Below are 114,672 nucleotides of genomic sequence, written 5' to 3'. Positions count from 1 at the left end.
CGGCGCGGACGCTACGGCGGCGCGTTCGTGATCTACCGCCCGCCCGGCCCGTCGGGCGGCGACCTCGCCGAGGCGGTCAACCAGATGGGCGCGGGCGACCTGGCCGACGCGCTGACCTTCCGGATGGCCGTCGAGTGCGGCGCCGCGCAGATCCTGGCCACCCTCACCCTCGACTCGGCGCAGCGGGCGATGTTGCTGCGGCGCCTGGCCGACGTGAACGGGGCCGCGCCGTCCGACTACCGCCGGCTCGACACGGCCTTCCACCTGTCGATCGCCGAACTGACCGGATCGCCGCTGCTCGCCGCGGCGTGCGCCGACGCGCGGCTGCGGGTCACCGACCTGCTCAACGCCATTCCGGTGCTGGGGCCGAACATCGCCCACGCGGCCGCGCAGCACCAGGCGATCGTGTCGGCGATCCTGGCGGGCGACCCCGACGGCGCCTCGCGGGCGGTGGCCGAGCACCTCGAAGGCACGGCCGCCCTGCTGCGCGGGTTCCTGGCCTGATGAGATCACCTGGGTAGAGTCGGCCCGGGGGGCGTGCCGATGGGTGAGGTTTTCCAGCGGGCCGTGGTCGACACCCACCGGCTGCCGCTGTTCTGCTTCTTCGTGGCGTTGATCGTGACGTTCGTCTTCACGCGCATCAACGTGCGGCTGATCCGGGCCCGGGCCCGGTGGTGGTTCAGGAACGTCAGCGTGGGCGAGACGCACGTCCACCACGTCGTGTTCGGCGTGATCCTGATGATGGTCAGCGGCGTGGCCGCGCTGCTGCTCGGCCCGGCCGCCGAGGGCTGGATCGCCGTCACCGCGGCGCTGTTCGGCGTCGGCTCCGGCCTCGTGCTCGACGAGTTCGCGCTGCTTCTGCACCTGCGCGACGTCTACTGGGCCGAAGCGGGCCGCACCTCGGTCGACGCCGTCTTCGTCGCCGTCGCCGTGACGGGCCTGCTGCTCCTGGGCGCCCGGCCGCTCGGGTGGGACGACGTCACCGGCGACTTCTGGCTCGCCGTCCTGGTCCTCGCGGTCAACCTCGTCTTCGCCGTCGTCACCCTGCTCAAGGGGAAGATCTGGTCGGGCCTGCTCGGGGTCTTCGTGCCGGTCTTCGGGTACGTCGGCGCGGTCCGCCTCGCCCGCCCCGGCTCGCCCTGGGCCCGCTGGTTCTACGCGGCCCGGCCCGCCAAGCTGGCCAAGGCGCTGCACCGGGAGGAGCGCTGGCGGCGTCCGGTCATCAAGGCGAAGATCGCCGTGCAGGAGTTCGTGTCGGGGCGGCACATGGGTTAGCCGATGCCCTGATCGGGCAGTCCGCAACGCCATGGGACTCTACGCGAAACTCCGTGAGATGAAGGCCAGGGCCAAGCAGGAGATCGGGCGGCGTACCGGCGACCGCAGGATGGTCGCCGCGGGCCGCACCGAACAGGCGGAGGCGAAACTGCTCCGCACCCAGGACCGCATCCGGTCCGTCGCCAACGAGATCCGCCGCAGGTACCGGTGATACTTGGGCGGGTGACCTTCCTGGGCGTCTTTCCCGACCGCATCCTGGCCGCCATCCGCCCCGCGCGCCTCGACCTGGCCCTCATCGGAGGGCCGGCGCTCCGCCTGCACGGCATGCGCGCGGCGCACCCCGGTGCCGGCACGGGCGAACTGCGGCTGGCCACCACCGTCAAGCTCGTCGAACCGGCCTGGCACGCGACCGAGTCGCTGCACCGGGCCGGTTTCGACGTCGTGGTCGAGGAGATCTCGGCACGGGCGACCCGGCTGACCGCGCACGACCCCGTCACCGAGCAGACCTGCGCCGTCGACCTGCTCCGCGAGGACCTGGCCGACCCCGTCGAGGAGATCGACGGCACCCCGGTGGTCTCACTGCTCGACGCCACCGGGCTGGCCATGCGTGACCTGCACGAACGCGGCACCGCCGAAGACGTGGTGAACGTGGCCTCGGTGCGGGGGATCTACTCGTACCGGGAGCTTGAGACCCTGGGCCGCGCCCACCTCGACGACTTCGCGGCCGAGGAGCTCGCCGACCGCCTCGACGCGGCCGAGATGATGCCGCTGCCCCGCGAGATCCGCGCCTGGGCCCTGGCCTGGGCGGAGGACATCCGCCTGCGGCGCCCCGAGGAGGGCGACACCGACTGGTGAGTGGCAAGGTGCACTGTCCGTAATTAGCCGCAGATGGAGACACAGCCGGATTTCTATGGTCTGAGCCGATCACCTTCCTAAGGAGTTGGCTCTTCATGGACTTCACCGGCGAACTGCACGGACGCCTGGTGCTCCCGCACGACCCCGACTGGCCCACCGCCCGGATGGCCTGGCAACTCGCCGTCGATCAGCGGCCTTCGGCCGTCGTCTTCGCCGCCTCGGCCCAGGACGTCTCCGCGACCGTCGTGGCGGCCCGCCACCTGGGCCTGCGGGTGGCCCCCCAGGGCACTGGCCACAACGCGGCCCCGCTGGGCCCGCTGGACCGGACCATCCTGCTGCGCACCGACCACCTCGGCGAGGTCTCCATCGACCCGCTGACCAGGATCGCCCGCGTCGGCGCCGGAGCCCGCTGGATCCAGGTCACCGACGCCGCCTCGAAATACGGCCTGATGGCCCTGGCCGGAAGCGCCGCCGACGTCGGCGTGGTCGGCTACACCCTCGGCGGCGGCGTGTCGTGGTTCGCTCGCTCCCACGGCCTGGCCGCCAACCAGGTGGTCGCCGCCGATGTGGTGCTGGCCGACGGCACCCTCGTCAGGGCCGACGCCGGCAACCACCCCGACCTGTTCTGGGCCCTGCGCGGCGGCGGCGGGATCGCCGGTATCGTCACCGCCCTGGAGTTCCGCCTCTTCCCGATGACCGAGACCCAGGCCGGGCTGCTCGCCTGGCCCATCGAACGGGCCCCGGCCGTGCTCGCCGCCTGGCGGCGCTGGGTGGACGAGGTGCCCGACCAGGTGACCTCGGTCGGCCGCATGCTCCGCCTGCCGCCCCTGCCCGACCTGCCCGAACCCCTGCGGGGCCGTTCACTGGTGGCCGTCGAGGCGGTCTGCGACCTGCCCGCCCCCCAGGCCGACACCCTGCTCGCGCCGCTGCGGGCCCTCGCCCCCGAACTGGACACCTTCGGCACGACCGCCGTCAGCGACCTGCACCTCCTGCACATGGACCCGCCCCACCCGGTGCCCGCGGCCGGCGACGGGATGTTGTTGTCGGGCCTGCCGTCCGGGGCCCTGGCGGCCTTCCTCGGCATGACCGGCGCCGGACGCGACCTGCCCCTGCTGACGGTCGAACTGCGGCACCTGGGCGGAGCGCTCCGGCCGGGCGCAGTCAAGGGCGGAGCCGTCGACGGCCTCGACGCCGAGTTCGCTCTGTTCGCGGCCGGGATCACGCCCGACGCGGCGAGCGTGGTGGCCGTGCACGCCGTCTTGGACGAACTCCGGACGGCGATGTCGCCGTGGGAGGCGGCGACGGGCTACCGGAACTTCGCGGAACGCTCACGGGGGCGGTTCGACCGGCCTGAGGTGGAGGCGCGGCTACGAGCGGTCAAGAGCGCCTACGACCCGGACGACCTGATCCACGCCAACCACCCTTTGCCGTCAGCCCAGTGAACGGAGCGCCAGGCCCACGCCCAGGACGACGACGATCAGGGCGGTGGCGACCGGGGCCAGCCGGGTCGCCGTCGTGGCGAGGCGGCCCGCTTTCAGCAGGGACTCCGCGCGGTCGGCGAGGCTCACCAGGAGCAGGCCGGTGGCCGTGAGGGTGGCCGCCATGCCGGCGCCGTAGGCGAGGACCAGGGCCACGCCGAACCACGTGCGGCCGAGGGCGATCGCGCCCAGGAGGACGACCAGCGCCGACGGGCTGGGGACCAGGCCGCCGGCGATGCCCATGCCGATCAGGCCTGCTCGCGAGGGCTTGGCCGGTGAAGTTTCCAGACGGTCGAGGACTGCGACCGCATGTCCCGAAATTTCGGTATTCGGGGTGGGGGCATCGACGTGGGCGTGGCCGGAAGGCCGGCCCCGGCCGCTGCCGACTTCCCGGTCGTGGGGATGGTGATGCCCGTCCTCATGGCCGTGCCCGGGACCGTGCCCGTGCGTGTGCCCGGGACCGTGCCGTTGCGTGTGCCCGGGACCGTGGCCGTGATCGTGGCCGTGGCCGTGGCCGTGGCCGTGACCGGGATCGTGCCCGTGACCAAGACCGTGCCTGTGTCCATGTCCGGGGCCGTGGCCTTGGGAGTCGCCTCTTATGGCGGTGTGCAGAAGACGGAGGCCGATCGCCGTGACCAGGGCTCCGCTGGCCACGCCCAGCCAGGTCAGCACCCGGTCCCCCGACAACGACGACACCGCCGTCAACGTCAGCCCCACGACCAGCACCCCCGCCGTGTGCGTGGCCGTCACCGTGAACCCCACCACGAGCGCGTCCCGCCGCCGTCCCCGGCGGCCGGCCAGGTAGGCGGCCATGATGGTCTTCCCGTGGCCGGGGATCAGCGCGTGTCCCGCCCCGAGGATCAGGGCCAGGGCCACGCCCAGCACCCCGACGCCCGCGGTCAGGTCCCGGGTTCCGATCAGGTCGGTGAAGGTCCGGTCCACCGCGTCGAGCCAGTCGCCGATGGGGCCGGGGGCGGTGACGCCCGAGGGGACGGGGAGGACGCCGGACGGGTTCACCGTCACGGTCACCGTGCGCTGGTCGAGGGGGGAGGACAACAGGTCGTCGGGGTAGGCGCGGAGTTCGTCGCTGACGCTCGCGGCGGGGACATCCGGAGGCGTGACCCGCACCTCCCGGGAGGCGACGGTGATCTCGCGCCAGCCGATCCGGTCGGGCTCGTGGGCGTCGGTGAAGGTGATGGTTCCGGCCGGCGGCGTGTCGGCGCGGAGTTCGCACACCAGGCGGGTGGTCTTCAGGCCGCCCTGGCCGTCGGGGTGGGTCAGGTCGCCGTCCACCACTCGCCATGGCGCGCGGCGGCCGTCCACGTCCAGGGTCTGGGCGGCGGCGAGCGTCTCGCAGGTGGGTTGGTCGCCCTGCAGGGTCGGGAGTTCGGCCACGTCGACGACGGCCGTGTTCTCCACGTGGGAGGCGTACAGGCGCAGGCCGTTGTAGTGGTTGACGGTGAAGTTGCCCAGAGGATGGGCCAGGGCCGCCGGGGCGAGGGCCGCGAAGGCCGCCAGGCCGGCGAGGACGGCGGGGACGCACTTCATGATGACCTCTGGAGGGCGGGGAGGGCCGGGGTGAACCGGGGGTTGTAGTCGCGGACCAGCGACGCCGACCGCGTCTTCAGGCCGAGCGTCTTCTCGATCTCGGCGCGGTGGTACATGGCCAGGGCGTTGCGCCGGCCGGTCGCGGTGGCCTCCTTGGCGTGGCGGAGCGCCTCGGCGGAGCGGCCCGCGCGGTGCAGGGCCCAGGCCAGGGCGTCGGCGGCCACGACGTTGGGGTTGCGGGCGTATTCGGCCCGCGCGTATGTCACGGCGGTGGCGGGGGAGCCGTGGTCGGCTTCGAACTCCGCCCAGGTGATGTCGTCGCGCACTCCGTTGAGGCGCATCAGTTCGCGCTGGGCGGTCAGCGTCGTCCAGCCGGGGTCGCGGCCCAGCGCCTTCAGCACCTCTCCCTGTTCCACCAGCGTCTGGGTGAGGGGCAGGCGGGCGGTGACGGCGGCGTACAGGGAGGCGGCCTTTTCGAGGTCGCCCGACAGGGCGGTGACCCTGGCCAGGCCCGCGTGGGCGGGGTCGAAGGCCGGGTCGGCGGTCAGCGCCTTCGTGTAGTGGGCGCGGGCCTCGTCGTAGCGGCCCCGGCGGAGGGCGAGTTCGCCCAGGTAGTGCTCGCAGAAGGCGACGTCGGCGGGCTGGTAGGCGTCGCGCCGGGCGTGTTCGAGCATCTCGCGCGCCGTCTTCACGTCGCCGCGCAGTTCGGCGTCGTAGGAGGCGCGGGCGAACGACGACACCCCGGGAGCCAGGGACATCATGTCGTCGATCGCCTCGGTGGCCTCGGGGTAGCGGCCCAGTTGGTGGTAGGAGTCGGCCAGCACCCCGTAGGCGAGAGCGCCGTAGGGGTTGACCGCGATGGCCTGCCGCGCGGTGGCGGCGGCCCGGCTGAACTCGTGCCGGCCGGCCTCCAGCGCGGCCCGGCCGGTCAGGCCCGCCGGGTTGCCCGGGCGGACCCGCAACGACCTGGCGACGGCCTGTTCGGCCTTGCCGTACCAGCTCGGGTCGCCGGTCAGCCGGGCCCGGTCGACGTAGGCCGAGCCCAGCGCGGCCCAGCCGACGTAGTCGCCGGGCAGCCGGCGCAGCCGTTCCTGCAACGGGTCGGACGCGGCCGAGGTCACGTCGGCGGAGGGGCGCGGGAGGAGCATGGCGGCGGCCGTGATGGCGATGATCCCGGCCAGCGCCACGCCGCCGCGCTTGAGAAAGCGCATGGCGAGCACTCCAGAGGAAGCAGGATCAGGACCCGGAGAAGGCGCGGTTCACGGCCACGTTGCTCGGGCCGGGGATGTACGGGAACGTCGGCGACGCGGGCTGGTCGTTGGCGTCGACCCTGTCACCGGCCGCCAGCGCGGGCACCAGCCGGCCGGTCTGCGCCGCGCCGGCCATGGCCTGGAGCGCGATGTCGACCACGTCGTCGCCGAGCCGCCGCCCGTTCGGGAAGCCCTGGAGGTCGCCGCCGAGCACGCCGAGGCGGTTCGGGTTCGCCGTCACCGGCACGGCCATGTTCAGCCGCAGCATCTCGGCCGGGCGCAGCTTCCCGGCGTCCTTGTTGAGCGTCTGCGAGTTGAGGTCGGCGTCGATCGGGCCGTTGCCCTTCGCGATGCCGGTCAGGAAGATCTCGACCAGGTCGTTGCGCGGCGTCTTGGGCGCCTTGAGGCCGTAGACGGCCTCCAGCAGCCTGGGCAGTTCGGGGTCGGTGACCCGCTTGACGACCTCGGGGATCGAGGCGTCCTCGTCGGGGCCGATGGAGTTGAACGCGTCTTTGAGGCCCGCCGGCACGACGACCTCGTTGACCAGCGGCTGGCCGAGGCGCGACACCTGCACGTAGCCCTTCGGCGACCACTTGTCGGTGGTGGCCCAGACGCCGACGACCGGGTTCCTGCCGAGGTCGCCCCTGAGGGCGATCTCCTTCTTCGGCACCTGCAGCGCGAGCGTGTGCACGTTGTAGCCCCGCGTGGTGTCCTGGCCGACCTCCGACAGGTCGCCGCCGTAGAGCAGGTCGAAGACGCGCAGGTCGAGGAAGAACGCCTCGTCCGACTGACCGGCGAACTGCCTGCCGCCGCCCTTGACGCGGTCGACCGCCTGGGCCCGGAGCGCCGGGTAGTCGGGCATCGAGGCGCGGCCCACGTTGCTGGGGGCCACCGTCCCGGTGCCGATGACCCTCGCGCCGCGGTGGGTGATCTTCCTGAGTGTGTACGTCTGCCTGAACAGCAGGTTGGGGTCGTTCAGCGACGTGACGGGGCCGTTGTTGAAGAGGAACGTGGAGTTCCCCCGCTTGTCGACGTTCTTGAACGTCCACTGGTAGACGATGTCGGGCCGGGCGTCGCCGTTGTTGTCGATCTTGATGTTGTAGCGCGAGTTGACGTCGAAGAAGTAGAAGTTCGGCCCGCCGTTGGGCTCCTCGAACGGGATCCAGTTGGCCAGCAGCGTGACCGTGTCCTGCTTGTCGGGGCTGGTGAAGGCGTACACGTCGGTGTTGTCGTTGCGCGGGTCGCCCGCGATCAGCGGGGCCTCGCGGTGGGAGGAGGCGCTCGGGGCCTCCGGCCGGAGAACGACGAACGACGCGGCGGCGAGGGCGCCCGCCACCCCCACGGCGACCATCGATCGCGGGGTGATCCGGAGTTCCATGACGATGAGGTCCTCTCGGGACGATGGGACGGTTCGGGAGGGTCCGGCCGGAGTCCTCGCCCGCCTATTCGCCCCATCGCCACGATCGGATTGGTGCCGTCTCGGAAAAAGAACCTACGCGCAGGTGTACGACGTCACCGTCGCGGTGTTCCCGTTGGGCCGCGAGACCTGGAACCCGAACGACGTGCTCGCGCCGGAGCCGAGAGTGCCGTTGTAGCCCATGTTCGTCGCGGTCACCGTCTGGCCCGAGACGGTGACGTCGGCGTTCCACGAGCCCGACAGGGTGTGGCCGGAGGGCAGCGTGAACGTGACCGTCCACGACGTCCGCGCCGCCGTCCCGTTCGTCACGGTCACCGGCTGGACGACGTAACCGTTGCCCCACTGGCTCTGCACGGTCCCGGTCGCGGTGCAGCCGCCCGGCGTGCCGCCGGTGGTGGTGAACGTGACCGGCGACGAGTTGGCCGACAGGTTCCCGGCCCCGTCACGGGCCCGGACGTACACCGTGTACGCCGTCGACGCGGTCAGCCCGGTCAGCGTCACCGAGTTGGTCGTGGTGGTGGCGAGCTGGGTGCCGTTGGAGCGGTAGACGTTGTAGCCGGCCAGGCCCGAGCCGCCCGAGTCGGTGGAGGCGGTCCAGCTCAGCGACGCGCCCGACGACGTGACGCCGGACACGGTCGGGGTGCCCGGGGTGGTCGGCGGGGTGGTGTCGGACGGCGCGGCGCTCGTCGTGAACGTGACCGACGACGAGTTGGCCGACAGGTTTCCGGCCCCGTCACGGGCCCGGACATAAACCGTGTAAGCGGTCGAGGGCGTCAGCCCCGTCAGCGCCAGCGAGTTGGTCGCGGAGGTGCCGAGCTGGGTGCCGTTGGAGCGGTAGACGTTGTAGCCGGCCAGGCCGGAGCCGCCCGAGTCGGTGGAGGCCGTCCACGACAACGAGGCGCCGGTCGCGGTGACCGACGAGGCCGTGGGCGTGCCTGGTGTGGTCGGCGGGGTGGTGTCCGTCGGCTGGGTGCCGCCGCCGCACATCGTGCACTCCTCCGCCGTGGACGCGATCCCGTTCGCGCCGTTGAACAGGCGGGTGCCCCAGGAGGTCATCTGGTTGGGGTTGAAGTTGGTCACCTGGTCGAGGTATTCGACGCCGCCGCCGTTGCCCGACCACGACCAGCCCAGATAGCCGATCCCGCGTGCCTCGGCCTCGGCCATGATCGTGTCCTCGTCGGGGTTGCCGTCCGAGTGGTTGAACCCGAACTCGCCGATGACCAGGGGCAACCCCGCGGTCTGGAAGGCGTTCAGGTAGGAGGTGATCTCGGCGGCGGTGTCGTAGACGCCGTACATGTGCACCGAGAAGACCGTGTTGCGCTGCGGGTCGGCGGCGGCGACCGTCGCGGCGTTGTCGCGCATCGTGAAGCCCCAGTCCTGGCCCCAGTTGGGGGCGTCCACCATGAGCAGGTGCTGGAAGCCGGCGGTGCGCATGCGCTGGACGGCGGCCGAGGTCGCCTGGGTCCAGCCCGGCGTCACCGCGTTGTTGCCGATCGGCTCGTTGCCGATGTTGATGATGACGTTGTTCTCCTCGCCGGTCAGCACGCTCTGGAGGGAGATCCAGTAGTCGACCGCCGCGTCGAGGCTGACCGCGCCGCCCTGTTCGCCGAAGCCGGTGGTGTCGTGGTTCTCCAGGATGCAGATCAGCTTGCTGGCCTTGCACAGGGAGATCACGTTGGCGACGTCGGCGGGGCCGTTGGCGGGCCAGCGCCCGCCGCTGAGCACGATGCGGACCGCGTTCGCGCCCTTGGCCTTGATGTTGGCGATCGAGCTCGTCTGGGTCGTGTACCAGGTGTGCGCGTGGCTGGTGCCGCGGATGACGAAGACGCTGCCGTTGGCCTCCACGATGTTGCGGCCGCTGACCCGCAGGCCCACGGCGGCCTGGGCGGGGGAGGCGGCGACCAGAAGCGACGCGATGAGGGTGAGGACGGCCGCGCATGCCAGCGCGCATTGTCGTCTCATTTCGTGGACCTTTCCATGAACCGGTTAAGGAGCGTGCACCCAAGAGTCGGGGGACGTGTGCGCGGTGTACAGGAATCCACCTCCGGTATGAGTCGAAGCCCGAGGTGACTGGCGAGGATGGATGAAAGCTTCAAAGCCGCGTCAAATCGGGTTGACACTTTCTTGGCTGTCAACCTAGATTGACGTCAACTTTCATTGACGTCCCAAGGGGGCAAACCGTGACGTCGTCCTGGCAGATGCTCGGAGATCTCGTCAGACCGCATCGCCGCACGCTCGTGCTGGCCGGTCTTCTCACGCTCGCCGGTTCGGCCGGCGGGCTCGCGATGCCGCTGTTCGTCCGGTCGGTGATCGACCGTTTCGGGGCCGGGGAGAGTGTGCTCGGGCCCGTGCTGCTGCTCTCGGTCGTGGTGCTTCTCGGCGCGTCGATCTCGGCGCTCGGGCAGTTCGTGCTGGAGCGGATGGGCGAGGGCATCGTGTTGTCCGCGCGGGTCCGGCTCGTCGACCGGGTGCTCCGGCTGCGGGTGCCCGAGGTCGACCGGCTCAAGCCCGGTGACCTGCTCTCGCGCGTCACCTCCGACACGACGCTGCTGCGTACCGTCACGACCGAGGGCATGGTCGGCGCGGTCGGGTCGGCGGTGCTGTTCGTCGGCGCGGCCGTGCTCATGGGGGTCATGGACTGGGTGCTGCTGGTCGTCACCCTCGCGGTGGTCGCCTTCGTGGGCGGGCTCGGGTCGCTGCTGTTCCCGCGCATCCGCGCGGCCTCCCTCCGCGCCCAGGAGTCGCTGGGCGACATGGGCTCGGCGCTCGACCGGGCTCTCCAGGCCTTCCGCACGGTCAAGGCCTCCGGCGCCGAGGCCCGCGAGATCGCCGTGATCGAGGCCGCCGCGAAGAAGGCCCGCGACCGGGGCGTGCTCTCCTCGGCCTACCAGTCGGTCGCCGGCACCACCGCGTGGTTGTCGATCCAGCTCGCCTTCCTGATCGTGCTCGCGGTCGGCGGCGCGCGGGTGGCCGACGGGTCGATGGACATCGCCACCCTGATCGCGTTCCTGCTCTACCTGTTCTGGCTGGTGGCCCCGATCGGCCAGCTCGTCCAGGCGGCCACCCAGCTCCAGAACGGACTGGCCGCGCTGATCCGCATCAAGGAGATCGACGCGCTGCCGGTCGAACCGGCCGCGACCCCGGGCCAGACCACCGGCGTCCCGGTCGGGGTGGTCTTCGAGGACGTCGTCTTCCGCTACGGCGACGACCGCCCGATCGTGCACCACGGCGTCAGCTTCGAGGCCCCCGCCGGCCGCCTGTCGGCCCTGGTCGGCCCGTCGGGCGCGGGCAAGTCGACCGTGTTCGGCCTGGTGGAGCGGTTCTACGAGCCGGTTTCCGGGCGCATCGCCATCGGCGGCACCGACATCGCCGACTGGCACCTGCCCGACCTGCGGGCCGCCGTCGGCTACGTCGAGCAGGACGCCCCCGTGCTCGACGGCACCCTCCGGGAGAACCTCACCTTCGCCGCCCCCGACGTGACCGAGGAGGAGATCCGGCGCGCGCTGGCCCGCACCCGGCTCGACGACCTGGTCGACCGGCTGCCCGAGGGCCTGGAGACCGAGGTCGGCCACCGCGGCGTCCTGCTGTCGGGCGGCGAGCGCCAGCGGGTCGCCATCGCCCGCGCCCTGCTCCGCCGCCCGAGGCTGCTCCTGCTCGACGAGGCCACCTCGCAGCTCGACGCCGTCAACGAGCTGCGGCTGCGCGAGGTCATCGCCGAGGTGGCCCGCGAGACGACCGTGCTGGTCATCGCCCACCGCCTGTCGACGGTCACCGGCGCCGACCGGATCATCGTCATGGAGGCCGGCCGGGTCAGGGCCAGCGGCACCCACGACGAGCTGATCGCCGGGGACGACCTCTACCGCGAACTCGCGGCGACCCAGTTCCTGGTCAACTCCTAGCCGGAGCTTTCCCCCGCGAGGGAGGTGACCGGAGCGGATCGGGGGCACCCCGCAATGAGCGGAGCCTCTCCTTCGCCACAGAGCCGGACCCGGGTCAAACGCGTACGTGCGGTCGCGTCCGGGAGGGGTGCCCCGGGACGCCGGGGTGCCCCTCCGACTCTCGCCGCCGTATCCTGCGGGAGACGACGTGAATACTTTCATTCAGCGAGACGCGGACGGCCGAAGGCCGGCTGTGGCTCGCGCGGTGAATCCGCCCGAAGGGAGAGGTGCCCCATGCCGACCGTGCGGAGCCCCCGTGGCACGACCCTGACCGCCAAGGGCTGGCCTCAGGAGGCCGCGCTCCGGATGATCCAGAACAACCTCGACCCCGAGGTGGCCGAACACCCCGAACAACTCGTCGTCTACGGCGGCTCGGGGAAGGCGGCCCGCGACTGGCCCTCGTTCCAGGCGATCACCCGGACCCTCGCCACCCTCGACGCCGACGAGACCCTGCTCGTGCAGTCGGGCCGCCCGGTCGGCGTCATGCGCACCCACGAGTGGGCGCCGCGTGTCCTCATCGCCAACTCCAACCTGGTGCCCGACTGGGCGAACTGGGAGGAGTTCCGCCGCCTGGAGGCCGCCGGCCTCACCATGTACGGCCAGATGACCGCCGGTTCCTGGATCTACATCGGCACCCAGGGCATCCTCCAGGGCACCTACGAGACCTTCGCCGCCGTCGCCGCCAAACGCTTCGGCGGCACGTTGGCCGGCACGATCACCCTCACCGCCGGGCTCGGCGGCATGGGCGGCGCCCAGCCGCTGGCCGTGACGATGAACGGCGGCGTGGCCATCTGCGTCGACTGCGACCCCCGGTCGATCGAGCGCCGCATCGAACACCGCTACCTCGACGTCCGGGCCGGGTCACTCGCCGAGGCGCTGCGGCTGGCCTACGAGGCCCGTGACCGGCGCCGGCCGCTGAGCATCGGGGTCGAGGCGAACGCCGCCGACGCGCTGCCCGAACTGCTGGCCATGGGCGCCGAGATCGACGTCGTCACCGACCAGACCTCCGCCCACGACCCGCTCATGTACCTGCCCAGGGGCGTCGCCTTCGCCGACATGGCCGCCGAGCGCGAGAAGGACCCGGCGGGCTTCACCGTCAGGGCGCGCGAGTCGATGGCCCGACACGTCGAGGCCATGGTCGGCTTCCTCGACGGCGGCGCCGAGGTCTTCGACTACGGCAACTCGATCCGCGGCGAGGCCCGGCTGGCCGGTTACGAGCGCGCGTTCGCCTTCCCGGGCTTCGTGCCGGCGTACATCCGCCCCCTGTTCTGCGAGGGCAGGGGGCCGTTCCGGTGGGCCGCCCTCAGCGGCGACCCCCGCGACATCGCGGCCACCGACAAGGCGATCCTCGACCTGTTCCCCGACAACGAGCCGCTCGCCCGGTGGATCCGGCTGGCCGGGGAGAAGGTGCACTTCCAGGGGCTGCCGGCGCGCATCTGCTGGCTCGGCTACGGCGAGCGCGACAAGGCCGGCGAACGTTTCAACCAGATGGTCGCCGACGGCGTGCTCCAGGCCCCGGTCGTGATCGGCCGCGACCACCTCGACTGCGGGAGCGTCGCCTCCCCCTACCGCGAGACCGAGGGCATGCTCGACGGCTCCGACGCCATCGCCGACTGGCCGCTGCTCAACGCGATGGTCAACGTGGCCTCGGGCGCGTCGTGGGTGTCGATCCACCACGGCGGCGGCGTCGGCATCGGCCGTTCCATCCACGCCGGGCAGGTCACCGTCGCCGACGGCACCCCGCTGGCGGCCGAGAAGCTGAACCGGGTGCTCACCAACGACCCGGGCATGGGCGTCATCCGCCACGTCGACGCCGGCTACGCCGAGGCGGCCGAAGTGGCGGCCGATACGGGGGTCCGGGTGCCGATGCGGGAGAATTGACGCGTGGTCGACGGTCTCGAACGCCTCCTCGACGGTCGCCGTCTCTCCCCGGCGCAGCGCCGCATCGCCCATTACCTGAGCGAACACCTCCACGAAGCGATCTTCCTGTCGAGTGTGGAGCTGGCCGACCGGGCCGGGGTGAGCCAGCCGTCGGTGACCCGCTTCGCCGCGGCGCTCGGCTTCGCCGGATATCCGGAGCTGCGCCACGCGCTGCGCCCGCTCGTCCTGGGCGGCCCGCCGCCCAGGGTCGAGGCGGGTCCCGACGCGCTCGACGCCGAGATCGGCAACCTGCGTTCCCTGCGCGACCGCATCGGCCCGGTGGCCAAGACCGTCGGCGAGGTCGGCGCGGCCCTGTCCGCCAGCGAACCGCTGCCGATCCTCGGCCTGCGCGTCTCCAGCGGCCTGGCCACGACGTTCGCCTACTTCGCCCGCCGCATCCACCCCGACGTGCGGCTGTTCACCCACGGCGGCTCCGAGCTGGCCGACGGCCTCCACGCCGCCCGCCGGGCCGGGGCGGGCTGGCTGCTCGCGGTGGTGCTGCCGCGCTATCCGGCCGAGGCGGCGGCGGCCCTGACCGAGGCCCGCGACCTGGGGCTGTCCATCGCCGCGATCACCGACCGGCCGGAGGTGCCGTTCCCCGCCGACGTCGTCCTCGACGCGCCGGTGGGGGAACGGCTGGTGTTCGACTCCCACGTGGCCCCGCTGGCCCTGGCGATGCTCCTGGTGGAGGCGATGGCCGACGCGGCGCCGCTGCGCACCCGGGCCCGCCTCGACGACCACGAGCGCATGACCGAGCGGGGCGGGATCTTCCTCTAGCCCGATCAGGCGGCCAGGCGGCGCAGCGACCGCATCGACCAGACCAGGGTGATCAGCGCCAGGCCGATGAGCAGCGCGAACGCGATCGGGATGGTGGAGTCGCCGAGGTCGCCGCGGAACAGCGACCGGCCGGCCTCCACGCCGTAGTAGAGCGGGTTGAACCGGGCCAGGGTCTGCAGCCAGTCGGGGCCGAGCGACACGGGCAGGAACAGGCCCGCGATCAGGGTCAGCGGCATCGCGAAGAACTGCACGAGCTGCGAGACGCCGTTCTCGTCCTTGATGGCCAGGGCGAGGCCGTAGGAGAGGCTGGCCGCGAACAGGCCGGTCACCGCCATCAGCAGCAGCATGATGAGGAACTCCGGCAGGCCGATGCGCAGGCCCATCAGGATGGCCACGCCCATGACCAGGACGGCCTGGACCACCAGGACCAGCATGTCCTTGGCGACCCGGCCCAAGATGATCGCGGGCGGCCAGGCGGGGGAGACGGCCAGGCGTTCGAGCACCCCGTTCCGGGTCTCGTTGATCATGCCGAACCCGGCGAACAACGAGCCGAACAGCGCGATCATCATCATCGAACCGGGCGTGAACATGGCCAGCACCTCGGGCATCGACCCGCTGGCGGTGGTCCGGCCGAGCAGCGGCGCGAAGAAGACGAGGTAGAGCACCGGCTGCATGATGCCGAACAGCGGCCACACCGGGTTGCGCAGCAGGAAACGGAGCTCGTAACCGAGGAAGAGGGAGGTCTGGCGGATCATGCGGCATCTCTCAGGGATCGGCCGGTGTGGCGGAGGAAGACGTCGTCGAGGGTCGCCCGGTCGAGCGAGATCGACTCCAGGGTGAGGTCGCGCTCTTCGAGCACCCGCAGCAGGTGGGGCAGCCCGTGCTCGCCGTCGTCGAGGTAGGCGCGCAGCAGGCCCTCCTCGGTGCGCACCTCCTTGACGTAGGACTGCGCGCGCAGCGCCTCGGCCGCCTCGTCGACGCCCTTCAGCCGCAGCGTGACGACGTCGCCCGCGACCTCCTTCTTCAGGGAGGCGGGGGTGCCCTCGGCGACGACGGTCCCGTTGTCGATGATGACGAGCCGGTCGCACAGCGCGTCGGCCTCGTCGAGGTAGTGGGTGGTCAGCAGGACGCTGGTGCCCCGGTCGCGGAGGGCGCGCACCTCGTCCCAGAGGTTGGCCCGGTTCTGCGGGTCGAGCCCGGTCGTGGGCTCGTCGAGGAACACCAGCGGGGGAGCGGTGACCAGGCCGAGCGCGATGGAGAACCGGCGCTTCTGGCCGCCCGACAACGTGCGCGCGGGCCGCCGGGCGATCTCGGTCAGGCTGAACGCGGCCAGCAGCTCGTCGGCGCGGGCCAGCGCCGCCTTCTTCGACAACCCGGCGATCCGGCCGGCGAGCAGGAGCTGGTCGATGCCGGGGTTGTTCTCGTCGACGCCGCCGGCCTGGCTGACGTAGCCGATGTTCTCGCGGACCCTGGCGGCCTCCTTCACCACGTCGAACCCGGCCACCCGGGCGGTGCCGGCGGTGGGGGCGATGAAGGTGGCGAGCATGCGTACGGTGGTGGTCTTGCCGGCGCCGTTGGGGCCGAGCGCCGCGAAGATCTCGCCCTTCTCGACCGCCAGGTCGATGCCCCGGACGGCCTCGACCTCCTCGGTCTTCCCTCGGCCACGTTTGGCGTGGAAGGTCTTGCGCAACCCGTGCGCTTCAATGATCATTCGGAAACCCGTTCTCGCTCAGGGGGAAGAACCCAGCGTCGTGGATGACGCCGGGTCAAGGTCAACCGATTTACGGCAGCTCGCCGCTCTCGACCCGCTCGATCGCGCCCTCGACCCAGCCGAGCTGCGAGCGGAGCTGGGCGTTGGCCAGCCGGATGCACTCGTCGATGTGGCGGGGCGCGTCGAAGGACGACTTGGCCTCCAGCGCCCGCTCGGTGGAGGAGACCGCCGCCCGGAGCTGCGTCAGCCGGGCCTCCATGGCGTTGACCAGATCGGCCTTCGGCAGCCGGTCCATGAACGTGAGCGCGACCTGGAAGGGGTCGACGATCGGCTTGATCTCCCACCAGTAGGTGAGGAGCCGCCGCCGGAACTCCTCCCGCCCGTCGCCGGTGATCTCGTAGACGGTCTTGCCGCCCCTGCCGTGCTCGACGACGGTGAGCAGCCCCTCGTCGGCCATCTTGGCCAGCCCGTGGTAGATCGACCCGTAGGCCACGTTGGCCCAGTAGGCGGCCCCCCACAGTTCGAGACGCCGCCGCACCTCATAGCCGTGCAGCGGCCCGTCGAGCAGCGTGCCCAGGATCAGAACCCGTGTGGAGGACATGCTCAAACTTATATACAAGTTTGAGTATCGGGACAAGGTGGTCGGGTGGCCGGCCAGGCGGAGCCGTAACGGAAAGAAGGCCTTCCAACCACGGACGGCGAGAAGGGATGCGCGGCGATCCCTTAACTAAGGTGATCGGCATGAGTGATCGACCTGTCGCCCTGATCACGGGCGGTTCTCGCGGCCTGGGGGCCGCCGTCGCGCGGGCGCTTTCGCCCACCTACGACCTGATCCTCGGCGGCCGGGGTGGCGGGAAGCTCGACGAGATCTGCAAGGAGCTCGACGCGCGGCCGTTCCCGGTCGAGCTGACCGCGATCAACGAGCGCGACGTCGAGGGGCTCGGGCGCATCGACCTGCTCGTGCACAGCGCCGGGGTCGTCTCGCTCGGGCCGGTGGGGGAGACGTCGATCCGCGTCTGGCGGGAGACCTTCGAGGTCAACCTGTTCGCCGTCGCCGAGCTGACCCGGCTGCTGCTGCCCTCGCTCCGGGCGGCGAAGGGGCAGGTCGTGCTGGTCAACTCGGGCGCCGGGCGCAACGGCCACCCCGGCTGGGGTTCCTACGCCGCCAGCAAGTGGGCGCTGCGCGCCTACGCCGACGTGCTGCGCCAGGAGGAGCCCGGCCTGCGGGTCACGACCGTCTATCCGGGGCGGATCGACACCGACATGCAGCGCGGGGTCCGGCGGCAGGAGGGCGGCGACTACGAGCCGCACCGCTACCTGAAGGCCGAATCGGTCGCCGGCGCCGTGGTCGCGGCGGTGACCGCGCCGGCCGACGCCCACGTGACCGAGGTCGTCGTCAGGCCGCGTTAGACACGGCGGCGGGGCGTCCTGCGCGGGTACTGCTTGGCCGTCTCGGCCAGGACCTGGGCGTGTTCGGCCTGCTTGCGCCAGTGGCCGTAGGCGTCGCCGCGCTGGGCCAGCCGGTCGAGCTCGGTCGAGGTGGTCAGCGGGATCAGCGCCGGCTCGGCGTCGCGCCACGGGGTGCCCGGCAGCGGCATGAACGTGTGGGTGTGGATGCGGGCGCCGAGGTCGGCCAGGTCGGAGGCGAGTTTCAGGGACGCCTTCTGGTCGTCTTCGGTCTCGCCCGGCATGCCGAAGATGAAGTCGACGTTGGGGCGGAACCCGAAGTCGATCGCGATCCGGGCCGCGTCGAGGACCGGCGCGGCGCCGTGGCCGCGGCCCGAGGCGGTCAGGATGCGGTCGGAGCCCGACTGGGCGCCGATGATGATGTTGTCGTTGGCGACGTAGCCGCGGAGCATGCGCATCGCCTCGGGCGTCACGTGCTCGGGGCGGATCTCCGACGGGAAGCTGCCGAAGAACACCCGGCCGTTCGCGGGCGCCTCTTCCTTGCAGGCCACCAGCAGCTCCTCGACCCGGTCGAGGTCGGGCTCGGCGGTCTGGCTGCCGTAGCTGAGCGAGGTCGGGGTGATGAACCGCACGTCGCGCAGGCCCCTGGCGGCCATCCGCCGCACGTGGTCGCGCACGCTCTCGATCGAGCGGTGCCGGAACTGGGCTCCGAACATGAACGGGGTCTGGCAGAACTTGCAGGTGTAGCGGCAGCCGCGGGTGATCTCGATGGGACCGGCCCGGCCGGCCGGGAACGAGGGGAAGGCGTCGAGCGGCAGTTGCGGCGCGCCCGGGGTGCGGAGCGCGATGCCGTCGTGGTCGCGGATCGCCAGGCCCGGCACCCTGCGCGGATCGGGTTCGGCGACCAGGGAGATGATCGTGGTCTCGCCCTCGCCGATCGCGGCGACGTCCCAGCCCGCGTCGATCACCTGCTGGGGTTCCGCGGTGGCGTGCACACCGCCCGCGACGTGGATCACGTCGTCTCGGTGGCTGAGCGCCCTGACTTCGGCCAGTTCGGCCGTCATTAACGGGAAATCGGGCGAGTAGAAGGACCAGAGCACCAGAACCCGGCCGGCGTCGGCCTGGCCGATCTGGATCGCCGTCTCTTCGGCGCTGGTGGCGTACCTGACCTCGAAGTTCACCGCTGGAGGCGCGGCTTCCAGGGCCGCCAGCAGGGCGTGCATGCCGTAGGTCACCGCCTTGCGGTAACGGACGACCACGCTGACATCGAAACTCATCGGGTCAGGGTAGCCCTCCCTGGACTGAATGAAGCCATTCAGTAGGGTGGAGGAATGCTGGCGGACATCGAGCAGATCGGCAGAAACCCACGCACCGGGGGCTACCGGCGTGACGCCTGGTCGTCCGCCGACATGGAGTTGCGGGAGTGGTTCACCCACCAAGCCGCGAAACGGGGCCTGACCAGCCACGAAGACCGCAACGGCAACCTGTGGGCGTGGTGGGGGGACCCGTCGGTCCAGGGCCCGGGACTGGTCACGGGGAGTCATCTCGACTCGGTCCGCGAAGGCGGCGCGTTCGACGGGCCGCTCGGCGTGGCGTCCGCGTTCGAGGCGATCGATCTGCTGCGGGGTGACGGATTCCAGCCCGAACGTCCGATCGCGGTCGCCTGCTTCACCGACGAGGAGGGCGCCCGGTTTGGGGTGCCCTGCATCGGGTCGCGGCTGCTGACCGGCGTGCTCGACCCCGACCGCGCCCGGAGCCTGCGCGACGACCAGGGCCAGAGCCTCGCCGACGTGCTGCGGGCCCGGGGCCGCGAGCCGGGCCACCTCGGCCGCGACGACGAGACCCTCGCCCGCGTCGGGGTCTTCGTGGAACTCCACGTCGAGCAGGGCCGCGCCCTGGAGGCCCCGGTCGGGGTGGCCAGCGCCATCTGGCCGCACGGACGCTGGCGCTTCGACTTCCGCGGTACGGCCGATCACGCCGGCACCACCGCCTTCGAAGACCGCGACGACCCGATGCTCGCCTACGCCCACGCCGTGCTGGCCGCCCGCACCCAGGCCGAGGCCCACGGCGTGCGCGCCACCTTCGGCAAGGTCCGGGTCGAGCCCAACAACGCCAACGCGATCCCGTCGCTGGTCACCGCCTGGCTCGACGCCCGGGGCCCGGAGACCGGGGCGGTCCGCTCCCTGGTCGCCCAGCTCGCCGCCGACGCCGAGGTCACCGAGGAGTCGTGGACGCCCGAGGTCACCTTCGACGAGGTGCTGCGCCTGCGCGTCGCCTGCCTGGCCGGGCTCGACGGCCATCCCGCGCCGATCCTGCCGACCGCCGCCGGGCACGACGCCGGGATCCTGGCCTCCGCCGGGGTGCCGACCGCGATGTTGTTCGTCCGCAACCCCACCGGGGTCTCCCACGCGCCCGGCGAGTTCGCCGAACCCCGCGACTGCGTCTCCGGCGTGATCGCGCTGGCCGCCGTGCTGGCCGACCTGAGCGGCGGCGGGTCCTGATGGAGACGTACTGGTGCGAGCTGGCCCTGGTCGGCGGCGCGGTCGCCGAAGGGGTGCGGATCGACGTCGAGGGCCGCCGGATCTGCGAGGTGACGCCGGGCGCGCCGCGGAGCGGCGAGATCCTCGAAGGCCTGACCATCCCCGGCATGGCCAACGCCCACTCCCACGCCTTCCACCGCGCCCTGCGCGGCCACACCCAGGCCGGCCGGGGCAGCTTCTGGACCTGGCGCGAGCAGATGTACGCCGTCGCCGGCCGCCTCGACCCCGACACCTATCACCGGCTGGCCCGCGCCGCCTACGCCGAGATGGCCCTGGCCGGGATCACGGCGGTGGGGGAGTTCCACTACCTCCACCACGGCCCCGGCGGCGTCCCCTACGGCGACCCCAACGAGATGGGCCACGCCCTCGTCAGGGCCGCCCGCGAGGCGGGGGTCCGGCTGACCCTGCTCGACACCTGTTATCTGAGCGGCGGCTTCGGCGCTCCCCTGGAAGGGGCGCAGACCCGGTTCGGCGACGGCACCGTCCACGCGTGGGCCGAGCGCGCCGACCGGCTCGCCGGGGCCTACGCCGGGGCCGACGACGTCGAGATCGGCGCCGCCATCCACTCGGTGCGGGCCATGCGCCCCGAGCAGATGCCCACCGTGGTCGAGTTCAGCCACCACCACGCCGGGCCGCTGCACGCCCACGTCTCCGAGCAGCTCGCCGAGAACGAGCAGTGCGTCGCCGCCTACGCCGCCTCCCCGGTCCGTGTCCTGCACGAGGCCGGCGCGCTCGGCCCGAGGTCGACGGCCGTGCACGCCACCCACGTCTCCGACGCGGACGTCGCCCTCCTCGGCGGCTCGGGCACCCACGTCTGCGTCTGCCCGACCACCGAACGCGACCTGGCCGACGGCATCTGCGCCACCCGTCGCCTCCACACCGCCGGGAGCCCCATCACGCTCGGCTCCGACAGCCACGCCGTGGTCGACCTGTTCGAGGAGGCCCGCGCCGTCGAGCTGGGCGAGCGCATCGTCAGCGGCGAACGCGGCCACTGGCGGGCCGACGAACTGCTCACCGCCGCCACCCTGGCCGGCCACACCTCCCTCGGCTTCCCCGACGGGGGCCAGCTCTGCCCGGGGGCCTGGGCCGACCTGGTCACGGTGAGGCTCGACTCGGTCCGTACGGCCGGCGCGACCGCCCGTACGGCAGTGGAATCGGTGGTGTTCGCGGCGACCGGCGCCGACGTCGTGTCCGTCGTGTCGGGCGGACGGCGGATCGTCGACTCCGGCCGTCACGTGATCGGCGAGGTGGGCCACCTGCTGCGCGACGCCATCGGCGCGGTCCGCGGCTGACGTGATTGCGAGTGGTGAATGAGCACGACGCTCTTCTCTGACATCGGGCTGCTCTTCACGGCCGACGGCGACCGGGAGGAGATCGCCGAGGCGGCGGTGGTGGTCGACGGCGCCGAGATCGCCTGGGTGGGCGAGACCGCCCGCGCCCCGGCCGCCGACCACCGCGTCGACGTCCGCGGCCGGGCCGTGATCCCCGGGTTCGTCGACAGCCACGCCCACCTGGTCTTCGCGGGCGACCGTACGGCCGAGTTCGCCGCCCGGATGGCCGGGGAGCGCTACACCGCCGGGGGCATCCGGACCACGGTCGCCGCGACGAGGGCGGCGACCACCCCGGAGCTGGCCGCCCGGACCGCCGGGCTGGTCCACGAGATGACCGTCCAGGGCACCACCACCGTCGAGATCAAGAGCGGCTACGGACTGACGACCGGCGACGAGAAGCGCTCCCTGGAGGTGGCGCGGGCGTTCACCGGGGAGTCGACCTTCCTGGGCGCCCACGTCGTGCCGCCCGGGACCGACGCCGACGAGTACACCCGCCTGGTCGCCGGTCCGATGCTCGCCGCCTGCGCCCCCCACGCCAAGTGGATCGACGTCTTCTGCGAGCGCGGGGCCTTCGACGAGGCCCAGAGCCGCGAGATCCTCACCGCCGGGAAGGCGGCCGGGCTGGGCGTGCGGGTGCACGCCAACCAGCTCGGCGAGGGCCCCGGCGTGCGGCTGGCCTGCGAGCTCGGCGCGGCCTCGGCCGACCACTGCACCCACCTCACCCCCGAGGACGTCGGCATGCTGGCCGACGCCGGGGTGGTGGCCACCCTTCTCCCCGGGGCCGAGTTCTCCACCCGCTCGCCCTATCCGGAGGCCCGCCGGCTGCTCGACGCCGGGGTCACGGTGGCGCTGGCGACCGACTGCAACCCCGGTTCCTCGTTCACCTCGTCGATGCCGTTCTGCGTGGCGCTGGCCGTACGCGAGATGGGCATGACCCCGGCCGAGGCGGTCCGGGCCGCCACGGCGGGCGGGGCGGCGGCGCTGCGCCGCGCCGACGTCGGCGTGATCCGGCCGGGCGCGCGGGCCGACCTGGTCATCCTCGAAGCGGCCTCGTATGTGCACCTGGCCTACCGCCCCGGTGTCCCGCTGGTCACCCAGGTGTGGCAGGCCGGTCGGCGGGTAGTGTGAGATTTCGCGATAAAGAGATGCGCATCCTCCTATAGGAGGAATCGAAAACCATTCTGCTGGCGTATCTCTTGAGGGAATCTTTGCCCTGATCCAGCCGTTGGCACGTTCAGGACGAGGGTGTTCGCGCTGCGGAACGAGGTGCCTTGAATGGCGACGGGGAACAGGACGCAGGAAGTCGCGGATCGTGATCTGCTGGGAACCTACCTGGCGGAGATCGGGCGTGTTCCGCTCCTGAGCGCAGAGCAGGAGGTCGAGCTCGCCAAGCGGATCGAGGCGGGGCTGTTCGCCGAGCAACTGCTCGACACGGGCGACCCGGAGCCGAAGGTCTCCGACGCGCTCGACGAGGAACTCGAACGGATAGCGGTCTCGGGGCGCCGCGCCAAAGACGAGTTCATCCAGGCGAACCTGCGCCTGGTGGTGGCGGTGGCCCGGAAATACTCCGGGCGGGGAATGCCGCTCATCGATTTGGTGCAAGAGGGGAACCTGGGCCTGGTGAGGGCGGTCGAGAAATTCGATTACCGCCGGGGTTACAAGTTTTCGACCTATGCGACGTGGTGGATCCGCCAGTCCGTGGGCCGGGCCATCCACGAGCAGGCCCGTCCGGTGCGCCTGCCCACCCACGCCGGCGAGCAGATGACCCGCCTCATGCGGGTGCGCCGCGACATGCTGGCCGAGTTCGACGCCGAGCCGACCGACGACGACCTCGCGAACGTGCTCGACCTGCCGATCGAGCGGGTCCGCGAGCTGCGCCGCTGGGCCTCCGACCCGGTGTCGCTGCAACTGGGCGTGGGCGACGAGGACGAGACCGAACTGGGCGACATGATCGCCGACGAGTCGTGGGCCGACCCCGAGGAGCAGGCCCTGGCCACCCTCGACCGCGAGCGCCTGGAACACTGGCTGACCGGCCTGGAGGGTCAGGCCAGCGAGATGCTGCGCTGGCGTTACGGCCTGGTCGACGGGCGTGAACACACGCTGACCGAAGTGGGCGAGAGATACGGCATCGGCCGCGACCGGGCCCGCCGCCTGGAACGCGACGCGCTGGCCCGCCTCCGGAAGATGGCCCACGCCGCCGCGTAGTCTTACCAGCTCATGAAGCGCCTGCCGGTTTACCGGCGGGCGCTTTTTTGGTGTACGTAGCGTCCGAAACACGCCCGAAACACCGCTGTGGCGAGTTTCACAGATGTGAAACATGCAGGGTCGCGACCTGAAACGGCGGAAGAACACCCTGGCGTGCACGGGAGAGGTGGCCGGGCGCAAAGTGACGGCTCATCTCTCAACCCCGACTACGTCAGTGCGCGAGCCGGTCGATGACGCCCTAGGTGAAGCCCACTGCGCAAGTGATAACCGGCCACACGCCAATTGGAAGGAGGGTCGCATCGAATGAAGATCGATAGCGGCTCCACTGCCTGGATGCTCGTGAGCACGGCGCTCGTGCTGCTCATGACTCCGGGACTCGCGTTCTTCTATGGGGGCATGACCAGGGCGAAGAGCGTCCTGAACATGATGATGATGTCGTTCGTGGCCATCATCACGGTGACGATCGCATGGGTCGCCTACGGCTACTCCCTCGCGTTCGACGCCACTGATGGCATCTTGAACAAGTTCGTCGGCGGGCTCGACAACATCGGGCTGATGGGCGTCAACGAGGCTGCCTACAACGACACCTTCCCCATGATGGTGTTCGCCGCGTTCCAGCTGACCTTCGCGATCATCACGGTCGCCCTGATCAGCGGTGCGATCGCCGACCGCGCCAAGTTCGGCGCGTGGGTGGTCTTCACCGTCGTCTGGGCCACCATCGTCTACTTCCCCGTCGCCCACTGGGTGTGGGGTGGCGGCTGGCTGACCGAGCTCGGCATCGAGGACTTCGCGGGCGGCACGGTCGTCCACATCAACGCCGGTGCCGCCGCTCTGGCCCTGGCGCTGGTCCTCGGCAAGCGCTCGGGCTGGCGCAAGGAGCCGATGCGTCCGCACAACCTGACGCTGGTCCTCCTCGGCACCGGTCTCCTGTGGTTCGGCTGGTTCGGCTTCAACGCGGGCTCCGAGCTCGCCGCCGACGCCACCGCCGGTCTTGCCTTCATGAACACCCAGGTCGCCACGGCCATCGCGGCCGGCGCCTGGCTCGTGGTGGAGAAGCTGCGCGACGGGCACGCGACCACCCTCGGTGTCGCCTCCGGCGCCGTGGCCGGTCTGGTCGCGATCACCCCCGCGTGTGGTTTCGTCGACGTCTGGGCCGCCGCCCTCATCGGTCTGCTCGCCGGTGCGGTCTGCGCCTGGGCCGTGGGCCTCAAGTACAAGTTCGGCTTCGACGACTCCCTCGACGTGGTCGGCGTGCACCTGGTCGGCGGTGTCATCGGCGCCGTGGCGCTGGGCTTCGTCGCCAAGTACCCCTTCCTCGACGGCCAGGAGGAGGGCCTGATCTACACGGGCAGCCTCCGCCAGCTGGGCCTCCAGGTCCTCGGCCCGGTCGTCGTGGGTCTGTACTCCTTCATCCTGACCTATGTCATCGGTAAGGTGATCGACAAGACCATGGGCTTCCGGATCGCTCAGGAAGACGAGGTCACCGGCATCGACATCACCACTCACGCCGAGACCGGTTACGACCTCGGCACCATCCACTCCTCGGGCGTGTCCTCGCTCAACGGGCCGGCCGTTCCGGCTGAGGCGAAGAAGGTGGACGCATGAAGCTGATCACGGCCATCATCAAGCCGTTCAAGCTCGACGACGTCAAGGCGGCGCTGGAGCAGTTCGGCGTCAAGGGCATCACGATCAGTGAGGCCAGCGGCTACGGCCGCCAGAAGGGCCACACCGAGGTCTACCGCGGCGCCGAATACCAGGTCGACCTGGTTCCCAAGGTGCGCGTCGAGGTGCTGACCGAGGAGGACGACGCCGAAGACGTCATCGACGTCATCGTCAAGGCCGCCCAGACCGGCAAGATCGGTGACGGCAAGGTCTGGTCGGTCCCCGTGGACACGGTCGTGAGAGTCCGTACCGGGGAACGCGGCCCGGAGGCGCTGTAACCGGATGATGAGAGGGGAAGCTCGCTCGTTCGCCGCCGCCCGTAAGGAACGGGCGGCGGACATCGACAGGTGGCTCACGGATCTGCTCCGGACCGCCGTCAGTCAGCGGAACGGAAAGGGCGGGCTCCTCGACCCCGAGACACGCGGCCCCGATTCCCGGGGTGCAGAGCGCGGCCCCCTCACCGGGGTCGCGCTCGTCGCGGTCGGGAGCCTGGGGCGCGGGGAGCTGGCGCCCGGCAGCGATCTCGACCTGGTCCTGCTCCACAACGGGCGCGACGACGTCGCCCAGATCGCCGACCGGATCTGGTATCCCATCTGGGACTCCGGGGTCGGCCTCGACCACTCGGTCCGGACCGTCGACGAGGCCGTCAAGGTCTCGCGCGAGGACCTCAAGGCCGTGCTCGGCCTGATCCAGGCCCGCCACGTCGCGGGCGACCCCGAGCTGACCCGCGCCGCGCGCGAGGCGGTGCTCGCCGAATGGCGGTCCGACTCCCGGCGCCGGCTGGCCGAGTTGCGGGAGTCCGCCGACAAGCGCGCCGACTCCTCCGGCGAGCTGGCCTTCCTGCTCGAACCCGACCTCAAGGACGCCCGCGGCGGGATCCGCGACGTCCAGGCGATGCAGGCCGTGGCCGCCGCCTGGGTCGCCTCCGCGCCCGGCCCCCGCGTCCGGGAGGCCCACGAACTGCTGCTCGACATCCGCCACGGGCTCCACCTGGTGACCGCGCGCGGCACCGACCGCCTGGTGCTCCAGGAACAGGACGCCGTGGCGGGCACCCTCGGGCTGCTCGACGCCGAGGCGCTGATGCGCCGCCTGGCCGAGGCAGGGCGCACGATCGCCCACTCCTTCGACGCGACGTGGCGTACCGTCGACCGGCTGTTGTCCGGGCCGGCGCCGCGCGGGCGGCGGCCACTGGCCGACGGCGTCGTCGAACACGGGGGAGAGGTCGTGCTGGCGCGTGGGGTCAACCCGCGCAACGACCCCGTCCTGGTGCTGCGGGCCGCCGCCGCGGCGGCCGAGGCGGGGCTGCCGCTGGCGCCCGCCACGGTGACCACGCTGGCCGCGCAGTCGCCGGCGCTGCCGGTGCCCTGGCCCGACGAGGCGCGCGACGCGCTGGTGGGGCTGCTCGGGGCCGGGCGCGCGGCCGTGCCCGTCTGGGAGGAGCTCGACCAGGCGGGGGTGCTGGTACGCCTGATCCCCGACTGGGAGCGGGTCCGCCACCGGCCGCAGCGCAACCCGATCCACACCTACACGGTCGACCGGCACCTGATCGAGACCGTCGCCGGGGCCGCCGCGTTCACCCGCGAGGTGGCCCGGCCCGACCTGCTGCTCATCGGCGCGCTGCTGCACGACATCGGCAAGGGCTGGCCCGGCGACCACTCGACCACCGGTGAGGTGGTCGTCCGCGACATCGCCGCCCGCATGGGGCTGCCGCCCGCCGACGTCGAGGTGCTGGCCACGATGGTGCGTCACCACCTGCTGCTGCCCGAGACCGCGACCCGGCGCGACCTCGACGACCCGGTGACGATCTCCCGGGTGGCCGAGGCGGTCGGCTCCCACGAGGTGCTCGAACTGCTCGCCGCCCTGGCCGTGGCCGACGGCCTGGCCACCGGCCCGGCCGCCTGGAACTCCTGGAAGGCCAACCTGGTCTCCGACCTGGTCAGACGGGTCAGGTCGGCGCTGGCGGGCACTCCGCCCGTGCCCGCTCCCGCGTTGTCGGCCGAACAGGCGTCGCTGGCCCGGCACGGCGGCGGGGCGATCCGCGTCAACGGGGGCGCGGTCACCGTGGTCGCGCCCGATCGGCCCGGCCTGCTCTGGCGGGCCGCCGGGGTGCTGGCCGCCCACCGCATGGTCGTGCGGTCGGCGTCGGCGGCCTCGGCCGGGTCGACGGCCGTCATCGAGTTCGCGGTGGTGCCCGAATACGGCTCCCCGCCCGACCCCGCCACGCTGGAGGCCGACCTGCGCCTGGTGCTCGCCGGGCGCCTCGACATCGAACAGCGGCTGGCCCGCCGCACCCGCTCGCTGCGCCCGCCCCGCGTGCCGGTCGCGCCGCCCCGGGTGACCCTGGTCGACGACGCCTCGAACACCGCGACCGTCGTCGAGGTCCGCGCCCACGACCGGCCCGGCCTGCTGTGGAAGATCGGCCGCGCCTTCGGCGACTGCGGCCTGGACGTGAAGGCGGCCAGAGTGGAGACCCTGGGAGCGGAGGCGGTCGACGTCTTCTACGTCGTCGACCGCGCCGGACGCCCCATCACCGACGACGTGCAACGTGGCCAGGTGAGGGAGCACGTCCTTTCCGCGCTGCGCTGATCGGACGTGTTCTCCAGGGAGCCTGTCCTTTTCTGCCTGGTTGATCATGTTTGAGTGCTTCAGTCCACTTACCACTTGGTAACGATTGTGTCCTCGGCGATGGGTAACCCCGTGGCTGATCATGACCTTGTGGTCGAATTGTGCCCGCTTGTATGGCTATGTCACTTCGCGCTGTCAGGAGCGTGAAGGGCTTTTTGTCAAGTACGAATGGCGGGGGCCGGTGTCCACTCACAAGCGGGCAAGCCGTTTCGCGCTGCGCAACTGGCGTGTGCCCACAAGGCTCACTGCGCTGATCCTCGCGCCGACGCTCATCGCGGTCATCCTGGCCGGCATGCGGGTCGTCGGCTCAGTAGACAGCCTCTCCGCCTACGAGCGGACGGCGACCGCGGCCGAATACGCCGGTCGCCTGCGTGAGCTCGCGCAGCAACTGGCGGCCGAACGCGACCACAAGGCCTGGCTCGACGGCCTGGTCGGCGTGCAGAGCGCGCTGCGCAACGCCGACGAGACGATCCGCCAGCACCAGGACACGCTGTCCAAACAGAAACTGGTCGTCGACGGCCTGATCAAGACGTCCTCGGCCGATCTCCGCGCCCTCGACGAGTCGTTCGGGCCGCGTGTCGTCGAGGACGCCCGCCAGGTGCTCAACCGCCTGGAGACGGTGGCCGACAGCCACGCCGCCGAACGCGACGACGACCCGAGGACCTCGGTCTTCTTCGAGTACGGCCCGACCATCGCCACCGTCCTGCGCCTGCACGACGACCTCGGCGAGCTCAGCGACGACCCCGGCGTCGTCTCCTCGTCGCGTGCGCTGAGCGCGCTCGCCCACGTCAAGGACGAGGCCTCGCAGCAGCGGGCCATCATGGTCGGCGAGCTCCTGGAGCCCCGCCAGTCGTTCACCCCCGACGACCTCCAGCGTTTCCTGGGCTCGTGGTCGCGGCAGGAGACGTACGAGAGCGCCTTCAACGCCGAGGCGAACACGGCCCAGTTCCAGGCCTTCCACGCCGCCCGGATCAGCAAGGCGAGCACCGACGTCGAGATGGCCAAGGCCTGGGCGGTCGCCCTCGGCTCGCGCAACCAGCCGCTGAAGCCGATCCCCGGCCGGGTGCTGACCGCGCAGGACTGGTTCCGCGACAACGGCACCGTGCTCGACGCGATCTCCGGGGTCGAGACCCAGGTGGCGACCGCGCTGCGGTCCCGCGCCGACGACCTGCGCTCGACCGAGCGCCGCAGCGCCATCGTGGCCGGCGCGCTCATCCTCGCGCTGATCCTGCTGGTCCTGGTGACGACCGTGCTGATCGCCCGCTCGATGGTGCGCCCGCTGCGGCGGCTGCGCGCCGAGGCGCTGGAGATCGCGGGCAGCCGGCTGCCGGAGATCGTGCGCCGCATGCGCGAGTCGGAGACCGGCGACACCTCCCCGGCGGTGCAGCCCATCGCGGTCGACAACCAGGACGAGATCGGCGAGGTCGCCCAGGCCTTCGACGAGGTCCACCTCCAGGCGGTCAAGCTGGCGGGCGAGGAGTCGCGGCTGCGCAACAACGTCAACGCGATGTTCGTCAACCTGTCGCGGCGCACCCAGACCCTGGTCGAACGCCAGATCTCGCTGATCGACGGCCTGGAGCGGGGCGAGCAGGACGGCGCCCGCCTGGCCGACCTGTTCAAGCTCGACCACCTGGCCACCCGCATGCGCCGCAACTCCGAGAACCTGCTGGTTCTGGCCGGGCACGAGACCGCGCGCAAGCGCAGCTCCCCGGCCCGGCTCGTGGACGTCGTGCGCGCCTCGTTGTCGGAGGTCGAGGACTACGAGCGGGTGACCGTGCGGGTCCACCGCTCGCCGGCCATCGCCGGGCACGCCGCCAACGACGTCGTCCACCTGGTGGCCGAGCTGGTCGAGAACGCCATCTCGTTCTCGCCGCCCAGCACCAAGGTCATCGTGTCGAGCAGCCCCATCGAGGGCGGCGCGGTGCTGCTGGCCATCACCGACAACGGCATGGGCCTGAGCCCCGACGAGCTGCTGGAGATCAACACCCGGCTGGCCGAGCCGCCCGTCGTGGACGTCTCGGTCTCCCGCCGCATGGGCCTGTTCGTGGTCGGCCGCCTGGCCGGACGCCACGGCATCCGGGTCCAGCTCCGGCGCGGCGACAGCACCGGCATCATCGCGATGGTGCTGTTCCCGGCCGAGCTCATCAGCAACGCCGACGCCCCCGCCCAGCCCCCGCAGCAGCCCCAGGTGACCCGGCCCCGCCCGGAACTCCCCACGGGCCCGCTGCCCGCCGTCTCGACCGGCCCCTTCACCGCCGGGCCCGGCCCCGTCACCACGGGCCCGATCAGCACGGGCCCGATCAGCACGGGCTCCTTCGGCACGGGCCCCCACCCGACCGGCCCCGTCCCGGCCGGACCGGGCGGGCTGCCGCAGCGCAAGCCGCCGTCGCCCCGCACTCCGGCGGACGACTCGTTCACGTCGCCCGGCGGCCGGGTGCCCCGCCAGAGCCAGCCCCCGGGCGGGACGTTCCCCGGCTTCGAACGCCGCCACCCCACGAACCCGACGAACCCGACCGGCCCGACGAACCCGACCGGCCCGACCGGCCCGACCGGCTCGGCCAACTCGACCGGCCCGATCGGCCCGATCGGCTCCACGAGCGCGACCGGCCCGATCGCCCGGACCGGGCAGCCGGGCCCGGCCGGGCCCGACGGCGCTGGTGGCGGCGGTGGCCCTGCTGGTCCCGGCGGTGCGTTGGGTCTCGGCGGTCCTGGCGGCTCTCATGGCGTGGGTGGCCCTGCTGGTTCCGGCGGTGCGTTGGGTCTCGGCGGTCCTGGCGGCTCTCATGGCGCTAGTGGTCCCGCTGGTCCCGGCGGTGCGGCGCGTCCAGGCGGTCCTGCGGGTTCCGGTGGTCTCGGCGGTTCGGCCGGGCAGACCGGGCGGTCGCGGTCGGCGGCCGGGGACACGCGGCCGACGCCGCTCGCGCCGCCGTTCACCGAGCACTCGGGCGCGTTTCCCGTCCTCGGGGCGCCCGCCGGTGCGCCGCCGATCGGGCGGCCGGTGGCGGACACGCCGCTGGAGCGGGGCGACGAGTTCCTGCCGATCTTCGCGTCGGTCGAGTCGTCGGCCTGGTTCACCCGGCCGGAACCGCCCGCTGCTCCTGGGGCTCCAGATGCGCCTGTGACGCCTGGGACGTCTCCGTGGGGGCGGCATGCCGATCAGGGCTTCCAGGCGGCCCGTGCGGCCAACGAACCGGCCTCGGGGGGCGTCACACAGTCGGGGCTCCCGAAGCGGACGCCTCGTGCCAATCTGGTGCCAGGTTCCGTCGGGACGCAGCCCCAGGGCGCGCCGCCGCCGGAGCCGCCCCGGCCCCAGGTGTCGCCCGAGGCCGTACGCGACCGGTTGTCCAGTCTCCAGCAGGGCGTACGCCGAGGGCGGGCCGAAAGGACGCAGGAAGGCACGGGTAATGAGGAGGAGGGCTCGTGACTGAGCTCAGCGTCGACGTCAGCAGGTTCGACTGGCTGATCACCGACTTCGTGAGCGGCACCCCGGGGGTGGCGCACGCGGTGGTGGTCTCGGCCGACGGCCTGCGCCTGGCCCACTCCCACGGGTTCCCGCCCGACCGGGCCGACCAGCTCGCCGCGGTGGCGGCCGGCCTGGCCTCTCTGACCACCGGCGCCTCCCGGGTGTTCGAGGGCGGTTCGGTCCGGCAGACCGTCGTGGAGATGCAGCGCGGACTGCTCATGGTGATGTCGATCAGTGACGGTTCGGCCCTCGCGGTGATGGCGTCACACGATTGTGATCTGGGCCTTGTGGCGTACCAGATGACCCTTCTGGTGGAGCGCGCCGGACAGGCGCTGACCCCGGCTCTGCGTGCCGAACTGCACTCGGCGCGGCGGTGATGCCCGATGCGCGCGGGTGAGGGGACCGAGGACGAACCCCTTTTCCGTCCTTACGCCGTCACCGGAGGACGCGCCGAGCCGCGTTACCATCTGGCGATGGAGACGCTGGTCTCCACGGCGACCATGATGGGCGATGACTACTCCCTGCTCGGCCCCGAGCAGGAGGCGATCATGACGCTCTGCCGATCCGTGCGATCGGTCGCGGAGATCTCCGCGCTGCTCCGGGTCCCCCTCGGGGTGGCGCGGGTGCTGATCGCCGACATGGCCGACGAAGGGCTGGTGCGACTGCACATGCCACAGCTCATCAGCTCGGGTCAGCCCGACCTTAACTTGCTCGAAAGGGTGCTCAGTGGACTTCGCAGGCTCTAGTCGCGGCCTGACCTCGACGAAGATCGTCGTGGCGGGTGGTTTCGGCGTGGGCAAGACGACGTTCGTCGGCGCCGTCTCGGAGATCCTTCCGCTGACGACCGAGGCCGTCATGACCGACGCCAGCGCGGGGATCGACGACCTCGGGCTCACGCCGGAGAAGACGACCACCACGGTCGCCATGGACTTCGGTCGTCTCTCGCTCGATCAGGACCTCATCCTTTACCTGTTCGGAACCCCCGGGCAGCACAGGTTCTGGTTCATGTGGGACGATCTGGTCCGCGGCGCGATCGGCGCGGTCGTTCTGGTCGACAGCCGCAGGCTTGCCGACAGCTTCCCGGCGATCGACTACTTCGAGGAGGCGCAGCTTCCGTTCGTCGTGGCGCTGAACGGGTGGGACGGCGTGTTCATGCACGCCGAGGAGCAGATTCGCGAGGCTCTGTCGCTGCAGCCGCACGTGCCCATCGTGCGGACGGACGCGCGGTCCCGCGAAGCCGTCAAGTCCACCCTGATCACCCTTGTTGAGTACGTACTGACCGTGCGTTCCGCATACGGTCGGCAATACTGATCGGGAACAATCCGCACCTCACGGGCATTGAGGGCCATCTGTCCCCGGCAGGTGGCCCATGTTTTTGTCCGGGTTGTGGTGGTTTGTTGATGTTTGAGAGTTGGAGTCCCATTTCACTTGTTGACAGGATGCTGAAGCATCCTTCAAATCGAAGTGTGAACGTCCAGCTAACAATGTCCTGAAAAGTCTTGATCTGTGTTGATACGTGCTGCAACACTCCCCCTTTGGTCTGCCCCCCTGCAGACCCTCAGGCAAATTTCAGAAGGAGTAGCGGTCGTGTCCCGAATCCGGCACACCCGTCATCTGCCGGCTGTTGTCACCGCCGCCGGCCTTGTCCTCGCCCTGGCCGCGTGTGGCGGCTCGAACTCCGCCAACACGGCGGACGGCGCCGCCGCGCCGAGCGCCACCGCCGCGCAGCTCGACCCGAACGCCAATCTCACCAAGCAGAGCCTCACCTTCACCATCTGGGACGGTTACAGCCCCGAGGATCTGGACAAGCGCGTCAAGGAGAAGCTCGGCTTCACCATCAAGAAGGCCATCCACGACACCAACGAGACCGCGATGGCCAAGATCACCGCGTCCAAGGGTGAGGGTTTCGACGTGGCCTTCGTGTCGGGTCAGTACGCCCAGGCCCTCAACGAGGCAGGCCTGCTGGAGCCCCTGCACAAGGAGCTCATCCCGAACCTCGCGAACCTCTACCCCGAGGCCTCGAACCTGTCCTACGACAAGGGCAACAACTTCTCGGTTCCCTACACCTGGGGCACGACCGGCATCTGCTACCGGACCGACCTGGTGAAGCCCGCTCCCACGAGCTGGAACGATCTTCTCCAGCCGAAGCCGGAGTACGAGAAGAAGATCACCCTCATGACCACCGAGCGCTGGCTCGCGCTGCCCGCCCTCAAGGCCATGAACGCGTCGATCAACACCACCGACGACGCGGTGATCGCCAAGGCCAAGGAGATGCTGGAGGCCGCCAAGCCCAAGCTGCTGGCCTTCGACGACACCGACTTCGGCGCCAAGGTCACCAAGGGCGAGGCCGTCATGGCCGAGGCCTGGGACGGCTGGTGCCCCACCGGGGAGCCCAACGTCGGCTTCGTCGTGCCCAAGGAGGGCAGCGACCTCTGGGTGGACACGATGGTGATCCTGAAGGCGTCCAAGAACAAGGAAGCCGCGCACGCCTTCATCAACTTCATCCTCGACCCGGAGCAGCACGGCTGGGCGGCGACGAACATCCTGTACAAGGTTCCGAACAAGGCCGCGATGGAGAAGATCCCGGCCGACGTCCTCGCCTCGAACGAGCCGCTGAAGTACACCCCGGCCGATCTGCTGCAGGGCGAGTCGATCATCGACCTGGGCGCCGACTCGGTGAAGTACACGACCCTGTCGACCGAGGTCACCGCCGCGCAGTGACGCTGTGACGGGCACCGCGGCGGAGTCCCCGGGGGCTTCGCCGCTTTTCGCCGCGAGCGTTGGAACGATCGTTTACCGCGAGAAGAGAACCCATGTCTGCTGAGAAGCCGCTGACCGTCCTGTTCATGCCGGAGAGCGCGTACGGGCCCACCAACAACTGCATCGGCATCGGAGACGTCCTGCTCAAGCGCGGCCACCGTGTGGTGTTCGCGGCCGAGGCGTCGTGGAAGGGCAAGCTGACCGCCCTCGGGTTCGAGGAGGACCTGGTCGACCTCGCCCCGCCGGCCGACGACGCCGAGGAGCAGGACGCGGGCCAGTTCTGGAAGGACTTCATCCGCGACACCGCGCCCGAATACCGCAAGTCGACGCAGGAGCAGCTCGAGACGGTCACCAAGCCGATCTGGGACGCCCTCATCGACGGCGCGAAGTACTGCGAGCCCCAGCTCAAGGCGATCATCGAGCGGGTGAAGCCCGACGTCATCGTCGAGGACAACGTCATCACCTTCCCCGCGCTGCTCACCGCGGGCGTGCCGTTCGTGCGCATCATGTCGTGCAACCCGCTGGAGATGCGCGGCGAGGGCGTCGCCCCGGTCTTCTCGGGTCTCCCGGCCACCGGTGAGGGGTGGAAGGAGTTCAACGAGGAGTACGACCGCACCCACCGCGAGATCTGGACGGCGTACAACGAGTGGGTCGTGGAGCAGGGCGCCCCGCCGCTCCCGGACCTCGACTTCATCCACGAGGGGGACGCGAACCTCTACGTTTACCCCGAATTCCTCGACTACACTGTCGAGCGCCCGCTCGGGCCTTCGTGGACCCGGCTGGACTCGTCGGTACGCGAGACGGACGAGGACTTCACGTTGCCGTTCGAGCGCGGTGACAACGCGCTGATCTACTTCTCGCTCGGTTCGCTCGGCTCGGCTGACGTCGAGCTCATGCGCCGGGTGATCGACGTGCTGTCGCGTACGCCGCATCAGTACATCGTCTCCAAGGGCCCCCTCCACGAGGAGATCGAGTTGGCCTCCAACATGTGGGGCGCCGAGTTCGTTCCGCAGACGAAGATCATCCCGCTGGTCGACCTCGTCATCACCCACGGCGGCAACAACACCACCACCGAGGCGCTGCACTTCGGCAAGCCGATGATCGTGCTGCCGCTGTTCTGGGACCAGTACGACAACGCCCAGCGTGTCGACGAGAAGGGCTACGGCGTCCGCCTGGACACCTACAAGTTCTCCGACGAGGACCTCATCGGCGCCCTCGACCGCCTGCTCGGCGACTCCGCTCTCCGCGCCGACCTGGCCGCGAAGGGCGAGGAGCTCCGCCGCCGGGACGGCCTCCGCGTGGCCGCGGACGTCATCGAGAAGGTCGCGGCCAAGTAATAAGCACCAATCGCACTGAATGTCCGATTCGGCGATCCGGGTGTAATTCGCTGATCTGGTAACAGTGTGTTCCAATTTCTGGTGCCATAGAGGGCAACAGGTGTGACAGGCGAGAGGTTGTAAAAGCCAGTGACAACGCACGACCCGAGAGGTGGCCTCGGCATCGAGGCAGGCGTGCAGGAGAAGGCGGCGCCCGCCCCCGCCGCCAAAGCTCCAGGGGCCGCGTTCATGCGGCTGGGAAACTGGCGGGTGCGCTCCCGTCTCGTCGCCCTGATCCTGCTCCCGACGGTGGTCGGTGTCATCTTCGCGGCGGTGCAGCTCACCTCCGCGATCAACACCTCCGCCGAATACCGGAGACTGACCGAGGTGTCGCGGCTCGTGGTCCAGCTCGACGGGCTGAACCACGAGCTCGCCCAGGAACGCGACTACACGGCGCTGTTCATCCAGGACGGCCGCAGGAACAACCGGTTCGACGAGGTCCAGGACGTCTCCAGCAAGGTCGACGACCTTGCCGGCAAAGCGCTTGCCACGCTCCAGTCCCTCGACTCCAGCCACTCGACCCGTGTGCTCAGCCGGGCCGCGAAGATCGCCGGATGGCTCCGAGGTCTGGATGGTCTGCGCAAGGGTGTCCGTGACAACGACAGCGTGCCCGCCCGAGCGGCCATCGTCATGTACACGACGATGATCTCCGAGCTCACCTCGCTCCACGAAGACCTGATCCGCTCCGCCGGCTCCGACGAACGCCTGTTCGCCGACACCACCGCCCTGGCCGCCTTCACCCGGGCCAAGGAGGACATCTCCAAGAGCCGCGGCCTGCTGGCCATCACCCTCGCGAGCCGGCCGCAGCAGCGCAACGTCAGGTTCGACTACGACGACCTGTCCGACTTCCTGAGCGCCGGCCGCTCGCAGGACGTCCAGCTCGCGATCTTCCAGAGCGAGGCCTCGCCGGCCGACAGCTCGTTCTACCGCCAGACGGTCAAGGGCGAGATGACCGAGCGCGCCCACTCGATGCGCGCCGCCGCCCTCGCCCAGCTCCGCCAGTTCAACGGAGCCATCCAGGACCTCGACCGCACCCGCACCGACGACCTGCAGCGCTGGTTCGACTCGACCACCGCGACCATCGACCTCATGCGCGAGGTCGAGAAGCGGGTCGGCGACTCGGTCGTCAACCAGTCGGTCACCCTCCAGGACGCCGAGCAGCGCAGCGCCATCGTCTCCGGTGTGCTGATCGTGGTCCTGCTGCTCGTGGTCCTCGTCATCACCACCCTGGTCGCCGGTTCGCTCACCCGGCCGCTGCGCCGCCTGCGCCGCGAGGCGCTGGAGATCGCCGGTTCGCGGCTGCCCGACACGGTCCAGAAGCTGCGCGAGTCCGGCGAGGCCGCCGACCTGCCCGAGGTCGCCCCGATCGGCGTCACCACCTCTGACGAGATCGGTGAAGTGGCGCGCGCCTTCGACGAGGTCCACCGCGAGGCGATCCGGCTGGCCGGTGACGAAGCCCGTCTGCGGAGCAACGTCAACTCGATGTTCGTCAACCTCTCCCGCCGCACCCAGACGCTGGTGGAACGCCAGCTCTCCCTCATCGACGGCCTGGAGCAGGGCGAGCAGGACGAGACGCGACTGGGCAACCTGTTCAAGCTCGACCACCTGGCGACGCGCATGCGCCGCAACTCCGAGAACCTCCTGGTCCTCGCCGGCCAGGAACCCGCCCGCCGCTGGGGCCAGCCGGTCCCGATCGTCGACGTCGTCCGCGCCTCCCTCTCCGAGGTCGAGAACTACGAACGCGTCGCCATCCAGGTGCAGTCGGGCGCGGCCGTCGTCGGTCAGTCCGTCAACGACGTCGTCCACCTCATCGCCGAGCTGGTCGAGAACGCCATCTCCTTCTCCCCGCGCGAGACCCGCGTCACCGTGTCGAGCAACCGCATCGACGGCGGCGGTCTGATGATCTCCGTAAGTGACGTCGGCATCGGCATGACCGGCGACGAGCTCGCCGCCGCCAACTGGCGCCTGGCCAACCCGCCGGTCGTCGACGTGTCGGTGTCGCGCCGGATGGGCCTGTTCGTGGTCGGCCGCCTGGCCCTGCGCCACGGCATCCGCGTCCAGCTCCGCCAGCAGGACGTCGGCGGCCTCACCGCGATGGTGCTGCTGCCGGAGAGCCTGCTCGCCCAGCCCGCCGGGGCCTTCCCCGGCGCCCAGCAGGGCATGCCCGCCGGCGCCCAGCCCGCGCTGCCCGGCTCGCATACCGGTTCGTTCGGCGCCCCGGCCCCCGCCGCGTTCGGGCAGCAGCCCGCGCTGGCCAGCCCGACCCCGTTCGAGACGGTGCCGCGGCCCTTCGGCAGCGACGGTCCGCCCGACCCGTGGGCCGGCACCACCGGCGGCACGCCGTTCGACTCCTCGTTCGGCCAGCTCCCGCAGCGCAACCCCTTCGACAACCCCCCGGCCGGCAACACCCTGCCTCCCGCCGGGCCCCCCGCCACGCCGCGCAACCCCTTCGACCAGCCGGAGCGCGACCCCTTCGCGCCCATGCCGGAACGGGGCTCCTTCGACACCGGCCCGCGGATGTTCGGCGGAGGACCCAGCCCGACCGACACCGGTCCGTTCGACCGCACCGCGTTCGCGCGCGGCCCGCTCGACAGCGGCGCCTTCGAGCCGCCCGCCTACGACCAGCGCGGCTTCGACACCGGTGGCCACAACATGGGCGGCCACAACACGGGTGGCCACAACACGGGCGGTCACAACACGGGCGGTCACAACATCGGTGGCTTCCCGTCGGGCGGCTACCCGCATCCGGGTGCCAACGACACGCCGTGGCCGGGCCAGACGCCCGGAGCCGGCACCTCTGGATGGCCCGGCGGACCGGCCGAGAACGGTTCCTGGCCGGGCACGCCCGCTCAGCGCGGGCCCTTCGAACCTGATGTCGACAACACCGGACCGCTTCCCGCGGTCCGCAACTCGCCCCTCGACGAGATCGACGAGTTCCTGCCGATCTTCGCCGCCGTGGAGTCCGACTGGTTCCGGCGCGCGCCGGACCAGCCCGAGGTTTCCGGCGACGACGAGAGCCCCGGTGAGCGCACCGCGTGGTCGTCCCCCGCGGTGGACGCCGGCTGGCAGGCCGCCCAGGCGGCAGCCGAGCCCTCACTCGGCGGAATCACCTCGTCCGGCCTGCCGAAGCGGGTGCCCAAGGCCAACCTGGTGCCGGGCTCGGCCGATCTGGCCGCGTCCTCGGCTCCCGTGCCGGTGGCTCCCGCGCCGTCGTTGTCGCCTGATCGCGTGCGCAGCCGCCTGGCCAGTTTCCAGGCCGGTGTACGCCAGGGCCGCGCGGTGGCGAGGGGAGACATCAGCGAGGAGCAGGGTTGGCCCGGGGCAAACCCCGCCCAGGGTCAGGGTCAAGAGACCGATAAGGATGAGGCATGAGGGAAATGAGCCAGGCCGCTCGCGGCGTCAATTGGCTGATCACAGACTTCGTGAACAACGTGCCCGGTGTGGCGCACACGGTTGTGGTCTCCGCTGACGGGTTGCCCCTGGCGTACTCGGAGGGATTCCCGAAGGATCGCGCCGACCAGCTCGCGGCGGTGGCCGCCGGGCTGATCTCGTTGACGCAGGGTGCCTCGCGGGTCTTCGAGGGTGGAGCCGTAACGCAGACCGTGGTCGAGATGCAGCGCGGGCTGCTGTTGATCATGTCGATCAGCGATGGTTCCTGTCTGGCCGTGCTCGCCGCGGCCGACTGTGACATGGGTCTGGTGGCGTACCAGATGACGCTGCTGGTCGAGCGGGCGGGTCAGGTCCTGACCCCGGCCGTCCGCGCCGAGCTCCAGGCTTCCCACCCCCGTTGATCGAGATTAGGAGGTCGCCGTGGCAGGCGGCTGGACAGGTGAGCCCCCGGCGGAGCAAAGTTCGCTGGTGCGCCCCTATGCGGTGACCGGTGGGCGCACGGCCCCGCGAGTTCAGCTCGCCATGGAGGCACTCGTCTCCTCTGTCATAGCGGCGCACGTGGACCTCTCGACCATGCCCCCGGAACGGCAGGCGATCACGTCGCTCTGCCGTCAGGTCAGGTCGGTCGCGGAGATCTCGGCCATGCTGCGCATGCCGCTGGGCGTGACACGTGTGGTCATCGCCGACATGGCGGCGGAGGGCCTGGTGCAGGTGCACCAGCCGCAGCTCGACGCGGGTAAGCCGGATCTGGGTTTGTTGGAAAGGGTGCTCAGTGGACTTCGCAGGCTCTAGCCGGGGCCTGACCTCGACGAAGATCGTCGTGGCGGGTGGCTTCGGCGTCGGCAAGACGACATTCGTCGGTGCGGTGTCGGAGATCGTGCCGCTCACGACGGAGGCGGTGATGACCGACGCCTCCGAGGGCATCGACGATGTCGGCCTGACACCGCACAAGACCACGACGACCGTGGCGATGGACTTCGGCCGGGTGTCGCTCGACCAGGATCTGATCCTCTACCTGTTCGGCACCCCCGGTCAGCACCGCTTCTGGTTCATGTGGGACGACCTGGTGCGGGGCGCCATCGGCGCCGTCGTGCTGGTCGACACGCGCCGCCTCGCCGACAGCTTCCCGGCCGTCGACTACTTCGAGGAGGCGCAGCTCCCCTTCGTGATCGGCATCAACGGGTTCGACGGCAGCTTCCCCCACGGGGAGAACGAGGTGCGCGAGGCGCTGTCGTTGTCGCCGCACACCCCGATCGTGCGCACCGACGCGCGGTCCCGTGACTCGGTGAAGAACACGCTGATCACCCTGGTGGAACACGCTTTGACGATGCGGGTCGCGGTCCCCGGCTGGCAGCGCTAGCCGGGGACCCCGGTCCCGTCTCAGTTGGGCACGGCCTCGATGACGCTGGCCCACCCGGGAAGCGGCAGGATCCGCGCCGTGGTGAGGCCGCTCTTCTCCAGCAGCGTCTGATATTCGGCGGGCGTGCGCTCCATGCCGCCGCCGGAGAGCGACAACATCCGGATGTCGCCGTCCTTGCCCACGTGGGGCGAGTCGTCGTCGCTCAGCACGATCTCCAGGATCAGCACCCGGCCGTCGTCGGGCATGGCCGCCCGGACGTTGCGCAGGATCCGCACGCTGTCCTCGTCGCTCCAGTTGTGGATGACGTTGGCCAGCAGGTACACGTCCGGGCCGCTCGGGATGTGGGCGAAGAAGTCGCCGACGACGAACTCGCAGCGGTCGGCGAGGCCCGCCTCGGTCAGCGCGTCGCGCCCGCTGCCGAGCACCCGCTCCAGGTCGAACAGCACGCCTTCGAGGTGCGGGTTGGCCCTGAGCAGCGCGCCCAGGATGTGCCCGCGCCCGCCGCCGAGGTCGATGACCTTGCGGGCGCCGCTCAGGTCGTAGTTGCCGGCCAGGCCGGCCGCGAAGGGCTCGGCGCGGACCGTCATGTAGTGGTCGAACAGCACGGCGATCTCGGGGTTGCGGCCCACGTACTCGTAGACGTGGCCGAACTTCTCCTTGAAGGCGCTCCTGCCGGTCCGGACCGTCTCCGGGAGCCGGCCCATGGCGTACCAGAAGGCCTCCTGGCCGACCATGCGCACGGCCGAGCGGACCGAACCCGGCACGTCCTCGCGCAGGAGGTGGCCCGACTCGGTGAGCTCGTATCCTTCGGGGACGCTGCGCAGGAAGCCCATCGACGCCACCTCACGCAGCGTCCGGTGCAGCGACAGCGGGTCGGCTTCGCAACGCTCGGCCAGTACGTCCGCCGTCAGCGGGCCGGCCGCGAGATGGTCGGCGCAGCCCAGCTCCGCCATCGTGGCGAGGGCGGCGAAGCGGGAGATCCCGTAGATCGCTTCCCATACCGGGGCGGCCGGGTCGTTCTGGGTCACCTGGTCTCCACTCCGTTTCGGTGAGGGGTCATGCCGCGGACGAGACGGCCGACTTCGGCGCGCAGCCGTACGAAGGCGTCGAGTTCGCGGGTGTGGATCTGGTCGCGCGGCCCCGGCAACTGGACGGTCAGGTCGCCCACCACCGTTCCGGGGGCCTTGCTGAGCACCACGACGCGGTCGCCGACGTAGACGCTCTCGTCGACGTCGTGGGTGATCAGCAGGATGGTCATGCCGTGGTGGGCGCAGACGCGGAGGGTCAGGTCCTCCAGCTCCTCGCGGGTCTGCGCGTCGACCGAGCCGAACGGCTCGTCCATCAGCAGCAGTTTCGGCTGGTAAGCGAGGGCGCGGGCGATCGACACCCGCTGCTGCATGCCGCCGGACATCTCCCACGGGAACTTGGCCGCGGCCCCGGCCAGGCCGACCTGTTCGAGGGCGGCCATGGCGGCGGCGTCGCGCCGCTTGCGGTCCAGGCCGCGGCGGCGCAGCGGCAGGCCGACGTTGGCCAGCGCCGACATCCACGGGTAGAGCGAGCGGCTGTAGTCCTGGAAGACCACGGCCAGGTTCTCGGGACTGCCGTCGACGGGTTTGCCGTCGAGCAGGACGGTGCCGCCGGTGGGTTTGATCAGCCCCGCGATCGACCGCAGCAGGGTCGACTTCCCGCAGCCCGACGGCCCGACGATGCAGACCACCTCGCCCTGGGCGACCTTCAGGTTGACGCGGTCGATGGCGCGGTAGGAGCCGTAGGTGTGGCTCAGATCGACTAACTCAAGCACCGGATCTTCCTAAACGTTGCGCCTGGCGTTGGCGTGCCAGGACAGGACGCGGCCCTCGGCGACGAGGAACAGGGCGTTGAACAGCAGCCCGAGCACGCCGAGCAGGACGATGTGCGCCCAGACCCCGGCGTAGTCGTAGGACTGCTGCGCGTAGAGCAGGCTGTAGCCGATGCCGCTGTTGCTGCCGACGAGTTCCGACACCACCATCAGGATCAGCGCCAGCGACAGGCTCAGCCGGAGGCCCGCGAAGATCTTCGGCATGGCTGAGGGCAGGATGACGCGGCGGAGGATGTCGTACCGGCTGAACTGGAAGACCCGTGCGGTCTCCAGGAAGCCCTTGTCCACCGCGCGGACGCCGTCGGTCGTGTTGACCAGCACCGGCCAGATGACGCCGAAGACGATGACGGCGAGCTGGGTGGGGGTGCCGATCTTGAACAGCACGAAGAAGATGGGCACCAGCAGCGGCGGCGGCAGCGCGCGCAGGAACTGCAGCACCGGGTCGGTGTATTCGGCCAGGCCGCGGATCCGGCCGAGGGCCACCCCGAGGGCGATGCCGAGCACGCCGGCGATGGTCCAGCCGGCGAGCAGCCGGCCCAGGCTGGGCCCGAAGGTGTCGAGCGCGCTGTCGGTCAGCAGGAGCTGGGAGACGGGGCCGCTCAGCCACATGTCGTAGAACTGGCCCACGATCCGGCTGGGCGGCGGGAAGAACGGCGATTCGGTCATCCGGGTGAGCAGTTCCCACAACACCAGCGTCACGGGCACGATCCAGAACCGGAGCACGCCGGAGGTCGCTCGTCTCACGTGGCGGCCCCCGCTCTGGCGCGGTGCCACCGGAACAGCCGGTTCTCGCCGGCCACGAGCAGCGCGTTGACCAGGATGCCGAACAGGCCGACCAGGATGGTCGCGCCGATCATCAGGTCGAGCCGGTTGCCGCTCTGCGCGATGGTGATGTAGACGCCGATGCCCTCGATGCCGCCGGCGATCAGTTCCGACGTCACCACCAGCACGATCGCGACCGAGGCGGCCAGCCGGATGCCGGTGGCGATGAAGGGCGCGGCGCCCGGCAGCACCACCCGGTAGGCGACCGACCCGGGGCCGAAGCCGAAGCTGCGCAGGGTCTCCTTGGCCAGCGGGTCGACGTCGCGCACGCCGTAGATGGTGTTGATGAGCACGGGCCACAGGGCGGCGTACACCGCCACCGTGATCCGCATGTGGGTGGTCTCCGAGTAGAGCAGGATGACCAGGGGGATCAGCGCGACCGACGGGATCGGCCGCAGGAACTCGATCAGCGGCCGCACCGCCACCTCGGCGGGTTTGACCATGCCGAGCAGCAGCCCGGCCGGCACGGCGATCGCGATCGTGACCAGCAGTGCCAGCGCCCACGTGGTCAGGCTCGACCGGGCGCTGACGAGGAACTCGGGGTCGGTCAGCAGTTCGCCGGCCCGCAGCAGGACGGTGGAGACGAGGGGCAGTCTTTCGGTGTCCCACGCGCCCAGTCGTCCGGCCGCCTCCAGAACGACGAGCAGCCCCGCGGTCCCGATGAGACCGCGGAGCAGGCTCGCCCCGTTTACCTTCGGCACGTCGTCACTGCGCGGGTGCGGCCGGCGCCATCAGGGCCTTCACGTCGAAGCCGGCCGGGATCATGCCGTACTCCGTCAGCGTGTCGGCGACCCGCTGGAGACGGGCCTCGCTGAGCGAGGTGGAGTAGGTGCCCAGCGCGATGACGGCCGCGGTGGCGGCGTCGATCTTGGTGTACTTCGGCAGCGCCTCCTCCACGACCTTGCGGTCGGAGGCGGCCAGGTTCTGCGCCTTTCGGAGGGCGCGCTGGAAGGCGGCGACCGTCTTGGGGTTCTCGCTGGTGAACTTGTCGGTCATCACCCAGCCGGCGATGGGGAAGTTCTCCAGCGGGCCGGCCATGCTGTCGGCGACCTTCTTGGCGCCGGCCTTGGCGTTGGCCGAGATGAACGGTTCGGCGACCCAGATCGCGTCGACGGTGCCGGTCTCCAGCGCCGCGCCCATCTCGGGCAGCGGCATGGCGACGTACTGCTCCTTCTCGTTGATGGTGACGCCGGCGACCTTGGCGGTCGCGGTCACCGCGAGGGTGCCGATCGCGTTGAGGGTGTTCACGGCGATCTTCTTGCCGGCGAGGTCGGCCGCGGTGTTGATGGCGGCGTTGTCACCCTTGGCCATGATGACGAAGTTGTCGGGGGCGGCCTGGTAGCTGTCGGCCACCACCTTGAACTTGCCGGCGCCCGCCTGCTGGGCGAGGAACAGCGCGACGTAGTTGCCGAGCATGGCGTCGAGCTGGCCCGCGACGAGCTTGGGCGTGGCGGCGGCGCCGCCGACCTCGACGGAGATCTTGACGTCGAGGCCCTCTTCCTTGAAGAAGCCCCGGTCCAGGGCGATCTGGATGGGCGCGGCGTCGGGCACGGCCACGACGCCGATCGTCAGCGCGGTCTTCTCCAGGCCGCCGGAACCGCCGGTGGCGGTGGCCTCGGGCTCGCCGCTGCCGCAGGCCGAAAGGGTCAACGCAGCCAGCACGCCCACGATGAGCGTCCGGCCCGCAAATAGGCGCCTCATTGGTTGAGTCTCCTTAGATGGGGGGATCGCACCCGCCCATGGCCGAAGATCGCGGGGCCCGGCGGGCGACGGCGAAGACTGTATCGGTTCGAAATCACCATCAACAGGAATAAGAGCACTATGTCACCAAACTTGTAAATAAATAAGGTCCTGTGACTTTTGGGAGGTTAACGGAAGTAGTGGGCGTTTGGACCGGTCCATCGAACCGCCGGGCCTGATCCCTGGATTGGGGCGTGGGTTGACCAGCGCTGCGGCAAGTATGTGATGAATCGTCATCTCTGGACCGGTCCAAAACCAATGTGACTATTGGTGGACCTCCTAGTCATATGCTCCAATTGCCCCTGGCTTATGGGAGGTATCCCGAAGAAAATTGAAATTTCTTTATCGGAAGGGTGCGGCCTGTGAGGACGGCAACGATCGAACGTGATCACCGCACCGCGCCCGAAGCGCCGCCGGAACCCCCGAGGGAGCCGGCCGCGCATCGGGACACGACATCCGGCCGGATGGCGTTGCACAACTGGCGGGTGCGTAACCGCCTTATCGCACTGATCATGATTCCGACCGTCGCGGCGGTCGTTCTCGGCGCCATGCGCGTCATCAGCGCGGTTACCAGTGCCGCGGAATATCAGCGGGTGAGTGACATCGCCGCGTTCACCGGAACGCTCGGCGAGCTCATCCACGAGATCGAACTCGAACGGGATTTGACAGTCCCGTACATCGTTAACAAACGAAGCCAAGAGTCCGACCTCAACCTAATCGACGCACAACAGAACAAAGTGGACGTGCTCGCCAAAAAGGTGCGAGACCGCGTACCGGAGATCGAAGGATCTCTTGGTGACCTCGGTAAAGAGAAGCTGGTCCGGGTGGACGGCCGTCTGTCCGAGCTTCCCAACCTTCGCGAGATCACGATCAAGACCCAGCTTCCCGCGCTGCCCGCGCTGGAGAAGTACTCCCTCGTCATCGGCGACCTGCTGCGTTTCTACGAAGAGGTCGGCCAGGCCGGCACCGACGAGGCCATCGACGGCACCGCCGCCGCGCTGACCGCGTTGGCCCGTGCCAAGAACGAGCAGTCGATCATGCGTGGCCTGCTCGCCCTCGGCATCGAGGTGCGAAACTTCACCCCGATCGAGCTCGACGCGGTGACCGCCGCCCGCAAGCGCTTCGAAAGCGAGATCGCCGCGTTCCGCGCCGCGGCCTCCCCGGCCGAACGGCAGCTCTACGCCGACACCGTGACCGGCAGCCGCATCGACCAGGCCGAGTTCCTGCGCGGCTCGGCGATGGAGCGCATCCGCCTCGACCGTCAGCTCGTCAACCTCGACGGCACCCCCGGCGAGGACTCGGAGATCTGGTTCGAGTCCAGCAGCTTCGGCATCGACCGGATGAACGAGGTCGAGAAGCAACTGGTCGGCTCGGTCGTGCAGCAGGCCGACGCGCTGGCCGCCGCCGACCAGCGCGGCGCGCTCGTCAACATCCTGGTCGTCGTGGTCATCCTGGCGCTGGTGCTGCTCATCACCACCGGGATGGCCCGCTCGCTCACCACGCCGCTGCGCCGGCTGCGGTCGGAGGCCCTGGAGATCGCCGGGCACCGGCTGCCCGACCTGGTCCAGCGCCTTCGCGAGTCCGACGCCGCGCACGACTCGGTCCCGCACGTCGCCCCCATCGGCGTCAGCGGCGCCGACGAGATCGGTGAAGTGGCGCGCGCCTTCGACGAGGTCCACCGCGAGGCGGTCCGGCTGGCGGGTGACGAGTCACGCCTGCGCAGCAACATCAGCGCGATGTTCGTCAACCTCTCCCGCCGCACCCAGACGCTGGTGGAGCGGCAGATCGCCCTGATCGACGGCCTGGAGCAGGGCGAGCAGGACGAGGCCCGGCTCGCCAACCTGTTCAAGCTCGACCACCTGGCGACGCGCATGCGCCGCAACTCGGAGAACCTCCTGGTCCTCGCCGGCCAGGAGCCCGCCCGCCGGTGGAGCCAGCCGGTGGAGGTCACCGACGTCGTGCGCGCCTCGCTCTCGGAGGTCGAGGGCTACGAGCGCGTCGTCATCAACGTGCCCGGTGAGGTCGCGCTGGCCGGCCAGGCCGTCAACGACGTCATCCACCTGCTCGCCGAGCTGGTCGAGAACGCGCTGTCGTTCTCCGCCCGCGACACCCGCGTCATCGTGTCGGGCAACCGTATAGACGGCGGGGGAGTGATGGTGTCGGTGACCGACTCCGGCATCGGCATGAGCCCCGACGAGATCGGCGCCACGAACTGGCGGCTGGCCAACCCGCCGGTCGTCGACGTGTCGGTGTCGCGCCGAATGGGCCTGTTCGTGGTCGGCCGGCTCGCGCTGCGCAACGGCATCCGCGTGCAGATCCGCAACCACGACGGCGGCGGCCTGACCGCGATGGTGCTGCTGCCCGAGTCGCTGATCGCCGTGCCGCCCAGCGCGGTCCAGCAGAGCCAGCACTTCGGCAGCGGCGGGTACGCCCCCACGTGGACCCCTAAGGGCCAGCTTCCCCAGATGCCCCCGCAGCCGGAGACCACCGGCGGCTGGGGTCCGCCGCAGCTCGGCTCGACGGGCGGACGGCCCGCGCTGCCGTCGCCCGGCCCGCTCGGACCGTCGACGGGCCCGTACAACACCCAGCCCCCGCCCTCCCACCACACGGGTCCGCAGCACACGGGTCCCCAGCACGCCGGTCCGCAGCACACGGGTTCTCAGCACACGGGTCCCCAGCACACCGGTCCCCAGCACACGGGACCGCAGCCGTCGATGTTCGGCCCGCCGCCCCGGCAGCAGGGATCGCCGCAGACCGGGCCGAACGGTGCTCCGGGAGGTCAGCCCAGCATGTTCGGCCCGCCGCCCCCGTTGCCGCAGCAGCCCGGGAACCCGCTGCCCCGGCGCAAGTTCGACTCGGCCCTGGGCGGTCTGTCGGGCCTGAGCGAACGGGACGCCGACGTCACCGGCCCGCTGCCGGCGGTCCGGGAACCCGCCGGACAGGACCGGCCCGAGGAGTTCCTGCCGATCTTCGCCTCGGTCGAGTCGGCGTGGTTCAAGAAGCCCGCCGAGGAGAACAAGGCCGAGGACGTCTGGAAGGAGTCCAAGGCCGACTCCGCGTGGGGGGTCGCGGCCGCGATCCAGCAGCCCCAGTTCGAGGCCAGCACCTCCGCCGGCCTGCCCAAACGCGTACCCAAGGCCAACCTGGTCCCCGGCTCCGCCGAGCCGGGCCGGCAGGCGGCCGCCTCACCACCGCCGTCGCTCTCCCCCGACCGCGCCAGAAGCCGGCTCTCCAGCCTCCAGTACGGCGTACGCCAGGGCCGTGCCGTGGCCCGGGGTGAGATCAGCGAGGACGAGGGTTATCCAGGAAGAGGGGAATGACCAGCGTGAGAGAGATGAGCCAGGCCGCCCGCGGCATCAACTGGCTGATCAACGACTTCGTGATGTCGGTGCCGGGCGTCGCCCACACCGTCGTCGTCTCGTCCGACGGCCTTCCGCTGGCCTATTCGGACGGATTCCCGAAGGACCGCGCCGACCAGCTCGCGGCGGTCGCGGCCGGGTTGATCTCGCTGACCCAGGGCGCCTCCCGGGTGTTCGAGGGAGGCCCGGTCACGCAGACCGTCGTGGAGATGCAGCGCGGACTGTTGCTGATCATGTCGATCAGCGACGGCTCCTGTCTGTCGGTGCTGGCGGCGGCCGACTGCGACATGGGATTGGTCGCCTACCAGATGACGCTGTTCGTCGAGCGTGCCGGTCAGGTACTCACGCCCGCGGTCAGGGCGGAACTCCAGGCTTCCAACCCGAGGAGATGACCATGGACTCGTGGGGGTCGCCGCCCTATGGGGGCGGCCAGCCGCCACCCCGCCCGGAGCCGGCCTCGCCGGTCCGCCCCTTCACCGTCACCGGCGGCCGTACGACACCGCGCATGCAGCTCGCGCTGGAGGCGCTGGTGTCGTCGGCCACGTCGCTGCAGCACGACCTGTCCCAGCGGCCGCCGGAGTACCGGGCGATCAGCTCCCTGTGCCGTCAGGTGCGGTCGGTGGCGGAGGTGTCGGCGCTGCTGCACATCCCGCTCGGGGTGATCCGCGTGGTGATCGCGGACATGGTCGCCGAGGGCCTGGTGCACGTGCACCAGCCGCAGTTGGACGCCGGGATGCCGGACTTGGGCTTGTTGGAAAGGGTGCTCAGTGGACTTCGACGTCTATAGTCACGGCGGCGGCGCGAGCCGCGGCCTGACCTCGACGAAGATTGTTGTGGCGGGTGGCTTCGGGGTGGGCAAGACCACCTTCGTCGGGGCGGTCTCCGAGATCGTCCCGCTGACGACCGAGGCGGTGATGACCGACGCCTCCAAAGACATCGACGACGTCGGGCTGACACCCCACAAGACCACGACGACGGTGGCCATGGACTTCGGCCGGGTGTCGTTGGAGGAGGATCTGATCCTCTACCTTTTCGGCACCCCTGGTCAGCACCGTTTCTGGTTCATGTGGGACGACTTGGTGAGAGGCGCCATCGGCGCCATCGTCTTGGTGGACACGCGGCGGCTGGCCGACAGCTTCCCCGCGGTCGACTATTTCGAGGAGGCCCAGCTCCCGTTCATCGTGGGCATCAACGGCTTCAACGGCCTCTACCCCCATGCGGAGGACGAGATCAGGGAGGCGCTCACCCTCTCGGCCCACGTCCCGATCGTCCGCACGGACGCCCGGTCCCGCGATTCGGTGAAGAACGCCCTGATCACGCTGGTGGAGCACGCGCTCACCTCGCGTGTGGGCGGTCCTCGCTGGTGAGCGGATAGGCTTGGGGGGCCGGGGGTAGTCCCCTGATCCACGACGATTCCCTTCGAGGCTGGCCAATCACGTGTTCGAGACGCTTTCCGACCGGCTGACTTCGGTCTTCTCCTCGCTCCGGTCCAAGGGCAGGCTTTCCGACGCCGACATCGACGCGACCTGCCGTGAGATCCGCATCGCCCTGCTCGAGGCAGACGTAGCGCTGCCGGTGGTCAAGGACTTCGTGGCCCACGTCAAGGAGCGGGCCCGGGGAACCGAGGTCTCCCAGGCGCTGAACCCGGCGCAGCAGGTCGTGAAGATCGTCAACGACGAGCTGATCGAGATCCTCGGCGGCGAGACCCGCCGCCTGCGCCTGGCCAAGACCCCGCCGACGGTCATCATGCTCGCCGGTCTCCAGGGCGCCGGTAAGACCACCCTGGCCGGCAAGCTGGCCCGCTGGCTGCGCGACCAGAACCACGTGCCCCTCCTGGTGGCCTGCGACCTCCAGCGGCCCAACGCGGTGCAGCAGCTCTCGGTGATGGCCGAGCGCGCCGGCGTCGCCGTCTACGCGCCCGAACCGGGCAACGGCGTCGGCGACCCGGTCCAGGTGGCCCGCCAGTCGATCGACCACGCCCGCCGTCAGCAGCACGACGTCGTCATCATCGACACCGCCGGCCGCCTGGGCATCGACCAGGAGCTGATGGCCCAGGCCGCCCACATCCGCGACGCGGTCAGCCCCGACGAGGTGCTGTTCGTGGTCGACGCCATGATCGGCCAGGACGCCGTCACCACGGCGCAGGCGTTCATGGACGGCGTCGGCTTCGACGGCGTCGTCCTCACCAAGCTCGACGGCGACGCCCGGGGCGGCGCCGCCCTGTCGGTGCGCCACATCACCGGCCGCCCGATCATGTTCGCGTCCACGGGTGAGAAGCTCGAGGACTTCGACGCCTTCCACCCCGACCGCATGGCCGGCCGGATCCTCGACATGGGTGACATCCTCACCCTGATCGAGCAGGCGCAGCGCACGTTCGACGAGGCCGAGGCCGCCAAGATGGCCGGCAAGCTGGCCTCGGGCGACGACTTCACGCTCGACGACTTCCTTGAGCAGATGATGATGGTGCGCCGCATGGGCCCCATCAAGAACCTGCTCGGCATGATGCCCGGCATGGGGCAGATGCGCGACCAGCTCAACCAGGTCGACGACAAGGACCTCGACCGGGTCGCCGCCATCATCCGGTCGATGACCCCGGGCGAGCGGTCCGAGCCGAAGATGATCAACGGCTCCCGCCGGGCCCGCATCGCGCGCGGTTCCGGCGTGAGCGTCACCGAGGTCAACAACCTGGTGACACGCTTCTTCGAGGCGCAGAAGATGATGAAGCGCATGTCGCAGGGCATGGGCATCCCCGGCATGCCGGGGGGCAAGCGCAACCAGAAGCAGGCCAAGCCGAAGAAGGGCCGGCGCGTGAGCGGCGACCCGCGCAAGGCCGGTCTGCCGAAGGAGCCCGCCGCCGACGCGCCGGCCAAGCAGCCGGGCGGCATGCTGGGCAACCTCAACCCCGGCAAACTGCCCAAGGGCCTGGAGCTGCCGCCGGGGTTCGACCCGTCGAACTTCAAGCTGCCCGGGCAGAAGTAGCCGCTCAGATCTGGCACAATGTCATGTTGGAACATCGTGGTCCGGCGGGCGCCCTCTAATCCCCGCCTCCGCGCCTGTCCCTGGAGTGGCCGCCACCTCGTGCCCCACTCGATGTGACGCCGCTCATCCATTTTTGAAGCAGGAGAGACCACACCCGTGGCAGTCAAGATCAAGCTCAAGCGGCTCGGCATGATCCGCAACCCGCAGTACCGCATCGTCGTCGCCGACAGCCGCACCAAGCGTGACGGCCGTGCGATCGAGGAGATCGGGCTGTACCACCCGAAGGAGCACCCCTCGCGCATCGAGGTCAACTCCGAGCGGGCGCAGTACTGGCTGGGTGTCGGCGCGCAGCCGACCGACCCGGTCCTGAAGCTCTTCAAGCTGACCGGTGACTGGCAGAAGTTCAAGGGCGAGGCCGCTCCGGCCCCGCTGCTGGTCGCCGAGGCCGCCGCCGACCGTCACGCCGCCTACGAGGCCGCCGCCAAGGAGGCCCTGTCGGCCGACACCGGCGCCGCCACCACGCCGCGGAAGTCGAAGAAGGCCGAGCCCAAGGCCGAGACCGCCGCCGAGGCGCCCGCCGAGCCCACCTCGGAAACCGAGGCCTGACGTGCTCGAGGAGGCCCTCGAGCACCTCGTGAAGGGCATCGTCGAACATCCCGACGAGGTCCGCGTTCGCGCGCGGAAGATCCGCACCGGGCGTGTCCTGGAGGTGCGGGTCCACCCCGAAGACCTCGGCAAGGTCATCGGGCGCGGGGGCCGCACGGCCAAGGCGTTGCGCACCGTCGTCAACGCCCTGTCCGACGGCAAATACGTGCGGGTCGACCTGGTCGACCTCAACGAGGCCCGCTGAAGCAGCCCGTCATCCCGGGAGACCGTATCGGTCTCCCGGGATCGTCGTTTCTGGAGAACTTCTTATGCAGCTCGTCGTCGGCCGGATCGGCCGTCCCCACGGCGTCCGCGGTGAGGTGACCGTCGAGGTACGCACCGACGAGCCGGGGGAGCGGTTCGCGCCCGGCGCGCGGCTGACCACCGACCCGGCCTCCCGTGGTCCGCTCACCGTCCGCCACTCCCGCTGGCACAAGGGCATCCTGCTGCTGTCGCTCGACGGCGTCGACGGGCGGGACGCCGCCGAGGCGCTGCGCGACACGATGCTCGTCATCGACTCGGCCGACATCGCGCCCTCCGACGACCCCGACGAGTTCCACGACCACCAGCTCATCGGGCTGGCCGTGGTGGACACCGAAGGCGAGAGCCTGGGCGAGGTGACCGACGTGCTGCACCACGGGCAGGACCTGCTGGTGGTCAAGCGGCCCGGCCGCGACGACGCCTACGTGCCCTTCGTGAAGGCGCTGGTGCCCGACGTCGACCTGGCGGCCGGGCGGCTGGTCGTCTCCGCGCCTCCGGGCCTGTTCGACCTCGACGCCTGACATGCGCATCGACGTCATCTCGATCTTCCCCGAGTACTTCGCGCCCCTCGACGTGTCCCTGATGGGCAAGGCGCGCGCCAGGGGCATCCTCGACGTGCGCCTCCACCAGTTGCGGGAGTGGGCGCACGACGTGCACAAGACCGTCGACGACACCCCCTACGGGGGCGGGCCGGGCATGGTCATGAAGCCCGAGATCTGGGGCGCGGCCATCGACGACGTGGTGGCGAGCGGCGAGGGCCTGCCGCGCCTGATCGTGCCCACCCCGAGCGGGCGGCCGTTCACGCAGGCCGTGGCGCTCGAATACGCCGCCGAGCCGTGGTTGTTGTTCGCGCCGGCCCGCTACGAGGGCATCGACAGCCGGGTCATGATCGAGTACGGCCCCCGCCTGCGGCTCGACGAGGTCTCGATCGGCGACTACGTGCTGGCAGGGGGCGAAGCGGCCGTGCTGGTCATGGTCGAGGCCGTCGCCCGGCTGCTGCCCGGGGTGCTCGGCAACGCCGTGTCGGCCGTCGACGACTCGTTCGCGCCCGGGGCCATGGAGAACCTGCTCGAAGGCCCGGTGTTCACCAAACCGCCCGTGTGGCGCGGCCACGAGGTGCCGGAAGTGTTGCTCTCGGGCCACCACGGCAAGATCGCGCGGTGGCGCCGGGACGAGGCGCTGCGCCGAACCCTCCGCAAGCGCCCCGAACTGATCGAGCGCGGGGAGTTGTCGCCCGCCGATCTCCGGGCGATCGAGTCGTTTCGCGCCGATGGCGATCCTGTGGCAGACTGAAGCGCTGAATGCCTGCCGTTCGCAGGTTAGTCGTGCCCGCGTCCTTCTCGACGCCCCGCCTCGCAGGGGACGGACGGACCTCCGGGCGCTCTCTCAACTGATGAGGAACCTCAGTCATGCACACGCAGATCCAGGAGCTCGAGAAGGCTGCCCTCCGCAGCGACATCCCGGCGTTCCGCCCGGGTGACACCCTCGAAGTGCACGTCCGTGTCGTCGAAGGCAACCGCTCCCGAATCCAGGTCTTCAAGGGCTTCGTGCTGCGCCGCCAGAACGGTGGCCTCCGTGAGACGTTCACCGTTCGCAAGATCAGCTACGGCGTCGGCGTCGAGCGGACCTTCCCGGTGCACAGCCCGGTCATCGAGAAGATCACGCTGGTGACCCGTGGCGACGTCCGCCGCGCCAAGCTCTACTACATGCGTGAACTGCGCGGCAAGGCCGCCCGCATCCGCGAGCGCCGCGACGCCCTGCCCGCGAAGTAAAGCGGCATTTCCCTGCAAGCCCGTGCCTGACCGGCACGGGCTTTCGCAGTTTTGGCGCACCGAAGCCGAGTCGGCGACGTCGCGTACTGTGACCATGATTTAGGCTCGTCTAGGCACGCGCGGGCGCGCCGCATCTCTTGACTTCCCAGACCAGGACGGGGTGGACGTGGTCGCCGAAGACACCCATCAGAACGCCAAGCCCGGTAAAGACAAAAAGGGCGGCTCGTTCTGGCGTGAACTGCCCGTCCTGATCGTGGTGGCGCTGGTGCTCGCCCTGCTGATCAAGTCGTTCGTGGTCCAGGCGTTCTACATCCCGTCGGAGTCGATGGAGAACACCCTCCTGAAGAACGACCGGGTCCTGGTCAACAAGCTCGTCTACCGCGTGCGTGACATCGAGCGCGGCGACATCGTCGTCTTCTCCGGCGTCGACTCCTGGGCCGGCGAGGTCCAGTTCGACCCGCCCGCCAACCCGGTCGCCGGGTTCTTCCGCTGGGTCGGCACCGCGTTCGGCGTGGTCCCCGGCGAGAAGGACTACATCAAGCGGGTCATCGGCGTCCCCGGCGACAAGGTCAAGTGCTGCGACGAGGGCCGCATCACCGTCAACGGGGTGCCCCTCGACGAAGAGAGCTACCTCTACCCGGGTGACGTCCCGTCACTGGGGAACTTCGAGATCGACGTGCCCCCCGGCCGCCTGTGGGTCATGGGCGACCACCGCTCCGTCTCGCTCGACTCGCGCGCCCACGGCGGCGACCCGGGCGGCGGCGCCATCCCGATCGACCAGGTCATCGGCCGCGCGTTCGTGAAGGTCTGGCCGTTCGACCGGGCCGGGATCCTGCCGATCCCCGAGACGTTCGGCCAGAAGGGCCTGGCCGCCGCGGCGGGCGCGGCCCCGCTGCTGCTGGGCTTCGCGGGGGCCTTCCCGCTCATGGCCCTTAGGCGCCGCATACGCGTCAAGCGGTAGTCTTCGCTCCCGTGGCCGTCGCAGAAGAAGAGACCAACGCCTCCGGCAAGCCCGAGGAATCCGGCAAGCCGGAGAAAAAGAAGAAGTCCGCCCTCCGGGAGACGATCACCTTCACGATCGGCGGCATCGTCGTCGCCCTCCTGGTCCACTTCTTCGTCATGCGGTCGTTCTGGATCCCGTCGGAGTCGATGGAGAACACCCTGCTGGTCAACGACCGGGTGGTCGTCCTCCAGTTCGGCTCCATCGACCGCGGCGACATCGTCGTCTTCAAGGGCTGGGACGGCGAAGACACGATCAAGCGGGTCATCGGCAAGGGCGGCGACACCGTCAAGTGCTGCGACGACCAGCGCCGCATCACGGTCAACGGCACCCCGATCGAGGAAGAGGGCAAATACCTCTACCCCGGCGACTACGCCGGCCGCACCTTCGAGGTGAAGGTGCCCGCGGGACGGTTGTGGCTGATGGGAGACCACCGGTCCAACTCGATGGACTCGCGGTCCTACATCGACGACGAGTTCAAGGGAACGATCTCCGAAGACGACGTCATCGGCTTCGCCTTCGCCCGTTATTGGCCGCTTGACCGGCTCAGTCTCATATCGCGACCGGACACCTTCTCCAACGTCCGGTGATGGGGCGTACGCTGCTTCTGTCATGACAGTCGCTTACCGTCCGCGCCCGAGCGTGGTCCGCCGTGACTCCGGCCTCTACGGCTACGAGCGCGCCCTGGCCCGCCGGGGCCTCAAGCCCGTCGCCGGCGTCGACGAAGCGGGCCGTGGCGCCTGCGCCGGCCCGCTGGTGGTCGCCGCCGTGGTCCTCGGACGCGAGATCGACGGCCTCAACGACTCCAAACTGCTGACCGAGGCCCGCCGCGAGGAGCACTACGCCAGGATCATGGCGACCGCGAAGGCCGTCAGCGTCGTCGTCATCCCGCCCGCCGAGATCGACCAGCGCGGCCTCCACAAGTGCAACGTGGCGGGAATGCGCCGCGCGGTCGCCGGGTTGGGTCTCACACCCGGATACATCCTGACCGACGGATTCCCGGTCCCCGGCCTCCCGGCGCCCTCGCTCGCCGTCTGGAAGGGCGACCAGGTGGCCGCGTGCATAGCGGCCGCGTCCATCATCGCGAAGGTGACCCGGGACCGCATGATGACAACCCTGCACGAATCATTCCCCCAATACGGTTTCGCCGGGCATAAGGGCTATGTGACCAGAGACCACAGAGCCGCCCTCGCGCATCACGGGCCGAGCCAGCACCATCGGTTCTCGTTCGTGACAGTGGCTCGGACGATGCCGGGTATGAGGATGCGGGAGAATGAACCAGGGGCCGAAACGGGGTTGGGAACAGGAGGACCGGAATGAGCGCGGAGGATCTCGAGAAGTACGAGACCGAGATGGAGCTGCAGCTCTACCGCGAGTACCGCGATGTGGTCGGTCTGTTCACGTACGTCGTCGAAACCGAACGTCGGTTCTACCTGACGAACTCGGTCGACATGGAGGTGCGCACCGCTGAGAACGGCGAAGTCTTCTTCGACGTGAAGATGCAGGACGCATGGGTGTGGGACATGTATCGACCGGCGAGATTCGTGAAGAACGTGCGAGTGGTGACGTTCAAGGACGTGAACGTCGAAGAGCTCGCCAAGCCTGACCTGGAGATGCCGAAGGAGGGCTTCTCGAGCTGAGGTTGCGCTTCCCGGGGCCGGGTCCGCTTACTGCGGGCCCGGCCCTTCGCTTTTCCACAGGCCCGGGGTTGTCCACAGGCGGTCGCGGGGGAGTTCGCGGCGGGACGGGGTCTGCCAGCGTTGGCCGCATGGGAGCGGCGAAGGACGAGCTCGGCCGGGCCGGTGAGGAACTGGCCGCCGGATATCTGGTGGGCGAGGGGATGGAGATCCTCGCCCGGAACTGGCGGTGCCGGGAGGGCGAGATCGACATCGTCGCCCGGGACGGGGCGGTTCTGGTGGTCGTGGAGGTGCGGACCCGCTCTTCCGGGGCTTATGGGTCGGCGTTCGCTTCCGTGACCGAGGCGAAGCTGGCGCGGTTGCGGCGGCTGGGTGCTCGGTGGCTGGCGGGGCAGTTCGAGCGGTTCGCGTCGGTGCGGATCGACGTGGTGGCGCTGGACGGGTTCGCGGGGACCTTCTCGATCCGGCACGAGAAGGGGGTGTTCTGATGACGCCCTTTGCCGGAAGGAGCTCGCGATGGGCTGGGCCATATAGCGAGCGTCGTGGGAGGCGTCCAGATCAAAGCGGCTGCGGTGGCGGTCGCGGAGCGACCGGGGCCGGGGGCGGGGCTGCGGTCGCGGTCGTCGCCATCACGGTCGCTGTCGTGGCGGGAGGCGGCGGTCGGCAGGTGCGTCGTCTACACGCGTCCTGTCAGCGGCGCTTTCATCTCGGATGCGGTGGGTTCTCGCTGACGGTCTTCTTCCCCGGGCTGTGACGGGGCTGTTTCTTTCCGGTGGTCGCGGGGGTCGCCTTCGGTGGAAGGCGTGAGGGGTGTTCGATGCCTGTTGCACGTACGCGGTCCGCCGCGCTGGTCGGGGTGGCGGGGCACACGGTCGAGGTCGAGGCCGACGTCGGCCGGGGGCTGGTCGCGACCCACTTCATCGGGTTGCTCGACACGGCGATCAGCGAGGCCAGGGACCGGGTCAGGTCGGCCCTGCTGAACAGCAGGTTCGACTGGCCCGACGCCCGCGTGACCGTCTCGCTCTCGCCCGCCTCGCTGCCCAAGAAGGGCTCGTCCTTCGACCTGGCCATCGCCATGGCCGTGCTGGGCGCGGCGGGGATGGTGCCGCCCGAGCGGATCGCGGAGCCGTTCTTCCTCGGCGAGCTGGGCCTCGACGGGCGGGTGCGGCCGGTCCGCGGGGTCCTGCCGGCCGCGCTCGCGGCGGTCGCCGCCGGGGCGCGGACGATGGTCGTGCCGGCCGCGAACGCCGCGGAAGCGGCCCTCGTGCCGGAGCTGGCCGTGCTGCCGGTGGCCTCGCTGGGGGAGCTCGTGGCGATCCTGCGGGAGGGCGACGCGCGGGCGCGGGCGCCCTACTTCGACCCGATGGAGCTCGCCGTGCCCGCCGAGGAGAAGACCCTCGATCTTGCCGAGGTCGCAGGTCAGGCACAGGGTCGGTGCGCTCTGGAGATCTGCGCCGCCGGGGGTCACAACCTGTGGTTCCTCGGCCCGCCCGGCACCGGCAAGACCATGCTGGCCGAGCGGCTGACCACGATCATCCCGCCGCTCGACCGTGAACAGGCCCTTGAGGTCACCGCGATCCACTCCATCGCCGGTGCCCTCCCCATTGGCCGCCCCCTGCTGGCCCGGCCGCCGTTCGTCGCGCCCCACCACACCGCCTCGGCGGCGGCGGTGATCGGCGGCGGGACCGGCCAGATCCGCCCCGGCGCGGTGTCGCTGGCGCATCGCGGCATCCTGTTCCTCGACGAGGCGCCGGAGTTCTCCGCCCGGGTGCTCGACTCGCTCCGCCAACCGGTCGAGTCGGGCCAGGTCACGGTCTCAAGGGTGAACGGCTCGGTGACGTTCCCGGCCCGTTTCACGCTGGTGCTGGCCGCCAACCCGTGCCCATGCGGGCTCAGCGGGGAAGCCGGGCGGTTCTGCACCTGCACTCCGGCCGTCCGGCGGCGCTATCTGTCCCGCCTGTCGGGGCCGCTGCTCGACCGGGTCGACGTGAAAGTACGGCTCGCGCCGCCCACCCGGGCCGAGCTCCTCGCCGACCGCGCGCTCACCGAATCCAGCGCCACCGTCGCCGAACGGGTCGTGGAGGCCCGGGAACGGGCGGCCGACCGCCTGGCCGGCACCCCGTGGCGCCTGAACGCGGAAGTCCCCTCGTCGTTACTGCACGGCGGCTGGCGCCTCGACCACCGGGTCCTGGCCCCGCTGCACCGGGCCGTCGACCTGGGCACCCTCAGCGCCCGCGGGGTCGACCGCGTGCTCCGGGTGGCCTGGACGATCGCCGACATCAGCCGGCGTCCCCGGCCGTCGGCCGACGAGATCTCACTGGCACTCACGATGTGGATGGGAGAAGAACTGTGACCCTTGACCGGGCCGCACGAGCGGCCTTGACCCGGATCGCCGAGACCGGCGACGAGACCATGGGCCGCCAGCTCGCCGCTCACGGCGCGGAGGCGGTTGTGGCCGGCATCCGTGCCGGAACCCTCGACGGGGTCGACGAACGCAAGGCGGCGGCCTGGCGGATGCGGGCCCTGGCCGCAGGCGACCCCGACGACGACCTGGCCCGGTTCCGGTTCGTCATTCCCGGCGACCCCGACTGGCCGGATCAACTTGACGACCTGCGCGACGCCCGTCCGATAGGCCTGTGGGCCGACGGCAGAGGCGACCTGAGGCGGGCCTGCACCCGCTCGATCGCGCTGGTCGGGGCGCGGGCGGCCAGCGCCTACGGGGTGAACGTGGCCTCCGAACTGGCCTGCCGCCTGTCCGACCGGGGCTACTCGGTGATCTCCGGGGGCGCGTACGGCATCGACGCCGCCGCCCACCGAGGCTGCCTGGCCGGCCCGTCGCCGACGGTCGCGATCCTGGCCTGCGGCGTCGACGTCCCCTATCCGGCCGCCCATCAGGACCTGTTCGCCGCCATCCGGGAGGAGGGCCTGATGATCAGCGAATCGCCGCCGGGGGTGAACCCGACGCGGTTGCGCTTCCTCGTCCGGAACCGGGTCATCGCGGCGCTGTCGCGGGGGACGGTGGTCGTGCAGGCCGCTCCCCGCTCGGGAGCGTTGAACACCGCCCACCACGCCTTTCAGCTGAACCGCCAGTTGATGGCCATACCGGGCCCGGTGACCAGTGACGTATCGGCCGGCTGCAACAACCTGATCCGTCTCGGAAAAGCGGTGTGCGTGACGTCGGCCGACGAGATCCTGGAACAGGTCGGCCAGGCCGGAGACGACATCGCCCCCATCCCCAAAGGCCCGGTCACCCCTCGCGACCTGCTCAGCCTGGAGTCCAAGCGCATCCTCGACGCGATGCCGGGCGGGCTCGGGGTGATCGGTCCGGCCGAGGTGGCGCTCAAGGCCGGTCTGTCCCTGCCGGTGGCGCTGGGCTGCCTGGGTGGTCTGGAGGCCGCCGGCTATCTGAAGCGGGAGGGGAACGGTTGGCGGCTGACCGCCAGAGGAAGGGGAAGATAGACGGATATGTCGGGAGATCTTGAGGACGCGATTCAGGCCTTCGAACGCCACCTCCGGGTCGAACGCGGCCTGGCGGCCAACACGGTCCGGGCCTACATGGGCGACATGTCCTCCTTGGCGGAACATCTCATCGACGTGGGCGTCGACCGGGTCGAACTGATCGACGTGGGGGTGCTGCGGGACTGGCTGGGCGAACAGCACGACACCGGCAAGTCCCGCGCGACCCTGGCCCGTCGCACGGCGTGCGCCCGAGCCTTCACGGCGTTCTGCCACCGGGCGGGGTGGCTGATGGCCGACCCGGGCCTCCTCCTCGGCACGGCTCGGGCCAGAAGGACCCTCCCGAAGGTCCTCGACCAGGCGGAAGCGGTACGGATGCTGGACCTCAGGCGACCCGACGGAGGAAGGGCTTCACGTGGTGGCGAGCGATCGGGTGGCGGCCTGCGGGGCGAGTCCGAAGGGGCCGACCTGAGCGGCTCGGCTTCCGAAACCGGCACTGCCCGAACAGGCCGGCCTCGCCTCAGCGATTCAGAACTCGACATGGCCCGTTCTTGCTCCGAGCAGTCCGGGTGCTGCGGTGATCTGCCGGGGCGGTCCGGACGCTTTGATGATCTACCCGGGCAGTCCGAGCATCGCGATGATCTACGTGGGCGGTCCGGGCGCCGCGATGATCAGCCTGAGCACTCCGAACGCCGTGTTACCACTGACCGCCCGGCTCCAGGTCTTGAAGTGGCCGAGCCGGCTGCTGGATATGGGGGCATCGCCTCTGCCGGAGGCGATCTCGGCGGTCGGCCGGTGTCACGCGCTTCGGATGGTGGAAGCCCGCCCTCCAAGTGGAGATCAACCGCCTCCCACGGCGTTTCTCGTGACCGGGAGCCGATCTCGGATGGCGATCCGGGACAAGGGCGCGGCACGGGATCGGAGCCCGCCGAGAACGACCCCCTCGTCGTGGCGAAGGAACTGCGGGACCAGGCTCTGCTGGAGGTGCTCTACGCCACCGGGATCCGGGTCAGCGAACTCTGCGGGCTCGACGTCGATGACGTCGACCGGCAGCGACGCACCATCCGGGTCCTGGGCAAAGGCGGCCGGGAGCGGGTCGTGCCACTGGGAATGCCGGCGCTCGACGCCGTGGACGCCTGGTGCGGGCGCGGGCGGCCCGTCCTCGTCTGCGGGCGCTCCGGCGCGGCGCTGTTCCTCGGGGTCAGGGGTGGTCGTATCGACCAGACCGCCGTGCGACGGGTCGTTCACGCCCGGCTGGGTGAGGCGGGAGTGCCCGACATGGGGCCACATGGCCTGCGCCACACGGCGGCCACCCATCTTCTGGAAGGCGGCGCCGATCTCCGCAGCGTGCAGGAACTACTCGGCCACGCGTCACTGGGCACCACCCAGATCTACACGCACGTCTCGATCGAGCGTCTCAGAGCCGCCTATCAACAGGCCCACCCCCGCGCTTGACCGGGGGAATCTGCCGAGACGCAGAGCCGCGATTGCCGACTCCGGTGGATCCAGCAGCCACACGATTCCCACACCCTGACGGCGACGCGTCCCATGTCGTCATGCCCGCATTCCGGCCGATCGGCTGTTGTGATGGCGGCCGATGCGAGAGAGGAGGCTCGTGCTGGTTGACCGACGCATCACGGAATGGCGGTCATGAAACCGTGAATGGCAGGCGGCGATGTTGCGCGGGACCGGCTCCTTCGCCGACTCGCCATACGAGCCGTCTCCACCGTTCCAGGGTGAACGGGGGTCACAGCGGGCGGGCGCCTCTCGTCAGTCCTCTCCGGTGGGAAGCAGCCTGACCTGTCCCAGGCCCATCAGAAGCAGCGGGTCCAGATACAGACCCCCACTCAGCAACCCCCAATGCAGGCACGTGGCCGGACAGTGCCCGTCAGCCCCGCCCACCGTCCCCAATACCTCTCCCGTCCGCACGGGCTGCCCCTCCGTCACCGCCGCGTCGACCGGCAGGTACGTCGTCCGCAGCCCGTTGGCATGTGCCACCGTCACCACCCCGCGCCCCGCCACCTTCCGCGCCACCGTGACCACCCCCTCTCCCGCCGCCAGCACCTCCTGCCCCGCCGTCGCGGGCAGGTCGACCCCGCGGTGCCCGGACAGCCAGCGTTCCGGCGGGGGAGTGAACAGGCGGCTGGGCCGGGGTTCGCCCACCAGAGGCCACCCCCACTGGCTCGCGATCAGGAGCGCCACCGATGCTGGGAACAACATGGGCCACAGCCTGGCCGAATCGTTGCCCCCGGCTACTTGTCGGCGGGCCGCTTGTGGAAAGCGTCCGAGGTATGTCCCGAGATGAGAGATCAATCTGTGGAACAGCTTGTGGATAACGTGGGGATGCGGTGACCGGCGACGTCATCCGCGAGCTCGGTCGGCTCGCCGGAGTGGATCTGGGCCACGTGAGGGTCACCGGCCGGGAGCCGGTCATGCCCTCGCCGTTCCGCATCGGGACCGCCGCGGCGGCCTCCGTCGGGGCGGCGACCGCGGCGGTCGCGACACTGACCGGAGACCACGGGCGGGCGGAGGTCGACATGAGACACGCCGCCGTCGCATTCCGCAGTGAGCGGCACTTCCGCATCGGGCACGCGGCGATCCCGCTGTGGGCGCCGCTCAGCGGCGACTACGCCTGCGCCGACGGCCGGGTCAGGATCCACGCCAACTTCGATCACCATCGGGACGCGGCCCTGGTCGCCCTCGGCCTCCCCCCGGGCGCCGGCCGGGAGGACGTGGAGGAGGCGTGCGGAAGACGTACGGGCATGGAGATCGAGGAGGCGGTCACCCGGGCCGGAGGGTGCGCGGCCGCGATGCGCGGCAGGGCCGAATGGGCGGAGCACCCCCAGGGGCGGGTGGTGGCAGAGCGGCCGCTTCTCACGCTCGACCGGCTTCCGGGACCGCCGCCGGAAGAGACGGGGATGCGGGTGGTCGATCTGACGCGGGTGATCGCCGGCCCGGTCGCGAGCCGGTTTCTCGCCTCGTGGGGTGCTGATGTCATGCACGTCTGCGGGTCAGGGGTTCCCGAGGTTCCCGGGCTGGTGCTGGAGACGGCCGCCGGGAAGCGGTCGTGCCTGATCGATCTGCCCGCCGGGGCCGACCTGCTCAGAGAGCTCGTCAGAGGGGCCGACGTCGTCATTCGCGGCTATCGTCCGGGGGCGCTCGACCGGCTCGGGTTCGGGGTGGCCGATCTCGTCGGGCTTCGGCCCGGTCTCGTCGTGGTCGACGTCTCCGCCTACGGGCCGGGGCCGTGGCAGGGGAGGCGCGGGTTCGACAGTCTCGTGCAGATGGCGACGGGGATCGCGGCCGAAGCCGGTCCGCTGCCGTGTCAGGCGCTCGACCACGCCACCGGCTATCTCGCCGCGTTCGCGGCGGTCGCGGGGCTCATCCGCCGGCGGCGGGAGGGCGGGTCGTGGCACGCGACCCTCTCGCTCGCCGCGACCGCTCACTGGCTGGACGCCCTGGGCCGCACTCCGCCGGGCGGCGAACCCGAGGTGGACGATCTGCTGGAGACCCGTGACGGCCACACCTTCGTCCGCCCGCCCGGCCTCATCGCCGGGCGGCCTCCGGCGTGGTCGCCTCCGCCGCGTCCCGGAGAACACGCGCCGGCCTGGTGAGACCCACGAGCGGCGAGAACCACAGGCAGGGGATCGTCAGCAGGGCCCCGGCGAAGCACACCCACATCGCCGGACGCAGGCCCAGGAGTTCTCCGGCCACCCCGCCGAGCAGGCCGCCGACCCCCAACGCCCCCTGCGTCAGGAAGTTGATCGACGCGTTGACCCGTCCGATCAGCTCGGGAGCGGTCTCCCGGAGGGACATCGCGCCCGAGCACACGCTGAAGCAGACCACGGCCACGCCCACCACGGCCTCGGCCGCGCCGATCAGCAACACGCACCACCACACCGGGCCGCTCACCGCCGCCATGACCAGGAACCCGAGCGGGAAGAACAACACGGCCCCGAGCAGCACCGCGGGGCCTCCGTGCCGCCGCGACAACGTGGGGGCCACGAACGCCCCGACGAGCCCGCCGGCACCGAAGCCCACCATCATGATGCCGACGAGCCCGCCGGGCAGTTTCAGCACGTGGACGGCGTACAGGACGTAGACGGCGAGCTGGGCGGCGGCGAACAGGTTGACCGTCATCCCGCACAGGGCCAGCGCCCGCAGCACCGGGTGGCGGGCCAGCGCGGACATGCCCTCCGCGATCTCCCGCCGCAGCGACCGTCGCAGCGACCGCGCTGGGGTCGCCGGGCGGTCCGGCTCCTCGGCGCGGATCGATCGCAGGAGCAGCGCCGACGTCACGAACGTCACGGCGTTCACCAGGAGGGCCAGCGGCGCCGACAACACGCTCACCAGGACGCCCGCGAGGCCGGGGCCGCCGAGCTGGGCGATGGAGAAGACCGACTGCATGCCGGCGATGGCCTCGGTCCGCTGGGGTTCGGCGACGACGCTGGTCAGGTGGGGCATGGTGAAGTTCCGGAAGGTCACGGTGCAGGCGCCGACCACCAGGGCCACGCCGATCAGCCAGTGGACCGTCAGCAGGCCGAGCAGCCAGGCGACGGGGATGGTGACGACGGCCGTACCGGCGACCAGTTCACACAGCACCAGCACGGGACGGCGGCGGCGGACGCGGTCGGCCCAGACCCCGACGGGGAGGCCGATGAAGAGGAACGGCAGTGAGGCGGCGGCGGTGAGCACGCCCATCTCCATCGGCGAGGCGGCGAGCAGGGTGACGGCGGTGAGCGGGACGGCGAGTCGGGAGACCTCGCTGCCGGCTTCGGTGACGGCACGGGCGGACCAGAGGAGGCGGTAGTCGCGCTGGCGGCGAAGGGGGATCATATTTGTGAAAGTACTCTTTCAGAGTTATGAAGGCAATGCTTCACATCTTCCGACGCCCTACCGTGGAGCCCCATGAACAGCCATCGGATGGTCACCGACGACGTCGGGCTGCTGCGCGCCATGGCCCACCCGGCCCGGCTGGCGATCCTCGGCCGCCTCCAGGAGGAGGGCCCGGCCACGGCCACCGAGTGCGCCGAGGTCGCCGGGTTGTCCCCGAGCGCCTGCAGCTACCACCTGCGCACCCTCGCCAAGCACGGCCTCATCGAAGAGGCCCCCGCGCGCGGCGACGGCCGCGAACGCGTATGGCGGGCGCTCCAGAAGGGCTGGGGCATGAAAGACCCCGAGAGCGGCGAGCTCACCGCCGAGCTCCTCGCCGCGCAGAGCGCCGTCATCCGGACCGTCCTCGACGAGGCGTCGCGGCGTCTGGCGGAATACCTGGCCCAGTCGTCGCGCGAGTCGGCCGACTGGCGTCAGGCGACCCGGCTGGCCCACCTGGTCCTCTACATGGACCCCGACGAGATCCGCGCCCTCGCCGAGCGCGTCGACGACCTCGTCGCCCCCTACCGCATCACCGACCGCGACCCGGAGACCGCCCCCAACGGCGCCCGCGTCACGGAGTTCCAGCTCCGGGTCTTCCCCCGGGCCCCGAAGAGGTCCTGAGGGTACGCGGGCAGGTCAAGTCGTCCACCGGTTCCGGGTAGACTGTCCGGTGGTCTCCGTTGGTGAGGCCGAATTCGCACGCCCACTCACGAAACGTCCTCTCGGTCCGCCGATAAGGCGGCTGGAACGGTTCGGGGCGTCAGGGCGCGGGCCGCCGGCCCGTGCGTATAACCGAGATCGTGGAGGACCATTTCATGGCCACCCCCGTCGTCACCATGCGACAGCTCCTGGAGAGCGGCGTTCACTTCGGCCACCAGACCCGCCGGTGGAACCCGAAGATGAAGCGCTTCATCTTCACCGAGCGCAACGGCATCTACATCATCGACCTCCAGAAGTCGCTGTCCTACATCGACAGGGCCTACGACTTCGTCAAGGAGACGGTCGCCCACGGCGGCACGATCATGTTCATCGGCACCAAGAAGCAGGCGCAGGAGTCGATCGCCGAGCAGGCGGCGCGCGTGGGCATGCCCTACGTGAACCAGCGCTGGCTGGGCGGCATGCTGACCAACTTCTCGACCGTCCACAAGAGGCTCCAGCGCCTGAAGGAGCTTGAGGAGCTCGACTTCGAGAACGTCGCCGCCTCCGGCCTCACGAAGAAGGAGCTGCTGCTCCGCCGTCGTGAGAAGGAGAAGCTCGAGCGCACCCTCGGCGGCATCCGGGACATGTCCCGCGTCCCGAGCGCGGTCTGGGTCGTGGACACTAAGAAGGAGCACATCGGGATCTCCGAGGCCAAGAAGCTCGGCATCCCGGTCGTCGCGATCCTCGACACCAACTGCGACCCCGACGAGGTCGACTACCCGATCCCGGGCAACGACGACGCCATCCGCGCCGTCAGCCTGCTGACCCGGGTGATCGCCGACGCGGTCGCCGACGGCCTCATGACCCGCGCCGGCGCCTCGCGCGGCGGCGACGACAAGCCGGCCGGTGTGGCCGCGGCCGAGCCGCTGGCCGAGTGGGAGCGCGAGCTGCTCGAGGGCACCCCCGCCGCCGAGGCCCCGGCCGAGGCCGCCGCCGAGGCGCCCGCCGCCGAGGCACCCGTCGCTGAGGCGCCCGCTGCCGAGGTCCCCGCCGCCGAGACGCCGGAGGCCCCGGCCGACGGTGACGAGTCGAAGGCGTAGTCCTTCCCCAAAGCTCTTCCGGGTGGGCGTGTCGGCACGATGACACGCCCACCCGCTCCACGACGAAACCCATGAGGAAATGACAATGGCTTCCGTGAACATGGCCGACGTCAAGCGGCTTCGCGAGCTGACGGCCGCCGGCATGATGGACTGCAAGAAGGCGCTGGAGGAGTCCGAGGGCGACTTCGACCGCGCGGTCGAGCTCCTGCGTCTCAAGGGCGCCAAGGACGTCGGCAAGCGCGAGACCCGCACCGCCTCCAACGGCCTGGTCGCCCTCAAGCAGGACGGCGACTCGTCCGCCGCTCTCCTTGAGCTCAACTGCGAGACCGACTTCGTCGCCAAGGGCGAGCGTTTCCAGGAAGTGGCCGCCCAGGTCGTCGCCCACATCCTCGCGACCAAGCCGGCCGACGTGGCCGAGCTGCTCGAGTCGAAGCTCGACGGCAAGACCGTCAAGGAGCTGCTCGACGAGACCAACGCGGCGCTCGGCGAGAAGATCGAGATCCGCCGGTTCTCCGTGCTCGAAGGCGGCTACATCGGCGCCTACATGCACAAGACCGACCCGCAGCTCCCGCCGGCCGTGGGTGTGCTCGTCCAGCTCGACTCGGCCAACGCCGAGGTCGCCAAGGACATCGCGCAGCACGCCGCCGCGATGGCGCCGAAGTACCTCGACGCCGACGACGTGCCCGCCGAGGTCATCGAGAAGGAGCGTGCGCTCTTCGAGGAGATGACCCGCGAGGAGGGCAAGCCCGAGCCCGCGATCGCCAAGATCGTCGAAGGTCGCGTCAACGGCTGGTACAAGGACTTCACGCTGCTCCAGCAGGCGTTCGTGAAGGACAACAAGAAGTCGATCAAGAAGTACGCGGACGAGGCCGGCGTCAAGGTCCTGGCCTTCACCCGCTTCAAGGTCGGCCAGGCATAGTCTGGGGCTGTCACCCGAGGTCGTCCCGTAATCATGCGGGACGACCTGTTCAGCCCGAAATCCACTGAGGAGGCCGCCGCCGTGCAGGAGAACACCGAACCCGCCCCGGCGGCTTCGTCGTATGACGGGCCGCTGCGCTGGAAGCGGGTCATGCTGAAGCTTTCCGGCGAGGCGTTCGCCGGAGGGGATTCCCTGGGCATCGACCCGGTCGTCGTGGCCAAGATCGCCGACTCGATCGGGGAGGCGGTTCGCGACGGCGTCCAGGTCTCGGTGGTCGTCGGCGGCGGCAACATGTTCCGGGGCGCCGCGTTGTCCGAGCGCGGCATGGACCGGGCCCGCGCCGACTACATGGGCATGCTGGGCACCGTCATCAACTGTCTCGCGCTGCAGGACTTCCTGGAGAAGCGCGGCGTGGAAACGCGCGTGCAGACCGCCATCACGATGCAGCAGGTCGCCGAGCCGTTCCTGCCCCGCCGGGCGATCCGCCACCTGGAGAAGGGCCGCGTGGTCATCTTCGGGGCCGGGCTGGGCTCGCCCTTCTTCTCCACCGACACCTGCGCCGCCCAGCGCGCGCTGGAGATCGGCGCGGAGGCCCTGCTGAAGGGCACCCAGGTCGACGGTGTCTACGACGCCGACCCCCGGAAGAACCCCGACGCGGTCCGGTTCGACCGGCTCGAATACGGCGAGGTCCTCACGCGTGACCTCGCGGTGATGGACGCCACGGCCATCAGCCTGTGCAAGGACAACGGCCTGCCCATCGTGGTGTTCGAGCTGATGGGCGAAGGCAACATCCTGCGGGCGGTCCGCGGAGAGAAGATCGGCACGCTGGTGAGTCCGGCAGGGAAATAGGGAGCCAACAGTGATCGAGGAAACCCTCTTCGAGGCCGAAGAGAAGATGGACAAGGCGGTGACCGTCGCGAAGGAGGACTTCGCGGCCATCCGCACCGGCCGGGTCACCCCCGCGATGTTCAACAAGATCAATGTTGACTACTACGGGTCGCTCACGCCGGTCCAGCAGCTCGCCTCCTTCCACGTCCCCGAGGCGCGCATGGTGCTGGTGCAGCCCTACGACAAGGGCTCGATGAGCGCCATCGAGAAGGCGATCCGCGACAGCGACCTGGGCGTCAACCCCGGCAACGACGGCAACGTCATCCGCGTGGTGTTCCCCGAGCTCTCGGGCGAGCGCCGCAAGGAGTACATCAAGATCGCCCGGACCAAGGCCGAGAACAGCCGCGTGTCCATCCGGAACATCCGGCGGCACGCCAAGGAAGTGCTCGACAAGCTCGTCAAGGACGGCGAGGCGGGCGAAGACGAGGTCCACCGCGCGGTGAAGGAGCTCGACGACCTGACCCAGAAGCACGTCGCCAAGATCGACGAGCTGCTCAAGCACAAGGAAGCCGAGCTGCTCGAAGTCTGACGAGCACCATCGCGATCCTTGCCCCGGTAGTGCAAGGGGCAGGGATCGCGCGCATGTAGGGAGTAGGACATCTTGGACGGAACGGTGTCACCCCCGGCGGGCGGGAGCCGTACCGGACGGAACCTGCCGGCGGCGATCGCATCCGCGCTCGGGCTGGCGGCGGTGATCCTCGGATCGCTCTACCTGTACAAGCCCGCGTTCCTCGTGGTCGTCATCGCCGCCGTCGGCGTGGGGATCCACGAGCTGGTGAAGGGGCTGGCCACCCGCGACATCCACGTGCCGCTGGTCCCCGTCCTGGTGGGCATGGCGGCGATGGTCTCCGGGGCCTACTACTTCGGGCCGGGGGTCTTCCTCGGCATCTTCGCGATCACCGTCATGGGCGTGCTGGGCCGGCGGTTGTTCCAGGGGTCCGACGGCTTCGTCCGCGACGCGACCGCGACGGTCTTCATGGTGGTCTACCCGGCGCTGTTCGCCGGGTTCGTGGGCCTGCTTCTGGCGCCGCCCGACGGCGCCAACCGGGCGCTCATCTTCGTGGCCGTGACGGCCTCCTCCGACATCGGCGGGTACGCCGCCGGCGTCCTCTTCGGCAGGCACAAGATGTCGATCATCAGCCCGAAGAAGACCTGGGAGGGCTTCGCCGGTTCGGCGGTCGCCTGCGTCGCGGTCGGCGGCTGGCTGGTCGCCTGGTTGCTGAAGGGCGAGATCTGGCAGGGCGCGCTGCTCGGCGCCGTGGTGGTCGTCTGCGCCACGGTGGGCGACCTGATCGAGTCGGTCATCAAGCGCGACCTCGGCATCAAGGACATGGGCTCGGTGCTGCCGGGCCACGGCGGCATGATGGACCGCATCGACTCGCTGCTCTTCACCCTGGTGCCCTGCTGGCTCCTGCTGGCGGCCTTCATCCGCTAGATGCGGTGGAAGGCGCTCAGGCGGGCGGCGACGACGTCGTGGCCGCGTTCGGCGGCGACCTTGAGCTCGCCGTCGGTCACCGGAACCAGCCAGAGCCACCGCACCACGTCTCCGGCGACCTGGAACCCCGACAGGTCGGGCAGGCCGCGAGGGGCCGCCAGCATCATCACCCCTTCGTAGCCGCCGGGGATGGGGAAGGTGCCGGGCTGGTGATACCAGCGGGCCGTGTGGCCGTCGCCGAGCCAGGTCACCGAACGCCACGGATATTGACCCAGCCACAGGAACAGCCGCGCCGCCGACCGGGGGTCGCCCCGGGTGGCGACCGCGAGCTCGACGCGGGTGGGGGTGTCGTAGAGCTCGGCCGATGGCATGCGCTGGCAGCTCATCCCCACCGTCGACAGGACCGTGAAGTCGCGGCCGTAGGCGGGCGGGCGTTCGGTGACCCCGAGGGCGGGCAACCGGCCGCCGCTCGCGTCCCAGAAGCGGCCCGGAGGGCCCAGCCGCCCGTCGAGGTGGCCCATCACGAACTGCTGGAACGACGCCCACGACGACTCGCCGGCCCGCCACTGCCAGTAGGCCTCCGCCTTGGCGACCCGGGGGCTCAGGCCTTCGAGCGCCTCCGGCAGCGCCCAGGCGAACGGCCACTCGCCGACGGCGTCGCGCGCGTAGCCGGGCATGCCACGTTCCAGATCGGCCCAGCCGGGGATCACGGCCAGCAGGCCCTCGTCGTCGTAGAGGGCGACGCCGTCACCCTCCTCGAACCACAACACCCGCAGCCGGGAGGCGTCGAGGTGGGCGGTGCCGAAAGGGCGGCGGGTGCCCGCTCTGGGCATGACCGGGGGCCGGCCGGTGTTGAGACGGGCGTGGTCGAGTGACATCGGGGCGGTCACGTGGTTGGCCAGCCAGACGGCTCCGCGGACGGATCCGGCCGGGTCGCGCAGGTAAGCTACCGAGGACACCTGATCGCGCTCGACGGTAAGGGTGCGGCTCCCGTAGGGATTGGTGCTGGTGAGCACGATGGTGCTGTCCACGCCTCACCTCCCAGATCAGGACTCTAAGCCCGGTGCCGCCCGGCCGTAAGAGCAGTCGTCGTTTTTGAGATCGTGAGGGTTCGTTATGTCCGAGGCCGCCCCCAAGGCCGGTCAGCTCACGTTCGTCGCGCCGCGACGGGCGAAGCCGCAGCGCCACCTGGCCGACCTGACCATGGCCGAGCGCCGTGCCGCCGTCGCGGAGCTGGGTGAGAAGCCGTTCCGGGCCGACCAGCTCTCGCGCCACTACTTCGCCAAGCTGACCGGGTCGCCCGAGGAGATGACCGACCTCCCGGCCGCCTCCCGCGAGACGCTCGGGCAGTTGCTGCCGTCGCTGCTGACCTCGGTCCGCGAGATCACCTGCGACGACGGCATGACCCGCAAGACCCTCTGGAAGCTGTTCGACGGCTCCCTGGTCGAGTCGGTCATGATGCGCTACCCCGACCGGGTCACCATGTGCGTCTCCTCGCAGGCCGGGTGCGGCATGAACTGCCCGTTCTGCGCGACCGGCCAGGCCGGGCTGACCCGCAACATGTCGACCGCCGAGATCGTCGAGCAGGTCGTCGCCGGGCAGCGGGCGCTGACCAGGGGCGAGGTGCCGGGCGGGCCCGGCCGGGTCAGCAACATCGTCTTCATGGGCATGGGCGAGCCGATGGCCAACTACAAGGCCGTGATCGGCGCGGTCCACCGCATGGTCGACCCGTCGCCCGAGGGCCTGGGCATCTCCGCGCGCGGCGTCACCGTCTCCACGGTCGGCCTCGTCCCGGCGATCGAGAAGTTGTCCAACGAGGGCCTGCCGGTGACGCTGGCCGTCTCGCTCCATGCCCCCGACGACGAGCTGCGCGACACGCTGGTCCCGATCAACACCCGCTGGAAGGTGGCCGAGGTTCTCGGCGCGGCCTGGGACTACGCCGCCAAGACCAAGCGCCGGGTCTCGATCGAGTACGCCCTCATCAAGGACATCAACGACCAGGAGTGGCGGGCCGACCTGCTCGGGAGGCTGCTCAAGGGCAAGCTCGTCCACGTCAACCTGATCCCGCTGAACCCGACCCCGGGCTCGAAGTGGACGGCCTCGCGGCCGGAGGACGAACGGGCCTTCGTGCGCCGCCTGGAGTCCCACGGGGTCGCGGTGACGGTCCGCGACACCCGTGGCCGTGAGATCGACGGCGCCTGCGGCCAGCTCGCCGCGGCTAACCCCTGACCTGGCGTACCGCCGCATATCCGGCGAGCCCGGCCGCGCTCCAGGCGAGTGCCGACGCCACGATGACCACCAGCCGGTCGGGCAGTTCGTGGTGGTGGGCGGCGTTCATCCAGTCCAAGACCGGCACCGACGCCCACGGGCTCGCCGAGCTGAGCAGCAGGATCGCCAGGTAGCCGCCGACCAGCACGGCGGCCGAGGCGGCGGGGGAGGCCAGCACCGGGCGGCTCGTCAGGGCGCCCAGGGTGGTCCCGGCGAGCACGGCCAGCACGTGCAGCCCGGCGCCGTAGCCGAGGTCGGCCGCGCCGGGGGTCTCGGCGAAGCCGGCGAACAGCGGGAACAACACGGCGACCAGCGCCAGCGCCGCGGTCAGCAGCAGCGCGGCGAGCAGCCCGGCCACGAGTTCGCGGCGGCGGCCGACGGCGGTGATCGCGATGAGGCGCTGTTCGTCGGGCTCGGTGTCGAGCAGGCCCCGGGCCGCCCAGGCGAAGACCAGCATCAGGATGCCGGCCGAGTCGGAGTAGCTGGGGAGTTCGCCGCCGGCGGGGACGCCGGTGGCGTACAGGATCGACAGGACGGCGAGCAGCCCGAGCACGGGCTGGAAGATCCGGTGCGACCGGACGTAACCGGACAACCGGAATGAGACCAGGGGAATCATGAGACCTCGTGGCCTTCCGCCCGGAGCCGGGCCGCCAGTACATCCGCCTTCGACCGCGGCAGCTTGATCGTCAGAGTGGTCAGTGGATCGTCCTCGAAGACCGGCGCGGCTTCGGTGATCTTCCCGTCGCGCACCTCGTAGCGGGTCACGCCCGGCACCGCCCGCAGGTCGCCCTGGTGGTCGCTGGCCACGACGATGCCGCCGCGCGCGGCGATCTCGGCGACGATCACCGACAGTTCGGCGCGGGCGGTCGCGTCGAGCCCGGCGAACGGCTCGTCGAGGATCAGCAGGCCCGGCTCCCCGGCGAGGGCCTGCGCGAGGCCGACCTTGTGGGCGCTGCCCTTCGACAGGTCGGGCAGCATCTGGCCGAGCAGGTGGTCCATGCCGAGCCGGGCGGTCAGCTCCTCGGGCACGACCACCCGGCGGACCGCCGCCATGTGCCGCAGGTAGGCCGCCACGGTGAACGGCTGGGCCGAGGGGAACCGTTCCGGGGCGTAGCCGATGACCGCCGGGCGCTCCTCGATCCGGCCTTTGACCGGCCGCAACAGGCCCGCGAGCAGCCGCAGCAGGGTCGACTTGCCGGTGCCGTTGGGCCCGGTGATCTCGGCCACCGCGCCGCGGGCGAGGTCGAGGGAGGCGCCGGAGAGCACCCAGGGATCGCCTCGCCGGTAGCGGAAGGAGACGTTGGTCGCACGCACTTCCCCGATATTAGGTGGATTGTGTCCGTTGCCTGATTCATCTCGATAATGTGCGGCATGCTTCGCACACGAATCTCCGGCGCGGCGCTGCTCGCGGTCGCCGCGTTAGTCGCCCCCTCAGCCCCGGCATGGGCCGACGCTCATTCCCCGGGCTCCTCCGGTGTGGGCGACCCCTACTTTCCGCACGCCGGCAACGGCGGTTACGACGTCCAGCACTACGACCTGAAGCTGCGTTACACCCCCAAGTCCGGCAGGCTCGACTCCACCGCGACGATCACCGCCACGGCCACCAAGGGCCTGTCGCGCTTCAACCTCGACCTGTCCGGGCTCACCGTCCGGTCGGTCACCGTCGACGGGAAGAAGGCCAAATGGTCCCGTAAGGGCCAGGAGCTGACCGTCACCCCGAAGAAGGGCATCGACGACGAGGCCACGTTCAAGGTCGTCGTCGAGTACGACGGCAGGCCGAAGCCGGTCGACGACGCCGAGCTCGGCGTCACCGGGTTCATCCGCACCAAGGACGGCGCCGTCGTCGTCTCCCAGCCCGACGGCGCCCGCACCTGGTTCCCCGCCAACGACACCCCGCGTGACAAGGCCACGTTCTCGTACGAGATCAGCGCCCCCGTCGGCCTCACGGTGCTGGCCAACGGCGAGCCGCAGAATTCCGGCATCGTCCGGGTCAAGAAGGGCTACGTCGTCTCCCGCTGGCAGATGAAGCAGCCCATGGCCCCCTACCTCGCCATGATCGCCATCGGCAGGTACAAGGTCAGCGAGGGCATGGCCGGTGGCGTCCTGAACATCACCGCCTACGACCCGGCACTGGCCAAAACCTCCAAGCACCTCCACAAGGAGACCGCCGAGGCGACCAAGTGGGGCGTCGAGCACTTCGGCCCCTACCCCTTCGGCTCGACCGGCGGCATCGCCGACAAGCTCGACGTCCACTACGCCCTGGAGACGCAGGGCCGCCCGGTCTACGACGGCGACGCCAGCGACGATCTGCTGATCGTCCACGAGATCGCGCACCAGTGGTTCGGCAACAGCGTCGGCCTGGAGTCGTGGAACGACATCTGGCTGAACGAGGGCCTGGCCAGCTACGCCGAATGGCTCTACGAGGAGACCCACAACGGCCCGAAGGCCCAGGCGACCTTCGAAAAGCACTACAAGAACACCGGCAAGTTCTGGGACGTCAAGACGGGCGCCCCCGGCAAGAAGAACATGTTCGACTGGGAGGCGATCTACCTGCGCGGCGCGATGACCGTCCACGCCCTGCGCACCGAGATCGGCGACGAGACCTTCTTCGGCCTGCTGAAGGAGTGGGCGGCCCGCAACAAGCACGAGACCGCCACCACCAAGGACTTCATCGCCCTCGCCGAGGAGCTCAGCGGCAAGGACCTCGGCCCGCTGTTCAAGAAGTGGTTGTACGTGGCCAAGAAGCCCGCCCTGTAACGAGCACGGGGGCGGGCCTCCGGACAGGGCCCGCCCTCAGCCCGTCAGCTTGCCGATCTGGTCGATCAGCGTGAGCACCGAGAAGAACCCGAAGAAACCGAACGTCAGCAGCACCGCGACCATCCGGTGGCCGCGGATCCTGATCGCCTGGGGCACCATCCTGCGGTTGAGGACCGCCAGCAGCGCCGAATAGACGAACATCATGATCCCGCCGACGCTGGAGGAGATCACCAGCAGCGTGATGGGCTGGTCGAACCCGATCGTCAGCATCAGAATCCCGAAGATCACGATGAACCAGACGACGAGCGAGTAGATGCGGCTCTCCGTCCACCGCGCCGAGGCGGGCAGATAGACCGTCTTCACCACGTCGGCGACCATCCGCCCGACGTAGTCGCAGATGCCCATCGAGGCGGCGAACAGCGACAACGCGCCGATGGCCCAGAAGAACGTGCCGAACCAGTTCAGCCGCTCGTTCAGCACCTCGCCCTCGGCCTTGAGGAAGGTGATGTCGTTGGCGACGCCCGAGCCGAAGACCGTCGAGTAGGCCAGCATCGACATCAGGAAGATCGTGAAGATGGTGATCGCGACGAACGAGATGAGCTGCTCGGCGTTGGCGACCCGCCACCAGCCCCGCCACCGCGACAGGTTCTCCTCGGTGGGCTCGAAGGTGTAGCCGGTGGCCGGCGCGGCCTGGTCCTCCCCGGTCACCGGCGAGACCAGCCGGGGGATCCGGGCGCCCATGCCCATGTTCTTGTCGCGGATCCAGTTGCTCTGCACGAGGTTCTGGCCGCCGCCCGCCCCCGCGAAGGCCAGCGCGCCGAGGACCAGCGCCGCGCCGAGCTGGCTCGGCACCGTCCCGATGCTCGTGACCGCCTCGCCCAGTCCCCGGTACGCCTCTCCCGAGATCGCCACGAACAGCGCGACGACCAGGAACACGAGCACGGCCGCGACCTTGACGAACTGGGTGGCCTCGACGGTCCGGTAGACGACGGGGGAGAGGGTCAGCGCGATCCCGATGATCACGAGCTCGATCACCGCGATGACGGTGACGTCCCCCCGGCCGGCCGCGTAGGTGAACACGGTGGCGCTGGAGGTCGCCCACCCCGGCCAGATGTTGGCCAGCAGCGCCATCACGGCGAATACGATCCCCCAGTGCCGCCCCAGCCGCGAGAACCCGGTGAGCGCGGTCTCCCCGGTGGCCAGGGTGTAGCGCTCGATCTCCATGTTCAGGAAGTACTGCGCCACCACCCCGACGACGGCCGCCCACAGGAACACCAGGCCGACGTTGGCGGAGATGTAGGGCCAGATGACGAACTCACCCGAGGCGAGCCCGACCCCGGCCGCGATCACCCCCGGACCGAGGACGCGGCGCAGCGGCTGGGGCTCGGGTAACTGGGCGACCTTGAACGCGGGCATGCTGCTCATGGCCGCCGTCGCTACCCGCACAGACGCCTTTCAGGCCTGTCAGGAAGGTGCGGTCAGTGGGTGCCCCAGGAGTACGTTTGTTTGTGCAGCTTCAGGTAGACAAAGGTCTCGGTGGCCCTGACCGCAGGGATCGCCCGGATTTTGCCAAGAATTTCCAGGAGGTGCTGATCTCCCTCACACACGACCTCGACCATGATGTCGAGCGAGCCGGCCGTCAGGACGACGTAGTCGACCTCTTCGATCGAGCCGAGCTCGTCGGCGACGGCCTCCAGGTCGCCTTCGCACTTGATGCCGATCATGGCCTGCCGGGGGAACCCGAGAGTGAGAGGGTCGGTGACCGCCACGATCTGCATGACACCGGCGTCGAGCAGGCGCTGGACGCGCTGGCGGACGGCCGCCTCGGAGAGCCCGACGGCCTTCCCGATGGCGGCGTACGGCTTGCGGCCGTCGGCCTGCAGTTGCTCGACGATCTGCTTGGAGATCTCGTCGAGCACCACGGGGCCGTTCCTGGTGGTCCGAACCTTCGACGTGGTCATCCCCGCATAAGCCCTTCATGTTTCCGACATGTTGCCGCCTAGGTGCGACATGTTGTCAGTTCAGCGTCCCTTGTCAAGCGATTCCGTAGCAATTTGATATCTTTCGCTACGAAATCCCTTGTCGTTGTCTGATATGTCTGTCAGAGTCGCGACAACTTTGAACACCTTCACAGGAGGTCGAAGTGACCACCCGCCTGCAGAACTACATCAACGGAAAGTTCGTCGACGCCAGGAGCGGGCGCTTCTCCGACGTGGTCGATCCGAGCACCGGCGAGGTCTACGCGCAGGCCCCCCTGTCGGGACAGGAGGACGTCGACGCGGCCTACGAGGCCGCCGCGGCGGCGTTCGAGACCTGGGGACAGACGACTCCGGGTGAGCGGGCGAACCTGCTGTTGAAGATAGCCGACGCCATCGAGGCGCGCGCGGACGAGATCAACCAGGCCGAGTGCCGCAACACCGGCAAGCCCTACGCTCGCATGAGCGAGGACGAGACCCCGGTCGCGGCCGACCACTTCCGCTTCTTCGCGGGCGCGGCGCGCACGCTGGAGGGCCCGACGGCGGGCGAGTTCCTCGCCGACCACACCTCGGTCATCCGGCACGAGCCGGTCGGCGTCATCGGCCAGGTCACGCCGTGGAACTACCCGATGATGATGGCCGTCTGGAAGATCGCCCCGGCGCTGGCCGCGGGCAACACGATCGTGCTGAAGCCGTCGGACACCACCCCGGTCTCCACCGTCAAGCTGGCCGAGATCATCGGCGACGTCCTCCCGGCCGGCGTGTTCAACGTCGTCACCGGCGACCGCGAGACCGGCTCGCTGGTCATCGCCCACCCGACCGCCTCGATGGTCGCGATCACCGGCTCGGTCGGCGCGGGCATGGCCGTCGCCAAGAGCGCGGCCGACGACCTCAAGCGCGTCCACCTGGAGCTGGGCGGCAAGGCCCCGGTCGTGGTCTTCGACGACATCAAGGACATCAAGGCCGCCGCCGAGGCCATCGCCGGCGCGGGCCTCTACAACGCCGGGCAGGACTGCACCGCGGCCTGCCGCGTGCTCGTCCACGAGTCGATCCACGACGAGTTCGCCGAGGCCCTCAAGGAGGCCGCCGCCGCGACCGTCACCGGCACCGGCGACGACGCCTTCTACGGGCCGCTCAACAACCCGAACCAGCTCGCCCGGGTGCAGGGCTTCTTCGAGCGCCTCCCCGGGCACGCCACCGTGCTCACCGGCGGCGAGCGGGTCGGCGAGGCGGGCTACTTCTTCGCCCCGACCGTGGTCGACGGGCTGAAGCAGGACGACGAGATGATCCAGACCGAGGTCTTCGGCCCGGTCATCACCGTGCAGACCTTCACCGACGAGGCCGACGCCCTGGCCAAGGCCAACGGCGTGCAGTACGGCCTGTCGAGCTCCGTCTGGACCTCCGACCACGGCCGTGCGATGCGCATGTCGAAGCGGCTCGACTTCGGCGTCGTGTGGGTCAACACCCACATACCCTTCGTGTCGGAAATGCCCCACGGTGGCTTCAAGCACTCGGGATACGGCAAGGACCTGTCGGTCTTCGGCCTGCACGACTACACCCGCGTGAAGCACGTCATGCACTACATCGGCGAGTGAGTTAGCGAGAGGTGATATGCCCGAGGATGTCCCCGCCATCGAGCTTGACGGCGTCGTCAAGGAATACCTCGCGCACGGCGAGACGGTTCAGGCGGTAAAGGGTGTCAGCCTGACGATCGGGGAGGGCGAGTTCTTCTCCCTCCTCGGCCCGTCCGGCTGCGGCAAGACGACGACGATGCGCATGATCGCGGGCTTCGAGGAGCCCACGAAGGGCCTCGTGAAACTCCTCGGGCAGGACGTCACCAACGTCCCGCCCAACAAGCGCGACATCAACATGGTCTTCCAGTCGTACGCGCTGTTCCCGCACATGAACGTGTGGGAGAACGTCGCGTTCGGGCTGCGCCGCAAGAAGGTGGCCGAGGCCGAGATCAAGCAGCGGGTGGGCGACATCCTGGAGATCGTCGACCTGACGGGCCGGGAGAAGCGGCGTCCGCGCGAGATGTCCGGCGGCCAGCAGCAGCGGGTGGCGCTCGCCCGCGCGCTGGTCAACCGGCCCCGGGCGCTGCTGCTCGACGAGCCGCTGGGCGCCCTCGACCTGAAACTGCGCCAGCAGATGCAGACCGAGCTCAAGCGCATCCAGCGCGAGGTCGGCATCACCTTCGTCTACGTGACCCACGACCAGTCCGAGGCGCTCACCATGAGCGACCGGATCGCCGTCATGAACGACGGCCTGGTGGAGCAGCTCGCCGACCCCAGGGAGATCTACGAGAGGCCGGCGTCGAAGTTCGTGGCCGGGTTCATCGGGACCTCGAACCTGCTGTCGGGCACCGTGGACGCCGTCGAGGGCGACCTGCTGGTGGTCCGGCTGGGCGAGCACGACCGCATCCTCGTGCCCGGGAAGGCGGCGGCGGGGGACACCGTCGACCTGACCGTGCGCCCGGAGAAGATCACCATCTCGACCGAGCAGCCCGAGGCGGGGCTGAGCATGGTCCAGGGCACCGTGGGCGAGCTCACCTACCTGGGCACCTACAACAGCTACGCGGTGGCGCTGGCCGACGGCACCGAGATCACCGTCTTCCAGCAGAACGCCATCGACAGTTCGACGACGGCCGAACGCGGTGACACGGTGTGGCTCTCGTGGCGCCCGCAGCACTCGTACACGTTGTCGTAAACGGGGGAAGTTTGCGGATAACTTCAGGAACGTCCAGATAGAAACCCCCTCGGAGCTTTGATGAACAATCCCCTCCTGCGTGGTCTGACGCAGTCCCGATACTCCCGCCGTGACGCCCTCCGCTTCGCCGGCTACTCGGCCGCCGGGCTCGCCCTGGCCGCCTGTGGCGTGCAGGGCCAGAGGGCGGCGGCGCCCTCTCCCAGCGCCGTCGCCGACTTCTGGTCCACGCAGAAGAAGAACGGCCGGGTCGTCTTCGCCAACTGGCCCGAGTACATGCCCGAGGACCAGGGCCCGCTGAAGCAGTTCCAGCAGGCGACCGGGATCTCGTACGAGTACAAGGAAGTCATCCAGGAGAACGCCGAGTTCTTCGGCAAGTCGGAGCCGCAGCTCCGGGCCGGGCAGCCGCTCGGCTACGACATCGTCGTGATGACCAACGGTCTCCAGCTCGGCAAGATGATCCAGCTCGGCTACCTGACCGCGCTCGACCACAAGCAACTGCCCAACTTCGCCGCCAACGCCGGGGCGTCGTACAAGAACCCGGCCTACGACGCGAACAACACGTACACGATCCCCTACCAGGCGGGCGTGACGGGCATCGCGTACAACACCAAGTACGTCGACGAGGACATCACCAGCATCCAGTCCCTGTTCGACAAGAAGTACGAGGGCAAGGTCGGCATGATGGCCGACGCCCAGGAGGTCGGGAACTTCGGCATGTTCGCCGTGGGCGTCGACCCCGACAAGTCGACCCAGGCCGACTGGGAGAAGGCCGCCGCCAAGCTCAAGGAGCAGCGCGACAGCGGCATCGTCCGCAAGTACTACGCCCAGGACTACATCGACGCGGTCGCCAAGGGCGACGTGTGGCTGAGCCAGGCCTGGTCGGGCGACGTGTTCCAGCGGCAGCTCGCCGGAGAGCCGGTCAAGTTCGTGGTGCCACAGGAGGGCGGCACGATCTGGATCGACAACATGGCCATCCCGAAGGGCGCCGCTAACCCGGTCGACGCGCTCATGCTGATGGACTTCCTGTACAAGCCGGAGATCGCCGCCGAGCTCACCGCCTACATCCAGTACGTCACCCCGGTGAACGGCGTGCAGCAGATCCTGGCCGGCAAGAGCGACGAAGACTCCAAGGCCCTGGCCGAGAGCCCGCTCATCTTCCCGACCGAGGCCGACTACGCCAAGCTGCGGCCCTACCGCACCCTCACCAACGCCGAGGAGCCGGTCTACAACGGCCTCTTCCAGACCATCACCCAGGGCTGACCGAATGAGACGCTGGACGCCTTACTGGCTCGCCCTGCCCGCGTGGTTGTGGCTCGCCATCTTCCTGGTGGTGCCCATCGCGGCCATGGCCTCGGTGTCGCTGACCACGGGCAACCTCATCGACGGGTTCACGCAGACGTTCAGCGTCTCCAACTACACGGACGCGATCGCGAAGTACAGCACCCAGCTCGTGCGCTCTCTGGTGTACGGCGGCGTCGCGACCGTGATCATGCTGGTGCTCGGCTATCCGGTGGCCTACTGGATCGCCTTCAAGGCCGGGCACCGCAAGTCCATGTTCCTGTTCCTCCTGCTGCTGCCCTTCTTCGTGTCGTTCGTGCTCCGGACGATCTCGTGGGGCTTCCTGCTCGCCGACGACGGCATCCTGTTCGGCACGCTCAAGGGCTGGGGCGTGCTGCCGGAGGACTTCCACGTGCTGGCCACGACCGTGGCGGTCATCGGCGGCCTGGTCTACAACTTCCTGCCGTTCATGATCCTGCCGATCTACGTGGCGCTGGAGCGGGTCGACCCCCGGGTCATCGAGGCCTCCTACGACCTGTACGCCTCGCGCTTCTCGACCTTCCGCCGGGTGGTGCTGCCGCTGTCGCTGCCCGGTGTGTTCGCCGGCGTGCTGATGACGTTCGTGCCGGCCACGGCCGACCCGATCAACGCCCAGGTCCTCGGCGGTACCGGTAACACGATGATCGGCAACATCGTGCAGACCGAATACCTGGTCAACAACGACTACCCGACCGCGTCGGCGATCTCGTTCACCCTGATGGCCGTGCTGCTGATCGGCATCTTCATCTACGCGCGTGCCCTCGGCACCGAGAACGTGCTGGAGGCGGCGGCCCGATGAGAGGGAAGCTGGGCGACAGGGCCCTTTACGTCTACACGTGGCTGATCATCCTGTGGCTGGCCTCGCCCATCGCCGTGATGATCCTGTTCGGCTTCAACGACAAGCAGTCGAAGTCGAACACCTCGTGGCAGGGTTTCACGTTCAAGTGGTACCAGCAGCTCTTCGCCATCGACGGACTCACCGACGCGCTGGTCAACTCGCTGATCATCGCGGTGGTCAGCACGATCCTCGCGACCGTGCTCGGCACCCTGCTGGGCCTGGCCGTCGGCCGCTACCGCTTCCGCGGCAAGGGCGTCACCGACTTCCTCATCTTCGCCGCGATCAGCACGCCCGAGCTCGTCATGGGCGCCTCGCTGCTGTCGCTGTTCGTGTCGGCCAACGCCCCGCGCGGCCACATCACGATCATCATCGCGCACACGCTCTTCTCGCTCGCGTTCGTCGTCGTGACGGTCCGGGCGAGGGTGGTCGGCCTCGACCCCTCGCTGGAGGAGGCCGCCCGCGACCTGGGGGCCGGCACGTTCACCACGTTCCGCCTGGTCACCCTTCCGTCGATCATGCCGGGCGTGGCGGCGGGCGCGATGCTCGCCTTCGCCCTGTCGATCGACGACTACGTCGTGACGAGCTTCGTCAACGGCTCGGAACAGACGTTCCCCCTGTGGATCGTGGGCGCCGTGAAGGTGGGCATCCCGCCGCAGGTGAACGTCATGGGAACCCTTATCTTTGGGATAGGCGTCCTGCTCGCCGTCGCCAACGCCATATCCGCTCGCAGGAAGACGACCCACTAAAGGGACGTGAAATGTGTGACCCCCTCGCACAGCCGCACTCCTAGCACCGCGAAGGGCAAGTGCCCGCACCACTCCGCTCGCGCCGTTCTGATTCGGCGCGAGCCCGGCGTGTCCGCCGCCCCCACCTGATCTGATCTCCTGAGCCCCGTCGAGCCGTGCTCCGGGGCCGATCGGCGTTTCCCCACCGGCTTGTCATTCCGTCATGCCGGGATTTTCCGTACCCCCAAGAAAGAGACCTTGAATGATGAGGCGCACCAGAAAAATTGTCGGGATCCCCGCCGGTGACGAACCCGTGCTGAGGCGATGATGGATCCCCGACGCGCGCTCGCCGACGCCGAGCGCAAGCCCTACTGGCTGCACGAAGACCCACTGGAGCCGGAGACGCTGCCGCGTCTGTTCGGCCACACCACCGCCGACCTGGCCATCGTCGGCGGCGGCTTCTCCGGGTTGTGGACGGCCCTGCTGGCCAAGGAGCGCGACCCCAGGCGTGACGTGGTCCTCCTGGAGGGCCAGACGGTCGGCTGGGCGGCGACCGGCCGCAACGGCGGCTTCTGCCACGCGAGCCTGACCCACGGCCTGGGCAACGGGCTGGAGCGGTGGCCCTACGAGATCGCCGACCTGCACCGGATGGGCATCGAGAACTTCAACGAGATCGAAGAGACGATCAAGCGCTACGGCATCGACTGCTCCTTCGAGCGGACCGGCGAGATGAACGTCGCCACCGAGCAGTGGCAGATCGACGAGATGCGCGAGATCCACACGATCGGCCGCGAGCTCGGCATGGACATCCAGTACCTCGACCAGGACGAGGTGCGGGCCGAGGTCAACTCCCCGACCTACATCGCCGGCGTCTGGGAACGCGGCGAGTGCGCCATGATCGACCCGGCCCGGCTCGCGTGGGGCCTGCGCCAGGCGTGCCTGAAGCTCGGGGTCCGCATGTACGAGCACTCGCCGGTCCGCGAGATCTCCTCGCTCGGCCCGTCGTTGCAGCTCAAGTCGATGTACGGCACCGTGCGCGCCCGCCGGGTGGCGTTGGGCACCGGTGTGTTCTCGCCCCTGCTGCGGCGGCTCAAGTACTACGTCGTGCCCGTCTACGACTACGCCCTGATGACCGAGCCGCTCACCGAGGCGCAGCTCGACTCGATCGGCTGGAAGAACCGGCAGGGCATGGGCGACTCGGCCAACCAGTTCCACTACTACCGGCTGGCCGACGACAACAGCATCCTGTGGGGCGGCTACGACGCCGTCTACTACAACGGCGGCCGGGTGCGCCCGACCTACGACCAGCGCGACACCACCTTCCACACGCTGGCCGAGCACTTCTACGAGACCTTCCCCCAGTTGGAGGACGTGCGGTTCTCCCACAAGTGGGGCGGCGTGATCGACACGTGCAGCCGCTTCTCGGCGTTCTTCGGCACCGGCTACGGCACCCGCCTGGCCTATGCCGTCGGCTACACCGGCCTGGGGGTGGCGGCCACCCGGTTCGGCGCCAACGTCATGCTCGACCTCCTCGACGGGCGCGACACCGAACGCACGCGGCTCGACATGGTGCGCCAGAAGCCGGTGCCGTTCCCGCCCGAGCCCGTCAGGTCGGGGGTGATCCAGCTCACCCGGTGGTCGCTGGCGCGGGCCGACGCGAACGGCGGACGCCGCAACATGTGGTTGCGCACGCTCGACCGGCTCGGGCTGGGATTCGACTCATGAGATCTTTACGTCAACACTGAGGGAATGAGAGTCGAGTTCACCGCAGGCACCCTCCGGCTCGCAGGCGAGCTGAGGGTGCCGACGGGCCCGGGCCCCCATCCGGCGCTCGTCTTCACCGGCCCCTTCACCGGGGTGAAAGAACAGGTCACGGGCCTGTACGCCGCCCGCCTCACCGAGCTCGGCTACGTCACGCTGGCCTTCGACCACCGCAACTGGGGTGAGTCCGACGGCCAGCCCCGGCGGCACGAAGACCCGCAGGGCAAGCTGGAGGACCTGCGCGCCGCGGTCAGTTACCTGCGGTCGCGTCCCGAGGTGCGGCCCGACGCGATCGGCGCGGTCGGCATCTGCCTCGGCGGCGGCTACGCGCTGAAGTTCGCCGCCTTCGACCCCCGGGTCAGGGTGTTCGTCGGCATCGCGGGCGGCTACAACAGCCCCTACACGATGCGGACCGGCGACTGGTGGCCCGGCGCCCTGAAGTCCTTGACCGAGGCGCTGGAGCGCCAGGACCTCGGGGCGCGGCCCGAGTACGTCCCGGCGGTCGGCGGCCCCGACGCCGCGATGGGCGGCGACGAGCCGTTCCAGTACTACGGCACCGCCCGAGGCGAGACCCCCGGCTGGGTCAACGAGGTGACGAGGGCCTCGTTGCGCGAGCTGATCACGATGGACAACATGATGGGCGCCGACTTCCTGTCGCCGAAACCGGCGCTACTGGTGCACGGCGTGGTCGACGCCTACTGCGCGCCCGAGGGCGCCCACGAGGTGCACGCCCGCCTTTCGGAGCCGCGGAAACTCGTCTGGCTCGACGCGAAACAGCACGTCGACCTCTACGACACCGAGCCCTACGTCAGCCAGGCGGTCGAGGCCGTGGGCGCGTTCCTCAGCGTCCACCTGCCAGCCACCGCACGGGGTTCACACGGGTGACCAGGTCGGGCACGCCCTCGACGCCGAACAGCTTCGCGTAGCCCTCGCCGCCGTAGGGGCAGAGCTCGTCGCGGCGGGAGACGCCCGAGGTGAACAGCACACGCTCGCCGTGCCCGGCGTCGAGCAGGGTGAACACGTCGTCGGGGCAGGTGACCGTGACGTAGGCGCCGGTCTCGCAGATCTTGCGCTGGGCCAGCGGGTCGGCGGTCCTGACGTTGACCCGCTGCGGCGGCACCCGGTGGTGCAGCAGCGTCTCCAGCAGCGCCAGCCCGGACGCCGCGACGGGCAGATCGGTCCGCAGGGAGGCGCGGGCGGCGGCCACCGTCGCCCGTTCCTCGGCCGGGGTGGGCGTCTCGTCGTGGGCGGCGGCGACGATGAGGCCGGGCCGCGCGGAGGTGCCGTCGAGCCCGACGCCGATCTCCCGCAGCAGGTCGCCGGTGAGGTCGTCGACCCCGGCGCGTTTGATCAGCTCCCCGGCGAACGGCTCGGGCCCGAAGCCGGTGGCCGCGACGATCGCGACGCGGCTGCCCGCGGCCATGCGGGTGAGCGCGGTCGTGTCGCGCCCCATCCCGAGGCCGGTGTGGTCGACGACCAGGGACAGGCCGAACTCCCGGTTGAGGCGGGTCAGCTCGGCGGTGACGTGGCCCTCTTCGTCCAGCCAGCGCTCCGGATCGGACTCGACGCCGACGCCCCAGCGGGTGTCGGCCCGCAGGGTCTCCCAGGGGAGCACCGGGCCTTCGACGGAACTGACCGGGACGGTCCCGGCGACGGTCTGGATACGAGCCTCGAACATGACCGGACATTAGCCGATTTTGAGGCGTGATCAGGCCATTCTTGGGATTCCTTTACCCCGGAGTGTCAGCGTTTGTCGGCTCCGGGGAGGTACAGGCCAACCTGGCGGGGTCCTTCACGACGGTGATCTCGTCGAGGATCCGCCCCTGCGCGGGGATCGCCGGCGGCCGGCTCCCGGCGGGCACCCAGTAGACCCGGATGTCGTATTCGCGGTCGGCGTCGCGGGGGTCGTCGGCCCCGACGCGGACCGGGACCCGCCAGCCGCCGTCGTCGCCGGTGGCGAGTTCCTGGACGAAGGACCCGCCGACGACCAGCCAGAGCCGGCCGGCCCCGGGCGGGATGGCGGTGCCGGTGACGGTCGCGCAGGTCGGGCTGAACCCGCCGTCGACGGGCCGGGTGATGTGCACCATCCCGTAGTTGACCGCGAGCGGCGCCCGCGTCACGGCGGCGACCGGGGGAACGAACCCGGTCTGCCGCACGAGGGAGATGACGAGGCCCGTGACCGTCAGGGCGAACCCGGCGATGGCGAACGGCAACAATTCGGGTTTGCCGCGAAGGCTGACGACTAAAAGTGCCAAAGTGGCGAATCCGGCAAAAATGCTGACCGGTCCGAGGTATTTTCCGGATAAGTCCGGATCTGCGAATGCCCAGGTCACGGCGGCCGCGATTCCGCAGGAAGCGGCGGTGATCCGGCCGGCGATCGGCGCGTTTCCCATGAACGGGAGTATCCATCGCCGCGGTGCCGGATTCGCGGATTCGGCCGAGTTCACTGGGATTAGATGCGCCGAGCCGGTCATGCCTTTCGAAACGCCGGAATTGCCGGAAATGAATCACCGCCCCTTTTGTCGGAAAGGGGCGGCGAAAGGGTCAGCCGTTCAGCGCGTGCTCCGGCCGCTGCGCCGGGGCGACCGCCCGCTGCGCGACCTTGCCCGCGTTCGCCAGGGCGATCACCAGCAGGATCTCCAGCACGACCACGACCCGCTCCAGCAGCCCGAAGTACGCCTCCCCGCCGATCAGCGCCGACACCGGCGACGTCGGGTGGCTCAGCAGATAGGCGGCCAGGAAGGCCCCGCTCACCCGCGCCAGCACGCCGACGGCCCCGAGCGGCCCCCGCCGCGTCAGGATCCAGCCGGCCACCGGCAACGAGGTGAAGACCACGGCCGTCGACCAGCGGTGGATCTCACCGCCCAGGGTGCTCACGTCGGCCGACAGGTCGGTCGGGAAGATGGTGCCGAGCACCAGCCCGGCCGCCGCCACGATCAGCAGCACCCGGGTCGCCGCCGTCCGCGCCGGGTTCGGCTCGGTCAGCGACCAGGCGGTGGCCACGCAGCCGGCCGCCAGCGCCATCATGCCGAGGGCGAAGATGGTCTCGGTCGTCGGGTCCGTCACGGCGTAGTCGCTCAGCAGGCCCGTCATCGGGCTGATGAGGTCGGCGAAGAAGAGGTGCAGGGCCAGCATCAGGAGCAGGGCCGTCGCCGGGCCCGCCGTGGCCATCAGGATCATTGGTCCCCCGGTTCAGTGGACAGCGGATATGGGTGCGCGGTGCACGAGTTCCCCGTAGATCGACTCGAAACGGGCCAGCGACTGCTCGTGCGTGTGGGTCGCGGCCAGGGTGAGGCTCGCCTTCGACATCGCGGCGCGTTCCTCGGGCTGGGTGAGGACGGACTTGAGGTGCCGGGCCAGCTCCGAGACGTCCCCGGGCGTGTAGAGGTGGCCGTTGCCCTCGACGAGGTGCGGCAGCGCCATCGCGTCGGCGGCGACGACCGGCAGGCCGCTCGCCATCGCCTCCAGGGTGGCGATGCTCTGCAGTTCGGCCGTGCCGGGCATGCAGAACACGTCGGCGACGGCGTACGCCTGGGGCAGGTCGGCGTCCTCGACGAAGCCCAGGAACCTCACGTGGTCGCCGGCGCCGACCCGGTGGGCCAGCTTCTCCAGCGTCTCGCGGCGGTTGCCCTGGCCGACGAAGACGGCCTGGCAGTCGAGGTCGTTGAGCAGCTTCGGCAGCGCCAGCACGATCTCTTCGAGGTGCTTCTCCTCGTCGAGGCGGCCGACGAACAGGATCGTCGGACGCTCCGGCACGCCGAACCGGCGCCGGGCCCAGGCCTGCGGCTGCGGGTGGAACCGGGACAGGTCGATGCCGCACGACACCGGCTCGACCTTCTTGCGCAGGCCCTTGGCCGACAGCAGGCCGGCGGCCAGCGGGGTCGGCGTGGTGACGTGGTCGGCCCGCTCGAAGATCCGGTTGAGGTCCTTCCAGGCCAGCTCGCCGACCCGGCGGCGGAGCCGGTTGGGCACCCCGGTGAACTGGAAGAGGTTGTCCGGCATGAAGTGGTTGGTGGCCACCACGGGCAGCCCGGCCCGCTTGGCGGCGGCCACGGCCGACCGGCCGACCACGAAGTGGCCCTGGGTGTGCACGACGTCGGGCGCGATCCGCCGGACCAGCCGGTCCATGGTGCGGCCGAGCCCGGCCGGGACGGTGAACCGCATCGTCGGGTGGACGAGCAGGCGGGCCGACCGGAGCCGGTGCACGAGCACGCCCTCGATCACGTCGGTGACCGGCGGGCCGTCGTCGGAGCTGCACACGACGTGCACCTCCGTGCCCCGGGCCGCCAGGCCCGAGGCCAGGCGGTGGGTGAAGTAGGCGGCGCCGTTGACGTCCGGCGGGTAGGTGTCGGTCGCGATCAGCACCCGGCGGGGGCGCGAGTGCGCGAGGGACGCCTCGGCGAGGGTGAGGCTCATGGGGGCTCCGTTCACCTTGACAGAGGAGTGGTTCTGGCGAGCGCGACCGTTCCGGCCGCCGCGAGGGCCGCGGCCGCCGTCGCCGCGAGGCCGTTGGCGGGCAGGGGTTCACCGAGCAGGAGCGCGCCGAAGGACACCGCGGTCACCGGGTCGGTGACCTGCAACGCCGCGAAGGCCACCCCGAAGTGCCCGATCGCGTACGCCTTCTGGAGCAGCATCAGCGCCACGACCAGCGGGATCGGGAGGGCCAGGAGGAACCAGAGCTGGCCGGGCCAGCCGTCGGCGACGACCCGCATCAGGGTGGACGCGGCGCCGTACATGATCCCGGCGGAGACGGCCAGCAGGGCGGTGCGCCCCGGCGGGCCGGTCCGGGTGGCGGCGGCCAGGCAGATCAGGGCGGCGGCGCCCGCCAGGCCCAGCATCAGGGTGACCTCGGCGGTGGTCATGCTCGGTGGCCGGGTCGGCACCGGAACCATCAGGACCAGCGCGATCAGGCCGATCGCGACCGTGGCTCCCGCCGCCAGCTCGCGCCGGGACGTCCTGCGTCCGTGCAGCGCGGCGGCGATGGGGAGCGCGAAGAGCAGACTGGCGACACCCATGGGCTGCACGATCGTCAGCGGGCCGATACTCAGCGCGTAGACGTGCAGGAGGCCACCCGCGGCGATCACCGCCCCGCCGAGCAGCCAGCGCGGCCGGCGCAGCAGCACCCGCAGGCGGGGCTCGTTGCCGGTGGCCGCGACGTGCTGCTGGAGGGCGGCGCCGAGGGCGAAGAAGAGCGAACCGACTAGGGCTACGGCCGCCGACGGCGCTGCCGCGAGCATGGTCATGGTGCGGACTCCTCTCCCCTGGATGAACCCATGGCACGGTGGCCGGAACGCCGCGAAATGGCGTCCGGTTCGGGAACTCGTGGGAGATTTCCGCTGTCGTGCCTGACTGCTAACCGCAGCCTGGTTCAAACGGGAGGGAGATCCATCCGGGATCGCCCCTGAGATGCCGACCGGTCATCCCTGGGGCGACCCCGGGCGAATGCCGCTTCTCAGCTCATGGTCTTGCCGCCGTTGACGGCGACGCGCTGCCCGGTGACGAAGCGGGAGGCGTCGGAGGCGAAGAAGGCCACCGCGTCGGCCACGTCGGCGGGGGTGCCCATGCGGGGGAGCGCGAGGCTGTTCCGGTACGTCTCGTAGTTCTCGGCCGCCACGGAGGCGTGGCGTTCGACCGGGATCCAGCCGGGTTCGACGGTGTTGACGGTGATCCCGTGGGGCCCGAGGGCGCGGGCCCACGACCTGGTCAGGCCGTGCATGGCCATCTTGGCGGAGACGTACTGGCTGAACTCGGGGTTGCCCAGGTCGGCGACCTCGCTGCCGATGTTGACGATCCGGCCGGTTCCGGCGGCCTTCATGGCGGGCAGCACCGCCTGCAGGATCAGCAGCGGCGCCTTGACGAAGAACTTGAGCTGGTCGAGGTGGTCGTCCCAGGTCAGGTCCTCGACGGGGATCTCCGGCTGCGGGCCGGTGGCGTTGTTGACCACGACCTCGATCGGCCCGGCGGCGGCCAGCGCCGCGGCGACCTGTTCCTCGGAGGTGACGTCGAACCGGGAGATCTCGATCGAGTGGCCGCGGGCCCGCACCCGGTCGGCGACGGCGGTGGCCCCGGCCGTGTCGTGGGCGTAGTTCAGCACGACGTGCCGGCCGTCGGCGGCGAGCCGTTCGGCGATGACGGCGCCGAGCCCGCGGCTGGCACCGGTGACGAGAGCGGTTCCGAGAGACAAGAGACTTCCTTTCACGCCGGGACGGGGACAGGTGCCGATACTCGTGGACGCAGCACCGGCGCCGCCAGGGCGATGGCCGCGACGGCCGCGGTGACCAGCAGGAACGAGACGCGGGGGGAGAACGCGTCGGCGACCACGCCGAAGAGGGTGGGCCCGCCGAGCCCGGCGAACAGGGTCAGCATGGCGACCCCCGACACGCCCTCGCCGGGGGTGGGCGCGGCGTCGGCGGCGGCGCTGAACGACTGCGGCACGACGGTGGCCAGGCCGAGCCCGATCAGCGCGAACCCGAGGGCCGCCACCCAGGTCACCGGCGCGAACACGGCCAGCACGCCCCCGGCGAGCCCGGCCAGCGCCCCGGCCCTGACCGTCTTCACGATCCCGAGCCGGACGATCACCGCGACCGAACCGAGCCGGGAGAACGCCGAGGCGCAGGCGAAGGCGACATAGGCCAGCGCCGCCGCCACGGCGTCGGCCCCGGTCACGTCGCGCACGTAGACGCCCGACCAGTTGACCACGGAGCTCTCGGCGAAGGAGGAGCAGAAGGCCACCAGCCCGATCACGACCACCGACCTGGACGGCAGCCCGAGCCGTCGCCCGGGGGCGGGCCCGGAGGGGCGTACCGGAAGGGACCGGGCCGACAGCAGGGCGGCGCCCGCCGTCACGACCGCGACGGCGCCCAGGTGGAGCGGCGCCGCGACCGCCAAGGAGGCGGCGAAGGCCCCGAGCCCGGCGCCGGCCAGCATGCCGAGCGACCACATGCCGTGCAGCCGGGTCATGATCGGCTGACCGGCGGCCTTCTCGATGCCGGACGCCTCGGCGTTGACGGCGACGTTGGAGGTCCCGGCCGCCGCCCCGTAGAGGGCGAGGGCCAGGCAGAGAACGGGGACACTGGGGGACAGCGCGGGCAGCCCGAGCGTCAGGCAGTAGATCGGGACGAGGATCGCGGTGGCGTCCCGCGCCCCGAATCGGGCTAACAGGGGCCCGGCGGCGAGCAGGCCGGCGACCGAGCCGCCCGCCGTGGCCAGCAGGACGAGACCGAGGGTGGTGGCCGACAGACCCAGGTGCTCCTGGATCCAGGGGATGCGCGTGGACCAGCTTCCCGCCACCATCCCGTGGCTCAGGAAGACCAGTGAGATCGCGCGACGCATTTCGTACTCCATGTTTCGAGGGGTACGATCAAATTAACAGTTAGGCTTCCTGATGATTAAGGCGACCCCCCGCACCGCGCGGGCGATCAACGACCGGATGGCGCTCGACCTGCTGGTCGAGATGGGCCCCCTGACGGCCCCGCAACTGCGCGAGCTGACCGGCCTGTCCCGCCCGTCGGTCTCCGACCTGGTCGAACGGCTCCACGACGCCCGGTTGATCGAGCCGGCCGGCGAGACCGGCGCCGACCGGCGGGGCCCCAACGCCCGCCTCTGGCGGGTCGCGGCGGCCCGTGCCCACGTGGTGGGCGTCGACGTGCGCCCCGGTCACGTGAGCGCGGTCTGCGCCGACCTGGCCGGCGAGACGGTCGGCGAGGTGGAGCTGCCGGGCCGGCCCGGGATCGTGGCGGCCGTCCGGGCCGTGGCGCGCGGCCCGCTGCACACGGTCGTCGTCGGCGCGCCCGGCCACGGCACCCGCGACGGCCACGCCGAACAGCACGACCTGGGCGCCCGCGTGGTGATCGAGAACGAGGTCAACCTGGCGGCCGTCGCCGAACACCGGGCGGGGGCGGCCGTGGGCCGCGCCGACTTCGCCCTGCTGTGGCTCGACTCGGGCACGGGCGGCGCGCTGGTCCTCGACCACAAGTTGCGCCGGGGCGTCTCGGGCGCGGCGGGCGAGGTCGGCTTCCTCCCGCTGCGCGGCGGCGACCTGCACGACCTCGTCTCCGAAGCCCCCGTCGACGTGCTGGCAGAACGGGTCGCGCTGGGCGTCGCCGCGATCGCCGAGGTCGTCGACCCCGGCCTGGTCGTCCTCGGCGGCGGCGTGGGCCACCGGGGCGGCGCGGAGCTCTCGGTACGCGTTCAGCACGCCGTCGAGGCGATCTGCCCGGTCCCCGTGGAGGTCACGGCCAGCACGGTCGCCGACAACCCGGTGCTGCTCGGGGCCACCCTGCTGGCCCTCGACGCGGCCAGGGACGAGACGTTCGGCTAATTGGCCGTCCAGATGGCCAGGTTGAGCGCGGCGGCGAAGGTCACCCAGAGCAGATAGGGCACCAGCAGCCACCCCGCGACGCGGTGCCTGCGCAGGAACATCACGATGGTGACGACGATCGCCACCCAGAGCAGCACGATGTCGACGAACGCCGCCCCGTAGAGCCCCGCGCCGAAGAACAGCGGCGTCCAGAGGGCGTTGAGCACGAGCTGGACGACGTAGGGGGTGAAGGAGCTGTCGAGCCCGCGCGTCTGCCAGACCAGCCAGCCGGAGATCGCGATCAGCGCGTAGAGGACCGTCCAGACCGGCCCGAACAACCACTGCGGCGGCGCCCACGCGGGCAGGTCGAGCCGGGCGTAGACGGCCCCCGCGTTCGAGGCCGCGAGCCCACCGGTCACCGCGACCAGGGCCACGACCAGCGCGAACACGAGAAGTGCGGGCCAGCGATGCCGGGTCAGAGTGCTCATGTCGAACCCCTGCCCGCAGGGGCTCAGGTCAAGCGGCGGGCTCGGCGTGCATCCGGTTCAGCACCCGCTTGAACGCCCACACCGACCCCGCGAACGCCACCCCGGTGATCGCCGCGACGGCCGCGGTGCGAACCAGGAGGTAGCCCTCCAGGCTCTGGTGCAGCACCAGCCAGATGCTGACCGCCGAGTTGCACATCAGCACGAACGCCCACAGCAGTGTGATGCGGGCGAAGAACTGCCGCATCCGCTCGTGCTTCAGGATGAACGCCGGCAGGTGGATGTAGTCGAGCGTGAGCTTCTGGACCAGCGGCTTGTTGAGGCGCACCGAGGTCAGGAACGCCAGCGCGATGCAGACGGTGCCGATCTCCGGCTGGATGAAGTAGACCACCCAGTCGCCCGTCCACGCGCTGATCAGCCCGCGCGCCGTGACCGCGATGGCGGCCAGCAGCATGGTGCCCGGCACCGGGCGCCGGCGGATCAGCCGGTAGACGATGCCCAGGTAGACCCAGGAGGTGACCGCGATCAGGCCGCCGACCAGGCCGAGGAGCGCGAAGAAGGTGTAGAAGACCACCATCGGCGCGACCACCCCTTCGAGCAGCCGCGGGACCGCCTGCCGGAACAGGGCGGTCAGCCTCGGCAGGGTGAATTGAGGGTGGTTCATGCTGCTCCTTCAGGCGTCGGAGCACCGACGCTAAAGCTTTCGCGCCTACCCCTTGGCTGGAGTATGAAAACCGGTTTGGGAGGCCGTGGCCGATTCGTTACAGTACCCGACCCTTAGGGGTGGTCGGGGGTGACCCGTAGGGGACGTCTGTCGAGTTAGAGGGATCTAACCCTCCGGATAACCGTCCACACTCAACTTCTTTATCTGACTCAATTAGGGCCATTCCAGGTTTGTCCCTGATGTGGTGGAAGCGTCTGTTCCGTTGGGGTTGTCGTAGCTACAGTCCGAACGTGAAGAGCGTTCCAGGAGGGACTACGTGACGGTCGAGCACATGAGACAGGACATCCGCACGGCTGGGGAGTACGCCGCCGGGATCCGGCGCCTGCTGGAGAACCCCGATCTGCCCGACGAGCTCGGCCCGGCCGTCGCCCGCGCCCGCGACCAGGCGGGCCGGCTGCTCGACGCCACCCGGCGCCCCTACCAGCTCGGCGTGCTCGGCGAGTTCAGCGCCGGCAAGACGATGTTCATCGCCTCCCTGCTCGGACTGGAGGGCCTGCTCATCGGCGACCAGCCCACGACGGGCAACGTCACCGCCTACTGGGTGCGCCAGGGACCCTCCGGCGCCCGCACGGTCATCACCGGCCGGCACGCGAGCTACCTCACGGAGACCGCCGTCGCCCAGCGCCGCGAGTCGATCGGCCAGGAGCTGCACGCCGCCGGCCGCGCCCTGTCCGGCCCGGCCGCCGCCGGGTTCGAGCAGGCCGTCTGGGAGGCCGCCGCCCGGAACGGCGACGGGCGGGCGCTGCTGAGCTGGCACCAGGCGCACGCCGCCCAGGCCCCCAACCAGGTCCGCCGCCTGTCGGCCCAGCTCGTGGCCATCGCGCTGGCCGTCCGCGAGTTCGGGAGCCGGCTGGGCGCGCGGCCGGGGATCTCCGAGGCCGAGGCGAAGGACCTGCTGCTCATCTCCGAGAGGCGGCCGGTCTCCGAGCCCGACCCCTTCTGGATCGTCGACCACGTCGCGGTGACCGTGGAGGTCGCCCCCGAGGTGCTCGACCTCGACCGGCTGCTCGGCGACGCGTCCTGGAACCACGAGGTCTCCAAGGACCGCATGGTCGTCTACGACTTCCCCGGCTTCCTCAACGACATCTCCGGCGAGCGCGACCTGACCCTCACCAGGACGCTGCTGCCCGACATGGACACCGTGATCGCCCTGCTCAAGGGCGGCAACCCCGACGGCATGGCCTCCGACGAGCTCACCTCGCTGCTCCGCGAGGTCTATCCCGTCGACCGGCGCGGGCGGGTGCTGGTGGGGGTGGGCAACCTGAGCGACGTCCAGGACATCAGGCGGTTCGAGACCGCGGCCCTGCGCCAGGCGCAGTCCGACGACGAGGTGCTCGACCAGGTGCCGACCCTGCGCAAGCTGCTCGACACCGCCGGGAGGCTCAACCCCGACGACGACCCCTTCTTCTACTCGGGGCTGACGGCCCTCGACCACATGGGTCTCTCAGGGTCGCTCGACAACCGGGTCGGGGAGGCGGTCAGGGTCGTCGAGGCCGCCGGGGCGGTCGCCGCGGGGCTGCCGCAGTCGAGCCGGCTGCGGACCATGCTGACCGAGACCGCCCGCGACGGCGGCAAGGAGCTGGTGCTGAACCGGCTGTCCGACCGGCTGGCCGGCTACGGCCTCACGGCCCGCCACAGCCGCGTCGTGAAGGAACGCGCCGCCCTCGACCTGGCCGAAGGCGGCCTGGAGGCCGCGCTCGACCAGGCCTCCCGGACCGTATTCGCCTCGGCCGGCGCGGAGGCGGAGAACCTGGTGAACCAGGTCAAGACCGTGCTGAGCAGCCTCAAGGCCGACCTGCCGCCGCTGCTGGCCGAGACGCTCGGCGGCGGTAACCCCTCCCTGATGGACGAGGTCCGCGCCGACCTCATCGCCCGCGTCTTCGCCTGGCCCCAGTGGTGGGCGATCATGTCCACGGCGACCGGCACCGAGTTGCGGGCCGGCCCCGAGTCGACCGAGGAGTTCGTCGGCCCCTTCACCACGGTCTGCCACGAGGTCTACGCGAGCTCCCGGAACCTGGCGCTCGACCGCTGGGAGCGGGCGGTGCTGGCCAAGGCCCAGTCCCTCGTGACCGACGACCTGCGCCGCCGGCTCGCCGCCGTCGACCTGCCCGACCAGGAACGCGAGACGCTGGCCGCGCTGATCCGCCCCGCCGAGTGGCGCGGCATCCTGACCGACGCCGCCGCCGACCTGCCCCGCCCCGACACCGGGGGCGTCGAGCACGCCTTCCCGATGCGCCGCCCCCACCGGTTCGCCTGGTCCATCCCCCACGACGACCGGCCCGCCGAAGACGCCTGGTTCGTGCACCAGTTGCACCCAGTCCACGTGATCCGGCTCCGGCAGCAGGTCGTCGACGCCGCCGACATGGTGGTCCGCGGCTGGCTCGACGCCCTGCGCCCGCTGGCCGACGCCCAGATCAGATCGGGCCTGGAGACCCTGGAGGACGTCCTGGAGCGGATCCGCGCCGACGTCGTGCGCCGCCCCGCGCAGGCCAAGGGCACCCCGCTGCTGGAGGAGCTGCGCAAACTCCGCGCCGCCTACCCCAGCGGCGGCGTCAACCTCGGGTTCGCCCGGTTCGCCGACTGGAAGCGGGGCGCGTAGATGGAGCTCTACCTCGCCGGCCCCGACGGCGCGCGCGTCACCGACGTCCGGGTGCCCGGACCGCTGCCCCTCCCGATCGTCGTGCCGGAACGGGACGCCGTCATCAGGGCGGTGACCGTCGAACCCGCCGGGGCGCTCGCCACCCGCTGGACGCCGCAGGTCCCGCCGGGCGGCCTGAGCGTGCGGGGCGGCAGCGCGTGGCGGTTGCTCGGACCGGTGTCGGCCGAGCCCTCGGACGCGCCGGCCGACCCGGTCGTCTTCACCTGGACCATCACCTACGAGTACGAGGGCGGGAACCGCCGAATGGCAGAGAGCCGCGTAACCGTCACCCCCGAGACCCGCCCCGACCTCGACGTCAACAGCGGCTGGATCGCCCTGGACTACGGCACCAGCACGACCTCGATCACCCTGTTCGACCAGCGCCGCCAGCACGCCCTGATCGGCTTCCCGCCCTCGCAGCGGGAGGTGCTGCGCCGGGAGCTGACCCTGCGCTTCGACGGGCATCCCGGCTACGGGCTCGACGGCCAGAGCTGGCAGCGTTTCCTGGCCGCCACCGGGAGCACCCTGGCGACCGCCGGGGGGACCGCCGACCCGCTCCAGGCCGCCAGGGCCGTGCTCGACAACGACACCTCCACCAGCGGCGCGGGGCTCTACCGGCTGCTCCTGACGATGGAGCGCCAGGCCGCCCAGGTGCGGCAGCCGATCGTGTCCCAGGCGCTGCAGGGGCTCTACCGCGCGGCCTTCGACGTGCCGCCGATCCGGGAGCAGCGGATGATCAGGATCCCGCTGCACGCGGGGGAGGAGACGATCGACAGCGAGATCGCCGTCCACGGGCTCGACCCGCTGACCGTCAGCATGGCGGCCGACGGGCACCGCTCCGGCGGGTCGGCCGAGCCGCTGGCGCCGGAGGTCCGGTCGCAGCGCGGCCTCAAGCAGTTCCTCGGCTCGTCCCGGTCGCTGCCGGGCCTGCCCGCCGGCCACCCGGTGACGCCCGACGACGTGATCGCCGCCGCCTGGGCCGGCCTGATGACCGAGAAGGTCGCCAAATACTGCCACGACCACCCCGACGAGGTGTCGACCAAGCCGATCACCCACGCCGTGGTGACCTATCCGACGGTGTCGCCGCCCCGCACCCGCCAGGACGTCGAACGGCTGGCCCGCCGCATCGGCATGCGCCAGGTCGTGACCGCCTACGACGAGGCGACCGCCGCCGCGATGTTCTACCTGATGCGCGACTTCGCCGGTGACCAGGCGGTCGGCATCGAGGCGTTCCGGGCGCACACCCGGCGGGTGGGCGACAAGCAGTGGCACCGCAACATCCTGGTCGTCGACATCGGCGGCGGCACCACCGACATCGCGCTGCTCGGCATCACCCTGCTCGACCAGACCGTCTACGGGACGGGCCGCGACGAGCGGGTCCAGGGCCGCTACTACGCGCTGCGTCCCGCCGTGCTGGCGAAGGCGGGCCGGGCCCAGCTCGGCGGCGACCGCATCACGCTGGGCGTCTTCAAGCACCTGAAGGCGCTGCTGGCCGACGCGGTGCTGACCCGCTCGCCCCGGCTGGTGCGCGAGGAGTACCCGGGCTACCTGACCGGCGGCGTCTACGTCCCCGGCTCGCTGCTGGCCCCCACCGCCGGCTCCGACGCCGAACAGCGCCGGGCCGACCTGATCGAAAAGGTGGTGCCGACACGCTGGGCGAGCGCGGCCGGTGACCGGCACGCCGCCGAGGAGCGCTTCCGGCGCCTGTGGAGCCAGGCCGACCTGGCCAAACGCCAGCAGTCGACGCACGAGGGCGACTACGTGGTGCGCCGGGTGCCCGAGCTGCTCCAACTGGAGGGCCGGGCCCGTGAGATCACCGAGCCCGCCGAGGTGGTCGTCAAGCGGGAGGAGATCAACCGGATCATCGAGGAGGTGGTCAGGGACGCCTTCGCCATCGCCCTCAGCGTGGTCAAACGGCGGCTGGGCCGGGACGAGAAGGGTGTGCCCGACGTCCTCGACAAGGTGATCATCTCCGGCGGCACGTCGGCGCTGCCGCAGGTGCGCAGGGTCCTCCTGGAGACGTTCGCGCAGGCCGGCGACCACGTGAACTGGAACCCCCTCGACGTCGTGTACGACCCCGCCTTCGCCAAGACCGGCACCTCCATCGGCGCCTGCTGGGCCGAACACGTCAGGCAGAAGGGCTACGCCAGCGCCTCCCACGCGACCCAGCGGGTGCGGCGCGGCCTGACGGAGCTCTACATCGACGTGGACAACCTGTTCCACGCGCTCCCCAACACCCTCGTCTTCGACGCCACGGGCGGGCAGCTCTTCCCGGTCTTCCAGGTCGGGGAGCGGTTCGACCGCATCCAGGTCGACGGCGAGATCGAGGGCCGCCGCCGCTACGGCGACTGGATCCCCGTGCCGCAGAACATGGCGATCTACCGCCAGCCGTTCGCGGTCGAGGAGGAGCGCAGCCTGTGGAGCCACCTGAGCATGCACGACCTGCTCCAGGGACGGGTGCCCGCCGAACAGCAGGCCGCCTGGTACCGGCAGGTGATGGTGACGTTCGAGGTGAACGAGCGGGAGCTGGTGACCGCCCACTTCTGCCACCAGTCCGGTCCCGTGTACGCCCCCCGCTTCGGCTCCGCCCCGGCGACCCGCGGCCTGGTGGCCAAGGACGAGGCGGGCCGCTTCGTGCTCCAGCGGGACATCGTGGTCAACCCGTACACGGCCGGCGGCCTGGCCTCCGCCCCGCAGCCGATCTTCACGGCCGGGACGGTGCTGACCGAGCGCCTGCTCACCGACAACGGCCGCCACGCCGCCGGTCTGATCGGCCGGCCGCTGCCCAAGGACGTGCCCGGCGACGGGCTCTGGACCTTCTACACCCCCGAGCCCGGGAGGCCCGAGGCCCTGACCCAGATCGGCGAGTCCGTGCGGGCACCCAGGGCGGGGCTGCTCGGCGCCGACATGGTGCCGGTGCTCGACTCCGAGGGGCGGCTGACCGTGGAGCCCGGCTATGTGCGATTCCGGGAGGCCGGGTCCCCGGCCGACGTGGTCGCCGACCCGGGGTCGGTGTTCAGCGTCGCGATGACGCCGGGCGACCCCGACGTCGACGAGAAGCTCAACCCGTTCAACGGCGGCCACTGATGGCGCTGGAGGAGACCCTGCGCGCGGTCCTGGCCCAGACCGGGACCGCGCCCGCCGCCCTGACCCGGGGATTCCTGGCCGGGCTGCGCACGGCGCTGGACGGCCTGCCGGGCCCCGGGACGGCGGACCTGGCCGCCGACCTCGACGCCGTGCTGGCCGCCCCGGCGCCGGAGCAGCCGGTCGCGGCCGTGACCGCCGCGAGTCCGCTGCGCGAGTCCCTGCTCGGCCTGGCCGAGCGGATCGCGCCCGGGTCGACCGCGCCCTCCCACGACGAGGGAACGTTGTGGACCGCCGTCCACCTCAACGCGCTGCGCCTGTCGCGGCGCGAGGCCGACCTGGTGCGCCGGGCCGCCGAGGAGGTCGCCGTCCGGTCGGGGGCCAGGCCGGGCAAGCCGGGGGCGGCGGTCACCCTGCACGGCCCCAAGGACGAACGCCTGATCCCGGCGCTGAAGGTCGACGGCCGCGTGGTCGCGCCGGGGCTGGCCGTGTCCGGCGGCGGCGCGCCGAAGACCGCCGGCTCGGTCCCGGCCGAGATGGCCACCTTCGCGGCGATGATCCCGGTCCTGGCCGAGCTCGATCCAGGGCTGCACCACTGCCTCCAGACGCTGGAGTTCTCCGGCCTGCGCGGCCTGGCCGAACCGGCCGCCCGGACCGGCTACGTCGGACATCTGAACAACCGCCTGGAGGAGGTCGCCTCCCAGCGGAGACACTCGGGCCCGTGGCTGGAGTCGGTGGTCCGCCTGCACGAGGCGTTGTGCTCGGTGGTGCACCTGCCGCCCGCGCCGGAGGACTCCTGGTGGGGCGAGTGGCGGGCGGCCTGCAACGACGCCCTGTCCGACGCGGCGCTCGACTCGGGCGCCGGGACGGTGAAGTTCCCGCCCGGCCGCTACCGCTCGGCCGACGACCTGACCCGCCACGACATCGCCATCCACTATCCGGAACGGCCCGGCCAGGTGCTGGCGTGCGTGCGGGCGTGGTCGAGCGTGCACGGGATCGAGACGCCGGGACGGGTCATCTATGCGAGCTGACCTGGTCGCCTGGCCGTCCGACGACGACTACGTCCGGGCGCTGAGCCACTCGGCGGAGTTCGGCGCGGGCGAGTTGCGCGGCGCCTGGGTGGCCATGGACGGCCCGGCCCGGCCGCGCAGCTTCCGCTGGCCGGGCGGGATCGGGTTCGAGGTGAGCGCCGAGAGCGAACTCGTGCTGCTCTGCTTCACCTCGGCGGCGGCCTCCGACCGCTGCCACCGGCTGGCGGCCGAGGGGACCGGGGCGCTGCACTGGCACCACCGCGGCATCTCGATAGACGGGCGGTGGATCCCGGTCGCCACCCACGACCGGGTCACCTTCGATCCCCGGACCGCCTTCTGGGCCGAACCCGCCGCCGAGGTCACGCGGGAGCTCCGCATCCCGCGCATCCCGACGGCCACCACGATCGAGCCGGCCGCGCCGCCGCCCCCGCCGGTCGTGGTGCGGCCCCTGCCGCCGGTGTGGCTGGTGCCGGTCGTGGCCGCGATCGTCGCCCTGGCGTTGGCCGGGCTCGTCCTGGTGTCGCTGGCATGACGCGCACCCGCGTGCTCGTCGTGCTCGTCTGCGTGCTGGCCGCCCTCGTCGTCGCCCAGACGATGGTCGCCCGCGCCAAGGTGGCCGGGCTGCGCGACACGATCGAGGGCTACGAGACCAAGGGGAACGTCCTCGTCCGGAAGAGGATCGTGTTCGACCTGACGGGCACGCGGTGCGACGGCCTGAGCGAGTGCCGGCCGGCGAAGCGGGTCACCGTCGAGCCGTGCGACGGCGGCCTTTGCGTGTCGCACGACCGGTCCGGCCGGAAGAAGGTCGCCATCGTCGACGGCGAGGCCAACGGGGTGCCCGGCGCCACCGGTTGCTGGCGGTTCTCCTTCACCCCGACCCGGGCCGCCTTCGACCCCGGGGCCGGGGCGTGGTTCGTCACCGAGTTCGACGCCCGCCTGGAGGCGGCGAAGGGCGGCGACACCTCCTGCGGGAAGGTCACGGCGGTCTGGGAGGCGACGGGCAAGCCGGTCTAGAGGCTCGTGGTCGCCAGCTTCGCCCCGAAGCCCACGAACACCGCGCCCACACCGGTCGTCAGCCCCGCCGACAGCACCTTCCGCTGCCGGAACTGCCCGGCCAGGAACGTCCCGCCGAAGATCAGCGCCGACAGGTAGAGCACCGAGAAGACCTGCAGGATCGCGCCCAGGATCAGGAACGACAGGGCCGGCGCGGCGTACGTGTGGTCCACGAACTGGATGAAGAACGAGACGAAGAACAGGATCGCCTTCGGGTTCAGGAGGCTGATGATCAGCGCCTTCCGGAACGGGTCGGGGGAGAGCGCGGGCGTCGCGACCTCGCCGGTGACGGTGCGGGTGCGCCAGGCGCCCCAGATCATCGTCAGCCCGATGTAGGCCAGATAGGCGGCGCCCGCGTACTTCACGATCGTGAAGACGAGTTCGTTGGACATGAGCAGCGAGGCCGCGCCCGCCGCCGAGGCGAACATGAGCACCGAGTCGCCGATGAACACGCCGGCCGCGGCGCGGTAGGCGTCGCGGACGCCGCGCTGGGCGGCGGTGGAGAGCACGAACAGGGAGTTCGGGCCGGGGAGGAGGACGATCAGGAACGCGCCGATGACATAGGTCCATATGTCGGTGATGCCGAAGAACACGCGGTCACGATACTCCCGCGGGGTTTACCTGTAATTCCTATATGTTTAGTATGAAATTATGACCGAACCCCCCACCCAGCAGGAGAGCCGGACCCAGTTCAACGAGGACTGGGCGGCCACCGTCATCGGGCTCGTCCTGCTCGTGCTCGTCATCGTCGGCGTCATACCGCCGGGGCTGATCCCATGACCCGGACCCAGGCGTCCGTGAGAACCAACGGCGTCCTCGGTGTGGTCCTCGGTGTCGTCGTCGTGCTGGTGCTCGGCGCGGCCACCCGGTTCCTGGAGAAGAACGTCCCCGTCTGGTTCGAGGGCGACATCGCCAAGGCCGTCGAATATCCCGTCTACGCCATCGTCCTCGGACTCATCGGCAACGCGATCCTCACCGCCACCGGGTGGCGGGAGCGGCTTGAGGGCGGCTTCCGGACCGAGTTCTTCATCAAGACCGGGCTCGTGCTGCTCGGGGCGTCCATCAACCTCAAGGTGATCGTCACCGCCGCCGGGCCCGCCATCATCCAGGGCATCCTGCTCATCTCCAGCGTGTTCCTCTTCACCTGGTGGCTCGCGGGGCGGCTCGGGCTCGACGACAGGCTGCGGGCGTTGTTGTCGGCCGCGGTGTCGATCTGCGGGGTGAGCGCGGCCATCGCGGCGGCGGGGGCCGTACAGGCACGGAAGGAACAACTCGCCTACACGGCCAGCCTGGTGATCGCGTTCGCGCTGCCGTCGATCTTCCTGGTGCCGTGGCTGGCCTCGGTGCTCGGGCTGACCGACGAGGTCGCCGGGGCCTGGATCGGCGGCAACATCGACACCACCGCCGCCGTGACCGCGGCCGGGGCGCTGGTCGGCGAGGACGCCCTCGCCGTCGCGTCGATCGTCAAGGTCACCCAGAACGCGCTGATCGGGATCGTGGTGATCGCGCTGACCGCCTGGTTCGCGTTCAAGGTCGAGCGCACGCCGGGCGCCAGGGCGCCGGGGATCGGGGAGTTCTGGACCCGGTTCCCGAAGTTCGTGCTCGGGTTCGTGGCCGCCTCGGTGATCGCGACCTGGTATCTCGGCACGGTCTCCGGTGCCGAGGGCAAGGAGGTCATCGCGGTCGCCAACGACCTGCGCGTGTGGTTCCTGATCCTGGCCTTCGTGAGCATCGGCCTGGAGTTCAGGGCCGGCTCGCTCCGCGAGGCCGGCTGGCGGCCGGTCGCCGTGTTCGCCTCGGCCGCGGTGCTCAACCTGGTGCTCGCGCTCGGGCTGGCGCTGCTGCTCTTCAGCGGCTTCACAGTGTGACGCGAATCACATTCCCGACCTGGAACGTGCCTCGCTGCGGCATGACCCCTGGTTAAGGGTGGCGCCCCTTGTCGGGGGCGCCACCGGGCGGTAGCTTCACACCCCGACGTCGCGGCGGCGGAAGCCCCACAGGCCCGCCGCTGTCAGGGCCACGGCCACCACGGCGAGCACGACCAGCGGAAGCGCGGTCACCTCGCCGCCGGGGAGGTGGGGCGTGTGGGTGAACGGCGACAGGTCGAGTACGGCCTCGCTGAGCTGGAGCAGTGCGCCGATCTGTCCCAGCAGCAGGCAGATCGCCAGGATCCCCCACGCCGCCGCCGACAACCGGGGCAGCAGCCCGAACAGGGCGACCGTCAGGCCCGTCAGGGTGGCCGCCGCCGGAGCCTGCGCCAGCGCCGCGCCGATCAGCCTCGGGACCTGGCCCAGGTCGCCGACGTCCGCGCCATAGGTGAGGCCGAGCCCGACGCCGATCATGAACAGCGCCACGACCGGGCCCACCGCCGCGAAGACGACGTGGCCGAGCGCCCACGGCACCCGCGCGGTCGCGGTGGCCAGCACCGGTTCGGCCCGCATCGCGCCCTCCTCGGCGCGCATCCGCGACGCCGCCTGGATCCCGTACGCGGCGGCGGCGATGGCCGCGATGCCGAGCAGGGTGGCGATGAACGTGTCGGTGAGCGAGGCCCCGCCGCCCAGGCGGGCGAACAGTTCGGCCAGCTCGGCGTTGTCGCGGAACGCGTCGGCCGCGCCGGAGGCGGCGCCGCCGAAGGCCAGCCCGAAGATCAGGAAGCCGGCGCTCCAGCCGATCAGCAGCCCCCGCTGCAACCGCCACGCCAGCGCGAACGGGCCGGTCAGCGAGGTCGAACCGGCCGGGCCGAGACGCGCCGGCAGCAGCCCGCCGCCCACGTCGCGGCGGAGCGACAACCATCCGGCGGCCACGGCCAGCACGACCGTCAGGCCGAGCGAGGCCAGCAGCGGCCGCCAGTCGTCGCCCGCGAACGGCTTGGTGTACTGGCTCCACGCCAGCGGCGAGGCCCACGACAGGTCCGAGCCGGTCGCGTCGCCGGCCGCCCTGACCAGGTAGGCCACGCCGAGCGCGGCCAGGGCCAGCCCGCGCGCCGGTCCGGCGTTCTCGGTGAGCTGCGCGGCCACCGCGCCGACGGCGGCGAACACGATCCCGGCGAACGCCATCGACATGCCGAGCAGCAGCGAACCGCCGGAGAAGCCCATGAAGGCCGCGGTCAGCAGGCCCATCACCAGGTCGGCGCCGGCCGCCACGACCAGCGCGGCGGCGAGCGGGGCGTGCCGTCCGACGACGGTCGCGGCGACCAGTTCGCGCCGCCCGGCGTCCTCCTCGGCGCGGGTGTGCCTGATCACCACGAGCACGTTGATGAGCGCGACGATCAGCAGGGTCAGCCCGGCCCGCTGGGTGGCCAGGGCCTCGACGCTGTGGCCGTAGACCGGGCCCAGCATCGCCTCGATCGACGGGATGCCCGCCGTGGTGCGGGCGTAGAGGACCCGCGACTCCTCGGTGGGGGTGAGCTCGGCGAAGCTGGCCGCGTACACGGCCGGGAGGGCGCCCAGGATCAGCACCCACAGGGGGAGGAGCACCCGGTCGCGCCGCAGGATGAGGCGGATCAGGTGCCGGAGGCCGGTCATCTCGCCGCCCCCTGGTAGTGGCGCATGAAGAGCTCTTCGAGGGTGGGGGGCTGCGAGGTGAGGCTGCGCACGCCCGCCGACGTGAGGTGCTTGAGCGTCTCGTCGAGCCGGTCGGTGTCGACCTCGAAGCGGACGCGGGTGCCGTCGACGACCAGGTCGTGCACGCCGGGGATCGTGGTGAGGGGGGTGGCCAGGTCGGCGCTGATCGAGGTGCGGGTGAGATGGCGCAGGTCGGTCAGGGTGCCGCTCTCGACGGTCTGGCCGTTCCTGATGATGCTCACCCGGTCGCAGAGCTGCTCGACCTCGGCCAGGATGTGGCTCGACAGCAGGACCGTGCGGCCCGACCTCTTCTCCTCGGCGACGCACTCGCGGAAGACCTCCTCCATCAGGGGGTCCAGGCCGGAGGTGGGCTCGTCGAGGATGAGCAGCTCCACGTCCGAGGCGAGCGCCGCGACCAGGGCGACCTTCTGCCGGTTGCCCTTGGAGTAGGCGCGGCCCTTCTTGCGCGGGTCGAGGTCGAAGCGCTCCAGCAGTTCGGCGCGGCGCTTGGGGTTCAGCCCGCCGCGCAGCCGGCCGAGCAGGTCGATGACCTCGCCGCCCGACAGGTTCGGCCACAGGGTGACGTCCCCGGGCACGTAGGCGAGGCGGCGGTGGAGCGCGGTGGCGTCCTTCCACGGGTCGCCGCCCAGCAGGCGGGCCGACCCGGAGTCGGCCCGCAGCAACCCGAGGAGCACACGGATCGTGGTCGACTTCCCCGATCCGTTCGGGCCCAGAAAACCGTGCACCTCCCCGGTCCTGACCGTGAGGTCGAGTCCGTTGAGCGCGTGTGTCCGGCCGAAGGTTTTGTGGAGGCCGGACACCAGGATGGCGTTTTCCATGGTTCGGACCGTACGCTCGTTTCACAAATTTGTGAAATCTATGACGCGTATGAATCGCGTATATATTTTGGTTGGGGAGGTTGGATGCGAGACGAGGAACAGGTGCGCATGGCCACCGAGCGGATGGCCATGGTGTTCACGAGCTGGGGTTTCCCCCGCATGGCCGCACGCGTGCTGATGACGGTGATGACCGCCGACGAAGAGGCGCTGACGGCCGGCCAGATCGGTGAGCGCCTGGCGGTGAGCCCGGCGGCGGTGTCGGGCGCGGTGCGTTATCTGCTCCAGGTGGGCATGCTGGCCAAGGAGCCGCAGCTCGGCTCGCGCAGCGACGTCTACCGGCTGCCCGACAATCCCTGGTACGAGGCCACGGTCCTGAAGAACGACCTGTTCGTCACGCTGGCCGCCATGGCCGAGGAGCTCGGCATGGCCCTGGGGGAGGAGACCCCGGCCGCCCGCCGGGTCCTGACGATGAACGAATACTTCAAGTTCGTGCACGAGTCGCTGCCGATGCTCATGGACCTGTGGCGGAAGTACAAGGTGGAACACGGCCTTGACTGACAGAGTGGTCTGACAATCTTTTACATAGACCGCCTCGGGTTCCGGGGCGGTTTCGTCATGTTTCACCGGATAACGGGATAGGCCTTGTGACGGTGGGATCGGCGGGCTACGATCCCCACAACTCTTAGGAAACTTTACTAAAAGAAGCTCCCACTCACAGCGTCAAGTCACCGGACGCATCCACAGCCTGTCCTCCCACCCCCCTCACCCGAGGTTGTGACATGCAACGTAGGTATGTCTGGCGAACGCTGACGGCGGTCTTCTCGCTCGCGCTCGCCTTCGTCGTGATCCCCTTCGCCGCGAGCCCGGCCAGCGCCGCCGCGACGGCGACCTTCACCAAGACCTCCTCGTGGGGGTCGGCGTTCGAGGGCAAGTACGTCATCACCAACAGCGGCCCCAACGTCGTCAACGGCTGGTCGCTCGCCTTCGACCTGCCCTCCGGCGGCGCGGTCAGCTCCCAGTGGGACGCCACCCTCACCCGCAACGGCCAGCGCTTCACCTTCTCCAACGTCGGCTGGAACGGCAGCATCCCGGTCGGCGGCTCGGTGAGCTTCGGCTTCATCGCCAGCCCCGGCGACGCGACCCCGGCCAACTGCACGATCAACGGCGTGTCCTGCGGCGGCGGCGTCAACCCCTCGCCCTCCCCGTCACCCTCGCCCTCGCCGGGCGGGCCCGGCAAGCCGGGCACCCCGTCGGTCACCGGCACCACCGGCTCGTCGATCTCGATCTCGTGGGGCGCCTCGTCCGGCACGGTCACCGGCTACCGCGTGTACGAGGGCTCGACCCAGCGCGCGCAGGTCACCGGCACCAGCGCCACCGTCTCCGGGCTCGCGGCGTGCACCGCGAAGACCTACACGGTCAAGGCCTACAACACGCAGGGTGAGTCGGTCGCCAGCGACGCCGTCAGCGGCTCGACCACCGGCTGCCCGATCGGCCCGCTGCCCAAGCACTTCCTCACCGGCTACTGGCACAACTTCGTCAACCCGGCCACCGAGCTGAAGTTGTCGGCGGTGCCGAACGAGTACGACCTGATCGCCGTCGCGTTCGCCGAGGCCACCAGCACCCCCGGCCAGGTCACCTTCGCCCTCGACCCGGGCCTGGCCACCGCCGTCGGCGGCTACACCGAGGCCCAGTTCAAGGCCGACGTCCAGGCCCTGAAGGCACGCGGCAAGAAGGTCATCATCTCCGTCGGCGGCGAGACCGGCCGCGTGCAGGTCGCCAGCGCCGCCGCCGCGACCCAGTTCGCCGACTCGGTCTACGCGGTGATGCAGAACTACGGCTTCGACGGCGTCGACATCGACCTGGAGAACGGGCTCAACGCCCAGTGGATGGGCGACGCCCTGCGCCAGCTCCGCAGCCGCGTCGGATCGTCGCTGATCATCACGATGGCCCCGCAGACGATCGACATGCAGTCGACCGGCATGGAGTACTTCAAGCTGGCCCTGGCCATCAAGGACATCCTCACGGTCGTCCACATGCAGTACTACAACTCCGGCTCGATGCTCGGCTGCGACCAGGCCTTCGCCTACGGCCAGGGCTCGATCAACTTCCTGACCGCCCTCGCCTGCATCCAACTGGAGAACGGCCTGCGCGACGACCAGGTCGCCCTCGGCCTCCCGGCCGGTCCCGGCGCGGCCGGCGGCGGCGTGGTCGCCCCCTCGATGGTCAACCAGGCCCTCACCTGCCTGGCGACCCGGACCAACTGCGGCAGCTTCGTGCCGCCGCGCGCCTACCCCGGCATCCGCGGCGCGATGACCTGGTCGATCAACTGGGACGCCAGCAACAACTGGAACTTCTCCCGCACCGTCCGTCCCCACCTGAACACCCTGCCGTAGATGAAGATCCGCAGTCTCATAGCAGCGGCGGCCCTCGTGCTGGGCGGCGCCTTCGTCGCGTCGCCCGCCCAGGCCGCCAACATCGCCACCAACCCCGGCTTCGAGTCGGGCCTGACCGGCTGGACGTGCTCCTCGGGCGCCCAGGCCGTCACCACCCCCGTCCGTTCGGGCTCCGGGGCCCTGGCCGCCACCCCGGCGGGCAGCGACTTCGCCCGGTGCTCCCAGACCGTGACCGTCCAGCCGAACACCGCCTACACGCTCTCGGCGTGGGTGCGCGGCCCCTACGTCTTCCTCGGCGCGATCGGGTTCTCCGAGACCTGGGCCGCGCCCGGGGCGGCCTGGGCCCAGCTCACCCGGACCTTCACCACCGGCGCCTCCCAGACCTCCGTGACGATCTATCTGAACGGCTGGTACGGCCAGGGCACCTACTACGCCGACGACGTGGTCCTGGACGGCCCCGGCGGCAACCCGCCGGGACCGCAGCCCCCGGCCGCGCCGGTCCTCTCGCTCGGCCAGACCACCACCGACGTGAACCTGTCGTGGCCCGCCGTCTCGGGCGCCACCGGATATCGCGTCTACCGCGCCGGGTCGCTCATCGCCTCGCCGGCCGGCACGACCTACACCGACAGGCCCGCCGCCGGGACCTACGGCTACCAGGTCAGCGCGGTCAACGCGGCCGGCGAGTCGGCTCGTTCGAACACCGTCACCGCGACGGTCGGCAGCGTGCCGCCGCCGCCGACGGGCCTGCCCAAACGGGTCATGGTCGGCTACCTGCACGCCTCGTTCGCCAACGGCTCCGGCTACACCCGGATGGCCGACGTGCCGAACGAGTGGGACGTCGTCAACCTGTCGTTCGGCGAGCCGACCTCGGTCACCTCGGGCGACATCCGCTTCACCCAGTGCCCGGTCGCCGAATGCCCCAACGTGGAGACCGAGGCCCAGTTCATCGCCGCCATCCGGGCCAAGCAGCAGGCCGGCAAGAAGGTGCTGATCTCGATCGGCGGCCAGAACGGCCAGGTGCAGCTCACGACCACGGCCGCGCGCGACAAGTTCGTCCAGTCGGTCGGCGCCATCATCGACAAGTACGGCCTCGACGGTCTCGACATCGACTTCGAGGGCCACAGCCTGTCGCTGAACACCGGTGACACCGACTTCCGCAACCCGACCACCCCCGTGATCGTCAACCTGATCGCGGCGCTGCGCTCGCTGAAGGCCCGTTACGGGAGCCGTTTCATCCTGACCATGGCTCCGGAGACGTTCTTCGTCCAGCTCGGCTACCAGTTCTACGGCTCGGGCCAGTGGGGCGGCGCCGACCCGCGCGCGGCCGCCTACCTCCCGGTCATCCACGCGATGCGGAACGACCTGACCCTGCTCCACGTGCAGGACTACAACTCCGGGCCGATCATGGGCCTGGACAACCAGTACCACACGATGGGCGGCCACGACTTCCACGTCGCGATGACCGACATGCTGCTCGCCGGGTTCCCGATCCAGGGCGACACGAACAACGTCTTCCCGGCGCTGCGGCAGGACCAGGTCGCCATCGGCCTGCCGTCCTCCCCGCAGGCGGGCAACGGCTTCACCACCGTGGCCGAGGTCCAGAAGGCGTTCGACTGCCTGGCCAAGGGCACCAACTGCGGCCCCTACCGGCCGCGTGGTGTCTACCCGAACCTCCGGGGTCTGATGACCTGGTCGATCAACTGGGACCGGTTCAACAACTTCGAGTTCTCCCGCAGCCACCGCTCCTACCTCAACGCGCTCGGATAGGACGTGTTCCGATGAAACGTTTACGCGTGCTCCTCGCGGCCTCGATCGCCTTCGCGGGTGTCCTCGTCGCCACCCCCGCCCACGCGGCCCCCGCCACCGCCGTCTTCACCAAGACCTCCGAATGGGGGTCCGCCTTCGAGGGCAAGTACGTCATCACCAACGGCACCACCTCGACCATCAACGGCTGGTCGGTCGCCTTCGACCTGCCCTCGGGCGGGAGCGTCAGCTCCCAGTGGGACGCCGTGTTGTCCCGCAGCGGCCAGCGCTTCACCCTCAGCAACGTGGGCTGGAACGGCTCCATCCCGCCCGGCGGCACCGCCAGCTTCGGCTTCATCGCCTCGCCCGGCTCGGCCGTCCCCGCCAACTGCACCCTGAACGGGCAGCCCTGCGGCGGCGGCACCACCAACCCGGGCGCCCCCGGCACCCCCGGGAACCCGTCGGTCACCGGTACGACCAGCTCGTCGATCTCGCTCTCGTGGGGCGCGTCCTCGGGCACGGTCGCGGGCTATCGCGTGTACGAGGGCTCGACCCAGCGCGCCCAGGTCACCGGCACCTCGGCGACCATCTCGGGGATCGCGGCGTGCACCTCGAAGACCTATGTCGTGAGGGCGTACAACAGCGTGGGCGAGTCGGCCTCGTCCGGCTCCGTCACCGGCTCCACGACGGGCTGCCCGACCGGCGGCCCGCGCATGCCCGGCGCGCCCTACCTCTACATGGGCTGGGGCGACCCGCCCGCGCCCGCCTCGGTGATGGCGGCGACCGGGGTCAAGTCGTTCACGATGGCCTTCATCCTGTCGTCCGGCGGCTGCAACCCGGCCTGGGACGGCAACCGCCCGCTCAACAACGCGGCCGACGTCAATGCCATCAACGCCATCAAGGCGGCCGGCGGGTCGATCCAGGTCTCGTTCGGCGGCTGGTCGGGCAACAAGCTCGGGCCGAACTGCTCGACGCCGCAGGCCTACGCGCAGGCCGTCCAGACGGTGATCAACGCCACCGGGCCGGCCGTGGTCGACTTCGACATCGAGAACACCGACGAGTTCGAGAACTACACCGTCCAGGACCGCATCCTGAACGGCCTCAAGATCGTCAAGCAGAACAACCCGAACATCAAGATCGCGGTCACCTTCGGGACCTCCACGAGCGGCCCGACCGCCCACGGCGTGCGCCTGATCAACCAGGCCAGGGCCCTGGCGGTGCCGATCGACAACTTCACGATCATGACGTTCGACTTCGGCAGCTCGAACATCCAGCAGGACACGATCAACGCGTCCGAGGGCCTGAAGAACGTCCTGAAGTCGGCCTACGGCTACACCGACGCCCAGGCCTACGCGAAGATGGGCATCTCGGGCATGGTCGGCCTGTCCGACCAGCTTGAGACCACCACCCCCGCGGCCTGGACGGCGATCCGCGACTACGCCGTGCAGCGCGGCCTGACCCGCTTCGCGACCTGGTCGGTCAACCGCGACCGCCCCTGCCCGGGCGGCGGCGTGGTGTCCAACTGCTCCGGCATCAGCCAGTCGAACTGGGACTTCACCAGGATCACGGCGGGCTTCTAGCACCTCACGGCCGCCGGGGAGTCCGGGACGCGGGCTCCCCGGCGGCCTGTCGCCGGGTTGCCCTCGAAGCCGAGGGCGGTGCGCGCCCATGCCGGGACGCCGGGGCGCGCACCGCCCTCTTTCGCCCGTGGCGGGGCGATGCGGGCGCGGCCGGTCGGCGCAGGTCACGGCGGGACGCGGGGACGGCGGGCGGCGCCGGGCAGGCGGAGCCGTAACGGAAGAAAGCATTTGCGACGCCCCTCCCCGGCCGGGCGGAGTGGCTAAGGTTGTCGCCGTCATGGACTACGCAATCCCCACGGGAATCCTTCTCGTCACCGGTGTCGTGCTCGCCGTCCTCGCCCAGCGGAGGGGGTGGCGGCCCTCCCTCCTGGCGATCCTCGGCGTCGGCATCGTGGTCCGGGTGCTGATCATGTTGTTCTCGGCCGCCGACTCCTGGCAGCCGATCGACTTCGTCAACAGCTTCCGCCCGGCCGGTGAGGCGATCCTCGAAGGACGCAACCCGGTCAACAGCGGATGGCACTTCCTGCCCGCGATCCCCTATGTCTACGGCTCGCTGATGTGGCTGGGCATCCCGTGGGAGATCGCCGGACGACTGGTCACCGTCGTCGCCGACCTGGCGCTGATCCCGCTGGTCGGCAGGCTGGCGGGCCAGGGGCGGCAGCGGCTCCGCGCCTTCCAGTACGCCTGCAACCCCCTCGCGGTCCTGGTCGCGTCGGTCCACGGGCAGGTGGAGCCCGTTTCGCTGGTGTTCGCCGTGGCCGCCTATGTGGTGGCGCGGGGGCCGGGGGAGTTCCGGGGGAGCGAGCCGCTGCTCGACCGGCCCGACCGGATGGTGCGCAGCCTCCTCACGCGCGACGCCGCCGGGGTGACCCGCCGGGCCGTCTACGCCGGCTTGCTCATGGGGCTGGCGCTCTGCGCGAAGAGCTGGCCCGTGATCCTGGTGCCGGGCATGTTGATGTTCCTGCCGGGGGTGCGGGCGCGGATCGTGTCGGGGCTGGCGGTGGCCGTGCCGCCGATCCTCGTGCTGCTGACCATGCCGCTCGGCGGCTGGGTGCGCTGGGACCAGCTCGTCGACGTGCTGAAGGAGATCAGCCTGCGGCCGAGCGACGTGCGGCCGATCACCGGCGACTGGGGCTGGACCGCCGTGATCAACGGCGGCGAATGGGACCTCACGCCGTGGAAGCTCGTCGTCGGCCAGTACATGATCTACGCAGTGGCGGCGTTCTGCCTGTGGTGGTGGCGCAAGGCCGATCCGATCGACGTGTCGATCGCGATCCTGCTGGGCTTCATGGTCGTCACGCCGCGCCTGGGCGCGCAGTATCTGCTCTGGTTCATGCCGTTCCTGGTCGCCCGCCCCACGAAGTGGGCCTGGCCGGCGATCATCGGCAGCTCGTTGTGGGCCGCGACCGGCTATCTGGTGCTGACCCAGTTCCGCGGCCAGGACTGGGGCGCCCTGCACGCGCCGTGGGCGATCAGCTCGATCGTCCTGTTCCCGCTGCTCATCGCCGCGATGCCGTGGGCCCGCCGGTCATTCGACGATCAGGCGAACCAGGTGCCCGTGACTCTTGAAGCCGGGCGGGTCGCCGTCGAGCACCCCCGTGACGCAGTCGAAGACACGGGGGTCGCTCTGCCTGACGAAGAAGACCGGCTCGGCGATGGCCGTGAGAAGACCGACAGCGGCACGGTGCAGCGCGACACCTGACAGGTCCTCCCCGATCGTCAGCGTCACCTCGTACACCCCGTCGTCGAGGAGCCGGTCGGCCACGATCCGCCACCTGTCGCCGCACGCCTTCTTCAGGTGCGGCAGCAGGTGGACCTCCGGCTCCTCGGTCACCCAGCCGTCCCGGCGCATCGACGCCAGCAGGGTCTGGACCTGCGGATCCATCGCTGTGCCGTCGGCGATTCCGGTCTGCCGCTCATCGATGTCCCATCTGCGCACGCGGTGACCCTACGCCGGTGTACGCCCCCGCGGGGGCACTTCCCCCGAGACGAGCGCCCGGGCGAACCGGGCGGACGGGTCGCTGTCGATGAGCAGCGCCCGCACCAGCAGCGAGAGCGGAATCGCCAGCAGCGCCCCCAGCGGCCCGATCACATAGGCCCACACGATCAGCGAGACCAGGGTCATCGTGGTGGTCAACCCGACGGCGTCGCCGAGGAACTTCGGCTGCACGAACGACTGCACCACCACGTTGATGACGATGTAGGCGAGGATCACCAGCAGCATCGTCGAGAACCCCCCGTCCAGCAACGCGAGCAGCGCCGGCGGCACCAGCCCGATGATGAAGCCGATGTTCGGCACATAGTTCGTGATCAGCGCGAGGATGCCCCACAACAACGGCAGCGGCACGCTGAGGACGACCAGCGCGATCACGTCGAGCACCGCGCAGATGATCCCGAACACGGTGGAGACCAGCAGATAACGCCGCGTCCGCGACGCGAAGGTGGTCAGCGCCGCGTGCAGTGCGGGCCGCTCCACCTTGGCGACCCGGATGATCCGGGTGAACGCCGGCGCGTCGAGGTTCATCGACAACGACAACACCACGATGAGGAACAGCGCCGACCCCGCCCCCAGCGCCCCCGCGAGCAACCCCTGCGCGATCGGCAACAACCGGCTGGGATCGAAGGACTTGACCGCCTTGTCGATCTGGTCGGCCCCCAGCCCGATCTCGGCCGCGAAGGCCCGCGCCTCGGCCGCCAGCGCGGCGAACTTGTCCGTGTACGTCGGCGCGATCGTCGCGAGCTGAGCCGCCGCCACCGCGATGATCGCCACCATCCCGGCGAGCACCAGCAGCACGACGAGAAAGGGAACCGCCACCTGCAGCCAGGTCGGCGCGCCCTTCCTCTCCAGCACGCCCCTGAGAGGCGACACCGCCACGACCAGCACCAACGCCAGCATCACCGGGCCGACGATCGACCCCACGGCCTGGATTCCGGCCAGTGTCACGACCGCGGCCGCCGCGGTCAGCAGGACGACCAGTGCGCGCGGCAGCTCGATCATGAGCGGTTACTACCCTTCTGACCGGCGAAAACCCACTGTTGGTGATCAACTGACCGAGCCGTGACCCGGCGCCCGTGCGGAAGCACTCCGGAGAGCTGTTAATCTTTAATCCGTCGACCTGGTTCGGCAAACCCCCTTCTTCTAAACCGAGAAGCACACCGGTACGAAGCACCGGTGAGCGGATGGTAAATTAGAAGGGCCAGCCCGGAAGGGCCGGAAAA

At 70.5% G+C, this 114,672-nt stretch carries 106 protein-coding genes and 1 pseudogene (1 of these 107 only partly in view); 74 read left to right on the top strand and 33 right to left on the bottom strand.

Annotation, left to right across the window (positions count from 1 at the left end; all coding sequences use genetic code 11):
* The 5 genes from AW273_RS00590 to AW273_RS00570 form a co-directional block, all read left to right on the top strand.
* Nucleotides 1–504 carry the 3' portion of a FadR/GntR family transcriptional regulator gene (locus AW273_RS00590; RefSeq protein ID WP_062344108.1) on the top strand. The gene continues 246 nt to the left of window position 1, outside the view, so 504 of the gene's 750 nt are visible here — the last part of the coding sequence; its start codon lies off the left edge, out of view; the stop codon is at nucleotides 502–504.
* A 39-nt stretch (nucleotides 505–543) separates the two neighbouring features.
* Entirely contained in the window at nucleotides 544–1,275 is a 732-nt protein-coding gene (locus AW273_RS00585; RefSeq protein WP_062344106.1) for a hypothetical protein, read from the top strand.
* 58 nt (nucleotides 1,276–1,333) lie between these two features.
* Nucleotides 1,334–1,486, top strand: a complete 153-nt coding sequence (locus AW273_RS00580) for a CsbD family protein (RefSeq protein WP_198167951.1) — start codon at nucleotides 1,334–1,336, stop codon at nucleotides 1,484–1,486.
* 11 nt (nucleotides 1,487–1,497) lie between these two features.
* Complete coding sequence (locus AW273_RS00575; protein WP_062344102.1) at nucleotides 1,498–2,130, top strand: hypothetical protein; 633 nt, start codon at nucleotides 1,498–1,500, stop codon at nucleotides 2,128–2,130.
* Nucleotides 2,131–2,225: 95 nt separating this feature from the next.
* A complete protein-coding gene (locus AW273_RS00570) occupies nucleotides 2,226–3,572 on the top strand; it encodes an FAD-binding oxidoreductase (RefSeq protein ID WP_062344099.1) in 1,347 nt (448 codons plus the stop codon).
* Here the strand turns inward: AW273_RS00570 and AW273_RS00565 are convergent.
* From AW273_RS00565 to AW273_RS00550, 4 genes are all read right to left on the bottom strand, one after another.
* Entirely contained in the window at nucleotides 3,561–5,156 is a 1,596-nt protein-coding gene (locus tag AW273_RS00565) for a nickel/cobalt transporter (protein WP_062344097.1), read from the bottom strand. The two genes, AW273_RS00570 and AW273_RS00565, sit on opposite strands and share 12 nt — an antisense overlap.
* Nucleotides 5,153–6,367: a tetratricopeptide repeat protein gene (locus AW273_RS00560; protein WP_062344096.1), complete on the bottom strand. Its 1,215-nt coding sequence runs from the start codon at nucleotides 6,365–6,367 to the stop codon at nucleotides 5,153–5,155. Before AW273_RS00560 ends, AW273_RS00565 begins: the two co-directional genes overlap by 4 nt.
* A 25-nt stretch (nucleotides 6,368–6,392) precedes the next feature.
* Complete coding sequence (locus AW273_RS00555) at nucleotides 6,393–7,784, bottom strand: DUF4331 domain-containing protein (protein ID WP_083949409.1); 1,392 nt, start codon at nucleotides 7,782–7,784, stop codon at nucleotides 6,393–6,395.
* 114 nt (nucleotides 7,785–7,898) lie between these two features.
* Nucleotides 7,899–9,785 carry a cellulase family glycosylhydrolase gene (locus AW273_RS00550; protein ID WP_062344095.1) on the bottom strand — a complete coding sequence of 629 codons (1,887 nt, stop codon included), beginning with the start codon at nucleotides 9,783–9,785 and terminating at the stop codon, nucleotides 7,899–7,901.
* 218 nt (nucleotides 9,786–10,003) lie between these two features.
* Between AW273_RS00550 and AW273_RS00545 the strand changes: the two genes are divergently transcribed.
* From AW273_RS00545 to AW273_RS00535, 3 genes are all read left to right on the top strand, one after another.
* Nucleotides 10,004–11,722: an ABC transporter ATP-binding protein gene (locus AW273_RS00545; protein WP_232326999.1), complete on the top strand. Its 1,719-nt coding sequence runs from the start codon at nucleotides 10,004–10,006 to the stop codon at nucleotides 11,720–11,722.
* A 273-nt stretch (nucleotides 11,723–11,995) separates the two neighbouring features.
* Entirely contained in the window at nucleotides 11,996–13,642 is a 1,647-nt protein-coding gene (hutU, locus tag AW273_RS00540; RefSeq protein ID WP_062344094.1) for a urocanate hydratase, read from the top strand.
* 3 nt (nucleotides 13,643–13,645) lie between these two features.
* On the top strand, nucleotides 13,646–14,458 hold the full coding sequence (locus AW273_RS00535) for a MurR/RpiR family transcriptional regulator (protein ID WP_062344093.1): 813 nt from the start codon (nucleotides 13,646–13,648) through the stop codon (nucleotides 14,456–14,458).
* Nucleotides 14,459–14,463: 5 nt separating this feature from the next.
* On the opposite strand, the gene AW273_RS00530 is transcribed toward AW273_RS00535, so the two are convergent.
* From AW273_RS00530 to AW273_RS00520, 3 genes are all read right to left on the bottom strand, one after another.
* Nucleotides 14,464–15,213 carry an ABC transporter permease gene (locus AW273_RS00530; RefSeq protein ID WP_062344092.1) on the bottom strand — a complete coding sequence of 250 codons (750 nt, stop codon included), beginning with the start codon at nucleotides 15,211–15,213 and terminating at the stop codon, nucleotides 14,464–14,466.
* Nucleotides 15,210–16,169, bottom strand: coding sequence for an ATP-binding cassette domain-containing protein (locus AW273_RS00525; protein ID WP_198167950.1), 960 nt, complete (start codon nucleotides 16,167–16,169; stop codon nucleotides 15,210–15,212). The genes AW273_RS00530 and AW273_RS00525 overlap by 4 nt, the downstream gene beginning before the upstream one ends.
* A 70-nt stretch (nucleotides 16,170–16,239) precedes the next feature.
* Entirely contained in the window at nucleotides 16,240–16,770 is a 531-nt protein-coding gene (locus tag AW273_RS00520) for a PadR family transcriptional regulator (RefSeq protein WP_062344089.1), read from the bottom strand.
* A gap of 140 nt (nucleotides 16,771–16,910) precedes the next feature.
* On the opposite strand from AW273_RS00520, the gene AW273_RS00515 reads away from it, so the two are divergent.
* On the top strand, nucleotides 16,911–17,579 hold the full coding sequence (locus AW273_RS00515) for an SDR family oxidoreductase (protein WP_062345330.1): 669 nt from the start codon (nucleotides 16,911–16,913) through the stop codon (nucleotides 17,577–17,579).
* On the opposite strand, the gene AW273_RS00510 is transcribed toward AW273_RS00515, so the two are convergent.
* Nucleotides 17,576–18,853: a TIGR04013 family B12-binding domain/radical SAM domain-containing protein gene (locus tag AW273_RS00510; protein WP_062344088.1), complete on the bottom strand. Its 1,278-nt coding sequence runs from the start codon at nucleotides 18,851–18,853 to the stop codon at nucleotides 17,576–17,578. The two genes, AW273_RS00515 and AW273_RS00510, sit on opposite strands and share 4 nt — an antisense overlap.
* 54 nt (nucleotides 18,854–18,907) lie before the next feature.
* On the opposite strand from AW273_RS00510, the gene AW273_RS00505 reads away from it, so the two are divergent.
* From AW273_RS00505 to AW273_RS00425, 17 genes are all read left to right on the top strand, one after another.
* Nucleotides 18,908–20,077: an allantoate amidohydrolase gene (locus AW273_RS00505; protein ID WP_062344086.1), complete on the top strand. Its 1,170-nt coding sequence runs from the start codon at nucleotides 18,908–18,910 to the stop codon at nucleotides 20,075–20,077.
* Nucleotides 20,077–21,408 carry a formimidoylglutamate deiminase gene (locus AW273_RS00500; RefSeq protein WP_062344084.1) on the top strand — a complete coding sequence of 444 codons (1,332 nt, stop codon included), beginning with the start codon at nucleotides 20,077–20,079 and terminating at the stop codon, nucleotides 21,406–21,408. Before AW273_RS00505 ends, AW273_RS00500 begins: the two co-directional genes overlap by 1 nt.
* Before the next feature lie 18 nt (nucleotides 21,409–21,426).
* Nucleotides 21,427–22,575, top strand: coding sequence for an imidazolonepropionase (gene hutI / locus AW273_RS00495; RefSeq protein ID WP_062344082.1), 1,149 nt, complete (start codon nucleotides 21,427–21,429; stop codon nucleotides 22,573–22,575).
* A 147-nt stretch (nucleotides 22,576–22,722) separates the two neighbouring features.
* Nucleotides 22,723–23,652, top strand: coding sequence for a sigma-70 family RNA polymerase sigma factor (locus AW273_RS00490; protein WP_030455637.1), 930 nt, complete (start codon nucleotides 22,723–22,725; stop codon nucleotides 23,650–23,652).
* A gap of 303 nt (nucleotides 23,653–23,955) precedes the next feature.
* Nucleotides 23,956–25,257 carry an ammonium transporter gene (locus AW273_RS00485; RefSeq protein ID WP_062344080.1) on the top strand — a complete coding sequence of 434 codons (1,302 nt, stop codon included), beginning with the start codon at nucleotides 23,956–23,958 and terminating at the stop codon, nucleotides 25,255–25,257.
* Nucleotides 25,254–25,592, top strand: a complete 339-nt coding sequence (locus tag AW273_RS00480) for a P-II family nitrogen regulator (protein WP_030455639.1) — start codon at nucleotides 25,254–25,256, stop codon at nucleotides 25,590–25,592. Before AW273_RS00485 ends, AW273_RS00480 begins: the two co-directional genes overlap by 4 nt.
* Before the next feature lie 7 nt (nucleotides 25,593–25,599).
* Entirely contained in the window at nucleotides 25,600–27,900 is a 2,301-nt protein-coding gene (locus tag AW273_RS00475) for a [protein-PII] uridylyltransferase (protein ID WP_062345328.1), read from the top strand.
* Between the two features lie 220 nt (nucleotides 27,901–28,120).
* A complete protein-coding gene (locus AW273_RS38990; RefSeq protein WP_062344078.1) occupies nucleotides 28,121–31,363 on the top strand; it encodes a nitrate- and nitrite sensing domain-containing protein in 3,243 nt (1,080 codons plus the stop codon).
* Nucleotides 31,360–31,779, top strand: coding sequence for a roadblock/LC7 domain-containing protein (locus AW273_RS00465; protein ID WP_062344076.1), 420 nt, complete (start codon nucleotides 31,360–31,362; stop codon nucleotides 31,777–31,779). The genes AW273_RS38990 and AW273_RS00465 overlap by 4 nt, the downstream gene beginning before the upstream one ends.
* Nucleotides 31,780–31,785: 6 nt before the next feature.
* The gene (locus AW273_RS00460) at nucleotides 31,786–32,148 is read left to right on the top strand and encodes a DUF742 domain-containing protein (RefSeq protein WP_030455643.1); all 363 of its coding nucleotides are present in this window, start codon (nucleotides 31,786–31,788) and stop codon (nucleotides 32,146–32,148) included.
* The gene (locus AW273_RS00455; RefSeq protein WP_030455644.1) at nucleotides 32,129–32,713 is read left to right on the top strand and encodes a GTP-binding protein; all 585 of its coding nucleotides are present in this window, start codon (nucleotides 32,129–32,131) and stop codon (nucleotides 32,711–32,713) included. The genes AW273_RS00460 and AW273_RS00455 overlap by 20 nt, the downstream gene beginning before the upstream one ends.
* Before the next feature lie 276 nt (nucleotides 32,714–32,989).
* Nucleotides 32,990–34,123, top strand: a complete 1,134-nt coding sequence (locus AW273_RS00450; RefSeq protein ID WP_083949407.1) for a polyamine ABC transporter substrate-binding protein — start codon at nucleotides 32,990–32,992, stop codon at nucleotides 34,121–34,123.
* A gap of 92 nt (nucleotides 34,124–34,215) precedes the next feature.
* A complete protein-coding gene (locus tag AW273_RS00445) occupies nucleotides 34,216–35,499 on the top strand; it encodes a glycosyltransferase (protein WP_062344075.1) in 1,284 nt (427 codons plus the stop codon).
* Nucleotides 35,500–35,628: 129 nt separating this feature from the next.
* Nucleotides 35,629–38,910, top strand: a complete 3,282-nt coding sequence (locus tag AW273_RS00440; protein WP_157555498.1) for a sensor histidine kinase — start codon at nucleotides 35,629–35,631, stop codon at nucleotides 38,908–38,910.
* The gene (locus tag AW273_RS00435; RefSeq protein WP_061296951.1) at nucleotides 38,907–39,329 is read left to right on the top strand and encodes a roadblock/LC7 domain-containing protein; all 423 of its coding nucleotides are present in this window, start codon (nucleotides 38,907–38,909) and stop codon (nucleotides 39,327–39,329) included. The genes AW273_RS00440 and AW273_RS00435 overlap by 4 nt, the downstream gene beginning before the upstream one ends.
* A 19-nt stretch (nucleotides 39,330–39,348) precedes the next feature.
* Nucleotides 39,349–39,720 (top strand): DUF742 domain-containing protein, encoded by a 372-nt coding sequence (locus AW273_RS00430; RefSeq protein WP_030455649.1) that lies wholly within the window; start codon nucleotides 39,349–39,351, stop codon nucleotides 39,718–39,720.
* Nucleotides 39,721–39,727: 7 nt separating this feature from the next.
* Nucleotides 39,728–40,288, top strand: coding sequence for a GTP-binding protein (locus AW273_RS00425; protein WP_034385786.1), 561 nt, complete (start codon nucleotides 39,728–39,730; stop codon nucleotides 40,286–40,288).
* Nucleotides 40,289–40,308: 20 nt separating this feature from the next.
* Here AW273_RS00425 and AW273_RS00420 read toward each other — a convergent pair whose 3' ends face one another.
* From AW273_RS00420 to AW273_RS00400, 5 genes are read right to left on the bottom strand one after another with little or no spacing between them, the layout of a single operon-like run.
* Nucleotides 40,309–41,316, bottom strand: a complete 1,008-nt coding sequence (locus AW273_RS00420; RefSeq protein ID WP_062344071.1) for a methyltransferase — start codon at nucleotides 41,314–41,316, stop codon at nucleotides 40,309–40,311.
* A complete protein-coding gene (locus AW273_RS00415) occupies nucleotides 41,313–42,089 on the bottom strand; it encodes an ABC transporter ATP-binding protein (protein ID WP_062344069.1) in 777 nt (258 codons plus the stop codon). The genes AW273_RS00420 and AW273_RS00415 overlap by 4 nt, the downstream gene beginning before the upstream one ends.
* A 9-nt stretch (nucleotides 42,090–42,098) precedes the next feature.
* Entirely contained in the window at nucleotides 42,099–42,890 is a 792-nt protein-coding gene (locus AW273_RS00410; protein WP_232326998.1) for an ABC transporter permease, read from the bottom strand.
* Nucleotides 42,887–43,669: an ABC transporter permease gene (locus AW273_RS00405; RefSeq protein ID WP_062344065.1), complete on the bottom strand. Its 783-nt coding sequence runs from the start codon at nucleotides 43,667–43,669 to the stop codon at nucleotides 42,887–42,889. The genes AW273_RS00410 and AW273_RS00405 overlap by 4 nt, the downstream gene beginning before the upstream one ends.
* A gap of 4 nt (nucleotides 43,670–43,673) precedes the next feature.
* Nucleotides 43,674–44,669 carry an ABC transporter substrate-binding protein gene (locus AW273_RS00400; RefSeq protein ID WP_062344063.1) on the bottom strand — a complete coding sequence of 332 codons (996 nt, stop codon included), beginning with the start codon at nucleotides 44,667–44,669 and terminating at the stop codon, nucleotides 43,674–43,676.
* 503 nt (nucleotides 44,670–45,172) lie between these two features.
* Here AW273_RS00400 and AW273_RS00395 point away from each other — a divergent pair.
* From AW273_RS00395 to AW273_RS39465, 19 genes and pseudogenes are all read left to right on the top strand, one after another.
* A complete protein-coding gene (locus tag AW273_RS00395; RefSeq protein WP_062344061.1) occupies nucleotides 45,173–48,028 on the top strand; it encodes a nitrate- and nitrite sensing domain-containing protein in 2,856 nt (951 codons plus the stop codon).
* Entirely contained in the window at nucleotides 48,025–48,459 is a 435-nt protein-coding gene (locus tag AW273_RS00390; RefSeq protein ID WP_030455657.1) for a roadblock/LC7 domain-containing protein, read from the top strand. Before AW273_RS00395 ends, AW273_RS00390 begins: the two co-directional genes overlap by 4 nt.
* 2 nt (nucleotides 48,460–48,461) lie before the next feature.
* A complete protein-coding gene (locus AW273_RS00385; protein WP_030455658.1) occupies nucleotides 48,462–48,854 on the top strand; it encodes a DUF742 domain-containing protein in 393 nt (130 codons plus the stop codon).
* Between the two features lie 25 nt (nucleotides 48,855–48,879).
* Nucleotides 48,880–49,434: a GTP-binding protein gene (locus tag AW273_RS00380; RefSeq protein WP_062336444.1), complete on the top strand. Its 555-nt coding sequence runs from the start codon at nucleotides 48,880–48,882 to the stop codon at nucleotides 49,432–49,434.
* A 70-nt stretch (nucleotides 49,435–49,504) separates the two neighbouring features.
* Nucleotides 49,505–51,046, top strand: coding sequence for a signal recognition particle protein (gene ffh / locus AW273_RS00375; protein ID WP_062344059.1), 1,542 nt, complete (start codon nucleotides 49,505–49,507; stop codon nucleotides 51,044–51,046).
* Between the two features lie 156 nt (nucleotides 51,047–51,202).
* Nucleotides 51,203–51,652: a 30S ribosomal protein S16 gene (rpsP, locus tag AW273_RS00370; protein ID WP_062336074.1), complete on the top strand. Its 450-nt coding sequence runs from the start codon at nucleotides 51,203–51,205 to the stop codon at nucleotides 51,650–51,652.
* A gap of 1 nt (nucleotide 51,653) precedes the next feature.
* Complete coding sequence (locus AW273_RS00365; protein WP_062336076.1) at nucleotides 51,654–51,896, top strand: RNA-binding protein; 243 nt, start codon at nucleotides 51,654–51,656, stop codon at nucleotides 51,894–51,896.
* Between the two features lie 64 nt (nucleotides 51,897–51,960).
* Nucleotides 51,961–52,473, top strand: coding sequence for a ribosome maturation factor RimM (rimM, locus tag AW273_RS00360; protein ID WP_062344057.1), 513 nt, complete (start codon nucleotides 51,961–51,963; stop codon nucleotides 52,471–52,473).
* Nucleotide 52,474: 1 nt separating this feature from the next.
* On the top strand, nucleotides 52,475–53,245 hold the full coding sequence (trmD, locus tag AW273_RS00355) for a tRNA (guanosine(37)-N1)-methyltransferase TrmD (protein WP_062344056.1): 771 nt from the start codon (nucleotides 52,475–52,477) through the stop codon (nucleotides 53,243–53,245).
* Between the two features lie 116 nt (nucleotides 53,246–53,361).
* Nucleotides 53,362–53,724 carry a 50S ribosomal protein L19 gene (gene rplS, locus AW273_RS00350; protein WP_062344055.1) on the top strand — a complete coding sequence of 121 codons (363 nt, stop codon included), beginning with the start codon at nucleotides 53,362–53,364 and terminating at the stop codon, nucleotides 53,722–53,724.
* A gap of 166 nt (nucleotides 53,725–53,890) precedes the next feature.
* Nucleotides 53,891–54,685: a signal peptidase I gene (lepB, locus tag AW273_RS00345; protein ID WP_232326997.1), complete on the top strand. Its 795-nt coding sequence runs from the start codon at nucleotides 53,891–53,893 to the stop codon at nucleotides 54,683–54,685.
* Nucleotides 54,686–54,696: 11 nt separating this feature from the next.
* Nucleotides 54,697–55,314, top strand: coding sequence for a signal peptidase I (gene lepB, locus AW273_RS00340; protein WP_062344052.1), 618 nt, complete (start codon nucleotides 54,697–54,699; stop codon nucleotides 55,312–55,314).
* 22 nt (nucleotides 55,315–55,336) lie between these two features.
* Nucleotides 55,337–56,044, top strand: coding sequence for a ribonuclease HII (locus AW273_RS00335; protein ID WP_062344050.1), 708 nt, complete (start codon nucleotides 55,337–55,339; stop codon nucleotides 56,042–56,044).
* On the top strand, nucleotides 56,041–56,364 hold the full coding sequence (locus AW273_RS00330) for a DUF2469 domain-containing protein (RefSeq protein WP_030455669.1): 324 nt from the start codon (nucleotides 56,041–56,043) through the stop codon (nucleotides 56,362–56,364). Before AW273_RS00335 ends, AW273_RS00330 begins: the two co-directional genes overlap by 4 nt.
* Nucleotides 56,365–56,492: 128 nt before the next feature.
* Nucleotides 56,493–56,849 (top strand): YraN family protein, encoded by a 357-nt coding sequence (locus AW273_RS00325; protein WP_062344048.1) that lies wholly within the window; start codon nucleotides 56,493–56,495, stop codon nucleotides 56,847–56,849.
* Nucleotides 56,850–57,178: 329 nt separating this feature from the next.
* A complete protein-coding gene (locus AW273_RS00320; RefSeq protein ID WP_062344046.1) occupies nucleotides 57,179–58,714 on the top strand; it encodes a YifB family Mg chelatase-like AAA ATPase in 1,536 nt (511 codons plus the stop codon).
* Nucleotides 58,711–59,820: a DNA-processing protein DprA gene (gene dprA, locus AW273_RS00315; protein WP_062344043.1), complete on the top strand. Its 1,110-nt coding sequence runs from the start codon at nucleotides 58,711–58,713 to the stop codon at nucleotides 59,818–59,820. Before AW273_RS00320 ends, dprA begins: the two co-directional genes overlap by 4 nt.
* A 6-nt stretch (nucleotides 59,821–59,826) precedes the next feature.
* Nucleotides 59,827–60,087: pseudogene (locus AW273_RS38325) on the top strand (site-specific integrase); the annotation flags it as partial.
* Nucleotides 60,088–60,357: 270 nt separating this feature from the next.
* Entirely contained in the window at nucleotides 60,358–61,272 is a 915-nt protein-coding gene (locus AW273_RS39465; protein ID WP_083949485.1) for a tyrosine-type recombinase/integrase, read from the top strand.
* A 315-nt stretch (nucleotides 61,273–61,587) separates the two neighbouring features.
* Here the strand turns inward: AW273_RS39465 and AW273_RS00305 are convergent, their stop codons facing one another.
* Nucleotides 61,588–62,037, bottom strand: coding sequence for a M23 family metallopeptidase (locus tag AW273_RS00305; protein ID WP_062344041.1), 450 nt, complete (start codon nucleotides 62,035–62,037; stop codon nucleotides 61,588–61,590).
* 128 nt (nucleotides 62,038–62,165) lie between these two features.
* Here AW273_RS00305 and AW273_RS00300 point away from each other — a divergent pair, with 128 nt between their 5' ends.
* Nucleotides 62,166–63,431, top strand: coding sequence for a CoA transferase (locus AW273_RS00300; protein WP_062344039.1), 1,266 nt, complete (start codon nucleotides 62,166–62,168; stop codon nucleotides 63,429–63,431).
* Here AW273_RS00300 and AW273_RS00295 read toward each other — a convergent pair.
* The gene (locus AW273_RS00295; RefSeq protein ID WP_063909797.1) at nucleotides 63,364–64,653 is read right to left on the bottom strand and encodes an MFS transporter; all 1,290 of its coding nucleotides are present in this window, start codon (nucleotides 64,651–64,653) and stop codon (nucleotides 63,364–63,366) included. The genes AW273_RS00300 and AW273_RS00295 overlap by 68 nt on opposite strands.
* Nucleotides 64,654–64,725: 72 nt before the next feature.
* Between AW273_RS00295 and AW273_RS00290 the strand changes: the two genes are divergently transcribed.
* The 6 genes from AW273_RS00290 to AW273_RS00265 all read left to right on the top strand — a co-directional run bounded on the left by AW273_RS00290 (nucleotide 64,726) and on the right by AW273_RS00265 (nucleotide 69,673).
* Nucleotides 64,726–65,313 (top strand): helix-turn-helix domain-containing protein, encoded by a 588-nt coding sequence (locus AW273_RS00290; protein WP_063909796.1) that lies wholly within the window; start codon nucleotides 64,726–64,728, stop codon nucleotides 65,311–65,313.
* A gap of 194 nt (nucleotides 65,314–65,507) precedes the next feature.
* The gene (gene rpsB, locus AW273_RS00285; protein ID WP_062345324.1) at nucleotides 65,508–66,431 is read left to right on the top strand and encodes a 30S ribosomal protein S2; all 924 of its coding nucleotides are present in this window, start codon (nucleotides 65,508–65,510) and stop codon (nucleotides 66,429–66,431) included.
* Between the two features lie 85 nt (nucleotides 66,432–66,516).
* On the top strand, nucleotides 66,517–67,350 hold the full coding sequence (tsf, locus tag AW273_RS00280; protein ID WP_062344035.1) for a translation elongation factor Ts: 834 nt from the start codon (nucleotides 66,517–66,519) through the stop codon (nucleotides 67,348–67,350).
* 33 nt (nucleotides 67,351–67,383) lie between these two features.
* Entirely contained in the window at nucleotides 67,384–68,199 is an 816-nt protein-coding gene (gene pyrH, locus AW273_RS00275; protein ID WP_439648613.1) for a UMP kinase, read from the top strand.
* A gap of 10 nt (nucleotides 68,200–68,209) precedes the next feature.
* Entirely contained in the window at nucleotides 68,210–68,767 is a 558-nt protein-coding gene (gene frr / locus AW273_RS00270) for a ribosome recycling factor (protein ID WP_083949405.1), read from the top strand.
* 72 nt (nucleotides 68,768–68,839) lie between these two features.
* A complete protein-coding gene (locus AW273_RS00265) occupies nucleotides 68,840–69,673 on the top strand; it encodes a phosphatidate cytidylyltransferase (protein ID WP_232326996.1) in 834 nt (277 codons plus the stop codon).
* Here AW273_RS00265 and AW273_RS00260 read toward each other — a convergent pair.
* Nucleotides 69,670–70,704, bottom strand: a complete 1,035-nt coding sequence (locus tag AW273_RS00260) for a suppressor of fused domain protein (RefSeq protein ID WP_062344033.1) — start codon at nucleotides 70,702–70,704, stop codon at nucleotides 69,670–69,672. The genes AW273_RS00265 and AW273_RS00260 overlap by 4 nt on opposite strands.
* An 85-nt stretch (nucleotides 70,705–70,789) precedes the next feature.
* On the opposite strand from AW273_RS00260, the gene rlmN reads away from it, so the two are divergent.
* Complete coding sequence (gene rlmN / locus AW273_RS00255) at nucleotides 70,790–71,902, top strand: dual-specificity RNA methyltransferase RlmN (protein WP_062344031.1); 1,113 nt, start codon at nucleotides 70,790–70,792, stop codon at nucleotides 71,900–71,902.
* Here the strand turns inward: rlmN and AW273_RS00250 are convergent.
* Nucleotides 71,892–72,557 (bottom strand): hypothetical protein, encoded by a 666-nt coding sequence (locus AW273_RS00250; RefSeq protein ID WP_062344028.1) that lies wholly within the window; start codon nucleotides 72,555–72,557, stop codon nucleotides 71,892–71,894. The two genes, rlmN and AW273_RS00250, sit on opposite strands and share 11 nt — an antisense overlap.
* Nucleotides 72,554–73,255 (bottom strand): ABC transporter ATP-binding protein, encoded by a 702-nt coding sequence (locus AW273_RS00245; RefSeq protein WP_062344025.1) that lies wholly within the window; start codon nucleotides 73,253–73,255, stop codon nucleotides 72,554–72,556. The genes AW273_RS00250 and AW273_RS00245 overlap by 4 nt, the downstream gene beginning before the upstream one ends.
* 57 nt (nucleotides 73,256–73,312) lie before the next feature.
* Between AW273_RS00245 and AW273_RS00240 the strand changes: the two genes are divergently transcribed.
* On the top strand, nucleotides 73,313–74,698 hold the full coding sequence (locus AW273_RS00240; protein WP_062345316.1) for a M1 family metallopeptidase: 1,386 nt from the start codon (nucleotides 73,313–73,315) through the stop codon (nucleotides 74,696–74,698).
* A gap of 36 nt (nucleotides 74,699–74,734) precedes the next feature.
* On the opposite strand, the gene AW273_RS00235 is transcribed toward AW273_RS00240, so the two are convergent.
* The gene (locus tag AW273_RS00235) at nucleotides 74,735–76,123 is read right to left on the bottom strand and encodes an Nramp family divalent metal transporter (RefSeq protein ID WP_062344023.1); all 1,389 of its coding nucleotides are present in this window, start codon (nucleotides 76,121–76,123) and stop codon (nucleotides 74,735–74,737) included.
* A gap of 53 nt (nucleotides 76,124–76,176) precedes the next feature.
* The gene (locus tag AW273_RS00230; protein WP_062344021.1) at nucleotides 76,177–76,659 is read right to left on the bottom strand and encodes an Lrp/AsnC family transcriptional regulator; all 483 of its coding nucleotides are present in this window, start codon (nucleotides 76,657–76,659) and stop codon (nucleotides 76,177–76,179) included.
* A 182-nt stretch (nucleotides 76,660–76,841) separates the two neighbouring features.
* Between AW273_RS00230 and AW273_RS00225 the strand changes: the two genes are divergently transcribed.
* From AW273_RS00225 to AW273_RS00195, 7 genes are all read left to right on the top strand, one after another.
* The gene (locus AW273_RS00225) at nucleotides 76,842–78,269 is read left to right on the top strand and encodes a gamma-aminobutyraldehyde dehydrogenase (RefSeq protein ID WP_062344018.1); all 1,428 of its coding nucleotides are present in this window, start codon (nucleotides 76,842–76,844) and stop codon (nucleotides 78,267–78,269) included.
* 16 nt (nucleotides 78,270–78,285) lie between these two features.
* Nucleotides 78,286–79,380 carry an ABC transporter ATP-binding protein gene (locus AW273_RS00220; protein WP_062344016.1) on the top strand — a complete coding sequence of 365 codons (1,095 nt, stop codon included), beginning with the start codon at nucleotides 78,286–78,288 and terminating at the stop codon, nucleotides 79,378–79,380.
* A gap of 60 nt (nucleotides 79,381–79,440) precedes the next feature.
* On the top strand, nucleotides 79,441–80,640 hold the full coding sequence (locus tag AW273_RS00215; RefSeq protein WP_062344014.1) for an ABC transporter substrate-binding protein: 1,200 nt from the start codon (nucleotides 79,441–79,443) through the stop codon (nucleotides 80,638–80,640).
* A gap of 4 nt (nucleotides 80,641–80,644) precedes the next feature.
* A complete protein-coding gene (locus AW273_RS00210) occupies nucleotides 80,645–81,496 on the top strand; it encodes an ABC transporter permease (RefSeq protein WP_062344011.1) in 852 nt (283 codons plus the stop codon).
* Nucleotides 81,493–82,281, top strand: coding sequence for an ABC transporter permease (locus AW273_RS00205; protein ID WP_062344010.1), 789 nt, complete (start codon nucleotides 81,493–81,495; stop codon nucleotides 82,279–82,281). The genes AW273_RS00210 and AW273_RS00205 overlap by 4 nt, the downstream gene beginning before the upstream one ends.
* A 306-nt stretch (nucleotides 82,282–82,587) precedes the next feature.
* Nucleotides 82,588–83,985, top strand: a complete 1,398-nt coding sequence (locus tag AW273_RS00200; RefSeq protein ID WP_062344008.1) for an NAD(P)/FAD-dependent oxidoreductase — start codon at nucleotides 82,588–82,590, stop codon at nucleotides 83,983–83,985.
* A gap of 24 nt (nucleotides 83,986–84,009) precedes the next feature.
* Nucleotides 84,010–84,906: an alpha/beta hydrolase gene (locus tag AW273_RS00195; RefSeq protein WP_062344006.1), complete on the top strand. Its 897-nt coding sequence runs from the start codon at nucleotides 84,010–84,012 to the stop codon at nucleotides 84,904–84,906.
* Here AW273_RS00195 and AW273_RS00190 read toward each other — a convergent pair.
* The 7 genes from AW273_RS00190 to AW273_RS00160 form a co-directional block, all read right to left on the bottom strand.
* Entirely contained in the window at nucleotides 84,863–85,699 is an 837-nt protein-coding gene (locus AW273_RS00190) for a phosphotriesterase family protein (RefSeq protein WP_062344004.1), read from the bottom strand. The genes AW273_RS00195 and AW273_RS00190 overlap by 44 nt on opposite strands.
* 52 nt (nucleotides 85,700–85,751) lie before the next feature.
* Complete coding sequence (locus AW273_RS00185; RefSeq protein WP_062344002.1) at nucleotides 85,752–86,234, bottom strand: hypothetical protein; 483 nt, start codon at nucleotides 86,232–86,234, stop codon at nucleotides 85,752–85,754.
* A 331-nt stretch (nucleotides 86,235–86,565) separates the two neighbouring features.
* The gene (locus AW273_RS00180) at nucleotides 86,566–87,201 is read right to left on the bottom strand and encodes a DUF998 domain-containing protein (protein ID WP_062344001.1); all 636 of its coding nucleotides are present in this window, start codon (nucleotides 87,199–87,201) and stop codon (nucleotides 86,566–86,568) included.
* A gap of 12 nt (nucleotides 87,202–87,213) precedes the next feature.
* Nucleotides 87,214–88,437 (bottom strand): glycosyltransferase, encoded by a 1,224-nt coding sequence (locus AW273_RS00175; RefSeq protein ID WP_062343999.1) that lies wholly within the window; start codon nucleotides 88,435–88,437, stop codon nucleotides 87,214–87,216.
* Nucleotides 88,438–88,448: 11 nt separating this feature from the next.
* A complete protein-coding gene (locus tag AW273_RS00170; RefSeq protein ID WP_062343997.1) occupies nucleotides 88,449–89,264 on the bottom strand; it encodes a DMT family transporter in 816 nt (271 codons plus the stop codon).
* 209 nt (nucleotides 89,265–89,473) lie between these two features.
* Entirely contained in the window at nucleotides 89,474–90,205 is a 732-nt protein-coding gene (locus AW273_RS00165; protein WP_083949402.1) for an SDR family oxidoreductase, read from the bottom strand.
* Nucleotides 90,206–90,216: 11 nt separating this feature from the next.
* Nucleotides 90,217–91,353 carry an MFS transporter gene (locus AW273_RS00160; RefSeq protein WP_198167948.1) on the bottom strand — a complete coding sequence of 379 codons (1,137 nt, stop codon included), beginning with the start codon at nucleotides 91,351–91,353 and terminating at the stop codon, nucleotides 90,217–90,219.
* 52 nt (nucleotides 91,354–91,405) lie between these two features.
* Here AW273_RS00160 and AW273_RS00155 point away from each other — a divergent pair, with 52 nt between their 5' ends.
* Nucleotides 91,406–92,341, top strand: a complete 936-nt coding sequence (locus AW273_RS00155; protein ID WP_062343990.1) for an ROK family transcriptional regulator — start codon at nucleotides 91,406–91,408, stop codon at nucleotides 92,339–92,341.
* Here the strand turns inward: AW273_RS00155 and AW273_RS00150 are convergent.
* Together AW273_RS00150 and AW273_RS00145 are read right to left on the bottom strand one after the other, a co-directional pair.
* Complete coding sequence (locus tag AW273_RS00150) at nucleotides 92,338–92,808, bottom strand: TspO/MBR family protein (protein WP_062343989.1); 471 nt, start codon at nucleotides 92,806–92,808, stop codon at nucleotides 92,338–92,340. The two genes, AW273_RS00155 and AW273_RS00150, sit on opposite strands and share 4 nt — an antisense overlap.
* A 28-nt stretch (nucleotides 92,809–92,836) precedes the next feature.
* On the bottom strand, nucleotides 92,837–93,469 hold the full coding sequence (locus AW273_RS00145) for a VC0807 family protein (protein WP_062343987.1): 633 nt from the start codon (nucleotides 93,467–93,469) through the stop codon (nucleotides 92,837–92,839).
* 331 nt (nucleotides 93,470–93,800) lie between these two features.
* Between AW273_RS00145 and AW273_RS00140 the strand changes: the two genes are divergently transcribed.
* The 5 genes from AW273_RS00140 to AW273_RS00120 are packed head-to-tail and all read left to right on the top strand — an operon-like array spanning nucleotide 93,801 to nucleotide 101,296.
* Complete coding sequence (locus AW273_RS00140; protein WP_157555496.1) at nucleotides 93,801–96,128, top strand: hypothetical protein; 2,328 nt, start codon at nucleotides 93,801–93,803, stop codon at nucleotides 96,126–96,128.
* Nucleotides 96,129–99,254, top strand: a complete 3,126-nt coding sequence (locus AW273_RS00135) for a virulence factor SrfB (protein ID WP_062343983.1) — start codon at nucleotides 96,129–96,131, stop codon at nucleotides 99,252–99,254.
* Nucleotides 99,254–100,282 (top strand): hypothetical protein, encoded by a 1,029-nt coding sequence (locus AW273_RS00130; protein WP_062343982.1) that lies wholly within the window; start codon nucleotides 99,254–99,256, stop codon nucleotides 100,280–100,282. Before AW273_RS00135 ends, AW273_RS00130 begins: the two co-directional genes overlap by 1 nt.
* Nucleotides 100,272–100,814: a hypothetical protein gene (locus tag AW273_RS00125; protein ID WP_062343980.1), complete on the top strand. Its 543-nt coding sequence runs from the start codon at nucleotides 100,272–100,274 to the stop codon at nucleotides 100,812–100,814. Before AW273_RS00130 ends, AW273_RS00125 begins: the two co-directional genes overlap by 11 nt.
* Complete coding sequence (locus AW273_RS00120; RefSeq protein ID WP_157555495.1) at nucleotides 100,811–101,296, top strand: hypothetical protein; 486 nt, start codon at nucleotides 100,811–100,813, stop codon at nucleotides 101,294–101,296. The genes AW273_RS00125 and AW273_RS00120 overlap by 4 nt, the downstream gene beginning before the upstream one ends.
* On the opposite strand, the gene leuE is transcribed toward AW273_RS00120, so the two are convergent.
* Nucleotides 101,293–101,928: a leucine efflux protein LeuE gene (gene leuE / locus AW273_RS00115; RefSeq protein WP_062343977.1), complete on the bottom strand. Its 636-nt coding sequence runs from the start codon at nucleotides 101,926–101,928 to the stop codon at nucleotides 101,293–101,295. The genes AW273_RS00120 and leuE overlap by 4 nt on opposite strands.
* 58 nt (nucleotides 101,929–101,986) lie before the next feature.
* On the opposite strand from leuE, the gene AW273_RS38985 reads away from it, so the two are divergent.
* Nucleotides 101,987–102,115, top strand: a complete 129-nt coding sequence (locus AW273_RS38985) for a hypothetical protein (RefSeq protein ID WP_269750205.1) — start codon at nucleotides 101,987–101,989, stop codon at nucleotides 102,113–102,115.
* Nucleotides 102,116–102,132: 17 nt separating this feature from the next.
* Nucleotides 102,133–103,203: a YeiH family protein gene (locus tag AW273_RS00110; RefSeq protein ID WP_232326995.1), complete on the top strand. Its 1,071-nt coding sequence runs from the start codon at nucleotides 102,133–102,135 to the stop codon at nucleotides 103,201–103,203.
* Nucleotides 103,204–103,299: 96 nt separating this feature from the next.
* Here AW273_RS00110 and AW273_RS00105 read toward each other — a convergent pair whose 3' ends face one another.
* Both AW273_RS00105 and AW273_RS00100 read right to left on the bottom strand, forming a co-directional pair.
* Entirely contained in the window at nucleotides 103,300–104,859 is a 1,560-nt protein-coding gene (locus tag AW273_RS00105; RefSeq protein ID WP_062343975.1) for an ABC transporter permease, read from the bottom strand.
* Nucleotides 104,856–105,737, bottom strand: a complete 882-nt coding sequence (locus AW273_RS00100) for an ABC transporter ATP-binding protein (RefSeq protein WP_062343974.1) — start codon at nucleotides 105,735–105,737, stop codon at nucleotides 104,856–104,858. The genes AW273_RS00105 and AW273_RS00100 overlap by 4 nt, the downstream gene beginning before the upstream one ends.
* Before the next feature lie 84 nt (nucleotides 105,738–105,821).
* Between AW273_RS00100 and AW273_RS00095 the strand changes: the two genes are divergently transcribed.
* The 5 genes from AW273_RS00095 to AW273_RS00075 all read left to right on the top strand — a co-directional run bounded on the left by AW273_RS00095 (nucleotide 105,822) and on the right by AW273_RS00075 (nucleotide 113,155).
* Nucleotides 105,822–106,295, top strand: coding sequence for a GbsR/MarR family transcriptional regulator (locus tag AW273_RS00095; protein ID WP_062343973.1), 474 nt, complete (start codon nucleotides 105,822–105,824; stop codon nucleotides 106,293–106,295).
* A 221-nt stretch (nucleotides 106,296–106,516) separates the two neighbouring features.
* Nucleotides 106,517–108,130 carry a chitinase gene (locus AW273_RS00090; protein ID WP_062343972.1) on the top strand — a complete coding sequence of 538 codons (1,614 nt, stop codon included), beginning with the start codon at nucleotides 106,517–106,519 and terminating at the stop codon, nucleotides 108,128–108,130.
* A complete protein-coding gene (locus tag AW273_RS00085; protein ID WP_062343969.1) occupies nucleotides 108,131–109,897 on the top strand; it encodes a chitinase in 1,767 nt (588 codons plus the stop codon). It abuts the gene before it with no gap.
* Between the two features lie 11 nt (nucleotides 109,898–109,908).
* Complete coding sequence (locus tag AW273_RS00080; protein WP_062343967.1) at nucleotides 109,909–111,453, top strand: cellulose binding domain-containing protein; 1,545 nt, start codon at nucleotides 109,909–109,911, stop codon at nucleotides 111,451–111,453.
* Between the two features lie 277 nt (nucleotides 111,454–111,730).
* Nucleotides 111,731–113,155, top strand: a complete 1,425-nt coding sequence (locus AW273_RS00075; RefSeq protein ID WP_083949401.1) for a putative hexosyltransferase — start codon at nucleotides 111,731–111,733, stop codon at nucleotides 113,153–113,155.
* Between the two features lie 246 nt (nucleotides 113,156–113,401).
* Here AW273_RS00075 and AW273_RS00070 read toward each other — a convergent pair whose 3' ends face one another.
* Complete coding sequence (locus tag AW273_RS00070; protein ID WP_062343965.1) at nucleotides 113,402–114,451, bottom strand: AI-2E family transporter; 1,050 nt, start codon at nucleotides 114,449–114,451, stop codon at nucleotides 113,402–113,404.
* Nucleotides 114,452–114,672: the final 221 nt, after the last annotated feature.

The sequence above is a fragment of the Herbidospora yilanensis genome (genome assembly GCF_001570565.1).
Taxonomy (GTDB): Bacteria; Actinomycetota; Actinomycetes; order Streptosporangiales; family Streptosporangiaceae; genus Herbidospora; species Herbidospora yilanensis.
The sequence above is the reverse complement of the archived record's forward strand: the minus strand, read 5'-3'. Positions and strand labels throughout refer to the sequence as shown.

Coding starts and splice junctions, on each gene's coding strand:
- AW273_RS00585 (WP_062344106.1), top strand. CDS start 544: ATGGGTGAGGTTTTCCAGCGGGCCGTGGTCGACACCCACCGGCTGCCG.
- AW273_RS00580 (WP_198167951.1), top strand. CDS start 1,334: ATGAAGGCCAGGGCCAAGCAGGAGATCGGGCGGCGTACCGGCGACCGC.
- AW273_RS00570 (WP_062344099.1), top strand. CDS start 2,226: ATGGACTTCACCGGCGAACTGCACGGACGCCTGGTGCTCCCGCACGAC.
- AW273_RS00565 (WP_062344097.1), bottom strand. CDS start 5,156: ATGAAGTGCGTCCCCGCCGTCCTCGCCGGCCTGGCGGCCTTCGCGGCC.
- AW273_RS00560 (WP_062344096.1), bottom strand. CDS start 6,367: ATGCGCTTTCTCAAGCGCGGCGGCGTGGCGCTGGCCGGGATCATCGCC.
- AW273_RS00555 (WP_083949409.1), bottom strand. CDS start 7,784: ATGGAACTCCGGATCACCCCGCGATCGATGGTCGCCGTGGGGGTGGCG.
- AW273_RS00550 (WP_062344095.1), bottom strand. CDS start 9,785: ATGAGACGACAATGCGCGCTGGCATGCGCGGCCGTCCTCACCCTCATC.
- hutU (WP_062344094.1), top strand. CDS start 11,996: ATGCCGACCGTGCGGAGCCCCCGTGGCACGACCCTGACCGCCAAGGGC.
- AW273_RS00530 (WP_062344092.1), bottom strand. CDS start 15,213: ATGATCCGCCAGACCTCCCTCTTCCTCGGTTACGAGCTCCGTTTCCTG.
- AW273_RS00525 (WP_198167950.1), bottom strand. CDS start 16,169: ATGATCATTGAAGCGCACGGGTTGCGCAAGACCTTCCACGCCAAACGT.
- AW273_RS00520 (WP_062344089.1), bottom strand. CDS start 16,770: ATGTCCTCCACACGGGTTCTGATCCTGGGCACGCTGCTCGACGGGCCG.
- AW273_RS00515 (WP_062345330.1), top strand. CDS start 16,911: ATGAGTGATCGACCTGTCGCCCTGATCACGGGCGGTTCTCGCGGCCTG.
- AW273_RS00510 (WP_062344088.1), bottom strand. CDS start 18,853: ATGAGTTTCGATGTCAGCGTGGTCGTCCGTTACCGCAAGGCGGTGACC.
- AW273_RS00505 (WP_062344086.1), top strand. CDS start 18,908: ATGCTGGCGGACATCGAGCAGATCGGCAGAAACCCACGCACCGGGGGC.
- AW273_RS00500 (WP_062344084.1), top strand. CDS start 20,077: ATGGAGACGTACTGGTGCGAGCTGGCCCTGGTCGGCGGCGCGGTCGCC.
- hutI (WP_062344082.1), top strand. CDS start 21,427: ATGAGCACGACGCTCTTCTCTGACATCGGGCTGCTCTTCACGGCCGAC.
- AW273_RS00490 (WP_030455637.1), top strand. CDS start 22,723: ATGGCGACGGGGAACAGGACGCAGGAAGTCGCGGATCGTGATCTGCTG.
- AW273_RS00485 (WP_062344080.1), top strand. CDS start 23,956: ATGAAGATCGATAGCGGCTCCACTGCCTGGATGCTCGTGAGCACGGCG.
- AW273_RS00480 (WP_030455639.1), top strand. CDS start 25,254: ATGAAGCTGATCACGGCCATCATCAAGCCGTTCAAGCTCGACGACGTC.
- AW273_RS00475 (WP_062345328.1), top strand. CDS start 25,600: ATGAGAGGGGAAGCTCGCTCGTTCGCCGCCGCCCGTAAGGAACGGGCG.
- AW273_RS00460 (WP_030455643.1), top strand. CDS start 31,786: ATGCGCGCGGGTGAGGGGACCGAGGACGAACCCCTTTTCCGTCCTTAC.
- AW273_RS00445 (WP_062344075.1), top strand. CDS start 34,216: ATGTCTGCTGAGAAGCCGCTGACCGTCCTGTTCATGCCGGAGAGCGCG.
- AW273_RS00435 (WP_061296951.1), top strand. CDS start 38,907: ATGAGGGAAATGAGCCAGGCCGCTCGCGGCGTCAATTGGCTGATCACA.
- AW273_RS00400 (WP_062344063.1), bottom strand. CDS start 44,669: ATGAGGCGCCTATTTGCGGGCCGGACGCTCATCGTGGGCGTGCTGGCT.
- AW273_RS00395 (WP_062344061.1), top strand. CDS start 45,173: ATGGCGTTGCACAACTGGCGGGTGCGTAACCGCCTTATCGCACTGATC.
- AW273_RS00390 (WP_030455657.1), top strand. CDS start 48,025: ATGACCAGCGTGAGAGAGATGAGCCAGGCCGCCCGCGGCATCAACTGG.
- AW273_RS00385 (WP_030455658.1), top strand. CDS start 48,462: ATGGACTCGTGGGGGTCGCCGCCCTATGGGGGCGGCCAGCCGCCACCC.
- rimM (WP_062344057.1), top strand. CDS start 51,961: ATGCAGCTCGTCGTCGGCCGGATCGGCCGTCCCCACGGCGTCCGCGGT.
- trmD (WP_062344056.1), top strand. CDS start 52,475: ATGCGCATCGACGTCATCTCGATCTTCCCCGAGTACTTCGCGCCCCTC.
- rplS (WP_062344055.1), top strand. CDS start 53,362: ATGCACACGCAGATCCAGGAGCTCGAGAAGGCTGCCCTCCGCAGCGAC.
- AW273_RS00335 (WP_062344050.1), top strand. CDS start 55,337: ATGACAGTCGCTTACCGTCCGCGCCCGAGCGTGGTCCGCCGTGACTCC.
- AW273_RS00330 (WP_030455669.1), top strand. CDS start 56,041: ATGAGCGCGGAGGATCTCGAGAAGTACGAGACCGAGATGGAGCTGCAG.
- AW273_RS00325 (WP_062344048.1), top strand. CDS start 56,493: ATGGGAGCGGCGAAGGACGAGCTCGGCCGGGCCGGTGAGGAACTGGCC.
- AW273_RS00320 (WP_062344046.1), top strand. CDS start 57,179: ATGCCTGTTGCACGTACGCGGTCCGCCGCGCTGGTCGGGGTGGCGGGG.
- AW273_RS39465 (WP_083949485.1), top strand. CDS start 60,358: ATGGCCCGTTCTTGCTCCGAGCAGTCCGGGTGCTGCGGTGATCTGCCG.
- AW273_RS00305 (WP_062344041.1), bottom strand. CDS start 62,037: ATGTTGTTCCCAGCATCGGTGGCGCTCCTGATCGCGAGCCAGTGGGGG.
- AW273_RS00295 (WP_063909797.1), bottom strand. CDS start 64,653: ATGATCCCCCTTCGCCGCCAGCGCGACTACCGCCTCCTCTGGTCCGCC.
- AW273_RS00290 (WP_063909796.1), top strand. CDS start 64,726: ATGAACAGCCATCGGATGGTCACCGACGACGTCGGGCTGCTGCGCGCC.
- rpsB (WP_062345324.1), top strand. CDS start 65,508: ATGGCCACCCCCGTCGTCACCATGCGACAGCTCCTGGAGAGCGGCGTT.
- tsf (WP_062344035.1), top strand. CDS start 66,517: ATGGCTTCCGTGAACATGGCCGACGTCAAGCGGCTTCGCGAGCTGACG.
- pyrH (WP_439648613.1), top strand. CDS start 67,384: ATGCGGGACGACCTGTTCAGCCCGAAATCCACTGAGGAGGCCGCCGCC.
- rlmN (WP_062344031.1), top strand. CDS start 70,790: ATGTCCGAGGCCGCCCCCAAGGCCGGTCAGCTCACGTTCGTCGCGCCG.
- AW273_RS00250 (WP_062344028.1), bottom strand. CDS start 72,557: ATGATTCCCCTGGTCTCATTCCGGTTGTCCGGTTACGTCCGGTCGCAC.
- AW273_RS00240 (WP_062345316.1), top strand. CDS start 73,313: ATGCTTCGCACACGAATCTCCGGCGCGGCGCTGCTCGCGGTCGCCGCG.
- AW273_RS00235 (WP_062344023.1), bottom strand. CDS start 76,123: ATGAGCAGCATGCCCGCGTTCAAGGTCGCCCAGTTACCCGAGCCCCAG.
- AW273_RS00230 (WP_062344021.1), bottom strand. CDS start 76,659: ATGACCACGTCGAAGGTTCGGACCACCAGGAACGGCCCCGTGGTGCTC.
- AW273_RS00220 (WP_062344016.1), top strand. CDS start 78,286: ATGCCCGAGGATGTCCCCGCCATCGAGCTTGACGGCGTCGTCAAGGAA.
- AW273_RS00215 (WP_062344014.1), top strand. CDS start 79,441: ATGAACAATCCCCTCCTGCGTGGTCTGACGCAGTCCCGATACTCCCGC.
- AW273_RS00210 (WP_062344011.1), top strand. CDS start 80,645: ATGAGACGCTGGACGCCTTACTGGCTCGCCCTGCCCGCGTGGTTGTGG.
- AW273_RS00205 (WP_062344010.1), top strand. CDS start 81,493: ATGAGAGGGAAGCTGGGCGACAGGGCCCTTTACGTCTACACGTGGCTG.
- AW273_RS00200 (WP_062344008.1), top strand. CDS start 82,588: ATGGATCCCCGACGCGCGCTCGCCGACGCCGAGCGCAAGCCCTACTGG.
- AW273_RS00195 (WP_062344006.1), top strand. CDS start 84,010: ATGAGAGTCGAGTTCACCGCAGGCACCCTCCGGCTCGCAGGCGAGCTG.
- AW273_RS00190 (WP_062344004.1), bottom strand. CDS start 85,699: ATGTTCGAGGCTCGTATCCAGACCGTCGCCGGGACCGTCCCGGTCAGT.
- AW273_RS00180 (WP_062344001.1), bottom strand. CDS start 87,201: ATGATCCTGATGGCCACGGCGGGCCCGGCGACGGCCCTGCTCCTGATG.
- AW273_RS00175 (WP_062343999.1), bottom strand. CDS start 88,437: ATGAGCCTCACCCTCGCCGAGGCGTCCCTCGCGCACTCGCGCCCCCGC.
- AW273_RS00170 (WP_062343997.1), bottom strand. CDS start 89,264: ATGACCATGCTCGCGGCAGCGCCGTCGGCGGCCGTAGCCCTAGTCGGT.
- AW273_RS00160 (WP_198167948.1), bottom strand. CDS start 91,353: ATGCGTCGCGCGATCTCACTGGTCTTCCTGAGCCACGGGATGGTGGCG.
- AW273_RS00155 (WP_062343990.1), top strand. CDS start 91,406: ATGATTAAGGCGACCCCCCGCACCGCGCGGGCGATCAACGACCGGATG.
- AW273_RS00150 (WP_062343989.1), bottom strand. CDS start 92,808: ATGAGCACTCTGACCCGGCATCGCTGGCCCGCACTTCTCGTGTTCGCG.
- AW273_RS00145 (WP_062343987.1), bottom strand. CDS start 93,469: ATGAACCACCCTCAATTCACCCTGCCGAGGCTGACCGCCCTGTTCCGG.
- AW273_RS00140 (WP_157555496.1), top strand. CDS start 93,801: ATGAGACAGGACATCCGCACGGCTGGGGAGTACGCCGCCGGGATCCGG.
- AW273_RS00135 (WP_062343983.1), top strand. CDS start 96,129: ATGGAGCTCTACCTCGCCGGCCCCGACGGCGCGCGCGTCACCGACGTC.
- AW273_RS00130 (WP_062343982.1), top strand. CDS start 99,254: ATGGCGCTGGAGGAGACCCTGCGCGCGGTCCTGGCCCAGACCGGGACC.
- AW273_RS00125 (WP_062343980.1), top strand. CDS start 100,272: ATGCGAGCTGACCTGGTCGCCTGGCCGTCCGACGACGACTACGTCCGG.
- AW273_RS00120 (WP_157555495.1), top strand. CDS start 100,811: ATGACGCGCACCCGCGTGCTCGTCGTGCTCGTCTGCGTGCTGGCCGCC.
- AW273_RS38985 (WP_269750205.1), top strand. CDS start 101,987: ATGACCGAACCCCCCACCCAGCAGGAGAGCCGGACCCAGTTCAACGAG.
- AW273_RS00105 (WP_062343975.1), bottom strand. CDS start 104,859: ATGACCGGCCTCCGGCACCTGATCCGCCTCATCCTGCGGCGCGACCGG.
- AW273_RS00100 (WP_062343974.1), bottom strand. CDS start 105,737: ATGGAAAACGCCATCCTGGTGTCCGGCCTCCACAAAACCTTCGGCCGG.
- AW273_RS00095 (WP_062343973.1), top strand. CDS start 105,822: ATGCGAGACGAGGAACAGGTGCGCATGGCCACCGAGCGGATGGCCATG.
- AW273_RS00090 (WP_062343972.1), top strand. CDS start 106,517: ATGCAACGTAGGTATGTCTGGCGAACGCTGACGGCGGTCTTCTCGCTC.
- AW273_RS00085 (WP_062343969.1), top strand. CDS start 108,131: ATGAAGATCCGCAGTCTCATAGCAGCGGCGGCCCTCGTGCTGGGCGGC.
- AW273_RS00080 (WP_062343967.1), top strand. CDS start 109,909: ATGAAACGTTTACGCGTGCTCCTCGCGGCCTCGATCGCCTTCGCGGGT.
- AW273_RS00075 (WP_083949401.1), top strand. CDS start 111,731: ATGGACTACGCAATCCCCACGGGAATCCTTCTCGTCACCGGTGTCGTG.
- AW273_RS00070 (WP_062343965.1), bottom strand. CDS start 114,451: ATGATCGAGCTGCCGCGCGCACTGGTCGTCCTGCTGACCGCGGCGGCC.